The following is an 82538-nucleotide window of genomic DNA, read 5'->3' on the forward strand; positions in this document are numbered from 1 at the left end:
TGCCTTTCTTAATTTTTCTCTGCAAAGAAAATTATACTTCAAGGCTTGGTATTATCCATTATTTATTTTTTGGAAACTATAATATGGAAACTACTAAAGTTTCGTTTGTACGAAACTTAGGTAATTAATAAAGCATTATATGAAACTTTTAGATAATGTAAGATTAGTATATAATTTAATTACAAAGTTAAGGTAATATTGATATAATAGAATAGATAATTTACAATAAAATGGAAGAATGAAATCACTAGATTAAAATATAGATTTTTTATTTCAATATGAAGGATGGTGAGAGCGAAAATGACAGATATAGAATTATTGGATATATTGAAAATTGGTGAAACCGTTGATGTAGAATGTAAAGAGGGAGAAAATAAAGTTCCTAATTCTTTATGGGAAAGTTATTCTGCTATGGCAAATACGAATGGTGGAATAATAATTTTAGGAATAAAAGAAAATAAAATTAAAGGGACATTTGAAGTTCAGGGAGTAAAAAATATAGATAAAAGAATACAGGATTTTTGGAATACAATAAATGGAAACAAAGTTAATATAAATTTATTAAGAGATGAGGATGTAGAAAAATTAAGTATTGAAGGAATGGATGTTTTAATAATAAATGTTCCAAGAGCTAGTTATAAGGAACGTCCAATATACTTAAATGAAAATCCATATAAAGGAACATATAAACGTAATGCAGAAGGTGATTATAAATCTACAGCAGATGAAGTTAATGCCATGATAAGGGATGCATCAGAAGAAGGTAATGATGGTGTAATACTTGAAGATTATACAGTAAAGGATTTGGATGAAGAAGCAATAAAGAAATATAGAAATAGATTTAGTTCCAGACAACCAGATCATCCCTGGAATGCACTTGATAATGAAGAATTTATGGAAATGCTAGGTGGAATAAAGGAAGATAGAAGAAGGAAAATCAAAGGCGTAACAGGAGCTGGAATGCTTATGTTTGGAAAGGGCCTTTATATTAGAGATTTATTTGCAAATATAAATTTTGATTATAGAGAAGAAGTAGATGTAGATTCTAATCAAAGATGGTCTGATAGATTTACTATAGATGGAACATGGGAAAATAACCTTTATAATTTCTATTTTACAGTAATTAATAAATTAACAAGTAATGTAAAGATACCATTTAAATTGGAAAATTTAGAACGTAAAGATGATACTGCAATTCATCAAGCAATAAGAGAAGCATTTGTAAATCAAATAATACATGCAGATTTTAATATACAAGGAACATTAAAAATTGTAAAAACAAAAGATAGTTTGGAGTTTACTAATCCAGGAAGTCTGAAGATAGATTTAAAAAGCATATTTAAGGGTGGAAATTCTAAAAGTAGAAATCCTAGAATTCAAAAAATGTTTTCTTTAATAGGTTTAGGTGAAAGTGCAGGATCTGGATTTCCTAAAATTTTATCAGCATGGAATGAACAAAATTGGAGAATACCAGAATTAAAAGAAGAAACTAATTTAAACCAGGTTTCTTTGAAATTATGGATGATATCTATGTTACCAGAAGAATGCTTAGAATCATTAAAAAGTATATTTGGAAAAGATTTTAACTCATTTAATAAAGATGAAGTATTAATACTTGCCACAGCATATTTAGAAGGTAGTGTTAACAATGCACGTGTCCAATTAATGATGGATAAACATTCATATGACATAACTGGAATCTTGCATAACTTAGTGGAAAAGGAAACTTTAATAGTAGATGGTTATGGAAGAGGAAAAGTATATTATTTAAATCATGAATACAATTCAAATGCTGATTTTAATAAAATACTTATTAAAGATAAACCTCTAAATAATGATCAAATAAGTATTTTAGAATATATAAAGATAAATGGAAGTACTAGTAATAAAGAATGTAGAGAAGCATTAGGATTTGGGAGAACAAAAACAACAGGATTATTTAAACAATTAGAAGAGATGAGAAAAATAAAGAAAACAGGGAAAGGAGTAGCTACTAGATATGTGTTAATGGATCAAAAATAATCGACCGTTTAATTGACCGCTTAATCGACCGCTTAATCAATTGATTGAGCGGTCGATTGAGTGAGTAGTGAATGGAAAAGCAAGATAAAAAGCTATGCAATTACAATTATATAATCAATAAAACTATTAAAATATAAAATGGCGGAAAGAACGAAATTTTCCGCCATTCTTCCGCCAATGTAGAAATTATAATAAAATTTAATAAGATATGCAAAGTTATAATAAAATATTTACACTCTTTATATATCAATAGTTTTAGAGTACATAAAAATATATTTCAATACAAAAAAAATGTAAAAAAAGTAGCCTTATTAAACAAACTGCCCATGTGGAAACTGTAGTTAAGCTAATCAAGCAAAATCAATAGGGTTACGGTTTGATTTTGTGCTAAAAACACATATCTAATTTATCATTTAGAAAAAGAGTAAAGGAAATAAGTAAGGAGCTTCTTAAAAGACGAAAATTAATTATTTCAAAACTAAAGTACAATCAACAGTTAAGGGAGCAATATATAATTACTTGTATGATAATTTGCCAGAATTATATGATGAATATGAAATAGAGGATAAAAAGGAAGTCTTGTATGAACACTTCTTTTATAATTATAAGAATTTAAAATCTAATAGATATATTCAATATTAAGGTTAATGCATCTATATATAGCAGTTTTAATTTTGACTAACTGTTCATAAAAGTTACGAAGTTAGAAAAACTATCAAAATAAGAATTGATAAGTAAAAGATTCAGAGGAAAGAGTAAATTATATAGAAAGTATTTTTAATAAAAACGTATATGTTTATTAAGGTGCAGTTGTTGTTTTGATAAACTTTTTTGTTCCCATAGCTATAAATTTAGTTAAATTTATATCCATCAAAAGATTTCAAAAAATAAATCTTTAGAATTAATTGTATCACCGTAATTAGCCAAGTGGAATAATGATACTGAACAATGCAAAGATACATCATGCCAAGATTGTTGTATTGGGGTATTATCAAATTTTCTTATGATTTTATTTTTACGTATCAGATATAGTTATTTGATACAGATTTAACATTAAACTATAATTATAGATATCCAAATTGAAAATCTTAATTTTGTTATAAAATCAAAATTAAATTTTAGTATTCATCAAAGCAATGTAAGATCTAATTATGATGTTGTATATATATAACACTATGTAAATGATGCGAATTAATGTTTCGAAGGGGGTAAAGTAGTATTATGGCTCAAAAACTTGCATATGAAAAATCTAAGAAAATTAGAGAACAAAAAAACATAGGATTAGTTATCTTTTTTGCACTTGTAGTAATTATAGGATTATTTTATGTAAAATGGAGTCCTTATTATACAAAAGCGTTTTTAGCAGCATCGAAACATTCTATTGGAGCTTCGATAGTGTCAGGTAAAACTAATCTTGCCCCTGCTCCTTCATGGGCAGCTGCATTAGCATATATGATTTCATACTTTACAGCTGTATGGAAAGCAGTAGTACTTGGATTATTACTAGGTTCACTTGTACAAGTAGCTATTCCTAAAAACTGGATCAAAAAAGCAATGGGAGGCAAGAGTTTTGGAAGTACTGCAGTGGCTGGAGTAACATCTCTTCCAGGTATGATGTGTTCATGTTGTGCAGCACCTGTTACTGTTGGCCTGAAAAAATCTTCAGCATCAACTAATGCTGCATTAGCTTTCTTTTTAGGCAACCCAACTCTTAACCCAGCAACTATTATATTCATGGGTTTTGTTTTAGGATGGAATTTTGCAATATTTAGAATAATTATGGGATTAATTTTAGTATTTGGTATCTCAACATTTGCTGCCAGGTTTGCTAAAGATAGTGAAACTGATACTGAGTCAATGATATCTAAATCTGAGTCATCTGAGGACAATGAAAGTCTATTTATTCGTTGGGTAAAAGCTTTATTTCAATTAGTTATAGATACAATACCTGCATACCTAATTGTAGTTGCATTGCTAGGCGCTATAAGAGCATGGCTATTTCCAGCTATAAGCCCTGCTTGGGGACATAGTATAATAGCTATAATAGGATTGTCTGTTGCTGGTACATTATTTGTAATACCAACTGCAGCAGAAATTCCAATTATTCAAACTCTAATGATTTTTGGTTTAGGAGCAGGTCCAGCGGCGGCTTTACTTTTGACTCTGCCTGCCGTAAGTCTTACATCACTATTATTAGTAAGACGTGCTTTTCCAACTAGAGTACTTGTGTTTGTTGGTTCTGCTGTTGCAATAATTGGTATCCTCAGCGGTTTTATAGGCATGCTGGTATTATAAAAAGTAAGTAGAATTAAAAATATAGGTGGCTGTCTGATATGTAGTCTACACCAATTTGTGATGATTTTATTACAAATTGGTGTAATTTATATTTTGAGACACATATAGTTTTGGGCAGGCTTTATAAAATATTGCATTCACTTTCTTAAGATCTGCCAGTCTCTTTTTTATTTTTCTTAAAATTAATTTTTGAAAGAAGTAGTTATTTGTTTAATATATCTTAACATTGTTTCTGAGCAATCTTCAATATTAAAGGTTTCCTCGTTATTTAATATTTTAGTAATCATTCCTTGATATAAAAGTATGGTCATTTCATTAATATCATTTAGGCATCCTTCCTTTAAATATCCATCGGCTGCTAGTATTTTTAGAAGAGCTAGGTTTCTCTCATATAAATTGCTCTTTAAAAGCATTGGCATGAGTTCCTCTGGATGCTCACCCAATTCTTCAGGAAAAATGGAATAATACTCTTTAATTATTTGGAATATGGAATTACTGTGATTTCCAAAAAAAATATTGTTATATATTTTAGGGTTTGAAAAAGAGTATCTGCAAAAACATTCCCATATTTTATAATACCTTTCAAGGCTGTTCTTTGCTGATTTTATGTATTCTTTTAGGTTTAAAGTATATTCCTTAAGATACCTTATTGAGGCAAATAGTATAAGTTCATCCAGGCTTTCAAAATAGTTATAAAGGGTAGCACTATTATATCCTGCCAAATCTGAAACTTTTCTTATGGTAACAAATTCAATTCCTTCCTCATCCATGATATGGACAGCAGCCTCAATAAAATAACTCATATTTCTATATCGTTTTATTTCTTTTTTATCCATTTTGTCCTCCAGAAATGTTTAATTAATATAATTTACTTTAATTTATAATTCTACAAAAATTACTAAAACCATTTTTTTAACAGAACATTATATAACTCAACTTTATGTATTTTATTTTCATAATTTAGCTTATAGAGTGTCATCGGTAAATATGAAGGCTCAACTTAAAAAATATGGAGCAATATTTACAAAATAATTTCCAATTGTTAGTTTTTTACCAATACTGATTATAATTAAGAGGTATTTGGTACGTTGTATTTTTTTAGTAGGTTTAAATTAATTTTAAAGTGGTTATGTTACTTATTGGATAAAATTTATTATAGCATAGTTTAAGTGTATTACTTAATTTTATAATATGTATTTTAAATTTCTATAGCATGATAGCTTGAAATACAGAAAATGTAATCCTTTTCGACATTATTAAAATTTATAATAGAAGCAATTTGATATTTCTATAGGTTTCAATCGTGATTATTAAATAATCGTGATTGAAAAAACGAATATAGTGTGTTAATATTTGAACAAATAGTACTATTTGCTCAATTCCGACAATTAAAAAATAATTTTTATGGTAGAGGAGGTCCAATAATGAAACTTGAAATTGGAAACTTTCATGTTAAGGATATTGTTTTTGGCAGCTCAACAAGTTATAAAGAAGGCATTTTAACAATTAACAAAAAAGAAGCTTTAGATTATGTATTGGAAGATGAACATATTACCGAGGCAGATCTTTTAATTGTAAAGCCTGGAGACAAAGTTCGTCTTGTTCCTGTAAAGGAAGCCATTGAATGCAGAGTTAAGGTTGATGGTTCTACATTATTTCCAGGTGTAACTGGAGATGTAATTCCAGTTGGAGATGGCCGTACACATGCACTTAAAGATTGCAGCTTGCTTGTAGTTGGTAAGCATTGGGGTGGATTCCAGGATGGATTAATAGATATGAGTGGTGAAGGTGCAAAATACACATACTATTCACAACTAAAAAACATAGTGCTTGTAGGTGATACAGATGAGGAATTCGAAAAGCACGAACAGCAGAAGAAAAATAAAGCTTTAAGATGGGCAGGACATAAACTGGCCGAATATATAGGAAACTGTGTTAAGGATTTAGAGCCTGAAGATATTGAAACTTTTGAATTGGATGCCATTACAAAAAGACCTGAAGATGTTCAAAAGCTTCCAAGTGTTGTATTTGTTATGCAGCCTCAATCACAAATGGAAGAGATGGGATATAATGATCTAGTTTATGGATGGGATGCAAATCATATGGTTCCAACATTTATGCATCCAAATGAAGTATTGGATGGAGCTGTGATTTCAGGAAGCTTTATGCCATGTTCATCAAAGTGGTCAACTTATGATTTTCAGAATAATCCGACTATTAAAAGACTTTATGCAGAGCATGGTAAAACACTTAACTTCTTAGGAGTTATAATGTCAAACCTTAATGTAGCATTAGAGCAAAAGAAACGTTCGGCTTTATTTGTAGCTCAAATGGCTAAATCCTTAGGTGCAGATGGAGCTATCGTAGCTGAAGAAGGATATGGAAATCCAGATGCAGACTTCATAGCGTGTATAGTAGCTTTAGAAGATGCTGGAGTTAAAACTTGTGGTATTACTAATGAATGTACAGGAAGAGATGGTGAATCTCAACCTTTAGTTTCTTTAGATATAAAGGCAGATGCTATTGTATCCACTGGAAACGTTTCGGAGTTGATAGAACTACCTCCAATGGAAACTGTTATAGGCGAATTACAATCTTTAGCTAGAGATGGTTTGTCTGGAGGTTGGTCAAATGATGAAATATTAGGATCTTCAGTAAGAGAAGATGGTTCAATTATTATGGAAAACAATGCTATGTTCTGCGGAGATCAGGCTGTTGGTTGGTCACCAAAGACAATGAAAGATTTTTAAGGAGGTGTAGTTTAGATGAAGAAAGCAATTTTATATTTGAACCAATTCTTTGGTCAAATAGGTGGAGAGGATAAGGCAGATTTTCAACCAGAAATAAGAGAAGGGTTAGTTGGACCTGCTTTAGAATTAAATAAACAACTTAAAGATGCAGAAGTAACTCACACAATAATATGTGGAGATAACTTCATGGGTTCCAATGAAAAAGAAGCAGTAGAAAAGATACTAGGATTTTTAGAGGGAAAAGAATTTGATATATTCTTTGCAGGACCTGCATTTCAAGCTGGCAGATATGGAAATGCTTGCGGAGTTATATGTAAAGCTGTAAAAGAGAAATTTAATGTACCAGTAATATCATCTATGCACATTGAAAATCCTGGTGTTGAGATGTTCAAAAAAGATGTTTATATCTTTATAGGTGGAAATAATGCTGGAAGAATGAGAAAAGATGTAAAGGCAATGGCCGATTTTGGAAATAAATTACTTAGTGGCGGAAAACTGCTTTCTGCAGGAGAAGAAGGCTACTATGGAAGAGGCAAAAGACATCAAGTTTGGCTTGAATCAGGTAAACCAGCTGCTGATAGAGTAGTGGAAATGATGATAAAGAAATTAAATGGTGAAAAATTTGAAACAGAACTGCCTATTCCTAAAATGGATAGAGTTCCAATAGCACCACCTATTAAAGACTTAAGTAAAGCAACTATAGCTTGTGTAACAACTGGAGGTATAGTTCCTGTAGATAACCCTGATAGAATTCAATCTGCTTCAGCAACAAGATGGGGTAGATATGATATATCGAATTTAGACGATTTAGAAGGTGGAGTATTCAAGACAATCCATGCAGGATTTGACCCTGCAGCAGCAGATGCAGATCCAGATGTAATAGTTCCATTAGATGCTTTAAGAGCATACGAAAAGGAAGGAAAAATAGGTAAACTTCATGAGTATTTCTATTCTACAGTTGGAACTGGAACTACCCAAGGTGAAGCTGCTAGAATGGCAAAAGAAATTATTGTATATCTAAAGGAAGCCAATGTAAATGCAGTTGTACTAACTTCCACCTGAGGAACTTGTACACGTTGCGGTGCAACAATGGTAAAAGAAATTGAAAGAGCTGGATTCCCAGTTGTTCAAATGTGTAATTTGATTCCTGTAGCGACAACAGTAGGTTCAAATAGAATAGTACCAACTATTTCTATTCCATATCCACTTGGAAACCCTGCAGATTCTAAAGATCATCAGTGGAAATTAAGATATCACAGAGTAGGTGTAGCTTTAGATTCTCTTGCAACTGATATTGAAGAACAAACTGTTTTTAAAGTAAAGATCTAGATCAGTTAGGCAGAGTGCCAAAATCTGTGATTTTATGAGAATTATTTACTCAATTTAACAAAAGGAAAATGAATTTCATATAACTAAATAGGTCTTGTTAATATGAATGAGACCTATTTAGATTAGTTTTGTGAAGGAGGAAAATTAATTATGTCAAATGAACAAAAAGCAAAAGACCGCTCGGTTCTCTATGTTTCCGCAGGTATAGCTCTAATATTTGTAGCATTTAGTATAATCCTGCCTTCTCAAATGTCTAAAACATCCAATGGTGTGTTATCATTTTTAACTACTAATTTTGGTTGGTTATATCTTTTATCAGTATTTATATTTGTTATTGCTCTCAGCCGTTACGGTAAAATTAAGCTGGGGAAAGATGATGAAAAACCGGAATTTACAACTTTCCAGTGGTTTACTATGCTATTTGGAGGAGGAATGGGCATCGGAATGGTTTTTTGGTCCATTGCTGAACCGATGAGTCATTATATGGCACCGCCTGTTGCACAGCCAGGAACTCCACAAGCTATGCATGATGCTATGAGAATTGTGTTTAATGATTTCGGTATTCATGTTTGGATTATTTATGCGGTTTGCGGTTTAGCTTTGGGTTACTTCCAGTATCGAAAAGGACTTCCTTGCTTAATCAGCTCTGCTTTTTATCCAATCCTTGGTGATCGTATTCGAGGACCTATCGGTAAGACCATCGATATAATAGCAGTATTTGCGACAATGTTTGGCGTAGCGACGAGCTTGGGACTAGGAGCTGGCCAAATTGCTACAGGAATACAGTATATCTGGGGAATTAAAGCTACACCTGGTATGACTGCTGTTATTATTGCAATTATGACAGCGATATTTACGCTTGCTACTGTATCTGGACTACATAAGGCGATGCAGGCTGTTGCTGATGTGAAGGTATGGCTTTCAATTGGATTTATGGTATTTATTTTTCTGTTTGGTGGAATGGTATTTATATTAAATACTTTTACTCACACACTTGGTGATTATATTCAAAACTTTATAGGACAGAGTATGTGGATGGGCAATATTGAATGGACTAAAGCCTGGCCGATATTCTACAGAGCTTGGTATATTGCGTGGGCAGGATTTGTAGGCCAGTTTATAGCACGTGTTTCCAGAGGACGTACTATTCGTGAGTTCATACTTGCATCAGTGTTCTTGCCTTCTGGTTTCTGCTTCTTATGGCTTGCAATCTATGGTGGAGCTGCATTTAATTTAGATGCATTGTCAAATGGTGCCATTCAGGCAGCTGTTAAAGCTAATATTTCCACTGCTTTATTTGTAACATTACAGCAACTACCACTATATGTTATCACTGCACCATTAGCTCTTATACTGATCGTTACGTCTTTTGCAGGAGCTGCTACTTCAGCTACGTATGTATTAAGTATGCTGACATCTGGAGGAGATTTGAATCCAAGTAAAAAACTAAGTGGATTTTGGGGAATTGCTCAGGGAGCTGTTACTATAATGATTATTTTAGTAGGAGGTACTGCTGCAATAAAGACACTTCAAACGGCTTCTATTGCTGCTGCATTTCCATTCATGCTGATTATGCTTGTTATGTGCTATAGCATATTCAAAGCTCTTAAGGAAGAGAAAGTTTAAAGAAGCAATAGTAGTATCTAAACATGATGGACAAAATTAGATTTACCTAAGTAGTAAGTAAATATTATTGAAATATTAAGAAAGAAGGTGCAACATGAATAATATTTATGATGTTATTATAATAGGTTCTGGTCCTGCAGGACTTTCTGCAGCTATATATTCAGCAAGAGCTAGACTAAAAACTTTGATACTGGAGAGAGTTAAAGTAGGCGGACAGATTGTAATCACAGATGAAGTAGCTAATTATCCAGGATCAGTTGAGCATGCTACAGGACCAAGTTTAATCGCTCGAATGGAAGAGCAGGTTGAAAGTTTTGGTGCTGAAAGAAAAAAAGATAATATAAAAGAAGTTGATTTTAGTGGAAAAATAAAAAAGTTAAAAGGTGAAAAAGAAGAATACTATGCTAAATCTATAATTATTGCTACAGGAGCTAATCCTAGAAAAATTGGTTGTCCAGGAGAAAATGAATTGATAGGTAAAGGTGTATCTTACTGTGCAACTTGTGATGCTGAATTCTTTGAGGGCTTAGAGGTTTTTATAGTAGGTGGAGGAGACTCAGCTATTGAGGAAGCTATTTATTTAACAAAGTTTGCTAAAAAGGTTACTATAGTTCATAGAAGAGATGAATTGAGGGCTGCAAAATCAATACAAGAAAAGGCTTTTAAAAATCCTAAAATTGAAATAAAGTGGAACTCAGTAATCACTGAAATAAAAGGTGATGGAATAGTGGAGTCAGCAGTATTTAAGGATACTAAAACAGGCGAATTAAGCGAATATTTTGCAGATGAAGAAGATGGAACTTTTGGAATATTTGTATTCGTTGGTTATTTACCTACCAATCAATTAGTTAAAGAACTAGTTGATATTAGTGAAGCAGGATATATTATAACTAATGATAAGATGGAAACTAATATTGAAGGTGTATTTGCAGCAGGAGACATTAGAGAAAAACCATTGAGACAGGTAGTTACAGCTGCTGCTGATGGTGCCATAGCTGCTGTACAAGCAGAGAAATATATAGAAAATAATTTTGAAGAATAGAGGGTGAAGTTAATATGATAATTTTAGACAAAGAGACATTTAATGGTGAAGTTTTAGAATCTGAAGGTTATACACTTGTTGATTATTATGGAGACGGTTGTGTACCTTGTCAGGCTTTGTTGCCAGATATAGAGGAATTATCAGTTAAATTTGAAGATAAAGTTAAATTTTGCAAATTAAATACTACAAAAGCTAGAAGATTAGCTATTTCACAAAGAGTGCTTGGACTTCCTACAATTATACTTTATAAAGATGGAGAAAAAATTGAAGAAGTCATAAAGGATGATGCTACAAAAGAAAATATTGAAGCAATGATTATTAAACATATCAATGCTTAATTAAATTTAGGAGGTTAAAGTTATGAGTTTATTAGAAGGAAAGAAAATAATTGCAGTAGGTGACAGGGATGGAATCCCAGGTCCAGCTATCGAAGAATGTGTTAAAAGTGCCAAAGCAGAAGTTATATTCGCTTCCACAGAATGCTTTGTTTGAACAGCCGCAGGTGCTATGGATCTGGAGATCCAACAAAGAGTAATTGATTTAACTTCAAAATATGGCGCTGAAAATGTGATTGTAATAATAGGAGGAGCTGAGGCAGAGGCTTCAGGACTATCAGCAGAGACTGTAGCTGCTGGAGATCCAACTTTCGCAGGACCACTCGCAGGAATTGCATTAGGTCTTGGGGTATATCATGTAGTAGAACCAGAAGTTAAAGATGAATTTGATCCAGCTGTTTATGATGAACAATGTGGAATGATGGAAATGGTTCTTGATGTTGATGCAATTATTAGTGAAGTAAAGCCTATTAGAGATGAATATTCAAAGTACAATAAATAGTCATCAACAACTTTAACAGGCTAAAGATGGCATGCAGCGATGCATGCTGTTTTTGAATATATAATAACTGAACATAATGAATGGAGGTTTTAAAAATGAGTTTTCCAGTAATTAAAAATGCGGCTTATGTATTAGTAAATACACCAGATATGATATTGCACAATGGTACTACTCAAACACTAGAAAGAGAAACAAATCCAGAATCAGAATATTTAAAGGATATACCGAATCACTTAAGATCTTTTGAGGATGTTGTTAGTTATGCACCAAATCAAACTTATATTGGAAATATGACTCCAGAAGAATTAAGTGAAAGAAAGAGACCATGGTATGATGAAAAGGTTGAAGGCTTATCCAGATTTGGTAAGTTTGGTGAAATCATGCCTCAGGATGAGTTCTACGGTTTAATGAAGATAAGTGACGTATTTGATCTTGTTTTATTAGAAAAAGGTTTTACAGAAACTGTTAAAGAAAAGTTCAATTCTCATCCTGTTTTAAAGATTAAAGCTGACGAGTTAAAGGAAGGAATAGACTTGTCTGAAATAGAAAAGCTAGTAGAAAATCATATAGCTGAAGGATTGTATAGTAATGGTAAGCTTGTTGGTTGTGTAAAAAGAGCACACGAATTTGATAAAAATTTAACTTCACATATTATTGTTGAAAATTTAGCTGTTAAGGCTTCAGGAGTACTTGCATTAATGCATCTAGTAGAGAACTCAGGAGTAGATATTAATGAGGTGGAATACCTAATTGAATGTTCAGAAGAAGCTATAGGCGATATGAATCAAAGAGGTGGCGGAAACATAGCTAAAGCTTGTGGTGAAATTGCAGGAATAAAAGGTGCTACAGGTATAGATATGAGAGGCTTCTGTGCTGGTCCTTCACATTCAATAGTTGCAGCAGCAGCATTAGTTAAAGCAGGAATTTATAAGAATGTAATAGTATTTGCTGGTGGAGCAACTGCTAAGCTTGGAATGAATGGTAAAGATCACATTAAAAAGGGACTGCCTGTTTTAGAAGATTGTTTAGGTGGATTTGCAATACTAATATCTCAAAATGATGGTGTAAGCCCAATTTTAAGAACAGATGTAATAGGAAGACATAGTATTGGAAGTGGATCTGCGCCACAAGCGGTTTTAGAAGCATTAGTTTCAAATCCATTAACTAAAAACGGATTTAAAATTACTGATATTGATAAATTTGCTCCAGAAATGCAAACTCCAGATTTAACAGAACCAGCAGGAGCTGGAGATGTTCCAACTCAAAATTACAAGATGATAGGAGCACTTGCAGTAAAGAGCGGACAATTAGATAGAAAAGAATTACTAAATTTCGTATTAAAACATGGATACCCAGGATATGCACCAACACAAGGCCATATACCATCAGGAGTTCCTATAGTTGGTCATGGTATTGAGCATATAATGTCAGGAAAGTTAAATAACTTCATGATAATAGGAAAAGGAAGTCTATTCCTCGGAAGAATGACTAATCTGTTTGATGGAATTTCAATATTAGTTGAAAAGAATACTGGTGCAGTAGAAAGCACTGAGGCTTCAGTTTCAAAGGAAGAAATTAAGAACATGATAGCTGAAGAATTAAAAAAATTTGCATCTAAAATGATGGAAGAATAAACAATGGTTTATTAATAGATACTAATAAAAGGGAGGGAGCAATGTGGAGCAAACTAAAAAAGTAATTGCAGAAGTATTTGATGAAATAGCTGATGGAATTATAAGTGGAAGCTTTGGAAAAAGAGTTAAAATTGGATTAACCACTTTTGGTTCAGAACATGGTGTGGATGAGATGATTAAAGCTGCAGCACTTGCCAGGAACAAATATGGTGATTTTGATATAGTTTTAATAGGGCCTAAAGTTGAAGGAGACTTTCAAATAGTTGAAGTTAGTGATGCTGAAGAAGGTCATAAGAAAATGGTGGAATTGTTAGATAATAAAGCAATAGATGGATGTGTCACTCAGCATTTTGATTTTCCTATAGGGGTTTCAACAGTTGGAAAAGTTATTGCACCAGGTTTGGGAAAAGAAATGATAATTGCAACAACTACAGGAACAACAGCCACCCATAGAGTTGAAGGAATGATTAAAAACACTATAAATGGAATAGCTGTTGCAAAAGCCTGTGGTATTAAGGATCCTAAGGTTGGCATATTAAATGTAGATGGAGCTAGAGGAGTTGAGAGAGCACTTAAAGAATTGCAAAGTAGAGGATATAAGTTTACTTTTAGTGAATCCTTGAGAGCTGATGGGGGTTCAGTTATGAGAGGGAATGATCTGCTGGCAGGAACGCCTGATGTTATGGTTTGTGACTCTTTAACAGGTAATTTGCTTATAAAGATATTTGCATCATTTACAACAGGTGGAAACTATGAAACTACTGGATATGGATATGGTCCAGGAGTAGGAGAAGGCTATGATAAGATAATTAATATAGTATCAAGAGCATCTGGAGCTCCATTAATTTGTGAAGCATTAAAATATTGTGCACTTTCTGCAAAAAATAATTTAGTACAGCTTGCTGATATTGAGTATAAAAATGCTAACACAGCAGGTTTAAAAGAAATAATAGGAAAAATCCTTGAAAAGGATAAGCCTGCAGCTGCTGTAGAAGAAATTAAAATGCCACCTAAAAAGGTAGTAACCTACGGTATTCCAGGAATTGATATACTTGAGCTTGAAGAAGCCTGCAAAGCACTTTGGAAGGAAGGCATATATTCAGAGAGCGGTATGGGATGCACTGGTCCTATAATTTTGGTAAGTGAAGAAGAAAGTGAAAATGCTGCTAATATACTTGTAAAGAAGGGATTTAAGTAGTAATAGTTACCTAATATATATAAAGTATAAAGGTGATTTTATGGGAGAAAAAATAAAAATATGGACCAGACAAGATGTAAGCATTCTTGATGTTTTAGAAGATGAAGGAAGATATATTGCAAAAAGAGAATATATAGAGCGGAAACTAGAAGATTGTGCAAAACATTATTTTGAGGTGTATTCTTGGTACACTAGGAAAGCAAGTGAAATAGTTGATAAACCTCAGGATGTAAAATATCCTGTGTGGGTTTCAGTAACTCCTGACTTTATGCTTCAACAGACACCTGGTACGGTTACATTAGAACTTTTAGTGGATAAGAATTTGGTTATTGTAACGGATTCAGGAAAATGGGATAGGATAGTTAATTTATGGTATGTTCCGCTAAATAAGAAGGATGAAGATGCATATGATAAAAAACTTAAAGATTATGGAATATCAAATCACTCAAATGCATATATGAGCAGTTTTTATCCTCAACTTAAAAGTGAAATAATTAAAAGCTGGAACAGACTATTTGATAATTCTTATTCATTGTCAAATTTGAAGCAGGGTACAATTTGGGAGGTGAAAAAAGAATGGGTGCAAAGAGTGATAAGATAATATTGTATACTTCCCAAAGTCCAATAGTTATTAAAACTTTACTTAAACAGAAGGTATGCTATGTAAAAAGAGAGTATATTGTAAAAAAGTATCAAGAGGTTTCCAGTATATTTTTAGAGGCATATAATTGGTATATATATAAAGCACAAAATATTGTAAAAAAGCCTGAATATGCTGAGTATCCATTTTGGACATTTACAAAAGCAGATTATGCTGAATGGTATCCGGGTAACTATATGCTTACTTTAGAAGTGCCTATTGAAGAAGTTATTTTTTTCAAGGTTCAAGATTGGAATAAAATTTTAAATCTTAAATATTTGGCTGCTGGAGAAGAAGATGAGAAAAAGCATAAAGCTATGTTAGTAAAACAGAACATTTCCATTGAGTCAGATATATTTACAAAGCCTTTTTATCCAAATTTAAAATCAGAAATAAAAAAGAGCTGGGGTAATTTATTTAAATATGATAAGTTAATAAAATCAGGAGCTATACAGGAAAAAAACTTACAAGTAGGTTTATGGGAGCTTAGAAAAGAGTGGATTATTAGTATTAAAGAAAATACTTTTTAGATATAAAGGTTTAAATAATTTATTAATTGTTTATGATAAAATGACCACTAAGCAATTATTAAGTTAAGGAATAACAGTAAGATTTTTAGTTGAGAATTTACAGTGAGAAATGGCTTGGATTAAAAAAATCTTCAGCTCATTAATAGTGCATTGTTGGTTCTCAACTATTTATTGCATATTGTAAATTAAGTGAAAATTAGGGTTCGGCGAGGTTTTAAATAATAATTAAAGGATAGGAATGATTGTAACTTTGTAATTGATAATAAAAAGATTACAGTACCAGGAGGAGATTTTAATGGAGTTTAATCAAATAGAAGCATTTATTAATGTAGCAAAGTTTAAAAGCTTTTCTAAGGCTGCAGACTCAATTTTTTTATCACAACCTGCTATAAGTGCTCATATAGCTAGTTTGGAAAAAGAATTAAATGTGCAAGTATTTAACCGAACATCTAGAGAAGTATTTCTAACACCTGCTGGGGAATCATTTCTAAAATATGCTATAGATATTTTAAATATTCGTGATAAAGCTGTCTGCAATCTTGTAAACTTTAATGAAAAAGTTGGTGGAAAGCTTAGGCTATCAGCAAGTACTACTCCTTGTAATACTATATTGCCTTCTTTAATAAAAGATTTTTATCAGCAATACCCTGATGTTTCATTCGATGTTGTAGAAAAAAGCTCTGATAAAATAATTGAAGATGTTATAAAGTTTAATTGTGAAATAGGTCTTGTAGGTAAATTTGTTAATGATGAAAAGATTAAAACTTATAGTATTATGGAAGATGATCTAGTTATAATATCTTCATTAGATTTTAATTTTCCTGACATCATAGATATAGACTTTTTATTGAAATATAAATTTATATTAAGAGAACGAGGATCTGCAACTCGTAAAACATTTGAAGACATTCTAAAAAAACAAGGAATAGATTTTTCAAATATAGATATACATTTTCAAGTGAATAATCTAGACACTCTTTATCGGTTTGTAAAAAGTGGTCTTGGAATATCAATAGTTTCAAAAAATACATTTAAAGATTATGTATCTTTAGGATTTATAAAAGAAAGTTATATAAAGAATCTTTCTCTTAAAAGATATATTTATTTAGTTGTTAGCTCCAAGAGAACTCTTACGCCTGCCGCAAATGCTTTTTTTACTCTATGTAAGAGTCATTATAAATTCTAATAAATATTAGCATTATATTGTCTTTCATATGTAATAATTGTTCATACATTAAACAAATTAGGATGTAATGCGTTAGCTTTTACAGGGCATAAGTCTCTTTTAGGTCCTCAAGGAATAGGTGGTTTTTTAATCGACGATGAATTAAATAAAGAAGCTTTACCTTTTATTGAAGGCGGTACAGGAAGTTTATCAGAAAGCATAATTCAACCTAATTTTCTTCCTGATAAATTTGAAAGTGGAACATTAAATGCTCCTGGTATAGCTGGATGACTTGCAGGAATTAATTATATATTAGAAGAAGGAATTACATCTATTCAAGAAAGAGAGCAGGAACTTTGTCAACGTTTTATTGACGGACTTTTAAATATTTTTTCTATTAAAGTCTATGGTGTTAAAGAGGCTTTTTTAAGAACCCCTACTATTTCTATAAACTCAAGTAAAATTAATAATGCCGAATTAGGATTTATTTTAGATAGAGACTATGGAATAATGGCTAGAACAGGATTACATTCCGCACCTTTAGCTCATAAAACTATAAAAACTTTTCCTAAAGGAACTTTAAGGTTTAGTTTAGGACCATTTAATGATAAAAAAGATATTGATTACACTTTATATGCATTAAACTCAATATTGAGATGTGTTTAAAAAGAAAAATAACGTGGATATGTGATGAGAAATTTTGGCGGGAGGTGTCAACATGGCTCAAAAAAGACTTACAGAGCTAAGTAAAACTTCAGGGTGAGCAGCAAAAATAGGGCCGGAGACCCTGTCAAAAATATTAGGTAAGTTGCCTAAAATGGAGGATAAAAATTTAATAGTAGGAATAGAAACTTCTGATGATGCTGCTGTCTACAAGCTAAGTGATGAAATGGCAGTTATACAAACACTAGATTTTTTTACCCCAGTAGTTGATGATCCCTATACTTTTGGACAAATTGCTGCTGCAAATTCTATAAGTGATGTATATGCAATGGGTGGAAAACCGACAGTAGCTTTAAATATAGTATGTTTTCCAAATTGTTTATCCATAGATATTTTGGGTGAAATATTAAGAGGCGGAGCAGATAAGGTAATTGAAGCAGGGGCAGTAGTTATTGGTGGTCATACTGTAGAAGATGATGAGCCAAAGTATGGATTATCTGTAATGGGAATAGTCCATCCAGATAAAATTCTCAAAAATTTTGGTTCAAAGATTGGAGAGGATATCATTATAACAAAGCCCTTAGGAACTGGAATAATAAACACTGCTATAAAAGGTGGAATAGCATCAAAGAAAGCTTACGATAAAGTTGTAAAGGTTATGGCGACATTAAATAAATATGCAAGTGAAGTAATTGTAAATTACAATGTTTCAGCTTGTACAGACGTAACTGGTTTTGGGCTTATGGGCCATGGATATGAAATGGCTGAAGCTTCGAGAGTTACTTTAAAATTATATAAGGATAAAATACCATATATAAGAGAAGCAAAAGAGTATGCGGAAATGGGACTTGTGCCAGCTGGTGCTTATAATAATAGAAAATATATGGATGGTAAGTTTGAATTTAGAGATACCCCAGAATGGATGAAAGATATATTATTTGACCCCCAAACATCAGGTGGGCTTCTAATAACTTGTTCAAAAGAGGAAAGTTCTAAAATAATTAAGGAACTTTTAAATTTAGAATTACCATCAGCTATTATTGGAGAAGTAATAACTAAGCAAGAAGAAGGTTATATAATAGTAGAGTAAAATGGCAAAATTACTTATTACTTAATCTTTTTAAAATAAATGAATTCTAATGAAGTTATGGAAGTAGTTTTTAAATTAAAAGAAAGTGCAGGAAAACTCAAGGATGATATAAAAAGGTTTAAAATATAGATATTAAAAAGCTTGGGAGGGTTTTTTCTTAGGATTTTTAATGTCTATGATGGCAGAAATATAATTTTGAAATAGTTTAGAAGGTGGGAATAGAGTGGAAATTAAGCAATTGTTAAGAGATCTACCAAAGATAGATGAACTTTTAAAAGAGCATATAGTAAATAATGAACTGAATTTTACTATGAGAACAATTGTTGTTGAAACGTTAAGAGAGACAATAGATAGGTATAGAGAGCTAATATTAAGTAATAGTATAGATGAATATTCGAAAAAGGATATATTAAAGAGTTTTCTGGAACTTTTAGAGGAAAGAAAAGGTTCAAGGTTAAAAAAGGTTATAAATGCTGCAGGAGTAATTATACATACTAATCTAGGAAGATCTCTATTGGCTAAAAAGGCTTTAGAAAACGTTGTAAATGTGGTTGATAATTATAATAACCTGGAATATGACTTGAAAAAAGGTCAAAGAGGATCAAGATATAGTCATGTTGAAGAACTTATTAAGAAGGTAACAAGCGCAGAAGCAGCTATGGTTGTAAATAATAATGCAGCTGCAGTTATGTTGGTGTTAAATACTTTGTGTAAGGAAAAAGAAGCAATTGTTTCACGTGGACAATTGGTTGAGATAGGAGGTTCTTTTAGAGTTCCAGACGTCATGAGCTTTAGTGGAGCAAGGCTTGTGGAAGTTGGAACAACAAATAGAACTCATTTATATGACTATGATAACAATATAAATGAAGATACTGGTGTTTTATTAAAAGTGCATACATCTAATTTTAAAATTCTAGGATTTACAGAGGATGTATCTTTGGAAGAGTTAGTTCAACTAGGGGATGAAAAGAAAATACCTGTTATTGAGGATATAGGAAGTGGTACATTAATAGACTTCTCAAAATATGGATTTACACATGAACCCACGGTTCAGGAAAGTATTAAAAAGGGTGTAGATGTAGTTACTTTTAGCGGGGATAAGATGCTTGGAGGACCACAGGCAGGAATAATTATAGGTAAAAAAGTATACATAGATAAAATAAAAAAGAATCAACTTACGAGAGCATTGAGAATAGATAAGATGACTCTTGCTGCATTAGAGGGAACACTTAAGTATTATTTAGACGAGAAAGAAGCCATAGAAAATATACCTACTCTAAATATGATGTTAAGTCCAAAAAGTGAACATAAAAAAAGAGCACAAAGACTTAAAAGGAAGCTTCAAAGTAAAGTTAAAAATTTTAAATTTGCATTAGAAGAAGATTATTCCATGGTAGGGGGAGGTTCAATGCCTACGGAGAAGATTGAAACATATATTATAAAGGTAGATAACAATGAATTTTCTCCACAAGAATTAGAAAAAAAATTAAGAGAAAATAAAACTCCTATAATAATTAGAATTTCAGGTAATGAAGTTATTTTAGATGTAAGGACTATTTTTGATAAAGATTTTGATATAATAGTGGACGCTTTTGTGTCATTAGATTAAAAGAGAGGTGGTAAGCTTATAAAGCATATTATAATTGGGACAGCAGGACATATAGATCGTGGAAAAACTACTCTTATAAAAGCTCTAACTGGTAGAGAAACAGATACTCTTGCAAAGGAAAAAGAAATAGGAATATCTATAAATCTCAGAGTTACTTTTTTCGACTTGCCATCAGGTAAAGGGTAGACATAATAGATATACCAGGTCGTGAAAAGTTTATTAAAAATATGCTATGGTACTTTCAGAGCATTTTGATAATATAAAGTTAACTAAAAGAGTGGAGGATAAGAGAGCGTTTTATTAATATTGAGAAACTGTAAAAAATTACTTTGATTTAGCAAACAGCTTATTGTATTATAATTGTATCATAAAACATGATACAATTAATCATATAAAGTAATAACAAAAAACGCTTAAAGACGTTGACATTATAAAGTATGCACTTTATAATATATTATATAGTTCAATATGGGAGTAGATAGGTTCTGGTGTTCCTGGCGGTCTTCAAAACCGTTCCGTCGTGCTAAGACCACGATAGGTGGGTTCGATTCCCACATATTCCCGCCATTAAATAAAAGCGTGGCCAAAAGCCACGCTTTTATTACTGTAATTCTATCTTAATCTTATACTCCTTAAGCTAGGTGTTACCTTGTATCAAATAAGCTAATAACTGAAGACTTTTCATAAGCTGTCCAAACCAAGGAGCTTTAAAAGAAGAACCACTAGCTTCTATTAATAATATTAGTAGCTCGTTTATCAACTAAATCAAGTATAGGAAAAGATGTTCTCTCAAACAAGCAATTAGAGGCGGTGTAAGTGACCCAAGAAATAAAAATATATTTAAGATGTTTTCACTAATTGGTATTGGTGAGAGAGTAGGCTCTAGAATAGAAAATATTTATAAGGTATGGGATGAGCAAAGCTGGAGGAAACCAGAAATTATAGAGAACTTTCAACCAGATAGAATTACAATGGTACTTAGAACAGTATTACTTTTACCTGAGAAGAGTCTTGCATTTTTAAAAAGTATAATTTGGAAATAAATTATTGAAAGATGAAAATGTAAGTTTTCAAATTGATACTGATTGGAAATTAGGTTTTACGGGAAGAAACGGAAGGGGAAAGACTACTTTCTTAAATCTTTTAATTGGAAAATATGAATATGATGGAAACATTTCAGCTGATGTGACTTTTGAATATTTTCCTTATGAAGTGCAGGAGAAAGGCAATTTCACCATAGATGTCATAAGAGAGATTAGTCCAAATTCAATGGATTGGGAAATAGTAAAAGAATTATCTTTGTTAGATATGGACTACGATGCTTTATATAGACAGTTTTATACACTGTCTAAAGGAGAGCAGACCAAAGTATTGCTGGCTGCTATGTTTTTGAAGGAAAACTCCTTCTTACTCATTGATGAACCTACAAATCATTTAGATATTGAAGCTAGGCATAAGCTATGTAATTACTTGAAAAGAAAGGATTTATCCTGATTTCACATGATAGGTCTTTTTTGGATAACTGTGTTGATCATATCTTGTCTATTAATAAAACTAATATTGAAATACAAAAAGGAAATTTTTCTTCATGGTGGAGAAACAAAGAATTAAAAGATGGTTTTGAACTAGCAGAAAATGAAAAATTGAAAAAAGATATTAACAGACTTTCTAGATCAGCAAAACGTACATCTACGTGGTCAGATAGTGTTGAAAGCAGTAAGTATGGAACTACTAATTCTGGGAGCAAATTAGATAAAGGATACGTTGGCCATAAAGCTGCAAAAATGATGAAGCGTGCTAAAAATGTAGAAGATAGACAACAAAGCATGATTGAGGAAAAATCAAAGCTTCTTAAAAATATTGAATTTAATGAAAGATTGAAAATAATACCACTTACTTTCCATGATAAAAAGCTTGTAGAACTTACAGATGTTGCAATTGAATATGATGATAATCGAGTTGTCTGTGAAGGAGTAAACTTCACTATAGAACAAGGTGAAAGAGTTGCTATTCAAGGAAAGAATGGAAGTGGAAAATCAAGTATATTGAAATTAATTTATGGAGAAGACATCCCCCATAGTGGAATTGTAAGAAAGAATAATAAGTTAATCATTTCGTATGTTTCACAAGATACATCGGATTTATATGGTAACTTATCTGAGTATGCAGACAAACACTGTATTGATGAGGATTTATTTAAATCGATGCTTAGAAAACTTGATTTTTCAAGAGAACAGTTTGAAAAGAATATCGGGGACTTTAGTGGAGGACAGAAGAAAAAGGTATTGCTTGCCAAAAGTTTGTGTGAACGAGCGCATTTGTATATTTGGGATGAACCATTGAATTTTATTGATGTCATTTCTCGTATGCAGATTGAGAAATTGTTAATTGAGTATGAACCTACAATTTTGTTTGTTGATTATGATAGTACATTCTGCGAAAATGTTGCAACAAAAATAATAAATATAAAGGTAAGAATGGCAATTAATATGTTTAATAGCAATACAAAAACAAAATATATAAGAATAAAACAAATAATATCAAATTTAAAATTACCTGATTATAGATACGAACAACCTACAAAAACTATTTTTTATCAAATCATAGATGATTTTTAAGATAAACCATTAAGTTACGTACAAAAAGGAGTAACCATAAACGGGCAAAGGGAGTGTTTATCATAGGTAAATTTCTTAAAAGGTAATAAACATTAACACAGAGTTGTAAAGGCTGAAGTTATCACATATAAATATCTAGAGGCACGTAGAAATGTACATGCAGTAATGCAGAAGGAGGTGGATAAAATAATTATCTGCCTCCTTCTGCATTACTCTGTTTTGATTTTATCTCATATTTGTAAATTTATTTATGCTTTAAAACGCACTTTTAGATTGTTTATGTATCGGGTAAAAGCTATGTAAGTAACAAATGTTGTAATTAAGTTAGAAATAGCTTCTGCCATATAAATGCCCCATACACCGAATATATGTGGCAGTATAAATGCTAGTGGTACTAAAAGAAGAAGCTTACGCATTATTCCATATAAGAATGAACACCATGTATTTCCCATTGCTACAAAGGCATTTTGATTGACCATTTGCATTCCAAGAACCAGTACAGTACTGAACATAATACGCATAGTGATGCTGGTCAGCCCAATTAAGTCATTATCACTAGTAAAGAGCTGACATATGATGTTTGGAACTAGCATCATGGCTAACCACATGATTACTGCACAGGAAATACTTAATACTCGAGCATGGTATATGGTTTCTCGAAGCCTTGGATAATTTTTAGCTCCCATATTATAACTTAGAATTGGTTGTGCTCCACTGATGATTCCAATGAGAGGCATAAAGAAAATCTGACCTACACTGCTTAATATTGCCATAGAGGCAATATGAAGATCACTAAGAACTCCTCCGTATTGTATTAGAAGACGATTGAGTATGATTACAACAATACTTTCGTTAACACGAAATGTGAATGGAGAAACACCTAGTGCACAAATAGAACGAATTATTTCAAAATCTGGTTTCATGTCATGAAGATTTAAGCGTAGAATGGATTTTTTTGAACACAGAAATTTGATTACCCAAATAGCTGATATCATTTGGGAAATGACAGTGGCAATAGCAGCACCTGCAATTCCTAAGTTTAGCACATAAATAAATATGGGGTCTAAAATAATGTTTAAAATTGCACCAATAACAATAGTAATTGTTCCTATTCCGGTAAATCCTTGAGTATTAATAAATGGATTCAACCCCATGGCGATTTCCACAAATAACGTTCCTATGAGGTAAATGCTCAGGAAACTGATAGCATAAGGCAGTGTAACTTCATTAGCACCGAAGGCTATTAATATAGGTTTTAATGTTAACATACAACCTACAGTAATAATGAAGCTAATAAAAATAAGCATTGATAACGCATTGTTTAGATAGCGCTGGGCTTTTTTTAAGTCACCTTCACCTAGAGCAATAGAAGCTAGAGGAGCACCGCCCATACCGGGTAAACAGCTAAATGCAGCAATTATCATAATTATAGGGAAAGTCAATCCAATTCCAGTTAATGCTTTAGTTCCAATACCAGGCATATGTCCTATATACATACGGTCTACAATACTATACAGTGCATTTACTAGCTGAGCAATTGTGACTGGAATAGTGAGCTTAATTAATAGAGGCAGAATTTTTGCATGTGCTAATTGTTCGTTCATATCAGCATTTTTAGTGCAATTCATTATATATCACCTTTTTTATTTTGTTCAATAGGAGTAGGAGCAATGGTTGGAAGTAAAAGGTTTTCGATATCTGCCTTCAAAATTGTTACAGCTGTTGAAACTTCACCTTTTTCTAGATAATCAATTAGGGCTAGATGCAGATCCATAGTAGCAAAGTGTTTTTTTTTGTACGAAAAATATAGTTTGTATGTTTAAAGCATCTTCTAAAAGTTTATAAGCATAATGATTACCAAAGATAGAGAATAATTTCAAATGAAATTCACAGTTATATTTCCAGTGGGTCATGAAATCGTTAGCGGGACAGTTACTATAATTAATACATATGCTTCTAAGTTCTTTGATGGAAGCTTCATCTATATAGATAAAGTAGCTTTTTAAAAAAGAACATTCAAGGGCAGAACGAAACTTTGTTATTTCTAATAATTGTTGTTCGCTTGGTTCAAGAATCTTATATCCCTGTCTTGGAATGCTTGATAAGATATGGGTACCAGTTAGTTGAGTAAGTGCTTCACGTATTGGTGCACGACTTACACCGTATTTTTCCATGAGAAATTTTTCAGTTAGTATTGTATCAGCAGCATATACTCCATTGATGATATCAGAAAACAAAGCATCATAAACTTGATTTTTTAATGTATTTAAAGGTTTTCTAACCATAAAATAGCCTCCTTATATTCCAGCTTTATTGTCAAATTATTATACATTTAAAAATAAGGTAAGTCAATATAAGAACAATGTGATTTTATAAGCGATAGGTGAAATTAGTTAGCGTGATCATATCAGTAGAAAATGTATACTACTATATTTTACAATAAACTGCAAAAAAATCATAATATATCTAGTGAAAATAAAAAATATTACAAAAAAATGATATATAATGTTGATTATTGCAATTTCATGTGATATGATTAGGGTACATAATCGAATATGAATTTACATAGTGAATATGAATTTACATAGTGTAAATGATTATCTAAATATACGTTATTTACTTTTGTATTCATATTAGATGTGGTGAGAATAAATAGATGTGATTTTGAATTGTTATATAATAATTTATGTCACCTGTTTAGAAAACGTTTTCGAATTGTAAATCATATGAATTAAAAATTTTGCAGTTTAAATTATTACTTAGTAAAAGTTAATATCATTTAAGGTGAACTTGGTTGTAATCATAATAGATAACATAAGAACATATAGCCAGACACCGGAGAGTACTTTCCAAAATAGGATGCTAAAAGTTAGAAAATGATGAACATTCATTAATGAATATTTAAATTTAAAAAGAAAAGGAGAGAAAGAACATGATTGATAACAAAATTACTATCAAAGGTGACCCAGTAGTAGATATTCAGAGAGGTGCAATTGGACATCGTGCAACTTGGACTGGTTTAACATATACCAAGGCAAGAGAAGCAGGAAAGGCAGAAGAAGCAGAAAAAATTATTCGTGAAGCGATTGCTGAAACTGGTAAGATTCAGGGAACTGAAATTAAATCAGAATGTAAAAATCCAGAAAGTGTTACATGTTTTGCAGAGACTTTTTTAAGTGAGAATGTGGTAAAGACTTTTGAAATTGAATTTAAGAATAAAACTGAGGACAGAGTAGATATAGAATTTCATCACTGTCCACTTCTAAAAGCATGGCAGGATTTAGAATTTGATGATTCAACTTGCGAAAAATTATGTGACATGGCTATGGATGGTGATAGAAATATTGCTAAGGCTATGGGGTTTGAATTCCACTTAGGAGATACTATTGCTAAAGGATGCAAGACTTGTCAGGTATCATTTTTCAAAAAAGACAAATAATTAAGTAGCGTATAAAAGGAGAAATTTTCAATGGATAAGATACAATATGATAACTATGTAAAGATATTAAAAGGAGAACTTATTCCAGCTATGGGATGTACAGAGCCAATTGCCATTGCTTTTACAGCTGCAAAGGCAAGAGAGGTACTTGGACAGATGCCTGAAAAAATGGTTGTTAGATGTAGCGGGAATATTATTAAAAATGTAAAAGGTGTTATCGTACCTAATTCCGGTGGACAAAAAGGCGTTGAAGTGGCAGCTATTTTAGGTGCTGTGGCAGGAAATGCAGAATTAGAGCTTCAGGTAATCAGTCAAGTAAAACAGGAAGAAATTAATAAAACTAAAGAATTATATAGCCAGGGAATTTGTAGTTGTGAGCTTCAAGAAGGAGAAGAAAATCTTTTCATACGTGCAGAATTAATAGCTGGACAGGAAGTAGCAGTTGTTGAAGTTAGTAGTAAACATAACCACATTTCTAAAATTGAAAAAAATGGTAAGGTATTATTTGAACAGGCTGGAATTGAAACTCAACAGTCTGGAGATAAGTCTAAGCTTAATATCAAGGATATACTTGACTTTGCCAATGAAGTAAATTTAGATGATATAAAAGAAGTTATCAGTACACAGATTAAATATAATTCGGCTATATCAGAAGAAGGCTTGACTAATAAATGGGGTTCTCAAGTTGGACAAACTCTTATGAAAGTTAGTGGTGACGATGTGCGTATGAGAGCAAGAGCAGCAGCAGCAGCAGGCTCTGATGCAAGAATGAATGGATGTGCACTTCCAGTAGTAATCAATTCAGGAAGTGGTAACCAGGGCATCACTTGTACTATGCCAGTTTTAGTTTATGCTGACGATATGGAAGCTGATGAGGATACTCTTTATAGAGCTCTTGTTTTAACTAATCTTATATCTTTACATCAGAAGCGTTATATTGGAAACTTATCTGCTTATTGTGGAGCTGTATCAGCTGGAACAGCTGCAGCTTGTGGTATTGCTTACTTAAATGGTGCTGATTATGATGTTATTGGAAAAACTATTATAAATAGTGTAGGTAATGTAGGAGGTATTGTTTGTGATGGAGCTAAAGCTTCATGTGCAGCAAAGATCTCCAGTGCAGTAGATGCTGGTATAATGGGCTACGAAATGGCAAAACAAGGTTTAGTATTCCCATTTGGAGAAGGAATTGTTGAAAAAGATTATGAAAAGACAATCCAGAACATTGGACGTATGGGACGTCAGGGAATGAAATCTACTGATGTTGAGATACTTAATATTATGATAGGAAAATAATTTCTAAGGTATAACTGTGGTCTTAAGAGGTAGTTTGTTCTGCGATTGTAAGTTGCTATGAAATATCTACCTCTAAGAAGACCCGGGAAACTTATTTTTAAACTTGAGGTATAGGGCATTTTGACAGTATTATAGTACCTATATAAAAATTTAGATTTTAAAAAACTTTTATCATTAATTTCAAAAGGGGGGATAGTGTTTAGTTTTAATGAAGCTATTAAAAAATTAGATGGATAAAGGTTATTATAAATCAAATTTTCCCAATTTTTAAAATTATTAATAAAAAGGTGTAAGGATTCTTACATTATTCAACTTAAAACACAAGGAGTGATAAAGATGGAAAATCAATCAGTTAGCTTAAAAAAAGTAATACTTCTTGCGGGAGCATTAGCTGCATATTGGATTGGATCTGGATTTTCAACAGGACAGGAAGTTTTGCAATTTTTTACAACAAGTGGAACAAAAGGAATTGCAGCAGCACTAATTTTTCTAGTTTTAATGAGTTATCTTTCATACACTTTGTATGGAATAGGTCAAAAAAAGAAATTTGAGAATCCTTATGATGTTTTTGAATATTATTGTGGTAAAGCTTTAGGACAAGTTTATACATGGTATAATGTTATATTAATATATGCTATATTTGTAGTTATGTTAGCAGGTGCAGGTGCAACAATTCATCAATATTATGGAATTCAAACATATATAGGTACTGGAGTTATAGCTATTCTTGCATTAGGTACAACATTGCTAGGAGTAGAAAAGCTTATCGACATAATAGGTGTTATAGGACCTGTTAAAATTGTATTTGTAGCAATAGTAGGTGTTGCAGGAATTATTACCCTTTCTGGACAACCAACTTTATTATCAGAAGCTAGCAATCTTATGCCAACATTAGGTTTTAAATCTGCTTCTTCTAATTGGGCATGGTCAGGAGCTTTGTATGCATTTCTTGCTCTTATGGTTAGTATACCATTTCAAGTTGACTGTGGTAAGTCTGCAGGAAGTGTAAAAGAAGCAAGAAGCGCAGCTTTGCTTGGAACATTTGCTTTTACTATTGCAATTATTTTACTTGTAATAGCTGAACTTGTTTATTATAAATTAATTGTTGGAAAACAAGTTCCTACATTAGAAATTGCTAATCACATATCCCCTGTTTTAGGATTGTTTTTCTCAGTGTTAATAGTTGTAAGTATCTATTCGGCAGTAGCCTCATTTCTTTTAATGACTGTTAGAAAGTTTGCTCCAGACAAAACTAAGAAATTTAATATTATTGCGACAGTATTAACCATTATAGGTATGTTCTTTGGTGGAGTACTTCCTTTTGATAAATTAGTAAATATTTTATATCCTTTTGCAGGATATTCAGCTATTGTTTTCACATGCTTTATGATTTTTAAAGAATTAAAGGGAAGCGGTGGAAAACAGGATAACTAAGTAAAGTATAATATTTAATAATTAAGATAGTTACAATTAAAATTTTATTAGTAAATCATGGATTTAAATGTTAATTATTAGAAATATGCAAAAACCCACTTGATTTTTTAAGTGGGTTTTTAAAGATTTTAGTATGAACATAATTTTGTTTGTAGAATTTTTTAAATAATCAATTGGTTAGATATGAAACTTATACTATTGACAATTAAGTTTTTATATTTTATCATATAAAATAAGTTTAAAAAGCAAAAACATTGGAAATACAAAGAAAAGGATTAGTAAAAATGTAAGTCTTTTTATAGAGAGGGAATTGATGGTGAAATATTCCTAAAAGATCATTTTGAACCTACCTTGGAGTTCTGTACTGAAATAATAGTAGGATACAGCGGGTAATAACCGTTAATAATTAAAAGTGAATATGTTTTAAAAAATGTATTAAACAGGGTGGTACCGCCGATATAGTCTTGGTCCCTTATTGGGATTTAAGGCTTTTTTTATATTCAAAATTATAAGCATTCTTATAAAATTATTTTAATGAATATTGAATGTTTATCAGTAACTTTAATATGAAGAGCATATTTCAAATCTATGATTTGGAAGATGGTTTTTTATAGTATTTAATTAAAATATTATAACATGGTAGTAATGGGATAAACTTATTATATTTTAGGAGGCTGTTAAAATGGGAAAAGATAAGAAACTAGTAGAACAAATTACACCAATGGATGAAGATTTTGCTCAATGGTATACAGACATAGTTAAAAAGGCAGAACTTGCGGATTATTCAAGCGTTAGGGGTTGTATGATTATACGTCCATATGCATATGCAATGTGGGAAAATATCCAAAGTGATTTAGATAGAAGATTTAAAGAAACAGGACATGAAAATGTATATATGCCTATGTTCATACCAGAAAGTTTACTTCAAAAAGAAAAGGATCATGTAGAAGGTTTTGCACCAGAAGTTGCATGGGTAACTCAGGGTGGAAATGAAGAATTAACTGAAAGATTGTGTGTACGTCCAACATCAGAAACTTTATTCTGTGAACACTATGCTAAAACAGTTCAATCTTACAATGATTTGCCAAAACTTTATAATCAGTGGTGTTCAGTTGTAAGATGGGAAAAAACTACACGTCCTTTCCTTAGAACTACAGAATTTTTATGGCAGGAAGGTCATACTATACATGAAACTCAAGAAGAATCAGAAGAAGAAACAATTAAAATGTTAAATACGTATGCTGATCATGTTGAAAATATGCTTGCAATTCCTGTTATAAGAGGGCAAAAAACCGAAAAAGAAAGATTTGCAGGGGCCATTGGGACTTATACTATAGAAGCTTTGATGCACGATGGAAAAGCACTTCAGACAGCTACTTCTCACAATTTTGGAACTAACTTTGCTGAAGCTTTTAATATTCAATATACAGATAGAGATGGCAAGTTGCAGTATGTTCATCAGACATCATGGGGAATAACTACGCGTTTAATAGGTGCGATAATAATGGTTCATGGAGATGACAGCGGTCTTAAACTTCCACCAAGAATAGCACCAATCCAGGTAATTATAGTACCTATAGCTCAACATAAAGAGGGCGTTTTAGAAAAAGCAGCTGAACTAAAGGAAAGAGTATCTAAGGTAGCTAGAGTTAAAATAGATAGCAGTGATAAAATGCCAGGATGGAAGTTTGCTGAATACGAAATGAAAGGTGTTCCAGTTCGTTTAGAAGTAGGCCCTAAGGATATTGAAAAAAATCAAGTTGTGCTTGTAAGAAGAGACACTAGAGAAAAGATAATAGTTCCAATGGACGAATTAGAGACAAAGATACCATCACTTTTAGATGATATACACAATTCAATGTTTGAAGCTGCTAAAAAAGTAAGAGATGAAAAAACTAGTACTGCAGTAAACATGGATGAATTTAAAGATATAGTTGAAAATAAAACAGGATTTGTTAAAGCTATGTGGTGTGGCGACAGAGCTTGTGAAGATAAAATTAAGGAAGAAACTGGAGCAACATCTAGATGTATTCCATTTAAGCAGGAAAAGGTATCAGATACTTGCGTATGTTGTGGCAAGAAAGCTGATAAAGTGGTTTACTGGGGAAGAGCATACTAAAAATAATTTAAATATTATAAGATAAAAGGTATATAAAAAAGTCTACTGTAAATATTAAACAGTAGGCTTTTTTATATAAAAGTATAAAAATTATCATATTACTCATTTTATTATTTGAAAAAATTTTATATAATGTTTTAAATAGGGTATTGTTATAAACTTAAAATAGAGCATGTGAAAATGCAATTTATAAAATTAGAAAGTTATTTTTTCATATGCTTAATAAAATTAAGGAGAGAATCTTATGTATAAAAGCATAGTATTAGAAAAGGCTGAAAAATTAAAAGATAAGCTTATAATGATTAGGCGAGATATACATGCTCATCCTGAAATAGGCATGCATGAAAATAGAACAGCTAAAGTAGTAGTGGATAAGCTAAAAGAATATGGAATAGAAGTTCAACAGCATGTAGGAGGTACGGGGGTAGTTGGAATACTAAGAGGTAAGGAGCCTGGAAAAACTATACTTTTAAGAGCTGATATGGACTGCCTTAGGTTAAAGGAAGAAAATGATGTGAAGTATAAATCAGAATATCCTGAATTTATGCATGCGTGTGGTCATGATGCACATATATCATGGCTTATTGGTGCTGCTGCAATTTTATCAGAGTTTAGAGATGAATTTAGTGGAAATATTAAGTTTTTATTTCAGCCAGCAGAAGAACTTGCTGGTGGGGCAGAAAAAACAATTCATGGAGGAGTTTTAGAAAATCCTAAAGTGGATGCGGTAGTGGGTGCTCACGTATGGCCTGGAATAGCTGCTGGAAAAATAGGTGTAAAACCAGGCCCCCTTATGGCTGCTTCCGATAACTTTAAAATAATAATACATGGTAAAGGTGGGCATGGAGGTCAACCACAAAGGTGTATAGATCCTATAGCTGTAGGATGTGAAATATATATGGCTTTGCAAACTATAGTAAGTAGAAAAGTAGATCCTTTAGAGCCAGCTGTTATAAGTATTGGAAAATTTAATGCAGGTTCGGCTCATAACATAATACCTGATAAAGCAGAATTAGAAGGAACTATCAGAACTCTTACTTATGAGGTGAGGGAAAAAATACCAGAGATTATGGAAACTATTATAAAGGGTATAAGTGAAGCTAATGGTGCGGAGTATGAATTTAAGTTTATACCTTATCATGCTCCAGTTATAAATGATTATGAAATTACTACTATGCTGGGAAAAGCAGCTAGCCGAGTAGTGGGAAGTGAAAATGTATTAATAGTAGATAAACCTACCATGATAGGTGAAGATTTTTCAAGTTTTGAAGAGAAGGTTCCTGGAACATTTTTTTGGGTTGGAAATCTTAATAAAGATAAAGGAATTACAGAGCCTCTCCACAGTCCTGAATTTAATGTAGATGAAGATATAATATATAAAGCTGCTGCTGTATTTGCGCAATTTGCACTGATTTATTTAAATAAGTAAAATTACATTAAATAATTTGTAAACACTATAGATAAAATGTATTTATTGATATAATATATAGTGTAAGCTAAAAAAGATAGTATGGTGGAGGCTCAAATATGTTCAATAATAAAAAGTTTGATAGCAATAAACTAAAGTATGGCATTTACTATGCTGTAGTTGTAGCTATTATAATCTTTATTTTAAATGATTATATAGTTAATTTGAAAACACAGCATATAGAATATAGTGAATTTATAAACTATATAAATGCCAATAAAATTGAAGAAGTACAAATTTCAAAGGATAAATTAGTAATTATACCCAAGGTTAAAAATGGAGAAAGTAAAAAAACATTGTATACAGGAAGATTAGATGATACTGATTTGGTAAATAGACTGAATAAAGCTCAAATTAAATATGGAAGTGTTACTCAAGAAAATAGTCCAATAAAGAGTCTGTTTATAAATTGGATACTACCAGTTGTAATTTTTATTTTCTTAGGAAGACTGTTATTTGGAAAAATAGATAAAAAAATGGGAAGCGGCGTTATGTCTTTTGGAAAAAACACGGCTAAAATATATGCAGAAAGCGAAACTGGTGTAAACTTTAGTGATGTGGCTGGACAGGAGGAAGCCAAAGAATCTTTGATAGAAATAGTTGACTTTTTACATAAACCTGAAAGATATACAGATATAGGTGCAAAGCTTCCTAAGGGTGCTCTTTTAGTAGGGCCTCCAGGAACAGGTAAAACATTACTAGCTAAAGCAGTAGCAGGAGAAGCGAAAGTCCCGTTTTTTTCCATATCAGGTTCTGCTTTTGTAGAGATGTTTGTAGGTATGGGAGCCTCAAGAGTAAGGGATTTATTTGAACAAGCACAACAAAAAGCACCATGTATAGTATTTATAGATGAAATTGATGCTATAGGCAAAAGTAGAGATAACAATGTTAGTGGGAATGATGAAAGAGAGCAGACATTAAATCAGCTGCTTGCTGAAATGGATGGGTTTGATTCTTCTAAAGGAGTAGTAATTTTGGCAGCAACTAATAGACCTGAAATATTGGATAAAGCTCTTTTAAGACCGGGAAGGTTTGACAGAAGAGTTATAGTAGATAGACCTGATTTAAAAGGCAGGGAAGAAATATTAAAAGTGCATGCTAAAGGAGTCAAAATAGCTAATCAAGCAGATTTAAATGCTGTTGCCAAAGGTACTCCAGGTGCAGTGGGAGCAGATTTAGCTAATATAATAAATGAGGCAGCACTTAGGGCGGTTAAGAATAATAGAAAAGAAGTAATTCAGGAAGATTTAGAAGAAGCGGTAGAAGTAATAATTGCAGGTAAGGAAAAAAAGGATAGAATATTATCAGATAAAGAAAAAAGATCAGTTGCTTTTCATGAAGTTGGTCATGCGCTTGTAGCAGCTTTATTAAAAAATACCGATCCAGTACATAAAATAACTATTGTGCCAAGAACAATGGGAGCGTTAGGATATACTATGCAGCTGCCAGAGGAGGAAAAGTATCTTACAACTAAAGAGGAATTAACGGATCAGATATGTGTAATGCTAGGTGGAAGAGCTGCAGAGGAAATAGAATTTAATACCATGTCTACAGGTGCATCTAATGATATTGAAAGAGCAACTTCATCTGCAAGAAGCATGGTAACTATGTATGGAATGAGTGAAAGGTTTGATATGATGGGTCTTGAATCTATTCAAAATAGATATTTGGATGGAAGACCTGTGCAGAATTGTAGTGCGGAAACAGCAGCATTAATTGATGAGGAAACTTTAAAAATAATAAAAGCAGCCCATGAAAAATCCAAAAAATTACTTAATAATAATAGAGAGCTGCTTTCCAAAATATCAAACAGACTTATAGAAAGAGAAACCCTTATGGGTGATGAATTTATGGCTATGGTAGAAGAAGAGAATAGTTTCAATGAGCAATCAATAAATTAGAATTGGTGGAGAATGTTATGGAAAACAGCGAGTTAGAAATAGAATTAAAAAAGGAAATAGAATTAACTTTAGAAAAAGAAAATCTAAAACAAATAATTTCAGAAATAAGAGATCAAACCTTAGATTTTATAGAAAAAAGGAAATATATTTCAAACTACATAATTAATTTTAGAAAAAAGAAGGTTGAAGAGTACAAGGATGACGAAGATGAAATAGTAAAGTATTTTGATCATGAGTTATTTGTTAAAGAAGAGGCATTTAAATTTATAGATAGGAAGCTTAGAGAACTTACTATACTTAGTGCTTCACCTTATTTTGGAAAGATAACTTTTGAAGATGAAGATGGTACTGAAAGTATATATATTGGAAGATTTGGTATGAGTAAAAATGATGATTATGAACCTCTTATAGTAGATTGGAGATCACCTATAAGCGCTTTGTTTTATACTGGAAGTTTAGGTGAAGCTTCATATAAAGCACCAATGGGCGAAGTGAAAGCCAATATACTTGCTAAAAGACAGTTTATTATAAGGAAAGCTAAGTTAATGGGATTATTTGATTCCAGTGTAGATGTTAAAGATGAAGTACTTCAAATGGTATTAAGTAAGAATGCAGGAGAAAAGTTAAAAGACATAGTAATGACTATACAAAAGGAACAGGATGAAATAATAAGACAGTCTAGGAATGGTGCAGTAATAGTGGATGGAGTAGCTGGTAGTGGTAAGACTACTGTAGCTCTTCATCGAGTTGCGTACCTTTTATATAACTATAGAAAGGTACTTCAGGATAAAGTTTTAATATTAGGACCAAATAGCATATTTATGGATTATATTTCTACAGTTTTGCCAAGTTTGGGTGAGATTGGTGTAAAGCAGTTTACTTTTAAAGAATTTGCTTTAGATCTTTTAAACTTAAATGACATAATGCAATTTAAAGAATATATGGAGAAAGTGTTAAATTGTGATAGAGATTTTATTGATGAAGTCACTTATAAAGGATCAACAAGATATATTAAAGATATTGATACCCTAATTGAAAAATTAGAATATAATTGTTTTGAAACAAGGCAGGTTAAATTTGATGATAAAGTTATATCCACTAAAGAAGAAATAGAAGAGATGTTTAATTTTCATTTTAAAAGCATGCCATTGTTTAGAAGAAGTAAAAAAATAAAAAGAATATTAATATCAAAAATAAAAGATCATAGAAATAATTTGGTTAGAAAACTAGAAAAAGAATATGAAGATAAAATAAAAAGTTTATCTAAAGAAGAATTATTAATTCAACAAAATAATTTAAGCTTTATAAGAAAAAATAAAATAAGGGAAATTATAAAACGTGTAATAGAAGTAAAAAATGAATTAAAATGGATAGATAGTCCTGATGTTGTTAATATATACAATCAATTTAATAATAATAAGCGATTTACTTATGATGATTTAGCTCCTATGCTATATTTAAAGATTAAACTTGAGGGATTAAAATATAAAAGTGAAATAAAGCATATTGTTATAGATGAGGCACAGGATTATTCAATGCTTCAATTTATTGTTTTAAAGGAATTAACAGGATGTAAATCATTTACTATAGTTGGTGACACTAATCAAAGGATAGTTCCTATAGAAGGTAAAGTTGCAATGCTTGAATTAAACATAGCATTTAATGATTTAGATATTTATAATTTTAAATTAAATAAGAGTTACAGAGCTACAAAGCAAATTATGGATTTTGCAAATAAGTATTTAAAAAGCAACAAAACCGTTCCTTTAGTAAGAAATGGTGAGAAAGTTTTGAAAAAACAGGTAAATAGCATAGATGAACTAGTGGACAAAATAGTTAATAATATTATAGAATTAAAGAAGAAAGAATACGAAAGTATAGCGGTAGTTTGTAGAGATTCAAACTCATCAGAAACTATAGGTAGACTTATAAAAGGTAAATTACATATTTCAGTATTGGATGAGGAGAATATAATTTACTCCGGGGGAGAAGTTATATTGCCATCTTATTTTGCTAAAGGGTTAGAATTTGATGCTGTTATATTAATAGATGATGAAAAATTTAATAATAAAGAGGACAAATTAAAATATGTAATGGCCACAAGAGCCTTACATGAATTATATGTATATAGAACTTCCTCGATAAAGTAAAAAAAGCTTTCAATATTTATTGAAAGCTTTTTTACAATATGTATTTAACATTTATACAGCTAGAATATAATTAGTTATATAAAAAAATATAAGAAAGGAATTGATTATTTAATGAATAAGAATTTAGAATTAATAAAAAAGGCTGAGAATAAGCATGATTTATATAGAGATGAAATAATCGAGTTACTTAAAGATGGCTACTGTAATGAGGAACTTTTTAAAGCAGCAGATAGAGTTAGAAAGGAATATGTAGGAGATGAAGTACATTTAAGAGGTCTTATAGAGTTTTCTAACATATGCAAGAGAAATTGCATGTACTGTGGGCTAAGGCGTTCTAATAAAAATGTAAAGCGATATAGGTTAACTCCGGACGAAATAATAGATCTAGCTAAAAAAGCAGTGGGATACGGTTATAAAACTGTAGTAATGCAATCTGGAGAAGATGAGTATTACACAGTAGAAAAGTTAAAGTATATAATTACAAACATAAAAAAGATGGATATAGCTATTACTTTAAGTATTGGAGAAAAAACTATGGAGGAGTACAAAGCATATAAGGAAGCAGGCGCAGATAGATACTTAATAAGAATAGAAACTACAGATAAAAAATTATATGAGGATATGGACCCTGGTATGAGTTATGAGGATAGAAAAAGGTGTTTAAAGGCTTTAGGAAGCCTGGGGTATGAAGTAGGAACGGGGTGTCTTGTAGGACTTCCAGGACAATCCATAGAATCGTTAGCGGATGATATTTTATTTTTTAAAGAAATAGGAGCTGATATGATAGGTTTAGGGCCATTTATTCCTAATGAGGATACACCTTTAGCTAAAGAAAAAGGTGGAGACTTTAACATGAGCCTAAAAGTTATGGCTATAATTAGATTACTTATGCCAGATACAAATATTCCTGCAACCACAGCTATGGAAACGATAAACAAGAATGGAAGGATCATAGCGCTTCAAAGTGGAGCCAATGTGGTTATGCCCAATATAACTGAAGGTGAGTATAGAAAATTATATGCATTATATCCGGGTAAAATATGTACTGGAGATACGCCTGATCATTGCAGAGGATGTATTACTGAAAAAATTAAGTCCATAGGCAGAACTGTTTCAGAATCAAAAGGCTTTAGAATACATAGATGTTCATAATTTTTAATTTGAAATTGGTAAAGAACAGTGCCAAATTTCTCTCTTAATGCATATTATGTTGTGAGTTTACTACTAAGGAGAGGATAAAAAAATGAATTTTTTTAAAAATAAAGATTATTTTTCAACAGGAATATTAACAAGGAAAGAAGCTACAAGTTATGTACGAATATCTCTAGTTAATCTTGGAGAGAATACAGAATTTGTAGATTATAAGGTTTATAATTGGAATGATGAAATTCCATTTGTTATAGAATCAAAAGTTGTTCAACTAGATTCTTATGAATCTAAAATTAATGATGTTAACATTGTATCTATGTGTTATGGAGATCGCTTGGATGCTAATCTTTATGAAGTAAGATTAAGTTTAATTCATAATAAAAGTGTTATTGCAAGCATATGTGAAATAGGAAATAGTAAAGTGTACAATGAAGGTAATACAATATTTCATAGTCAATTAAATCCTATTAAGTATAGATAATAGAAATTAAGTTTCTTATAGATAGAAATTTTTTAGTATCAGTGTGGGTTTGAATTAACAGGAAGGTTTATAAAATGTCCATATTGTGTATTCTACCCATCTGATACTTAAAAGTTATTGTTAAAAAGTAAATACCTCTTTGAAAAATTAAGGGATTTTTATATAGTTTTATTTTAATTATATGAAATGTATTTAATAGTTTTTTACAATTGAAATTAAATAATTAGTTATTTGCAAATATAAATTTGAAAGAAGTGAGGCAAATAGACAAATTAGTAAGTTTAATTATGCCAGTAGCTAATGATGAATATATAGAGGAAAGTATAAAAAGTATTTGTAAACAAACTTATAAAAAGTGGGAATTAATTATTTTAACTTGCAATTGTCAAAAAAAAGTAGAAGGGATAATAAATAAAATAAGTGAACCAAGGATAAAATATATCCCTTTTGAATATAAAATTGGTTTAATGGAAATTTTTAATGCTGGATTGAGTGTTGCAAAAGGTGAATATATAGCTAGACAAGATCCTGATGATATAAGTATGCCAAAACGTATTGAGCTTCAGCTAAATTATTTAGAAGAGCATAGAAATGTAGGAATGGTATCTTGTTGTATAAAATCATTTACTAATGAACGTATTTATAAAAATCTTTGTAGGAACATAAATAAAGTTCAAAATTTTTATAAGACTTGGAACTCTATTGATGACGCTGTAATAGGAGGACACATACCTATAATTTTTCCTACTCTTATGATAAGAAAAACTATTTTTAAAAATATTAATATTTTGGATAAGAAAATGGATTTTGAGGATTATGGCGAACTATTCCTAAACTTGCTAAAAGCAACTAGTGTAGAAAAACTCGGTAACATTTTGTATAAATATAGAAGACATAGTCAAGCTTATCATATTTTGAATAAAATTAAATATAAAGAATACACTAGAAATATTTTAAATAGCATTGATTTAAAAAATTGTATTATATACAGGGAATATCGTAGTGAGTTTATAAGTAGTAATATACAAAAGATTAAAGTAAATAAATCAAGTCATTTAAGAGTACTTATGATTGTTGATCGGCTTAATATTGGTGGTACAGAGACTTATGTTCTTAATGTAGTAAAAAATTTAATTAATATGGGAGTATATGTAATAGTAGCTAGTTTCGGAGGAATTTTGGAAGAATTATTTAGTTGTTATGGAATAAGTATTATTAGAATTTCAAATGATATACAGTCAAAAGTGGTTGAAGAAATAAAAGAGATTATAGATAAAGAGAGTATTAATTTAATACATTGTCATTTAGATAAAAGTATGGAAATTGGTAAGAAAGTTTATGAAAAATATGATATTCCATATATTATAACATTACATGGAGTATTTTATTCAAAAGAAATATTATTATCTACCTGCATAAAAGCTAAAGGTGTTATTGCTGTTAGTAATCCTATATGGAAGTTGTTTATGGAGAGTGTAGGAAATAGCTTTAAAGGAATTGCTAAGATAATTGCAAATGGTGTGGACACTGATATATTTAGTCCTAATTCACAGCGTACATCAATTAGAAAAGATTTAAATATCCATGAAAATGATTTTGTTATTGTGTATTGCAGTAGATTGAGTCTTGGAAAAGGATTTATAGTAGAGAAGCTTTTATTAAGTTTTAGGAAATTGTTATTTAATTATAATAATGTACATGTTATTATAATTGGTAGTGGTAATAGAAAATGTATTATTGAGGATATAGCTAATGATGTGAATTTAAGCTTTAACAGGGATATAGTTCACGTAGTTGGTGCAAGGTATGATGTATTATCATATTATTTAGAAAGTGATTTAGTTATTGGTACAGGAAGAGTCGCCTTAGAAGCATTAAGCTGTGGGAAACCAGTAATTGCAGCAGGAAACAAGGGATGCATAGGAATTGTAAGTCCTGAAAATAAAGATCAAATGTGGAATTCATATTTTGGAGATCATGAAGGTTCCTTAGAATATTATGAAGAGACAATTAATGAAGGTATAGAGAGTTTGATTAAAGATACTCAGAGAAGGTTAAAGTTAGGTAGGTGGAGTAGGGAGTGGTGCATTGAAAAATTTTACGATAAAACTCTTACAAGAGAAATTGTAAAATTATATAATAGCATTTTGAATTACACAAATAAAGAAAAATCGTCTTAATACTTTCAAATAAAAGTATTAAGACGATTTTTCTTTATTTGTAAATGACTAAGAGTTATTATATTTGAAAAATAATAATTTGTTTTTTAATATGCATTATAATAAAATATGATCTAAAAATGGAGTTAAAAGTCTTTCAGTGTACATTTTCTTGTATTTAGAAATTTTTTCCCTTATAGTTAATTGATTTGAATTAATATAAGATATAATGTTTAGTATATCTTGTTGTATTGATGTTGAATCTGTAGGCACTAACAATTTATCTAAATCCAAAGACTTCATAAAATCAAAACATTTAAATCTATAAGCTAAACAAACAAAAGGAATTTGTGCTGCAGTGCATAAAACGTTAGCATGAAGTTTGAAATTTATTGAAAATGCACATTTTCCTAAGATACTTAATAATTCTCCAGCTTCATATATATTTTTATCAAGTATAACATTAGAAGAGGAGTTTATCTTGTTATACAAACTTATGCTTGGTTCCAAATCTTTTCCCCAAAGTAGGTACATATAAATTTTATAACCTTGATTTAGGAGAATTTTACAGGTGGAAGCCAATTGATCTTCCACATCACTTTCATTTTTACCGTAAATTTTATTGTAGGAAGTACCCCAATTTAAACCAATAACTTTATCTTCATTTTTCCATTTTAAAATTGGAGAAAGGTTAGGCAATTCTTTAGGCTTTAACAATAGTCCAGGATCTCCTGAAATTTGTATCTTATTAGTATCTAAGTTTATTGATTTTAATAAAGCATAAGTTAGGGGACCTCTAACACCAACATAAGTTGATTTATTTATAATATCAAAGAGTTGAGTCTCTGTTTCATCATCAAATAGGTAAGAGGGAGCTTTAGCTTCCTCTATAACCTTTATAAAAAATTTATCAGCCCAATCATAACCGCTGCCCCATATAATAATCTGTTTTTTTTCTTTAACAGCTTTGTGAAGTATTTTGATATATCCCGGTAATATAAGAGAACCACCTCCTAATACTATGCAATCATAGGGCGATATATCAGTTATATTGATAGAAGGATTGGAAGGTACAATTTCATAGTCTTCCATACTTAAATATTCTTTACATAAAGCATTAAAAATTTCCCACATTAGTTCATCTCCTAGATTGTTAAAACCAAGCCATCCTAAATAGAATATTCTTTTCATACTACTCTATCCTCCATAAATAATATTTTTGTTATAGAAGACTTCCTTCATAGCTAATTTATACAATTTTATAATATTTTTAGTAGTCTCCTTAATATCGAATATATTTTTAGACCATTCATACCCATCAGAACCCACTGACTCTAAGGATTCTCTATTTTGGCAAATAGATTTTAAATCCTCATATAAAAAGTAGGCATTATTGTTTTTTATTGATTTATGGTCACCAAAATAGACTTTCCATGCTTCTTCAAAATTACCTTTATTTAAAAGACCAAAGTAACCTTGATTTCCAGTTGCAATTAATGGTTTTCCACAAGCAAGAGCTTCTAATGCAACTCTCCCTGTACCAACTACACAATCACAATTAGAATAGAAGTCAATCATATTAGTTGTTTCACCCATAAGATAAATAAATTTTTTGTTAAAGGATGAATTAATTCTATCTGCAGTGTTTTTAATATTGTTAAAACCAGGGCCGTTTCCAATTATGAAAGCATAAATATCAATATTTTCCCTATTCCTTAAATCTCTACATACTCTTATTACATTTTCACAAACAGCAACTTTACCCCATGCTAATCTACTAGCATATAAAACTACAAATGAATTTTTAGATATTTGAAATTTTTCACGAATATAAGTGGATTTTTTTGGATAAAAATTTTTAAAGTCAATACCATTTGGAATTACTATTGATTGAACATTGAATTCATGCAACCAGTCAAAAACAGGTTCACTTACACTTATTATTTTAGTACTATTGTTCAATTTTGTAGAGGCAATATCTTGGTAATATAAGCCATGAACTGTGAAAATGCAAGGAATATTTAATTCTTTAGCAACATCAATACATAAGGAGCCAGAAGGAGATTGGTGTGCGTGTATAATATTGACATTTTCTTTGATGATAATATTTTTTATTTTATTTTTGTATTTCAATGAATTGCTTTCCGATTTAATTATACTTAAAGGAAAATTCATATTATAAATATTACAGCCTAATTTCTCAAAATCCTCATACAATGCTCCTTTATCTGATAAGATAGCAACGTGAATTCCTAATCTTAAAAGTTCAGAGGCTAGAGTTAAAACGTGAGTTTCTGTTCCTCCAATATTCATACTGTCTAAAACTAGTAAAACTCGTATATTAGACAAATCTATATTTAAAGATTTTTCATCATAAAATTCATGTGAACGCTGCTCATCATGGATTCGATAGTAGTACAAAACATCAGATAAATTATCTACTCCAAAGGATAGAAGTTTTGTAATAAATTCATAGTCTTCAGCACCTTTAAGTTTTCTTGTAAGCCCGCCAAATTTATCAAATAGTTTTCCATAAAATAAAATAGTTCCATGGCTTACACAATGTCCACCTTCTGAATATAATTTTTTTATATTGTTTGCACCATACTTTAGCCAATTTTTAATAGGTTTAGGATTAAAGTTATCATTTTCAAATGTGGAATAATTAGTACCTACAATCTGAATTTCAGGATGCTTTTTTAAAAAATCAATTTGTTTTTCTATACGGTTCGGATGAGATAAGTCATCCGAATCTTGGCAAGCTATAAATTCTCCTTTAGAAAGAAAAAAACCAATACTAACAGCTCCAGCAAAACCAGAATTTCTTGGAAGTGAAATACAAGTTATAGAATTTTTTGATGAAAGGTTTTGTTCGTTCTTTTTAATCCAATTATTTATGATCTTCATACTATTATCTGTAGAAGCATCATCAACTATAATAATTTCAATATTTTTATAGGTTTGATTTTTAATACTGTCAAGACATTCGCTTACGTAGTCAGCATGATTATAATTTGTGATAATGATACTAACTAGGTCCTTTATTCTCGAGTATAACATAGGATTCACTCCTTTATTTAACTTTGGCCATTTTTAATAAATAGTTGAATATATATTAGATTATTTTCTAGTTATAGTGTTAAAAGTTTAATCTAGTTAGTTTTTTAAGGTGTTATTTTTTAAAGATATCTTATAGTAAAAATAATACTCTTCTAAAAAATTCAAGTAACATTTAAAAACTTATTACAGTTTTAAGTTTAGAAGAAATATTACAATATATTGTATTATTACATTTATATATTGTGACAAATTAAAGCATGAGGTTGTTATTGCTAAAAATGTACACGTATTAATATATATATTTAGGTGATATTTAAAGAAGAAACTGAAAAATAAATAAGTATGTAAGATTGAATGGGGATAATTATTAGAGAATATAGTGTTAAATATGTTAAAATAAATTTAGGAAACATTCAGTATATAAATTATGTGATATATTTGGAGGTAGTTTTAAGGGTGCTTAAAGATGAAAGATTTCAAAAAATTTTAGATATGTTTCAAAATGATAATATAATAAGGATATCTGATATAAAAGAAGTGTTAGATGTAACTGAAATGACAGTGAGAAGAGATCTAAAGGCTCTAGAAGAAAAAGGTCTTTTAACTAGAATACATGGAGGTGCAAAAAGGAAAGAAGAAATTTTATTTACAGAGTTATCTCATAATGAAAAGAGAAATATTAATGTGGAAGAAAAGAAATATATAGCTAAGTTAGCTGGTGGACTAATAGAAGAAAATGATATCATATATATAGGACCAGGAACTACTAATGAGATGATATATGATTATCTTACTGTTTCTTATGCCAAAGTTATAACTAATTCTATGTCTATATTTAATAAGTTTAAAAATGACAAACGGTTTGAACTTATACTTATAGGGGGAAGGTTTAGGCAACGTACAGACGTATTCATTGGAAATTTTACAAATGAGTTATTAGAAAAAATAAGAGTTAGGAAAGCTTTTGTAGGAGTAAACGGAATTTGTAATAATAATATAACTACTTCTAATGAAGAAGAGGGAGTTTGCCAGAGAATAATATTAGATAATGCATTAGAAAAATATATCTTATGCGATAGTAGTAAAATAGGTAAGGAAGATTTTTACACATTTTATGATTTAACAGAGGTTACTGCGGTAATAACAGATGATAAAATGGATACCAAAATAAAAGAAAGATATGAAAAAAATGTAAAAATAATCAATTCCTAATTCTAAAGTATTGTAAATAAGTTTTGTAGATTTATAAACTTATTTACAATATTTTTTTGAAAATAAAAAACAAAATGCAATATTTAAAAACATAACAGAACAAAAACAGTGCGTAAACCAAACAAAAAGTTACAAAATCTATTGACATTGCCATGCCACAATGATAAAATAACATCATAAAACAAAACCAAACATAAACGATAACGATAAATAAAGTTTGAATAGTAAATGATGAAAGTTTACAAAAATTACGGAGGTGAAAACAAATGAAAATAGCAATATGCAGTGATAAAAATTCAGTTAAGTTAAAAAATGTACTAAAGGAGTACATAAAAGAATTAGGACATAATGTTAAGGATTATTCGGATAATAATAGTTTAGAAGATTATTTAAATCAAATTGTAAACGTATCAAAGAAGGCTGCTCAAAAGGAATTTGACAGAGTGATCTTTATAGATGCTGTAGGAGGAAAGTCATTTATAATATCTTCTAAGGTTAAAGGAATGGTTACGGCTTGTGTTAGTGATGAACATTCAGCAAAAATGACAAGAGATCATAATGGATCTTTAGGAATAGCTATAGGGTCAGATTTGGTAGGAGAAGTTTTAGCTAAAAATTTAGTTAAAATATTTATTGAAAAAAATTTTTCAGCAGGAAGACATATGGTTAGAATAGATATGCTAAACAAAATGGCATAAAGGGGTGAAATGTAATGAAAAGAATAGCAATAGGCTGTGATCATATTGTTACTAATATAAAAAATGAATTACGCCAATGGTTAAGCGAAAAAGGTTATGATGTAGTAGATTTTGGAACATACAATAGTGAAAGAACACATTTTCCTATATTTGGAAAAAGGGTGGCTGAAGCATTACAAACAGGCGAATTTGATTATGGAGTAGTACTTTGTGGTACAGGTGTAGGAATAACTAATTCAGCAAATAAGGTAAAGGGTGCAAGATGTGTTTTAGCAAGAGATGTGCATACTGCACATGCAGCTAGAAGAGATTATGATGCCAACATAATTGGTGTTGGAGGAAGAATATCAGGTTTAGGATTGATTGAAAATATAATAGAAGAATTTTTATCAACAGAATTTAATGCTACAGAAGAAAATGTATTTGTTCGTGACTTTATGAATTCAATGATAGGTGAAAATGCTAATAAAGGAGAATATTTCGAAGAGGAAAGAAACAAATGGAAAGAGGGGTGCTATCATGATTAAAGAAGTTACCCAATTATTTAGAAAAGATTTAGTGTTTATAGAAGATGCGAAAGATAGTAGTGGCATTTTTACTAAAATAGGAAAAAAACTTTTGGAAAAAGGATTAGTCAATGAAGAATTTGTACAAGCAGTTATATCTAGAGAAAAGGACTATCCAACAGGTTTAGATTTGAGTGTGGTTGGTGAAGGAATACCAAATGTAGCTATACCACATACAGAAAGTGAATACTGTAAAGCTAAAAATGTAGTAGTTGTAAAATTAAATGATGAAATAGAGTTTAATAATATGATTTCACCAGATAATAAATTAAAGGTTAAATTCTTATTTATGATATTAAATAATGAAAAAGAAGCTCAATCTAACATATTGTCACATTTAATGGAATTTTTCACACAAAATGATAATGTAAAAAAGTTGTGTGAAATTAGTGATCCAGGGGAAATCTATAAGTATATAACAGAATAAAATATATTTAAAAATAAAACAAAAATGGAGGAGAGTATTATGATAAAAATATTAGCAGCTTGCGGAGCTGGTGTAAATTCAAGTCATCAAATTAAGTCAGCAATAGAGGAAGAAATGGCCAACAGAGGATATAGGGTAGAGGCAGATGCAGTAATGGTAAAGGATATCACAGAAGAAATGATATCGCAATATGATGTGTTCACACCTATATCAGAACCAGACCTAGGATATGAAATTAAGATCCCTGTAGTAGAAGCGGGGCCAATTCTTTACAGGATTCCATCAATGGCACAGCCAGTTTATGATGAGCTAGAAGAAGTAATAAAAAAGCTTAATAAGTAAGTAAAGGATTTCAAATTGAAAAATATTTCTCAGTAAGTTATTAAAAGGCTTACTGAGAAAATGTTTAACTTAGGTGATAAAGTTTAAAAAGGAAAAGGAGGATCTCAAATGTCAGTAATAATTAAATTAGCCAATAGTATATTTCAACCAATAATAAGCTTGGGCGCAGCGCCGATGATGCTTATTGTGTTAACACTATTAGCATTAGTGATGAAGGTTAAGTTTTCTAAAGCTCTTGAAGGCGGTGTAAAGCTTGCTATTGCATTAACTGGTATAGGATCAGTAATAGGATTATTAACAGGTGGTTTTTCAGAAGCATTACAAGCTTTTGTTAAATCTACAGGTATACAGTTGTCTGTAACCGATTTAGGATGGGCTCCACTAGCGACTATAGCATGGGGATCAATGTACACTCTATATTTCCTGTTTATACTAATTATTGTAAATATTGTAATGCTTTTATTGAATAAGACAAATACATTAGATGTTGATATATTTGATGTATGGCATCCAGCATTCAGCGGACTAATTATACTGTATTATTCTAATAACAATCTATTGTTGGCGACAGCTTTTGTTATCTTACTTGGGGTTCTAAAGTTATTAAATGCAGATCTAATGAAGCCAACATTTAATAAGATGTTAAACATGTCAGATGCTAATCCAACAACTACAACTCACTTAAATTACATGATGAACCCAATAATCATGGTATTTGATAAAATATTTGATAAATTTTTCCCTTTCTTAGATAAATATGACTTTGATGCAGCTACATTAAACAAAAAAATAGGTTTTTGGGGAAGTAAATTTGCTATAGGTGCTTATCTTGGAGTATTTGTAGGAGTACTTGGACATCAAAGTGTTACTAAAACATGTACATTAGCATTTACAGGTGCTGCATGTCTTGAATTGTTTTCTATAATTGGATCATGGTTCATTGCAGCAGTAGAACCTTTATCTCAAGGAATTACAAATTTTCTTAGTAATAAGTTCAAAGGAAGAAAATTTAATATTGGTATAGACTGGCCATTCATAGCAGGAAGAGCTGAAATGTGGGCTGTAGCTAACATATTAGCACCAATACTTTTAATAATGTCATTATTCTTACCAGGAAACAAACTTCTTCCTTTAGGCGGAATAATAGCAATGGGAATAACACCAGCATTGTTAATTGTTACTCGTGGTAAGATGATTCGTATGATAGTTATAGGAATATTTGAAATACCTATATTCCTATGGGCAGGTACAGCTATGGCACCTTTTGTTACAGCTTTAGCTAAAACCGTAGGCGCATTCCCATCTACATTATCAGCTACAACTTTGATATCTCATTCAACTTGTGAAGGCCCAATTGAAAAATTTATGGCTATAATAATTGGTAGATTCGGTGGAAATATGAATTTAACTAATGGATTAATAGCATTAGCAGCACTTGCAGCTTATATATTAATATTCTATTGGTATTCAATTCAAATGAAAAAACGTAATCAAGAATATTTACAAGGATCAAGTGATGATTTAAAATCTTCAAAAGTATCATAAAAATATTAAGTTCGAACAATAAAGGACAGGCCTCTGAAAATGTTAATTTTCGAGGTTTGTCCTTTTGAAATTTATGATTATTTGATAGAAAAAGCATAAAAAACGAACAAAAAGTCACACAATTCAGTTGACATACCTAATACAATAGTGCTAAAATAACATTATGATAACAAAAACAAACATAAAAGAATAAAACAAAACACACTTAAACATAATATATATTTTGGAGGTAGTATCAACTGTGCTTAAAGAGGAAAGACTAGAAAAAATACTAGAGATGATTCAAAGAGATAATATAATAAGCATATCTGATGCAACAAAGCTACTAAATGTAACAGAAATGACAGTTAGAAGAGATTTAAAATGTTTGGAAGAAAAACAATTATTGACTCGTATACATGGTGGAGCTAAGAAAAAACAGGAAATGTTAGTTACAGAATTATCTCATAATGAAAAAAGAAAAATACATGTGGAAGAGAAAAAACAAATAGCTAAAATAGTTAGTAACCTTATTAAAGAAAATGACATTATATATATAGGCGCAGGGACTACAAATGAATTGGTATATGATTATTTAGATGTTTCTTATGCGAAAATTATAACAAATTCCATGTCTATATTTTCTAAGTTTAAAGATGATAAACGTTTTGAACTTATACTCATAGGAGGAAGATTCCGTTCACGTACTGATGTGTTTGTTGGAAATTTCACAAATGAGTTATTACAAAAAATAAGAGTTAAAAGAGCTTTTGTAGGAGTCAATGGTATTCATGGAAACGATATAACTACTTCAAATGAAGAAGAAGGCGTGTGCCAGAGAATAATATTGGATAATGCAGTAGAAAAATATGTTTTATGTGATAGCAGCAAGGTTAATAAACAGGATTTTTATAGTTTTTATGATTTAAGAAAAGTTACTGCTGTTATTACTGATAATAAAATAGATAAGGAAACAGAAGAACAATATGAAAAGTTAGTTAAAATAATTCATTGTTAATTCATAGTATTTATTTTAATTTAAAAAATAGGGAGGATAAAAAATGAAAATAGTTATAGGGGCAAATGAAAAAGGTTTTGAACTAAAAGAATATGTAAAAAAATATTTATTAGGCAAAGGACATGAGGTTATAGATAAAACTCCTGAGAAAAATTTAGACTTAGTAGAATCTGCAAAGTTAGTTGCTAAAACTATGCAAAATAAAGAAGCAGATAGAGGAATAGCTATAGATGAATATGGTGCAGGAAGTTTTATGGTAGCTAATAAATTTAAAGGAGTAATTTGTGCTGAAGTTTCAGATGAACATTCAGCTATGATGACAAGAGGTCATAATAATGCATGTATGATAGCTATGGGATCAGAACTTGTTGGAAAAGGATTAGCTAAAGGAATAGTAGATGCTTTTGTAGATTCAGAATATGCAGGTGGAAGACATCAAATAAGAGTGGACATGCTTAATAAAATGCTTTAAGGAGGAAAAAGTAAAATGAAAATATCAGTTGGTTGTGATCATATTGTTACAGATATTAAAATGCACGTTGTTGAATATTTAAAAGGAAAAGGATATGAGGTTATAGATAATGGTACCTATGACCACGTACGTACACACTATCCTATATATGGGAAAAAGACAGCGGAAAAAGTTGCAAGTGGAGAAGCAGATTTAGGTATTACAATTTGTGGAACAGGAGTTGGAATAACAACTACTGCAAATAAAGTAAAAGGAATACGTGCGGCTCTTGTTAGAGATGTTGCTACAGCTAGATATGCTAAAAAGCATTTAAATGCTAATGTAATTGGATTTGGAGGACGTATTACAGGAATAGGTCTTATTGAAAATATTATAGATGTATTTTTAGAAACTAAATATGAAAAAAGTGATGAAAATGCAGAATTAATAAAGAAAATAGATGCTATAGCAACTGAAAATAAAGATCAGTTTGGAAATGAACACTTTTTTGATGAATTTATTGAAAAGTGGGACAAAGGTGAATATCACGACTAGAAAATTTTATTGGAATTTTAAATATTAATTAAGAGGTGGTAAACATGTTAGTAACAACAAAAGAAATGTTAGCAAAGGCACAGAAAGAAAATTATGCTGTACCAGCATTTAATATTCATAATCTAGAAACTTTAAGAGTAGTTGTGGAAACAGCTGCCGAATTAAAATCACCAGTAATAGTAGCTGGAACTCCAGGAACAATAGAATATGCTGGAGGAGATTATTTAGTTGCAATTGCAGAAACAGCAACTAAAAAACATGATATTCCAATAGCATTACATTTAGACCATTTTGAGAATATAGATAAGATTAAAGAATATGTAAACGCTGGATTTACTTCAGCAATGATAGATGCTTCAAAAGAAGATTTTGAAAATAATATAAACACAGTTAAAAAGGTAGTAGAATATGCGCATGCAAAAGGAAGTGTTGTAGAAGCAGAGCTTGGAAAATTAGGTGGAGTAGAAGATGACTTAGTTGTTGATGAAAAAGATGCTATGTATACAAATCCTGATTCAGCCAAAGAATTTGTAGAGAGAACAGGAATAGATTCCTTAGCAGTAGCTATAGGTACTGCTCATGGTCTATATAAAGGTGAGCCAAAATTAGATTTTGAAAGATTAAAAGAAATAAGATCAAAAGTGGATGTTCCTTTAGTATTACACGGAGCATCAGATGTACCAGAAAATTTAGTAAAAGAAGCTATAAAGTTTGGAATATGTAAAGTTAACATAGCTACTGATTTGAAGATACCATTTTCTGATGCTGTAAAACAGTATTTTAAAGAAAATCCAGATGCCAATGATCCAAGAAAGTACATGACACCAGGAAAAGAAGCTATGAAAGAAGTAGTAATTGCTAAGATAAAAATGTGTGGAAGCGAGAACAAAGCATGATTACAGTTATAAATTTAAATGCATCTGTAGATAAGAGATATGAAATAGAAGATATAGCTAAAGGCAAGGTGATGCGTGCAAAGGCAGTGCAAAATACTGCTGGAGGAAAGGGAATACATGTTGCTAATGTAGCTACTATTTTAGGCGAAGATGTTGTATGCACTGGATTTATAGGTGGAAAAACTGGAGAATTTATTGAAGATAATCTAAAAAAGATGGGAATAAAAGGCGACTTCGTAAAGATATTAGGTGAGACTAGAGCGTGTCTGGCCTTTATAACAGATGATTTAGCTCAAACAGAAATATTGGAACCAGGTCCAGAAGTTTCAGCAGAAGAACTTGATAATTTTTTTAAGAAGTATGATGATTTATTGGAAAAAAGTTCTATAGTTACAGCATCAGGCAGTGCACCTAGAAATGTACCAAAGGACATATATGCCACTTTAATAAGCAAGGCTTCAAAATCAGGTAAAAAATTCTTATTAGATACTAGTGGAGAACTTTTATTAAAAGGTATAGAAGCAAAACCTTTTTTTATAAAACCTAATAAAGATGAACTTGAAATGATTACAGGAAATTCTATATTAAATGAAGAAGATATTATAGCTCAAATAGACAAATTACACAACATGGAAATACCGTGTGTAACTATATCATTAGGAAAAGATGGGTCATTAGTAGGTTATAAGGGAAATAAGTATAAAGTACAGGTGCCTAAAATAACAGCTGCAAATCCTGTAGGATCAGGAGATTCATTAGTTGGTGGTTTTGCTGCAGCACTAGAGAGAGAATATTCTATAGAAGATGCATTAGCTATGGCAGCAGCTTGTGGTACTGCAAATGCTTTAGAAAAAGAAACTGGATTTATTAGAAAAGAAATAGCAGAAAAAATAATGAAAGAAGTAAAAATAGTTAAACTATAAAATATTTAAAAATAATATAGTATATGGGTTATTTTTATATTGAGAGTTCTTGAGAGTTTAGTTACATTTAAGGACTCTCTCTTTGCATATTAAGTTAGGTACATTTTATTTAGAGTTAGGAGTGATTTCCTTATGAAAAAGGCATTTGTAATTGATTTTGATGGAACAATAACTGTAAAAGATGTGGGATTTACCATAGTTCAAGAGTTATCAGGGGAAAAGTGGAAGGAATTTAATGAGCTTAGAGCACAAAGGAAAATAGGCACTCCTGAATGCAGTAGAGGTCAGTGGAGTTTAGTTAATCATAATGAAGAAGACTTAAAAAATTATCTTAAAAAGTTTAGTCTTAATAAAGGCTTTAAAGAATTTTTAAAGTTTGCTAATAAAAACTCATATAAATTGATAATAGCTTCTGATGGTTATGATGTTTACATAAATGAAATACTTAAAGAACTTACTAAAGAGGAACTAGAAAACATACATATATTGTGTAATAAAGCTGTATATAATAAGGGATGGAAATTATCGTTTCCATATGAAAATAGTAAGTGCAATTTATGTGGTAATTGTAAGAAAAAGATAGTAAAAGATTTAAAAGATAAAGGATATGAAATGTTTTATGTTGGAGATGGAGAATCTGATAAATGTGCTTGTGTATATGCAGATAAAATATTTGCTAAGTCCTTTTTAAAGGAACATTGTGAGGAAAAAAATATAGAATATAAAAGTTTTAATGATTTTTTTGATATATTGAAATGTATATAATTTAAGTTGACATGATTTAGGAGGAAAAGATATGTTTAAAGTAAAGGAATTTGATGATAAGTTTAAAATGTATAGACTTGAAGATGAGAAAAATAATTCTTGGGTAAATATATGTCCACAAAGAGGTGGAATTGTAACTAGTTTAGGAATAAATGGTGAAGAAATTTTATATTTAGATAAAGATACATTTTATGATGAGAACAAAAATGTAAGGGGCGGAAATCCGGTACTATTTCCACTTTGTGGACAACTACCAGATCAAAAGTATGATTTGGATGGAAAAGAATACAGTATGAAAAATCATGGACTTGCTAGAATAAGTTCATGGGAAGTTATAAATAAAAATACAGATAATTGTGCATCTATAAAAGTAACTTTTAAAAGTAATGAAGATACTCTTAAATCCTATCCTTTCGAATTTGAATTACAATTTGAATACATATTAAAAGAAAATAAGCTTATGATCAATCAACAGTATATAAATAATTCAGATGAAAAAATGCCAATGTCAGCAGGATTCCATCCTTATTTTCTTGCAAAAGATAAAAAACAAATAAGTTATGATGTAAATGCTAGCGAATATTTTGATAATGAGGATTCAAAATTAAAAAAATATCCTGTAGAAGGAATAGATTTAAGTAATACTAAGGAATTAAAGTTGCTTCTTGATCATAAAGGAAATAGTCTAAGCTTTTCTATGAAGGATTTAAAAAGAAAAATAAGATTTGATTATAGCGATGAATTTAAATATATAGTTTTATGGTCAACTCCAGGAAGTGAATATGTATGTGTTGAACCTTGGACATCAAAAATTGGTGCACTTGCTTCAGGTGAAGATTTATTAGAAGTTAATCCAAAAAGCAAAATAGATTTAACATATTCTATAACAGCAGATTCTTTGTCTATATAATTAAAATACTTGCTTTACCGTATGAATAACAATACTTTTTAGTATGATTTGGTTTGTCAAATTAATTATACTGAGAGTAAGTGATCATGCGGCTTTTTATATATTTTTAAAGCTTATTTAAAAAGTACTGGTTATCAATTTTTTAGGGTGTGATTTTATAAAATACAATAATTTTAATAAGAGTTAATAATTTTTGCAAGTACTATTACATAAAATACAATAGAATAAAAAACTTTTTATAAATGTAAAAGTGTAATGATGTATAAATTTAGTTGGTACCGATACTAGAACAGTGTCATTATAATATGTGAGAGTAAATTCAGTTTCATTAAAGTAGAATTTATTTATGATCAATAAAGAAAATGTGGATTTTTTAGGTAAGGTTATATTTGATATAGGATTTTAAAGAAAATACATCAATAAAAAGATTGAACTTTGAAGCAACAAATATTAATGGAGAAATATATAGAAAGATAACTTACTTAAAGAAATAAAGGAGGATGACGATGGGTATAAGAGGCAGCGGTATTTTAATGCATATTACATCTTTACCAGGTTCATATGGAATAGGTACTTTTGGAAAAGTAGCTTATGAATTTATAGATTTTTTGGTAAAATCAGGTCAAAGGTACTGGCAAATACTGCCGTTGAATCCTACAGGAGTAGGAGATTCACCCTACCAACCTTTTTCAGCATTTGCAGGTAATCCATATTTTATAGATTTTGATATTTTAGCTGAACAAGGATTATTAGAAAAGAATAAGTACGAAAATATGGATTTTGGTTCTAATAATACAAAAGTAGATTATGAAAAAATATTTAATAATAAAATGCCAATTTTAAGAATTGCTTTTAAGAATTGTAAAGAAAAGCATAAAGAAAAGCATAAAGAAAAAATAAGAAGTTTTAGAGATAAAAATAGGAAATGGTTAGAGGATTATGCTCTATATATGGCTATAAAATCAAAGGTAGACTTAAATTCATGGCAGCATTGGGAAGAGAATATTAAATTTAGGAAGGAAGATACGTTAAATTATTATAAAGAGGTGTTAAAAGAAGAGATAGACTATTGGGTGTTCTTACAATATGTGTTTTTTAGCCAGTGGGCAGAATTGAAAAATTATGCTAATAATAATGGAATTAAAATTATTGGAGATATTCCAATTTATGTAGCTGAAGATAGCGCAGATGCATGGTCAAATAGCGAAATTTTTCTGTTTGATGAGGATAAGAAACCTATTGTAGTTTCAGGATGTCCACCAGATTCTTTTTCTGACACAGGTCAATTATGGGGAAATCCTATATATGATTGGAGTTACTTGAATAAAACTAACTATAAATGGTGGATAGAAAGAATTAAATGGAATATCAATTTATATGATGTAATAAGAATAGATCACTTTCGAGGTTTTGAATCTTTTTGGCAGGTACCTTATGGTGAGCAGACAGCAGCAAATGGTAAGTGGGAAAAAGGCCCAGGTATGAAATTGTTTAATGAAGTGAAAAAAGCATTAGGAAAAATTAATATTATAGCAGAAGATTTAGGGTATTTAACAAAGGAAGTCATAGAATTTAGAATTGCTTCAGGATTTCCAGGAATGAAGGTACTTGAATTTGCTTTTGATGCTAGAGAAGAAAGTGATTATTTACCTCATAATTATGATAAACACTGTATAGTTTATACTGGAACACATGATAATGAAACTGTAATTGGATGGATGGAAAATGCTAATATAGAAGATGTAAATTTTGCTAAAAGGTATTTAAAATTAAATAAAGAAGAAGGGTATAATTGGGGATTTATAAGAGGTGCTTTAAGCTCTGTAGCAAATTTAGCCATAGCTCAGCTTCAAGATTATTTAGGTTTTAGTAGCGAGGCTAGAATGAATATTCCATCAACTGTAAGCGGAAACTGGCAGTGGAGGGTAGATGAGGAATATTTAAATGACAAATTGGCTAGCAAAATTAAAGAAGTTACTAAATTGTATGGAAGGTAGAGGAGTATAATACAATTCAACTTAATTATACTTATGTAGTAGCTGTGGTAGAATTTGTTGGAATATTATGGGATGGGGAAAAAGTAAAGTTGGAATTATTTGAAATATGAAAAGTAAAAAGATTAATTAGAATAATCTTAAACTGCCTGTATAGCAGCTTAAGATTATTTTTGTATTTAGTATTTCAAAAGCCTATTAAGTAATAGCTCATAGGTTTCATCAATTTCTTTAAAATTCATATTACAAATGTAATACTTTTCTAGTTCATCATGAAGTTTTTTAGCTGATGATATAATTGATAAACCTTTATTTAAAAGATTGTTGAAGTTTTCTTTAGATTGGAGCAATTCGTCTTTATTAACTTTGCTGTAATCTACAAAGTTATCCATAAATATTTGAGTACCTGTAAATTTTTGCTTGTTTATTTCGTTGGAAGTTATAATGGCAGTTTTTAACTCAGGTATTATTATGTGTTCTATCCTATCAGGAATTAAAGGATCATGATAAACTTCAACGAAGAGACCTCTGCGTAATGCTTCTTTATACAAAAATGTAAGAACTTGAGTTTTACCTGTTCCAGGACCTCCGTTTAATACGTAAATTTTATTGCAATTTTCACTTAAATTTTCTATAAAGGTTACGATGCCATTAGGAGTAAACGCTGTAGCAAAAATATGTCTATCACTACCTAAAGCTTTAGATAAGGAATTTGAAAAGATTTTATCTTTTAAATCATCTTCTAATAATAATATTTTAGAATAGTCAAGAGCGGTTTTATTAAAATTGCTCCAATCATCATGTATAAGTTTTGAAGCTTTTATAAACCTATAGGCTCTTTCAAAAGTATTTTTAATTTCTTTGTTAGTTTCAATTATTGATGATCTATATTGTTTAAAGCCTTCTTCATTCCAATGCTGTCCCATGTTTAGCACTTCGTCTACTGCCCCTGGATTTATAGGGTCAACTACATGAGTAGTGGTGTTATAAACACACAAGGTAGAAAGTTTTTTGGGAAGAAATACTATCTTTAATTAAATTTTTAATTACTCATCCTGTTGAAAATGATTGTATTATTAATATATTATTGATATAATACATTTAAGTAAAGTTTATTATAAACTTGCTTTGATTGTTATAATTTGGGATTGATTTTATTTTTAAGTTAAAGGGCAACTAATTCATTCATATCTTAAATATCTTTTAAAATAGGAGATTATGTATATGAAAGAATTTAGTATTAACACAAAAGTTTATTTTGGAGAAGGCTCTTTAGACAGATTAAGCGAAATTAAAAATAAAAGAGTACTAATTGTATGTGATAAGTTTATGGAAACTTCAGGTATGGCTGCAAAAGTGCAAGGAAAGCTTACTGATTGCGAAGTAGCTATATATAGTGATATTGTACCTGATCCATCTGTAGAGGTTATTGCCAGTGGTATTCAAAAATTACAAGCTTGTAATGCTGAAATTATGATAGCTCTTGGTGGAGGTTCATCAATTGATGGTGCTAAGGCAATAAAGGAATATGCGAAAAAAGTTACTGGAGGAGTTTCTTCTATAGAAGAGTTTTATGCCGTACCTACTACAAGTGGTACAGGTTCAGAAGTAACAGAATATGCAGTAATTACAAATAAACAAGAACAATTAAAATATGCTCTTGCAGATAAATCTCTTCTTCCAACAGTTGCGATTCTTGATCCAGAATTGGTAAAGACTGTTCCAAAGGCTATAACTGCTGATACAGGAATGGATGTAATAACTCATGCCATGGAAGCTTATGTTTCAAACAATGCTACTGATTTTTCAGATGCTCTTGCAGAAAAAGCTTTTACTTTAGCTTTTAGATTTTTACCACAAGCTTATGCTGATGGAAATGATCTAGTAGCAAGAGAAAAACTTCATAATGCATCTTGCCTTGCTGGTATGGCTTTTAATGCAGCTGGACTTGGAATTACTCATAGTTTAGCTCATGCTGTAGGTGGCAAACTACACATCTCTCATGGCAGAAGTAATGCTATTATACTTCCTCATGTAATTGAATATAATGCTAACTTAAATAAAGGTGCTTTCAATGTTGAATATGGAGTAGCGGCTAAAAAATATCAAAGACTTGCTAAATTGTTAAAATTACATGCTCCAAATGTAAGTATTGGTGTTAACAATTTAATTAGAAGTGTTATAGAACTTCAAAGAACGTTGATGATTCCAACAACATTCAAGGAACAAGGGGCTGATATGGATTTAGCCAAAGCGTGTAGGGAAGAAATTGTTAGTGCAGCTTGTAAGGATATATGTACAACAGTAAATCCTAGAGAAGCAACAAGTGAAGATTTGTTAAGTATTTTAGATAAAGTTTTGGAATAAAACATTGTACTTTAACCACTCATTAATGAGTGGTTTTTTGTGATATAAAAAAGTTGAGAAAGTGATTAAAACAATATATAATTTAAAATATGATTAAAAAAAATAAAAAAAGGGGGCGTAACTATGGCTAGTGAGTTATATTCAATAGGGAAAGTTGAAGAAATATGCAAAATAACAAAAAAAGCATTGAGATATTACGATAGAATGAAAATACTATCGCCTGACAAAGTATGTAATGAAAATGGCTATAGATATTACAGCAAAGAAAATTTATTAACTGTTCCTGTTATAAGATACTATAAACAGAGTGGGTTTAAATTGGAGGAAATGAAGGCTTTTTTAGAAGGAACAAGCACCTATGAGCTCGTTGACAAAAGCTTCAGAAAAAAGATTGATGAATTAGAAGAACTTGACAGAGAAATAAATTTAAAAATAAGATCAGTGAAAGATTGGCGTAATCTTATAGTTGAGGCAGAGAAGGTAATTGAAAACAATGTTTGTGATGTATCTGTTAAATATGTGGATAATAGAAAATTAGTGTTTTTAGATCAGGATTTTAAATATGATTATATGGATTCTATAATTAATATAGAGTTTAGTAATTATATAGATAATATAAAAAATGCAATAACAGGTCCTGTGATTATATCGTTTCCATCTTATAAGGATAAAATGAACAGAAAATGCAATAAGATGAAAATAATGCAGCAAACTATTTTAAAGTGCAAAGAGGAAGAAACCATTGAATATGGTGGGTGGATGGCAGCTTCTTGTTATCATATAGGAGCTCATGAAAACATTGATCAAACATATAAAAAGATAGAAGATTGGACTAAAGAACATGGGTATATATGCGCCGGGGAATGCTATGAAAGATATGTAACGGATTATTGGACTACTAAAAATACTGATAAATTTGTAACAGAGATTATAATTAAAATTAACAGATAAAAGGAATAAGCGATAAATAATTATCATTTAAGATAATTATTTATCGCTTATTTTTATGGGTTTTTATGTGAAATAGCTGTTATTATGAATAAAAACATTGACCGTAGGGGAAAGCATATTGAGAAATACAAATCACATTGTGAAAAAAAACATAAGTGTATTTAACTAGAAAGTTGAATAAATGTATAATTAAGGATTTGCAATCGTTTAATAAAAATTAAATATAATGCTAAATATAGCACTAAATATAGCGATAAATGTATAATCATACATATTGGTGAAATATTATTGCAAAATATATATTGACCTTACCCTATAGGGGAAGGGATATAATTTATTTGAAAGAAAAATAACTGAAAGATATAAAATGAAAAAGTTGTTTAATAATTTAACAATAAGATATCCCAAATCATAACAATCTAAAAACATTCCCATTACAAAGTTTTATTTAAGAACACATTAGAAAAGCCTTAATGTATAAGTGAAAGGAGTTCTATTTTATGGAGAGAGTTTCAAAGGCTTCAACTTCAGAAACTATTATTGCAAAAAATAAGTTAAAAGCTAATTTTCTCAAAAAAGGTATTTCAATCGCCCTTTTTTCAGGTCTTATGTATGGATTTTACTCCGCGTTTTTAGCATTGGGAATGACAAAAGGAGTATGGGGAGACTGGTATGGTGCTAATACAGCAGGATTGTCAGCAATCGTTATAACATATGTACTAGGTGCTCTCGGCAGCGCTGTAAACGACACTTGTAGTGCCGTTTGGGCAATGGGATTTGCAACTTTCAAGGGCAAACTTGGAGATTTTTTCAGGTGCCTTAAAACTAAACCAGGTCTTGTAATGATATTAGCGGCTCTTATAGGAGGACCTATTTCGAGTACAGCGTATGTGGTAGCTCTACAAATGGCAGGTTCAATCGTTATTCCAATCACTGCTCTTTGCCCAGCTATTGGTGCTATTTTAGGAAGAATATTATTTAAGCAAAAGTTAAACAAACGTATGATGTTTGGTATTGCTATTTGTGTTTTGTCTAGTTTCATGATCGGTAGTACTAGTATCGGTGGCAGTGCACCAAAGGGAATGTTGCTTGGACTTTGTATTGCGTTTATAGCAGCTCTTGGATGGGGATTTGAAGGCTGTGTAGCTGGATATGGTACATCTATGATTGATTCAGAAATTGGTATTACAATTCGTCAAGTGACATCTGGTCTTTCAAATTTAATAATATTAGTACCTTTATTTGGTTTACTGCTTGGTAGTGGGGTTAAACTTTCAACTGATTTAACTATTCAGGCATTTACAAGCGGATCTGCAATGATATGGTTTGCATTAAGTGGTCTTTGTGCTTTCGTCTCATATATGAGCTGGTACAACGGCAACAGTATGTGTGGTGCTGCTCTTGGTATGGCATGTAATGGAACGTATTCTTTCTGGGGTCCATTCTGCTGTTGGATAATTCTTGGAGTAATAAATGGTATTTCTGGATATGCATTACCTCCAATAGCTTGGATTTCTGCAGTATTAATGATGTTTGGTATCCTCATAATAGCTATGAATCCAATGGATTTATTTAGAAAAAAAGATGTAGCATAAGATGATTTTGCTTAATTTTTAGATGTTAAAATATTTTACAAAAGTTAAACAGGCTTACACAAATGATGTTATAAATGATTTAAAAGGGAAGTTTATGGATTTTTAGGGTTGAAAAAGAAGGCTATAATAACAACTTTAACGACAGATGAAGGTGATAAGGTAAAGGTTTACCGTTATGCACAAGAAGAGATCACGCAATTTTAATATATTAAAGTAATTAATATACAAGAAAAGAAGATAATTGAGAGGAGTTTTATTTTTATGAAGGAAGTTTCAAAAGCAGCAAATGCTAAAGCAATAGCTGCAAAGAAGAGATTAACAAGTAGTTTCTTCAAAAAAGGTATATCATTGGCTTTATTTTCAGGACTTACTTATGGAATGTATACAGCATTTTTAACTATGGGTATGACTAAAGGAATTTGGGGTGACTGGTATGGCGCTAACACAGCAGGTTTATCAGCATTTGCATTAGCATACGTAGTTGCAGCACTTGGTAATGCAATAAACGATTCATGTAGTGCTATTTGGGCAATTATATATTCAATAGTTAAAGGTAAATTTGGAGACTTTTTAAGATGTCTTAACTCAAAGCCAGGACGTGTTATGATATTAGCAGCTCTTATTGGAGGCCCTATAGCTGGTACAGCCTATGTTGTAGCTCTTCAAATGGCTGGATCAATAGTTGTTCCGATATCAGCTCTTTGCCCTGCTATTGCTGCAATATTAGGTAAAATTTTATTTAAGCAGAAACTTGATAAAAGAATGGCATTTGGTATTTTAATATGTGTATGTGCTAGTTTCTTAATTGGTAGTACAGGATTTAAAGGAGATGCTTCAGCAAAAACTTTTATTGGTTTTGGTATAGCTATTGTTGCAGCTCTTGGATGGGGATTTGAAGGTTGTGTAGCTGGATATGGTACATCTATGATTGATTATGAAATTGGTATTTGTATTCGTCAAGTAACATCAGGTATAGCAAATTTATTTATTGTAGTTCCAGTTTTAGCAATGTTATCTGGTAAAATAGGACTTTCTTTTACTCTTGCAACTCAAGCGTTTACAAGTGGTCCTGCCATGATGTGGTTCATACTAAGTGGATTTTTCTCAGTAGTTACATTTATGACATGGTATGCTGGAAACAGTATGTGTGGAGCAGGACTTGGTACTGCATGTAATGGTACATATTCATTCTTTGGACCATTATTCTGTCTATTATTGTTAGGAGTATATGGAGGGATGCCTGGATGGTCACTACCTTCAGTTGCCTGGATAGGAGCTGTAATAATGATGTTTGGTATTCTTATAATATCCATGAATCCACTTGATTTATTTAGAAAAAAAGATGATATAGGAGGTTCTACAGATGAAGCCGCTTAATTATGCTATTTTAAAATATTTTACTAAAGTTGAGGAAGCTTCTGCAGATAACGTTATAGAAGCGTTAAAAGGAGAATATGGAAGCTTTAAGGCTTTACGCAAAAAGGATGTAATCAATGCTTTAATGACAGCAGAAGCAAATGGACTTATTGAAGAAACAAGATTTGAATTAGATAAAGATGGTGAACTAGCTGTTTATTATCATGCTCATGAAGAGGGTGCTGCTACAATCAATAGCTATATTAAAGATTAAATATAAATATTAAGTATAAACATTACCCATAGGGTAATGTTTATACAATATAAATACTTTATAACTGTAGTGGAACAATAGTATATTACTTAAATAATAGGAGTAAATTTTGCTCATAGATAACATAATTGCAGTAAAAGTTACTTAAAAATTTTATTATAAGAACATATTGACCTTCCCCTAAAGGGGAGGAGATATAATTAGCTTATAATAAGAAATAAAGTTAGATGGAATAAAAATATATAGTATAGTTGTTTAATTAATTTAAAACATATTTATCGAAAATAGGAGGGAGGAAATATTAATGAGATATTATGGAAATGAAGCTTTAGGTCTTGTAGAAACAATAGGATTAGTTCCTGCACTAGAGGCTGCTGATAAAATGCTTAAAGCAGCTAATGTTGAACTTATTTCATATGAGAACATTGGTTCAACTCTTGTAACTATAATGGTAAAAGGTGATGTAGGTGCAGTAAAATCTGCTGTTGAAGCAGGTGCTGCAGCAGCTGCTGCTATTGGAAAATTAACAGCACACAATGTTATGCCACGTCCGATTAGTGAAGTTGGAGACATTGTTTCAGTACACGATATTGATGCATAAAAAATAGAAAGGAATTGGTAAGCATATGTCAAGATATGAAGCTTTAGGATTAATTGAAACTTTTGGTCTAGTATTTGCTTTAGAAGCAGCTGATGCAATGTGTAAAGCAGCTGATGTTGAACTTGTAGGATATGAAAACGTTGCTTCAGGATATATATCTGTAATAGTTCAAGGAGATGTTGGCGCTTGTAAAACAGCAGTAGAAGCTGGTGTTGCAGCAGTTGAGGCAATGGAAGGTGGAAATCTTTATAGTTCCATAGTTATTCCAAGACCACACCAAGATCTTGCAAAAATAGTAAAACGTTATGCTATTACAAATCCATTAGCAGAAACAGAAGCAGAATAAAAATGAGAAACTTTTTCTAAAAGGGAGAGAGAAAAAATGAATATTATAGATAATGATTTACTCTCCATGCAAGAAGCTAGAATTCTTGTTGAAAATGCTCGTGAGGCGCAAAAAAAATTAGCAACTTTCCCACAAGAAAAACTTGATGAGATAGTTGAACGTATGGTTGAAGAGATTGAAAAACATTCAAAGGAACTTGCAAAGATGTCTAATGAAGAAACTGAATATGGAAAGTGGGAAGATAAATATATCAAAAACTCTTTCGTATGCAGATATTTAAAAAATAGACTTAAGGACATGAAATGTGTAGGTGTCATTGATGAAGATAAATCATTGAAAACAATGGATGTAGGTGTGCCAATGGGAGTTATTGTAGCCTTTTGCCCATCAACTAGTCCAGTATCTACAACTATATATAAGGCATTAATTGCAATTAAATCAGGAAATGCAATTATATTTTCACCTCATAAAAGAGCAAAAAATACAATTGCTAAGACAATTGATATTTTAATTAGAGCTGCAGAAGGAGTAGGACTTCCAGAAGGTGCTCTTGCATATTTGCATACAGTAAGTAAAAGTGGTTCATTGGAACTTATGAATCATAGAGATGCTTCGCTGATAATGAATACAGGAGTTCCAGAAATGCTCGATGCAGCTTATAAATCTGGTAAGCCAGTAATTTATGGCGGTAATGGAAATGGTCCAGCATTTATAGAGCGCACAGCTGATATAAAGCAGGCCGTTAAAGATATTATTGACAGCAAGAATTTCGATTATGGAGTTGTATCCAGCGCTGAGCAATCAATTGTTGTTGATAGCTGTATAGCTTCTGAAGTGAAACAAGAACTTATTAAAAATGGTGCATACTTTATGACAGCAGAGGAAGCTGAAAAACTGGCATTCACATTTTTGAAGAAGGATGGAGGCCTAAATGTAGAGATAATTGGTAAATCACCACAATTTCTAGCTAAAAATGCTGGATTTAGTGTTCCAGAAGATACAAAGCTTCTTATCTCTAAGCAAAAGTTTGTTTCTCTAGATAATCCTTATTCAAGAGAAAAATTCTGTCCTGTGTTAGCTTTCTATATAGAAGATGATTGGATGCATGCTTGTGAAAAGTGTATAGAATTATTGCTTAGTGAAAGACATGGACATACACTTGTTATACATTCAAAAGATGAAGAAGTTATCCGTCAATTTGCATTAAAGAAACCTGTTGGAAGAGTACTTGTTAACACTCCAGCAACTTTTGGGAGCATGGGAGCTACTACAAATTTATTTCCATCAATGACGCTGGGAAGTGGTTCTGCAGGTGATGGAATGACATCAGATAATGTGTCACCTATGAATTTAATATATGTACGTAAAGTTGGATATGGAGTTCGTAAGGTAGATGAAATTATTAAAACAGTAGATGTTGAAAAAAATGAAACAAATTCAAAAGAAATAGATAACGTTAAGTTATTAGAGAGTATTTTGAAAAAAGTTATGAATGACTTAAAGTAAGAATCATATTTTAAATATGAAATACAATTAAGAATGTGAGGGAGTAAATTGGATATTCGTGAATTTTCAAATAAATTTATGGAAGCTACTAAAAACATGTCTGAAGAAGAACGCGCTGGTTTAATGAAGATGTTTTCAAGTGTTTCCAAAGAAATAACAAAGGAACAGCCAAGTAGCACATATGTTGCAGACAATAATAACGGTCAAATTCCAGATGGAATGACAGAACGTTTAGTTAAGTTAAAGGAAACTTATTTAAAACATGTTCCAACTATAACAACACATAGAGCAAGAGCTATTACTAAAATAGCTAAGGAAAACCCTGGTATGCCTAAATCAGTTTTACGTGGTAAATGTTTTAAACATTGCTGTGAAACTGCACCACTTGTAATTCAAGATAATGAACTTATCGTTGGAGCACCAAATGGAGCGCCTCGTGCAGGTGCATTTTCTCCTGATATAGCTTGGAGATGGATGGAAGAAGAAATAGATACAATATCAACTCGTCCACAAGACCCATTCTGTATTTCTGAAGAAGATAAGAAAATAATGCGTGAAGAGTTATTTCCATTCTGGAAAGGTCAATCAGTTGATGAATACTGCGAAAGTCAGTATCGTGAAGCTGGAGTATGGGAACTTTCAGGAGAATCTTTCGTTTCAGACTGTTCATATCACGCAACAAATGGTGGAGGAGACTCTAATCCAGGATATGACGTTATCCTAATGAAAAAAGGTATGTTAGACATAGTTAGAGAATCAAAAGAAAAATTAGCTGAGCTTGACTATGAAAGACCAGAAGATATTGAAAAAATATATTTTTATAAATCATTAATTGATACTGCTGAAGGTGTTATGATATATGCTAAACGTATGTCAGACTATGCTGCAGAACTTGCTGCAAAAGAAACTAATCCTAAACGAAAAGCAGAATTATTAAAGATTTCTGAAGTAAATGCTAGAGTACCAGCACATAAACCAAGTACTTTCTGGGAAGCAATTCAATCTGTTTGGACTATAGAATCACTACTTGTAGTTGAAGAAAATCAAACAGGTATGTCTATAGGACGTGTTGACCAATATATGTACCCATTCTACAAAGCTGATCTTGAAGCTGGACGTATGACTGATTTTGAAGCTTTTGAATTAGCAGGTTGTATGCTTATAAAGATGTCTGAAATGATGTGGTTAACAAGTGAAGGTGCATCTAAGTTCTTCGCAGGTTATCAACCATTCGTTAACATGTGTGTAGGTGGTGTTACTAGAGAAGGCCGTGATGCTACAAACGAATTAACATACCTATTAATGGATGCAGTTCGTCATGTTAAAATATATCAACCATCTTTAGCATGTCGTATACACAAAGCATCACCACAGAAATATCTTAAGAAGATAGTTGATGTTATCCGTGCAGGTATGGGATTCCCAGCATGTCACTTTGATGATGTTCATATAAAAATAATGTTAGCTAAAGGTGTTTCTATAGAAGATGCAAGAGACTACTGCTTAATGGGATGCGTTGAACCTCAGAAAGCAGGAAGATTATATCAATGGACTTCTACAGCATATACTCAATGGCCTATATGTATAGAACTTGTTCTTAACCATGGTGTACCACTATGGTACGGTAAGCAAGTATGCCCAGATTTGGGAGACTTAAGCCAATTTAAAACTTATGAACAGTTTGATGCAGCTGTTAAAGAGCAAATTAAATACATCACTAAATGGACAAGTGTTGCTACAGTAATTTCTCAACGTGTTCACAAAGATCTTGCACCAAAACCACTTATGTCTATGATGTATGAAGGCTGTATGGAAAAAGGTAGAGGAGTAGAAGCAGGCGGAGCTATGTATAACTTCGGACCTGGAGTAGTATGGAGTGGTCTTGCTACTTATACAGACTCTATGGCAGCTATAAAGAGATTAGTATTTGACGAAAAGAAATACACTCTACAAGAGTTAAATGAAGCTTTAAAAGCTGATTTCGTTGGATATGAAAAATTAAGGAAAGATTGTTTAGATGCACCTAAGTATGGTAATGATGATGATTATGCAGATTACATTGCTGCTGATTTGATCAACTTTACTGAACAAGAGCACCGTAAATATAAGACATTATATTCAGTGCTTAGCCATGGTACTTTATCAATCTCAAACAATACTCCATTTGGACAATTAACTGGAGCTGGAGCAAACGGACGTAAAGCATGGACTCCTTTATCAGATGGTATAAGTCCAACTCAAGGAGCAGATTATAAGGGACCTACTTCTATAATCAAATCTGTTTCTAAGATGAGTTGTGAAGATATGAATATAGGTATGGTTCATAACTTCAAGTTAATAGCTGGTCTTCTTGATACACCAGAAGGTGAACAAGGAATTATTACACTATTACGTAGTGCATGTGCTCTTCAACTTGGAGAAATGCAATTTAACTACTTAGATAACAAGACTTTACTTGAAGCACAAAAACACCCAGAGCAATATCGTGATTTAATAGTTCGTGTTGCTGGATACAGTGCATTCTTTGTTGAATTATGTAAAGATGTTCAAGATGAAATCATAAGTAGAACTGTACTTACACATTTCTAAATTAGAGAGTATATATTAAAAATCAATGTGAATAAAATTGGAGAATGAATGAATATGAACAATGGAAATTTAGGTATAATTGAACGAAAAGCGACGATTTTTAATATACAAAAATACAATATGTATGATGGAGATGGAGTAAGAACTTTAATATTCTTTCAAGGATGTCCACTTAGATGCAAATGGTGTGCAAATCCTGAAGGAATGATTAGAAAAAATAGAGTTATGTTTAAAAGTAATTTATGTGTTGACTGTGGGGCTTGCGTTTCTGTATGCCCTGCAGGCATACATTCTATTAATAATGAAACTCTAAAACATGAAGTTAACCATGATATTGATTGTATTGGATGCGGCAAGTGTAAAAATGCTTGCATTAATTCTGCTATATCAATAGTTGGAGAAGTAAAAACCATCTCTGAACTTTTAGAAATCGTAGAAGAAGATAGAACTTTTTATGAAATGTCCGGTGGTGGAGTTACATTAGGTGGCGGTGAAGTTTTAATGCAACCAGAAGCTGCAAGTAGTTTATTAATGGCATGTAAGCATGCAGGAATAAATACTGCAATTGAAACTTGTGGTTACGCAAAACTGGAATCAGTACTTAAAGTCGCAGAGTTCACGGATTTATTCCTATTTGACATTAAGCATATTGATTCAGATAAGCACTTTAAATGGACAGGTGTTAGAAATGAACAGATTTTAGAAAATCTTCAAGAATTACTTCGCCGTAAATATAATGTTAAAATTCGTATGCCATTACTTAAAGGCGTGAATGATCAAAAAGAGGACATTGAAAAAACAATGGAGCTTTTGAAGCCATATAAAGATTACAGAAATTTTAAAGGAATTGACTTACTTCCATATCATAAAATGGGGGTAAATAAATATAACCAATTAGGAATAGATTATCCTATAAAAGATGACCCAAGTTTGACTGATGAAGATTTAGATAAAATAGAAGGATGGATTAGAAAGTACGATTTATCTGCAAAAGTAATTCGTCACTAAATAATTTTCAAATAGATAATTAAGATGGAAGGTAAGATTTATGGGAGATTTTTCTGATAGGAATATGCAGCGTATTATACAAGAATCTGTCCCAGGAAAACAAATTACCATAGCTCATATTATTGCATCTCCAATGCATGATATATATGAACGTCTTGGGATTGATGAAAAAGGGGCAATAGGTATTTTAACTCTTTCCCCATATGAAACTGCTATTATTGCAGCAGATATTGCTACAAAGGCTGCTGATGTTGAAATCGGATTTCTCGATCGTTTCACAGGATCTGTTGTAATAAATGGTGATGTTCAAAGTGTTGAAACAGCACTTTATGCAGTAAATAATACGCTGAAAGATATGCTTGGATTTACTCCTGCTCCCATTACAAGAACATGAGAAAAAAGCGCATAATGGTAATTGGTCCTTCAAGAAGTGGTAAAACTACATTAGTTAACGCATTAAATGACTATAATGGTCCGTTAAGGCGAACGCCAGATTTGATTTATGGTAAGAATACCATTGATGTTCCAGGCTCCTATATAGAAAATGCATGGATGTATAAGCATGTAATTGCAGCAGCCCAAGATGCATCCCATATACTTGTATTGGTTGATCAATCTAGTTGTACTGAAATATATTCACCTGGATTTGCAAAATCTTTTAGATGCCCAGTAATTGGAGTCATAACAAAATGTGACTTAATGCCTGAAAATAAAGGAAGGTGCTTGAGACAGCTAAAGAATATAGGAATATTGGAGCCATATTTTCAAGTTAGTTTTAAAGTGGGAACAGGAATTGATGCCTTAAAGAAGTATTTATTTGAAAAAGGTAAGGAGTAAAGGTCTATGATCAAATTTATTACCGAAGAGTATTTAAGAGATTTATATAGAAAAGAACCTTTTGATACCTATAAACTACAACAAGGACAGCGTCTTACTCCTGGGGCAGCTCAATATTTATCCGATAAAAGAATGAAATTGATTACCGATGATTCAAAAGCAAATACAAAAGTAAATGCAAATAGTCAGGTAAAAGTTGTAAAGCAGGTAGAAGAAGTAAAGCAAGACAGCAGTACTAATTCAAGTTTAAACTCAAATTTGAATTTAGACTTAAGGAAAAAACTTTGTTGTAAATTGAAATCCATAGAGGCAACATTTCTTGTTACTAGCAGCGAAATATTAAAGGAAGATATTATTCTAGCACAAAATATTATAAGTTTGGGTAGAAAAATATCAAATATAAGAAGTGTTGTGGAAGGTAAAGGTACACTTGAACCTATTTACTGTAGAGAGTGTACTGGAATGAATTCATTAAATTTCACAACTGAGATTGAGGATTGTTTTGAAATAACAGAATTTCATATGCAGCTTGATAAAAGCAGTGCAATATTAAAAATCCATGTACTTCGTTGTGCTTTAAGAGAGTTACACTTTGAAATAATTGATACTTATAAAAATGATGATAACGACTTAAAAGATAGGATTATGAAAAATATTAATTCAATAATTAATTCGCTGTCTCAACTTATTTGTTCAGCAGTAGGAGGAAAACAATGTCAGAGAAAAATCTAACTTTTGAATATTGTGATAAGATGGTTCAGAAGTTTGAAGAAGTTATAGAAAAACCAATTGTTAATAATTCTTCTGTTTATTATACAGGTGTAGACTTAGGTACTGCATGTGTGGTAGTAGCTGTTTTAGACGAAAACTATGAACCTGTTGCAGGTGCATATAGGTATGCAGATGTAGTTCGTGATGGTATGGTTGTTGACTATATTGGAGCAATAAAGATTGTTAGAGAACTTAAACAGGAAATTGAGGAAAAACTTAATACTGAGCTTCTTTATGCTGCTGCTGCAATTCCACCTGGAACAGATTCCTTGGATGGCGGAGCAATTAAAAACGTAGTCCAGGCTGCAGGATTCGAACTTACTTGTCTTTTAGATGAGCCTACTGCTGCAAATGCTGTACTTAAAATTGAAAATGGTGCAGTTGTAGATGTTGGTGGTGGAACAACAGGAATATCAATTTTAAAAGATGGAAAGGTTGTTCAAGTTATTGATGAACCTACAGGTGGTACACATTTTTCATTAGTTATTTCAGGTGCATATGGAATGCCTTTTAAAGAGGCAGATGAATTTAAAAGAGATAACAAGAATCATAAAGAAATTTTACCAGTATTAAAGCCAGTGGTTGAAAAGGTAGCATCAATTATTAATTATAATATCAAGAATTATGATGTGAAGGAAATTTCTTTAGTAGGTGGTACTTGTTGCTTAACTGGAATCGAAGAAATTATTGCAAAACAGACAGGGGTTTATACCCATAAACCTAAAAATCCTATGTTTGTCACACCACTTGGTATAGCATTAAGTTGTACTCAAGATATTATAGAGTAACGAGGAGAGTGTTTAAAAGTGGATTTTAGAATTATAAAATCACCTTCTGAGAGCACTAAAGATATTCTAAGAAGACGAATGGGTGGAAACTGTAAAACGGATTTAGACAGTAGTGATGCAATAGGACTTGTTCAAGGTAAACTTATTGATATGATTTATGCTGCAGATGTTGCTGAGAAAGCTGTTGGAGTTACAGTTGAAGACATTAGAGGGACATGCCCTCAACATATGGTTCTAATTGGAATTTTTGGTGACACAGCATCAGTTGAATCTGCACTAAATGAGATTAAATTAAAGATGAAAGAGGTAAAATCAATATGATAGCAGCAAGACTTATTGATAATGTATGGGCAACTAGAAAAGCAGAATCACTTAATGGACTTAAATTTATGCTTGCAGAGGAAATTGATGGAGTAGATGCAGGAAGAAGATTTATTGTTGTTGACATTATTAGCGCAGGTATTGGTGACAGGGTTATAGTTAGTACTGGATCATCTGCCCGCAGAATGCTAGGAGATGACAATATTCCTGTAGATGCAGTTGTTATTGGAATAATTGATGAAGATTGCGATTTTGGTTAAAAAACAATCTCCTTTAAAATAATGATAGAATTTCAAGGTTTTTATAGGTTTCAATATTACTTTGAAAGGAAGTGATAAAATGAAAAAATTAATATGTGCAAAAGATGTTGAAACATTAATATTAAAGGGAGAAAAAGTATTCTGTATAGATGGTAGTGAAATAATTACACCATCAGCTCAGGACCTTGCAAAAAACAGTGGAATAATATTTACTACAAATGCTTGTGAACATAAAGTAGAGCAAGTAGAAGCTACGAAAACAGTAAATCCAGTAAGTATTGAAGGTATGGATAGCGAACAGATGCTTAACTTCTTCAGAGCAATGATGGACAAAGGTCTTTTACAACAAATGCTTGAATGCTTAAAAGGAAAGAGCCTTCCATTTGAAGCTGATACTGATGCTAGCGGACTTAAGGTTGTTAGAGGAAGTTCAGTAAAAATGGATGTATTTGATACTGGTAACCCAGATAACAAAGTTTATTTCCAAGAACTAGTAAGTAAAGAAGAATCAAAAATGAGTGCTGGATTCTTAATTATTGAGGACTCAAAATTTGAGTGGGAATTAACTTATGAAGAAATTGATTATGTTATTGAGGGAACTTTAACAGTTGAAATCAATGGTAAGACATATACAGCTCATGCTGGTGATGTGTTATTTGTACCATCAGGTTCTAAAGTAGTTTGGGGTTCACCAGACAAAGCTAGGGTATTCTATACAACATATCCAGCAAACTGGGCGGATCTTTTATAGAAGACTAGGAGGATAAACCTATGCAAGCGCTTGGTTTAATAGAAACAAAAGGATTAATTGCATCTATTGAGGCAGCTGACACAATGGTTAAATCAGCAGATGTAAGTATTATTGAAAAAACTTATATAGGTGGAGGCCTTGTTACAATTTCAATTACAGGTGATGTAGGTGCAGTAAAAGCATCTGTAGAAGCTGGGGTAGCAGCTGTTAAAAAACTTGATGAAGAATTTTTAGTTTCACAGCATGTAATTCCACGTCCTCATGAAGAATTGAAAATTATAATTGGACCCAACGATCCTGAAGATGATCCAGCGTCTGATAAAGAGCTAGAGAATGAAAATAACATAGATAAAGCAGAAAATACAGAAAAAGTAGAAGTTGTAGAAGAAGCAAAGGTTATAGAAGAAACTAAAGCTATAGAAGAAGTAAAAGTTGTAGAAGAGACAAAAAATGTAGAAGAAACTAAAGAAAATGTTGAAAAAGATAAGGATGCTTTAGATTCAGGTAAGGTGCATAAGATAAACTTAGAAAATCTACGCAAAGATGATGTAGATAAATTAGTAAACAAAAATGGTATAGAGAAAACCATCTCCGTGTTAGCTAAATTAAAGGTTGTTAAGCTTAGAAATTTAGCCCGTGAATACAAAGATTTTGTAATCACAGGCAGAACAATTTCAAAGGCAGATAAAAATTTATTAATTACTAAATTTAGACTATACTATGAGAAAAAATAGCTATTTTTAAGGCTATGAAAGGAAGTATGAGACAATGGAAAACTTTGATAAGGATTTACGCTCAATACAAGAAGCTAGAAATCTTGCTAGACTTGGAAAAGTAGCAGCTAATAAAATTGCTGATTATACTGAAGAGCAAATCGATAAAATTTTATGTAATATGGTTAGGGTTGCAGAAGAAAACGCAGCTTGCTTAGCACAAATGGCAGTTGAAGAAACAGGTTTTGGTAAAGTAGGTGATAAGACTTACAAAAACCACATGGCAGCTTCTATATTATATGATTCAATGAAGGGCATGAAAACTATAGGTGTGATAAAAGAAGATCCTATAAATAAGCTTATAGAGATTGCTGAACCAGTTGGTTTAATTATGGGTATAGTACCTTCAACAAATCCAACATCTACTGCAATTTTTAAAGCTATGATTGCAGTTAAATCTCGTAATGCTATAGTATTTTCACCACATCCAGCTGCTGCAAAATGTACACTTAAAGCAGTTCAGTTAATGCATGATGCTGCTGTTGCAGCCGGTGCTCCAGAAAATGTTATAACTGCAGTAAGTATTCCATCAATAGGAGCTTCAAATGAATTAATGAAGTGTAAAGAAGTTTCTTTAATAATAGCTACAGGTGGTCCAGGAATGGTTAAGGCTGCTTACAGCTCAGGAACGCCAGCTATTGGTGTTGGTGCAGGAAACTCTCCAGCATACATTGAAAGAACTGCTGATGTAGAAAAAGCTGTTAAAAACATTATGGCAAGTAAGACTTTCGATTATGGTACAATTTGTGCTTCAGAACAGTCAATAATTTGTGAAGAATGTAATCATGATAAAGTTGTTGAAGAATTCACAAAACAAGGTGGATACTTTATGACAAAAGAAGAAACTGATAAAGTTTGTCAATTGTTATTCAAAAACGGACATGCTATGAACGCTAAATTTGTTGGAAGAAGTCCACAAGTTATAGCTAGTGCTGCAGGAATTACAATTCCAGAAGGAACAAAAGTACTTATAGGAAGACAAAATGGAGTAGGCGAAGGTAATCCACTATCTTTTGAAAAGCTTACAACAGTTCTTGGATTCTATACAGTAAAAGATTGGCATGAAGCATGTGAATTAAGTATTGAATTACTTCAAAACGGAATTGGTCATACAATGAGTCTTCATACTGAAGATAGAGATATAGTTATGAAATTTGCTAGAAAGCCAGCTTCACGTATCCTTGTTAATACTGGTGGAACTCAAGGTGGAACAGGTGCAAGCACAGGACTTATGCCTGCATTTACTTTAGGATGTGGTACATGGGGCGGAAGCTCAGTATCTGAAAATGTTACTGCACAGCATCTTATAAACATTAAGAGAGTTGCTTATGGTATAAAAGATTGTACAACATTAGCAGCTGATGATCAAACTTTTAACTGTGCAAAAACTACTGAATGTTGTGATGAAATTCAAAACGCATTTATGAACATGAGTCCAGCTCAAATTGCAGCAGCTGCAGCAGCTTTAAACAAAGCTAATGGATGTAATGTAGCTACTGAAACTAATACTTGCACTAGCAATGAAGGTGCAAAAAATGAAGAGCTTGCAGACTTAGTTAACCAAATAGTTGCTGCTATTAAGGGGGCAAACTAATGGATAACTTTGAATCAGTATTAAAGCTTTTGTTAGAAGCAGTTAACTCTAATGAAAAGAAAACTGTAGTTCAAGGAAGTTCATCTGAGATTCCAGTAGGTATTTCTAATAGACATATACATCTTTCACAAAAGGATTTAGAATGTTTATTTGGTAAAGATTATCAACTTACAAAAATTAAAGATTTATCTCAACCTGGACAATATGCTTGCAAAGAAGTTGTAACACTTTGTGGAGCAAAGGGTGCAATTGAGAAAGTTAGAATACTTGGACCTGTAAGAAGCAAGACACAAGTAGAAGTATTAGCTGGAGACTGCATCAAACTTGGAGCAGCAGCAAACGTAAGACTATCAGGAGATTTAAACGGAACACCTTCCATAACAGTAGTTGGACCAAAAGGTTCTGTTCAAATTGAAGAAGGATTAGTAGTTGCTCAAAGACATATCCATATGACACCTGAAGATGCTAAAAATTTAGGGGTTTGTGATGGAGAAGTAGTATCAATAAAGGTTGATGGCTTAAGAGGTGGAGTATATAGCAATGTAGCTGTTAGAGCTAATGATGCTTCAAGTCTTGAATGTCATCTTGATATTGAAGAAGCTAATGCAATGAGCATTAACTCAAAATCAAAAATAACAATAGTAAAATAAAAGTATACAATTAAAAATTAAAATATAAAATAAGATATATTTAGGAGGATTTTAAAATGGTAAAATATGATGCATTAGGAATGATAGAAACTAAAGGATTAGTAGGATCAATAGAAGCAGCTGACGCTATGGTTAAGGCAGCAAATGTATATTTAATAGGTAAAGAATACATCGGAGGCGGACTTGTAACTGTTATGGTTAGAGGAGACGTTGGAGCTGTTAAAGCTGCTACAGATGCTGGTGCTGCTGCTGCACAAAGAGTTGGAGAATTAGTATCAGTTCACGTAATTCCACGTCCACACTCAGAAGTTGAAGTAATTCTTCCATCAAATAAAGAAGCTGCAAAATAAGAATCTTTATTAAAAGTTACAATATTAAAAGAAGCTGTCTCATAATAAGGGACAGCTTCTTACTATTTAAATCTAAAAAGTGAGTTTGAAGTAGTTTTTTATTTTGTTAAATACAAATGTTGGTACTAGTACTTGCAAGTTATTACAACATTGAAACAAAATTGATATATATATTTAATATCTTAATGTAAAAAGGTAGGAAACTTAGGCAATAGCAAAGGAGATGTGTATATGTATGATAGAGGAATTTGAAAAGTATTTATTATACAAGGAGCATAAAAGTTTAAGTACAATTAAGACATATTCAACATGTGTTAAACAATTTATAAATTGGTACTGCAACAACAAAAATAAAGACATTTCCAAGTTGGATAGAGAAACGAGTAAAGAGTATAAAGACTATTTGGTGCTTGTAGAGAAGAAAAATGTACAGACTATAAATGTTAGACTTTGTGCATTAGCTATGCTTAGTAGGTTTTTATATTACAAAAATCCACCTAAGAATTACATTGTAAGAAAAAAATATAAAAGTGTTAATTGATTGTATTTATAATGAAAAATTTTTTATATTATAAAGATAGAATAATTAGGTTTTTCGAATTTTAAGATACATTTCATAATATTTAAAGTTTCATCAAAAAAGTAGAGATACATAACATTTCTACAAATATCATATTTATAACTTAGTCTACATTCTTTTTAATTTAGAAAATTGTTTAGAATATTAATAATTTAAAAGGTATCTATATTTCAATAGGAGAATATAAAAGAAACTTAATTCATATGATTTAATAAATATCAGTATTATGGTGGTGATTAATATTAATGAAAGTAATAAAGAGTCAACCTTTAGATAAAAAAAATATAAATAATAAAATAACTGTGCCTATAATTGAAGAAGTTTTTAAAAATGAGGATATAAAAGATAGAAAGTTAGTCATGGAAATAATGCTATTAAATATAATTAGAAGGTCTGAATTTGATGGTAAAGGTGTAGGTTAATTTTGTTGATAGATCTATTTAATTTACCTATAATTAGTACTGGTAAATTAAATAGTTATACTTCTAGCAATTACGGAGGGAGTATAACAGTGGATAAAGTCGCGATATATTGTAGATTATCAGATGAGGATAAAAATAAAAGAAATGTTACTGATGATAGCGAAAGTATTATTAATCAAAAAAGTATGCTTATAAAATATGCTGTGGATAAGGGATGGAATATATACAAAATATATAGCGATGATGATTATTCAGGACTGGATGCAGAGAGGCCAGAGTTTAATCAGATGATTGTTGATGCCGAAGTAGGAAAGTTTAATATAATTTTATGTAAAACTCAATCAAGGTTTACAAGAGATATGGAGCTTGTGGAAAAATACCTTCATAATAAGTTTATTGAATGGAATGTTAGATTTGTTACAGTGGTCGATAAAGTGGATACTTATGAAAAAAGTAATAAAAAATCCAGGCAGATTAATGGACTTGTAAATGAGTGGTATTGTGAAGATATTAGTGATTCTATAAGAGCTGTATTTAAATCAAAACAGAGTAGTGGTAAGTTTATTGGTTCTTTTGCCTGTTATGGTTACATGAAGGATGAAAGCAATAAAAATAAGTTAGTGATTGATGAAGAGGCATCAGAAGTTGTAAGACTCATTTTCAAACTATATTTACAAGGAAATGGAATACAACATATAGTGCATATACTTAACGAAAAAGGCATTCCAAATCCAACAAAGTACAAGCGTTTAAAAGGCTTTAAATATGTAAATTCTCAAGCTAAGGATCAGAGTGGATTATGGAATAAAACCACTATAAAAAGAATACTTAAAAACGAAATGTATTTAGGGAATATGGTTCAGCACAAGAGACAAAAGGTAAGCTACAAATCTAAAAAAATAAAAGAATTATCTCCAAAATGTTGGATTAGAGTTAAAAATACTCATCCGTCAATAATTGAAGAACAAACTTTTAACAAGGTTCAAAAAAGATTAAAATCCAATATAAGAAGTACTGGAACGGGTCAAGCTCACCTGTTTGCTTCCAAGGTTAAGTGTATGGATTGTAATAGTACTATGCAGAAGGTTACTAATGGTAAGGGATATCAATATCTAAGGTGCAAAATATATTGTGTTTTACCTAAAGGTAAAAAGCTTTGTACTAGTCACAGTATTAATTTAAGCTTTTTAGAAGATATTGTTTCAAGTAAAATTAAAAATTACTTTAGAACCTTGTGTAGCACAGAGAATTTAACAAATAAGTTGATGCTTGAGGAATGTATTCCTGATAAACTTAAGCATTTAGAAAATGAACTTGTTAAAATAAATAAAGATATAAATAAGAGAATGGAAGCTTTGAAAAGGTTATATCTTGAAAAGATAAGTGGAGAAATAACAACTGAACAATACAATGAATTCGCAGGTAGTTTTGAAAAAGATAAAAATCAGCTCCTTTTAAAAAGGTCTAAACTAGAAGGTATCATAGATGAAACTAAGCAGGATAGTGATGAAGCTTATAGATATACTAAGATAGTAGAGAATTATAAAAGCTTTGATAAACTTACACATATCATGGTAGATGAATTGATTGATTATATTGAAGTTGGAGAAAAAGACAGAGGTACAGGTAAACAAAATATTAGAATTCATTGGAATTTTTAATTTAATGTGTGTTTAGAGTACCACTACATGAGGTGCAGTACCATCGATTATGGCTATTTCTAAGCCTTTTATAACTACTCCATCAAGAGAATTGTTATCAGATGAACAATGATGGTATTCAATGTCATATCCCTTGTTTACAAAAAAGTTGCCGACATTTTTCATAAGAGATGACTTACCAGTACCTGGACCTCCCTTAATACATATTTTTCGTTTAGCGGTATTTTGATCTATAATGTACTGATAAAAGGAATAGAAACCATAAGAAGTATTACCTCCAGGGAAAAAATTTCTTATATTACCTTTCATAAAAACACACTCCTATATACTTAAATCATTATATAATATGCAAAAGAATATTTTTTGTATATATATTTATATATTTTTTTTGTTACAATATAAATTACATTTTTGATATATAAGTGTTAAATTCTGTTATACTTATAATAGAATATAAAAAATTAAATATGTAGATATAAATGGGGGAATAAAAATGAATGAAGAATTAAAAAAGGCACAAGAACTTATAGACTTCATATATGAAAGTCCAACGGCTTTTCATGCAGTCTATAATACAAAAGAAATGCTTCTAAATTCTGGATTTACTGAATTAAAGGAAGAGGACAGCTGGAATTTAAAAAAGGGTGGTAAATATTTTGTAACAAAAAATAATTCGGCATTAACAGCCTTTATAGTAGGTAAAGGTAATTTAGAGAAGGATGGATTTAAAATAATAGGAGCTCATACAGATTCGCCAGGTTTTAAGATAAAACCTAATCCTGATATAGAAGTAGAAGGTGAATATGTAAAATTAAATACAGAAGTTTATGGAGGACCTATTATTAATACTTGGATGGATAGACCTTTATCTTTGGCTGGAAGAGTAGTGATTAAAAATGAAAACTCTTTTTATCCAGAAGAAAGGCTTTTAAATATTAAAAGACCTATATTGATAATACCTAATCTCGCTATACACATGAACAGAAGTATAAATTCTGGCATAGAATTAAATAGACAGAAGGATGTACTTCCAGTACTTTCTATGGTAAACGAAAAGTTTGAGAAAGGAAAGTATCTTATAAAAATTATAGCTCAGGAACTTAATGTAAAAGAAGAAGATATACTGGATTTTGACTTGTTTTTATATGAGTTTGAAAAGGGATGCATAATGGGTCTTAATAATGAATTTATATCTAGTGGTAGATTAGATGACTTAATTATGGTACATTCAGGAATAAAGGCTTTAATAAATACAGAAGTTGGTAATAGTACTAACGTTATGGTATGTTTTGATAATGAAGAAGTTGGTAGTACAACAAAACAAGGGGCTGATTCTCCTATGCTTTCTAATATATTAGAGAGAATAGCTTTGAACCTTATGCAAAATAAAGAAGATTATTTTAGAGCACTGGCAAAATCTTTTATAATATCTTGTGATTTAGGGCATGCATTACATCCAAATTATAGTGAAAAAAGTGATCCTGTAAATAGACCAATAATTAACAAAGGACCAATAATAAAATCAAGTGCTAGTCAAAGCTATGCATCTGATGCAGTATCTGCTGCTATATATAGAAATGTATGTTCGAAGGCAGAAGTTCCAGTTCAAGTTTTTGTAAATCGTTCGGATGAGAAGGGTGGTTCAACTATTGGACCTATATCTTCTAGCCATATAAACATAAACTCTGTAGATATGGGACTTGCAATTCTTTCTATGCATTCAATAAAAGAATTAGCTGGTGTTAAAGACTATATATATGCTACTAAATCTTTTGAAAAGTTTTATGAACTTTAAAATCTGAAAATAGGATTATGTTATTTGTAAAAATAGTAAATATAATATTAAACTTTAGAGTGAAATATTTTGTATAGATTCCTTAAATATGCTATTTAAAAAAGTGAACAAAATAGATTGAAAATAGCGAATGTTTATGTTAAACTTAGAATAATTTTAAAAAGAATTAAATAAAAAGTACCTGGCAGCTAGTTGTAATTGATATTATTTATAACAGTTTTTAAATTAATAATTAAATAATATTAGTTACAGCAGAAGAAAGTAATTTTGGCGAAACTAATTTATCTTCTTGCATATAATATGTGTAAGGTTATTACTTAGAATTAAGAACTAAAAATGAGGAGCTGCAGAGGTACATGAGTTGCAATTAGTGTTTTTTATGATGCGGCAAAGGTGCTCCTTTGCTGCATTTATTTATCAGGTGATTTTTAGATTCAGGTGGAGTTTATTTATTGTAATGGGAAAATTGATTGCCATTGCTATGATCGTTAAATGTCATTGGATAAAGTATATTTAAGGAGGAATTTAGTATGAGATTAATTGGATCTATGGAAGTGAAAGATAATACTCTTTATATAGGAAAATTAAATACAGCAGAATTAGCAACAAAGTTTGGAACTCCTCTTTATGTTATTGATGAAGAGTTAGTGAGAAAACAATGCAAAAGATATTATAAATCTTTTAAAGTTAGTAACAGCGGAAATAGAGTAGCTTATGCGGGAAAGGCTTTTTTAACCTTAGCAATGTGTCAAATGATAAATAGTGAAGGTTTGTGTCTTGATGTAGTATCAGGTGGAGAACTGTATACTGCACTTAAGAGTGATTTTCCTATGGAAAAAGTATATTTTCATGGAAACAATAAGACTGTAGAAGAAATTGAAATGGGTATAAATTTAGGTGTAGGAAGATTTGTAGTTGATAATTTTGATGAAATGGAGAAAATAAATAAAATAGCAAAACAAAATGATAAAATTCAGCCAATACTTTTAAGAATAACTCCTGGAATAGAGGCGCACACTCATGAATATATAAGGACAGGGCAGATAGATTCAAAGTTTGGTTTTACAATGCTAAAACATAATACTATGAATGCAGTAAAAAAAGCAATAGAATTTTCTAATATAGAATTTAAGGGATTGCATTGTCATATAGGTTCTCAAATATTTGATACAAAACCTTATGAAGATGAAGTTGAAATAATGTTTTCTATTGTAAAATCTATAAAAGATGAATTAGGATATGAAGTAACGGAGTTAGATTTAGGAGGGGGATTTGGAATTTATTATAAAACAGGGGATGTGCCAAAGAAAATAGAAGATTTTTGTGAGGTAATATTAAATAAAGCAGAGATTGTATGCAAAGACCTTAATATAAAGATGCCTAACCTTGTTATAGAACCAGGAAGGTCTATTATAGGAAATGCAGGAACTACTCTCTATAAAGTGGGAGCTATTAAAGAAATACCTAATATAAGAAAATATGTATCTGTAGATGGAGGAATGTCAGATAATATAAGACCAGCACTTTACAATGCAGAGTATGAATGTGTAATAGCCAATAAAATAGAGGGTGAACTTAAAGAAATGGTTTCTATAGCAGGTAAATGTTGTGAGTCTGGAGACATTTTACTAAACGATGTAGAGATTCCGAAAGCTGAGACTGGAGATATTATTGCTGTATTAACTACAGGAGCGTATGGATATTCTATGTCTAGTAATTATAATAAGATACCAAAGCCAGCAGTTATTTTAGTTAAAGATGGTGAAGTAAAGGTTATATGCAGAAGACAAAATTTTGATCAAGTACTAGAAAATGAAGTATTATTATAAAGTGATTCTTAAACTCAGGTGGAGCTTCATTATGATAAATATATCTTTACATCTGAGCTTTACAAGAAATTATTCAGGGGTGTATCAGCTGTTAGATCCCATCTAAAGAAAATGGGGAGGTTACAGATGGTAGCCATGGGATAAAGGTATGCTATGGGAAATTAGATTTTCCATAGCATATTTTTTTATTTGCCAAAATTCATAATTTACAATTTCATGGAGATAATAAGCAAAGCAGCAATTCTTTTTACACGAAAGGATGATTTTTTATGCTTTATTATATAATAGCTGTTTTGGCAGCCATTTTATTAATTATTAGTATCTATGTATTGCGTAATAAAAATAAACAGGATGAAAGCAACATAATGGATGATGTCCCTACTATGAATGCTAACAAAGAAGAGTTACAAAGACACGCTGTAGAGATATCTAGTTATTCATCTGTGATAAAAAAAAGTAATTGCAGAAGAAGAATTATGAAAAGTTTGGATATTAGTTACAAAAAAATATTAAAGGGATATGAGTATATAGATAAGAAAGTTAACAATAATAAACATGTGATACAGGCAGCAGAATGG

75 protein-coding genes, 1 tRNA gene, 4 pseudogenes and 1 other annotated feature are annotated in these 82538 nt (G+C 31.0%); of the genes and pseudogenes, 72 read left to right on the top strand and 8 right to left on the bottom strand.

The features are described 5' to 3' along the window. Positions 1 to 300 precede the first annotated feature (300 nt). A complete protein-coding gene (locus HBE96_RS22215; protein WP_169299892.1) occupies positions 301 to 2022 on the top strand; it encodes an ATP-binding protein in 1722 nt (573 codons plus the stop codon). Positions 2023 to 3243: 1221 nt separating this feature from the next. Next, positions 3244 to 4317: a permease gene (locus tag HBE96_RS22220; protein ID WP_169299893.1), complete on the top strand. Its 1074-nt coding sequence runs from the start codon at positions 3244 to 3246 to the stop codon at positions 4315 to 4317. Between the two features lie 182 nt (positions 4318 to 4499). On the opposite strand, the gene HBE96_RS22225 is transcribed toward HBE96_RS22220, so the two are convergent. Next, complete coding sequence (locus tag HBE96_RS22225) at positions 4500 to 5153, bottom strand: TetR/AcrR family transcriptional regulator (protein ID WP_169299894.1); 654 nt, start codon at positions 5151 to 5153, stop codon at positions 4500 to 4502. Positions 5154 to 5741: 588 nt separating this feature from the next. On the opposite strand from HBE96_RS22225, the gene HBE96_RS22230 reads away from it, so the two are divergent. The 19 genes and pseudogenes from HBE96_RS22230 to abc-f all read left to right on the top strand — a co-directional run. Beyond that, positions 5742 to 7067: a glycine/sarcosine/betaine reductase component B subunit gene (locus HBE96_RS22230; protein ID WP_169299895.1), complete on the top strand. Its 1326-nt coding sequence runs from the start codon at positions 5742 to 5744 to the stop codon at positions 7065 to 7067. A gap of 15 nt (positions 7068 to 7082) precedes the next feature. Further along, positions 7083 to 8396, top strand: a complete 1314-nt coding sequence (gene grdH, locus HBE96_RS22235; RefSeq protein WP_169299896.1) for a betaine reductase selenoprotein B — start codon at positions 7083 to 7085, stop codon at positions 8394 to 8396. 150 nt (positions 8397 to 8546) lie between these two features. Beyond that, positions 8547 to 10022: a glycine betaine uptake BCCT transporter gene (locus HBE96_RS22240; protein ID WP_169299897.1), complete on the top strand. Its 1476-nt coding sequence runs from the start codon at positions 8547 to 8549 to the stop codon at positions 10020 to 10022. A 94-nt stretch (positions 10023 to 10116) separates the two neighbouring features. After that, complete coding sequence (trxB, locus tag HBE96_RS22245) at positions 10117 to 11064, top strand: thioredoxin-disulfide reductase (RefSeq protein WP_169299898.1); 948 nt, start codon at positions 10117 to 10119, stop codon at positions 11062 to 11064. 14 nt (positions 11065 to 11078) lie between these two features. Continuing rightward, positions 11079 to 11402 (top strand): thioredoxin TrxA, encoded by a 324-nt coding sequence (trxA, locus tag HBE96_RS22250; protein WP_169299899.1) that lies wholly within the window; start codon positions 11079 to 11081, stop codon positions 11400 to 11402. A 22-nt stretch (positions 11403 to 11424) separates the two neighbouring features. After that, positions 11425 to 11901, top strand: coding sequence for a glycine/sarcosine/betaine reductase complex selenoprotein A (grdA, locus tag HBE96_RS22255; RefSeq protein ID WP_169299900.1), 477 nt, complete (start codon positions 11425 to 11427; stop codon positions 11899 to 11901). A gap of 95 nt (positions 11902 to 11996) precedes the next feature. After that, entirely contained in the window at positions 11997 to 13535 is a 1539-nt protein-coding gene (gene grdC, locus HBE96_RS22260) for a glycine/sarcosine/betaine reductase complex component C subunit beta (protein WP_169299901.1), read from the top strand. Positions 13536 to 13578: 43 nt separating this feature from the next. Beyond that, positions 13579 to 14733, top strand: a complete 1155-nt coding sequence (gene grdD / locus HBE96_RS22265; RefSeq protein WP_169299902.1) for a glycine/sarcosine/betaine reductase complex component C subunit alpha — start codon at positions 13579 to 13581, stop codon at positions 14731 to 14733. Positions 14734 to 14773: 40 nt separating this feature from the next. Then, positions 14774 to 15334: a DUF3841 domain-containing protein gene (locus tag HBE96_RS22270; protein WP_169299903.1), complete on the top strand. Its 561-nt coding sequence runs from the start codon at positions 14774 to 14776 to the stop codon at positions 15332 to 15334. Beyond that, a complete protein-coding gene (locus tag HBE96_RS22275) occupies positions 15310 to 15903 on the top strand; it encodes a DUF3841 domain-containing protein (protein ID WP_169299904.1) in 594 nt (197 codons plus the stop codon). Before HBE96_RS22270 ends, HBE96_RS22275 begins: the two co-directional genes overlap by 25 nt. Positions 15904 to 16198: 295 nt before the next feature. Further along, positions 16199 to 17089 carry a selenium metabolism-associated LysR family transcriptional regulator gene (locus tag HBE96_RS22280; RefSeq protein WP_169299905.1) on the top strand — a complete coding sequence of 297 codons (891 nt, stop codon included), beginning with the start codon at positions 16199 to 16201 and terminating at the stop codon, positions 17087 to 17089. Positions 17090 to 17146: 57 nt separating this feature from the next. Then, positions 17147 to 17734: pseudogene (locus tag HBE96_RS22285) on the top strand (aminotransferase class V-fold PLP-dependent enzyme); the annotation flags it as partial. 52 nt (positions 17735 to 17786) lie between these two features. After that, entirely contained in the window at positions 17787 to 18821 is a 1035-nt protein-coding gene (selD, locus tag HBE96_RS22290; RefSeq protein ID WP_169299906.1) for a selenide, water dikinase SelD, read from the top strand. A 223-nt stretch (positions 18822 to 19044) separates the two neighbouring features. Next, on the top strand, positions 19045 to 20430 hold the full coding sequence (gene selA, locus HBE96_RS22295; protein WP_169299907.1) for an L-seryl-tRNA(Sec) selenium transferase: 1386 nt from the start codon (positions 19045 to 19047) through the stop codon (positions 20428 to 20430). 18 nt (positions 20431 to 20448) lie between these two features. Next, positions 20449 to 20663: pseudogene (locus tag HBE96_RS22300) on the top strand (GTP-binding protein); the annotation flags it as partial. Further along, on the top strand, positions 20663 to 20734 hold the full coding sequence (locus HBE96_RS27020; protein WP_169300140.1) for a SelB domain-containing protein: 72 nt from the start codon (positions 20663 to 20665) through the stop codon (positions 20732 to 20734). The pseudogene HBE96_RS22300 and the gene HBE96_RS27020, both read left to right, overlap by 1 nt. A 166-nt stretch (positions 20735 to 20900) precedes the next feature. Further along, positions 20901 to 20997 (top strand) — tRNA-Sec (locus HBE96_RS22310). Positions 20998 to 21275: 278 nt separating this feature from the next. Further along, positions 21276 to 21473: a hypothetical protein gene (locus tag HBE96_RS22315; protein WP_169299908.1), complete on the top strand. Its 198-nt coding sequence runs from the start codon at positions 21276 to 21278 to the stop codon at positions 21471 to 21473. 13 nt (positions 21474 to 21486) lie between these two features. Further along, a pseudogene (abc-f, locus tag HBE96_RS22320) lies at positions 21487 to 22898 on the top strand (ribosomal protection-like ABC-F family protein); the annotation flags it as partial. 398 nt (positions 22899 to 23296) lie between these two features. Here abc-f and HBE96_RS22325 read toward each other — a convergent pair. The 3 genes from HBE96_RS22325 to HBE96_RS22330 are packed head-to-tail and all read right to left on the bottom strand — an operon-like array spanning position 23297 to position 25333. Then, positions 23297 to 24676 carry an MATE family efflux transporter gene (locus tag HBE96_RS22325; protein ID WP_169299909.1) on the bottom strand — a complete coding sequence of 460 codons (1380 nt, stop codon included), beginning with the start codon at positions 24674 to 24676 and terminating at the stop codon, positions 23297 to 23299. Further along, positions 24676 to 24822, bottom strand: coding sequence for a hypothetical protein (locus tag HBE96_RS26545; protein ID WP_243187036.1), 147 nt, complete (start codon positions 24820 to 24822; stop codon positions 24676 to 24678). Before HBE96_RS26545 ends, HBE96_RS22325 begins: the two co-directional genes overlap by 1 nt. Further along, positions 24797 to 25333 (bottom strand): GntR family transcriptional regulator, encoded by a 537-nt coding sequence (locus HBE96_RS22330; RefSeq protein WP_243187037.1) that lies wholly within the window; start codon positions 25331 to 25333, stop codon positions 24797 to 24799. Before HBE96_RS22330 ends, HBE96_RS26545 begins: the two co-directional genes overlap by 26 nt. A gap of 647 nt (positions 25334 to 25980) precedes the next feature. On the opposite strand from HBE96_RS22330, the gene HBE96_RS22335 reads away from it, so the two are divergent. The 10 genes from HBE96_RS22335 (at position 25981) to HBE96_RS22380 (ending at position 40665) form a co-directional block, all read left to right on the top strand. Then, on the top strand, positions 25981 to 26487 hold the full coding sequence (locus HBE96_RS22335) for an L-2-amino-thiazoline-4-carboxylic acid hydrolase (protein ID WP_169299910.1): 507 nt from the start codon (positions 25981 to 25983) through the stop codon (positions 26485 to 26487). A 30-nt stretch (positions 26488 to 26517) separates the two neighbouring features. Continuing rightward, positions 26518 to 27783, top strand: coding sequence for an L-cysteine desulfidase family protein (locus HBE96_RS22340; RefSeq protein WP_169299911.1), 1266 nt, complete (start codon positions 26518 to 26520; stop codon positions 27781 to 27783). 336 nt (positions 27784 to 28119) lie between these two features. Continuing rightward, entirely contained in the window at positions 28120 to 29217 is a 1098-nt protein-coding gene (locus HBE96_RS22345; RefSeq protein WP_169299912.1) for a YkvI family membrane protein, read from the top strand. Between the two features lie 256 nt (positions 29218 to 29473). Then, positions 29474 to 29693 (top strand) — a binding site (T-box leader). Between the two features lie 206 nt (positions 29694 to 29899). After that, complete coding sequence (proS, locus tag HBE96_RS22350; protein ID WP_169299913.1) at positions 29900 to 31336, top strand: proline--tRNA ligase; 1437 nt, start codon at positions 29900 to 29902, stop codon at positions 31334 to 31336. A 244-nt stretch (positions 31337 to 31580) separates the two neighbouring features. Then, positions 31581 to 32765 carry a M20 metallopeptidase family protein gene (locus HBE96_RS22355; RefSeq protein ID WP_169299914.1) on the top strand — a complete coding sequence of 395 codons (1185 nt, stop codon included), beginning with the start codon at positions 31581 to 31583 and terminating at the stop codon, positions 32763 to 32765. Between the two features lie 98 nt (positions 32766 to 32863). Further along, positions 32864 to 34705 (top strand): ATP-dependent zinc metalloprotease FtsH, encoded by a 1842-nt coding sequence (gene ftsH / locus HBE96_RS22360; protein ID WP_169299915.1) that lies wholly within the window; start codon positions 32864 to 32866, stop codon positions 34703 to 34705. A gap of 17 nt (positions 34706 to 34722) precedes the next feature. After that, complete coding sequence (locus tag HBE96_RS22365) at positions 34723 to 36855, top strand: HelD family protein (RefSeq protein ID WP_169299916.1); 2133 nt, start codon at positions 34723 to 34725, stop codon at positions 36853 to 36855. Positions 36856 to 36966: 111 nt separating this feature from the next. Then, a complete protein-coding gene (gene hydE / locus HBE96_RS22370) occupies positions 36967 to 38007 on the top strand; it encodes a [FeFe] hydrogenase H-cluster radical SAM maturase HydE (RefSeq protein ID WP_169299917.1) in 1041 nt (346 codons plus the stop codon). A 91-nt stretch (positions 38008 to 38098) separates the two neighbouring features. Continuing rightward, complete coding sequence (locus tag HBE96_RS22375; protein WP_169299918.1) at positions 38099 to 38485, top strand: hypothetical protein; 387 nt, start codon at positions 38099 to 38101, stop codon at positions 38483 to 38485. A gap of 254 nt (positions 38486 to 38739) precedes the next feature. Then, on the top strand, positions 38740 to 40665 hold the full coding sequence (locus HBE96_RS22380; protein WP_342590220.1) for a glycosyltransferase: 1926 nt from the start codon (positions 38740 to 38742) through the stop codon (positions 40663 to 40665). 96 nt (positions 40666 to 40761) lie between these two features. Here HBE96_RS22380 and HBE96_RS22385 read toward each other — a convergent pair whose 3' ends face one another. Both HBE96_RS22385 and HBE96_RS22390 read right to left on the bottom strand, forming a co-directional pair. Next, entirely contained in the window at positions 40762 to 41835 is a 1074-nt protein-coding gene (locus HBE96_RS22385; RefSeq protein WP_169299920.1) for a polysaccharide pyruvyl transferase family protein, read from the bottom strand. 6 nt (positions 41836 to 41841) lie between these two features. Further along, positions 41842 to 43704, bottom strand: coding sequence for a glycosyltransferase (locus HBE96_RS22390; protein ID WP_169299921.1), 1863 nt, complete (start codon positions 43702 to 43704; stop codon positions 41842 to 41844). Between the two features lie 456 nt (positions 43705 to 44160). Between HBE96_RS22390 and HBE96_RS22395 the strand changes: the two genes are divergently transcribed. From HBE96_RS22395 to malQ, 14 genes are all read left to right on the top strand, one after another. Then, on the top strand, positions 44161 to 44916 hold the full coding sequence (locus tag HBE96_RS22395; RefSeq protein ID WP_169299922.1) for a DeoR family transcriptional regulator: 756 nt from the start codon (positions 44161 to 44163) through the stop codon (positions 44914 to 44916). Between the two features lie 266 nt (positions 44917 to 45182). Then, the gene (locus HBE96_RS22400) at positions 45183 to 45614 is read left to right on the top strand and encodes an RpiB/LacA/LacB family sugar-phosphate isomerase (RefSeq protein ID WP_169299923.1); all 432 of its coding nucleotides are present in this window, start codon (positions 45183 to 45185) and stop codon (positions 45612 to 45614) included. Between the two features lie 14 nt (positions 45615 to 45628). After that, the gene (locus tag HBE96_RS22405) at positions 45629 to 46141 is read left to right on the top strand and encodes an RpiB/LacA/LacB family sugar-phosphate isomerase (protein ID WP_169299924.1); all 513 of its coding nucleotides are present in this window, start codon (positions 45629 to 45631) and stop codon (positions 46139 to 46141) included. Further along, complete coding sequence (locus HBE96_RS22410) at positions 46134 to 46607, top strand: PTS sugar transporter subunit IIA (RefSeq protein ID WP_169299925.1); 474 nt, start codon at positions 46134 to 46136, stop codon at positions 46605 to 46607. The genes HBE96_RS22405 and HBE96_RS22410 overlap by 8 nt, the downstream gene beginning before the upstream one ends. Positions 46608 to 46646: 39 nt before the next feature. After that, the gene (locus HBE96_RS22415) at positions 46647 to 46949 is read left to right on the top strand and encodes a PTS sugar transporter subunit IIB (RefSeq protein WP_169299926.1); all 303 of its coding nucleotides are present in this window, start codon (positions 46647 to 46649) and stop codon (positions 46947 to 46949) included. A gap of 108 nt (positions 46950 to 47057) precedes the next feature. Beyond that, a complete protein-coding gene (locus HBE96_RS22420; RefSeq protein ID WP_169299927.1) occupies positions 47058 to 48494 on the top strand; it encodes a PTS galactitol transporter subunit IIC in 1437 nt (478 codons plus the stop codon). A gap of 241 nt (positions 48495 to 48735) precedes the next feature. Beyond that, positions 48736 to 49491 carry a DeoR family transcriptional regulator gene (locus HBE96_RS22425; protein ID WP_169299928.1) on the top strand — a complete coding sequence of 252 codons (756 nt, stop codon included), beginning with the start codon at positions 48736 to 48738 and terminating at the stop codon, positions 49489 to 49491. A gap of 43 nt (positions 49492 to 49534) precedes the next feature. Beyond that, positions 49535 to 49963: a galactose-6-phosphate isomerase subunit LacA gene (lacA, locus tag HBE96_RS22430; protein WP_169299929.1), complete on the top strand. Its 429-nt coding sequence runs from the start codon at positions 49535 to 49537 to the stop codon at positions 49961 to 49963. A 15-nt stretch (positions 49964 to 49978) separates the two neighbouring features. Continuing rightward, a complete protein-coding gene (gene lacB / locus HBE96_RS22435; RefSeq protein WP_169299930.1) occupies positions 49979 to 50497 on the top strand; it encodes a galactose-6-phosphate isomerase subunit LacB in 519 nt (172 codons plus the stop codon). Between the two features lie 44 nt (positions 50498 to 50541). Next, positions 50542 to 51393: a tagatose bisphosphate family class II aldolase gene (locus tag HBE96_RS22440; protein WP_169299931.1), complete on the top strand. Its 852-nt coding sequence runs from the start codon at positions 50542 to 50544 to the stop codon at positions 51391 to 51393. After that, the gene (locus HBE96_RS22445; protein WP_169299932.1) at positions 51390 to 52316 is read left to right on the top strand and encodes a 1-phosphofructokinase family hexose kinase; all 927 of its coding nucleotides are present in this window, start codon (positions 51390 to 51392) and stop codon (positions 52314 to 52316) included. Before HBE96_RS22440 ends, HBE96_RS22445 begins: the two co-directional genes overlap by 4 nt. A 132-nt stretch (positions 52317 to 52448) precedes the next feature. Next, positions 52449 to 53081 (top strand): MtnX-like HAD-IB family phosphatase, encoded by a 633-nt coding sequence (locus HBE96_RS22450; RefSeq protein WP_169299933.1) that lies wholly within the window; start codon positions 52449 to 52451, stop codon positions 53079 to 53081. A gap of 31 nt (positions 53082 to 53112) precedes the next feature. Next, positions 53113 to 53991 carry an aldose epimerase family protein gene (locus tag HBE96_RS22455; RefSeq protein WP_169299934.1) on the top strand — a complete coding sequence of 293 codons (879 nt, stop codon included), beginning with the start codon at positions 53113 to 53115 and terminating at the stop codon, positions 53989 to 53991. A gap of 506 nt (positions 53992 to 54497) precedes the next feature. Next, positions 54498 to 55988, top strand: a complete 1491-nt coding sequence (gene malQ, locus HBE96_RS22460) for a 4-alpha-glucanotransferase (RefSeq protein ID WP_169299935.1) — start codon at positions 54498 to 54500, stop codon at positions 55986 to 55988. Between the two features lie 176 nt (positions 55989 to 56164). On the opposite strand, the gene HBE96_RS22465 is transcribed toward malQ, so the two are convergent. Beyond that, positions 56165 to 56983 (bottom strand): ATPase, encoded by an 819-nt coding sequence (locus HBE96_RS22465; RefSeq protein ID WP_243187038.1) that lies wholly within the window; start codon positions 56981 to 56983, stop codon positions 56165 to 56167. A 226-nt stretch (positions 56984 to 57209) separates the two neighbouring features. On the opposite strand from HBE96_RS22465, the gene HBE96_RS22470 reads away from it, so the two are divergent. From HBE96_RS22470 to HBE96_RS22585, 24 genes are all read left to right on the top strand, one after another. Continuing rightward, entirely contained in the window at positions 57210 to 58352 is a 1143-nt protein-coding gene (locus HBE96_RS22470) for a 1-propanol dehydrogenase PduQ (protein ID WP_169299936.1), read from the top strand. Between the two features lie 123 nt (positions 58353 to 58475). Then, positions 58476 to 59303: a MerR family transcriptional regulator gene (locus HBE96_RS22475; RefSeq protein ID WP_169299937.1), complete on the top strand. Its 828-nt coding sequence runs from the start codon at positions 58476 to 58478 to the stop codon at positions 59301 to 59303. Between the two features lie 500 nt (positions 59304 to 59803). Next, positions 59804 to 60898, top strand: a complete 1095-nt coding sequence (locus HBE96_RS22480; protein WP_169299938.1) for a hypothetical protein — start codon at positions 59804 to 59806, stop codon at positions 60896 to 60898. A gap of 261 nt (positions 60899 to 61159) precedes the next feature. Next, entirely contained in the window at positions 61160 to 62275 is a 1116-nt protein-coding gene (locus HBE96_RS22485) for a hypothetical protein (RefSeq protein ID WP_169299939.1), read from the top strand. Continuing rightward, complete coding sequence (locus tag HBE96_RS22490; protein ID WP_169299940.1) at positions 62262 to 62528, top strand: hypothetical protein; 267 nt, start codon at positions 62262 to 62264, stop codon at positions 62526 to 62528. Before HBE96_RS22485 ends, HBE96_RS22490 begins: the two co-directional genes overlap by 14 nt. A gap of 304 nt (positions 62529 to 62832) precedes the next feature. Further along, a complete protein-coding gene (locus HBE96_RS22495; protein ID WP_169299941.1) occupies positions 62833 to 63129 on the top strand; it encodes a BMC domain-containing protein in 297 nt (98 codons plus the stop codon). 25 nt (positions 63130 to 63154) lie between these two features. Continuing rightward, positions 63155 to 63475: a BMC domain-containing protein gene (locus tag HBE96_RS22500; RefSeq protein WP_169299942.1), complete on the top strand. Its 321-nt coding sequence runs from the start codon at positions 63155 to 63157 to the stop codon at positions 63473 to 63475. A 36-nt stretch (positions 63476 to 63511) separates the two neighbouring features. After that, positions 63512 to 64981, top strand: a complete 1470-nt coding sequence (locus tag HBE96_RS22505; protein ID WP_169299943.1) for an aldehyde dehydrogenase family protein — start codon at positions 63512 to 63514, stop codon at positions 64979 to 64981. A gap of 48 nt (positions 64982 to 65029) precedes the next feature. After that, positions 65030 to 67570, top strand: a complete 2541-nt coding sequence (gene cutC / locus HBE96_RS22510; RefSeq protein ID WP_169299944.1) for a choline trimethylamine-lyase — start codon at positions 65030 to 65032, stop codon at positions 67568 to 67570. A 54-nt stretch (positions 67571 to 67624) separates the two neighbouring features. After that, positions 67625 to 68578 (top strand): choline TMA-lyase-activating enzyme, encoded by a 954-nt coding sequence (gene cutD / locus HBE96_RS22515; RefSeq protein ID WP_169299945.1) that lies wholly within the window; start codon positions 67625 to 67627, stop codon positions 68576 to 68578. Between the two features lie 40 nt (positions 68579 to 68618). Further along, positions 68619 to 68972 carry a BMC domain-containing protein gene (locus HBE96_RS22520; RefSeq protein ID WP_169299946.1) on the top strand — a complete coding sequence of 118 codons (354 nt, stop codon included), beginning with the start codon at positions 68619 to 68621 and terminating at the stop codon, positions 68970 to 68972. Beyond that, positions 68969 to 69415: a EutP/PduV family microcompartment system protein gene (locus tag HBE96_RS22525; protein ID WP_169299947.1), complete on the top strand. Its 447-nt coding sequence runs from the start codon at positions 68969 to 68971 to the stop codon at positions 69413 to 69415. The genes HBE96_RS22520 and HBE96_RS22525 overlap by 4 nt, the downstream gene beginning before the upstream one ends. Before the next feature lie 6 nt (positions 69416 to 69421). Further along, positions 69422 to 70147: a cobalamin adenosyltransferase gene (locus HBE96_RS22530; RefSeq protein WP_169299948.1), complete on the top strand. Its 726-nt coding sequence runs from the start codon at positions 69422 to 69424 to the stop codon at positions 70145 to 70147. After that, entirely contained in the window at positions 70129 to 70974 is an 846-nt protein-coding gene (gene eutJ / locus HBE96_RS22535; protein WP_169299949.1) for an ethanolamine utilization protein EutJ, read from the top strand. Before HBE96_RS22530 ends, eutJ begins: the two co-directional genes overlap by 19 nt. An 18-nt stretch (positions 70975 to 70992) precedes the next feature. Next, entirely contained in the window at positions 70993 to 71295 is a 303-nt protein-coding gene (locus HBE96_RS22540; RefSeq protein ID WP_169299950.1) for a BMC domain-containing protein, read from the top strand. After that, the gene (locus HBE96_RS22545) at positions 71292 to 71555 is read left to right on the top strand and encodes a EutN/CcmL family microcompartment protein (protein ID WP_169299951.1); all 264 of its coding nucleotides are present in this window, start codon (positions 71292 to 71294) and stop codon (positions 71553 to 71555) included. Before HBE96_RS22540 ends, HBE96_RS22545 begins: the two co-directional genes overlap by 4 nt. Positions 71556 to 71634: 79 nt before the next feature. After that, a complete protein-coding gene (locus tag HBE96_RS22550) occupies positions 71635 to 72306 on the top strand; it encodes a cupin domain-containing protein (RefSeq protein WP_169299952.1) in 672 nt (223 codons plus the stop codon). Between the two features lie 20 nt (positions 72307 to 72326). Next, positions 72327 to 73040 (top strand): BMC domain-containing protein, encoded by a 714-nt coding sequence (locus HBE96_RS22555; protein WP_169299953.1) that lies wholly within the window; start codon positions 72327 to 72329, stop codon positions 73038 to 73040. Positions 73041 to 73074: 34 nt separating this feature from the next. Beyond that, entirely contained in the window at positions 73075 to 74673 is a 1599-nt protein-coding gene (locus HBE96_RS22560) for an acetaldehyde dehydrogenase (acetylating) (protein ID WP_169299954.1), read from the top strand. Then, on the top strand, positions 74673 to 75323 hold the full coding sequence (locus HBE96_RS22565) for a phosphate propanoyltransferase (RefSeq protein ID WP_169299955.1): 651 nt from the start codon (positions 74673 to 74675) through the stop codon (positions 75321 to 75323). Before HBE96_RS22560 ends, HBE96_RS22565 begins: the two co-directional genes overlap by 1 nt. Positions 75324 to 75379: 56 nt before the next feature. Further along, entirely contained in the window at positions 75380 to 75673 is a 294-nt protein-coding gene (gene eutM / locus HBE96_RS22570) for an ethanolamine utilization microcompartment protein EutM (RefSeq protein WP_169299956.1), read from the top strand. A 235-nt stretch (positions 75674 to 75908) separates the two neighbouring features. Then, complete coding sequence (locus tag HBE96_RS22575) at positions 75909 to 76214, top strand: phage integrase N-terminal SAM-like domain-containing protein (protein ID WP_169299957.1); 306 nt, start codon at positions 75909 to 75911, stop codon at positions 76212 to 76214. A gap of 284 nt (positions 76215 to 76498) precedes the next feature. Further along, positions 76499 to 76675 (top strand): hypothetical protein, encoded by a 177-nt coding sequence (locus HBE96_RS22580; RefSeq protein WP_169299958.1) that lies wholly within the window; start codon positions 76499 to 76501, stop codon positions 76673 to 76675. A gap of 2 nt (positions 76676 to 76677) precedes the next feature. Further along, positions 76678 to 78336 carry a recombinase family protein gene (locus HBE96_RS22585; protein WP_243187039.1) on the top strand — a complete coding sequence of 553 codons (1659 nt, stop codon included), beginning with the start codon at positions 76678 to 76680 and terminating at the stop codon, positions 78334 to 78336. A gap of 21 nt (positions 78337 to 78357) precedes the next feature. Here HBE96_RS22585 and HBE96_RS22590 read toward each other — a convergent pair. Then, positions 78358 to 78645, bottom strand: a pseudogene (locus tag HBE96_RS22590) (PRK06851 family protein); the annotation flags it as partial. Positions 78646 to 78829: 184 nt separating this feature from the next. Here HBE96_RS22590 and HBE96_RS22595 point away from each other — a divergent pair. The 3 genes from HBE96_RS22595 to HBE96_RS22605 form a co-directional block, all read left to right on the top strand. Further along, positions 78830 to 80131 (top strand): M18 family aminopeptidase, encoded by a 1302-nt coding sequence (locus HBE96_RS22595; RefSeq protein ID WP_169299960.1) that lies wholly within the window; start codon positions 78830 to 78832, stop codon positions 80129 to 80131. 530 nt (positions 80132 to 80661) lie between these two features. Next, positions 80662 to 81960 (top strand): diaminopimelate decarboxylase, encoded by a 1299-nt coding sequence (lysA, locus tag HBE96_RS22600; RefSeq protein ID WP_169299961.1) that lies wholly within the window; start codon positions 80662 to 80664, stop codon positions 81958 to 81960. A 269-nt stretch (positions 81961 to 82229) separates the two neighbouring features. Next, positions 82230 to 82538, top strand: a 309-nt coding sequence (locus HBE96_RS22605) for a hypothetical protein (protein ID WP_169299962.1), incomplete at its 3' end; no start/stop codon positions are given.

This window comes from Clostridium muellerianum (genome assembly GCF_012926525.1).
GTDB classification, from domain to species: domain Bacteria; phylum Bacillota; class Clostridia; order Clostridiales; family Clostridiaceae; genus Clostridium_AM; species Clostridium_AM muellerianum.

Excerpts from the sequence above, each read along its gene's own strand:
- HBE96_RS22215 (WP_169299892.1), top strand. The coding sequence starts at position 301 with ATGACAGATATAGAATTATTGGATATATTGAAAATTGGTGAAACCGTT.
- HBE96_RS22220 (WP_169299893.1), top strand. The coding sequence starts at position 3,244 with ATGGCTCAAAAACTTGCATATGAAAAATCTAAGAAAATTAGAGAACAA.
- HBE96_RS22225 (WP_169299894.1), bottom strand. The coding sequence starts at position 5,153 with ATGGATAAAAAAGAAATAAAACGATATAGAAATATGAGTTATTTTATT.
- HBE96_RS22230 (WP_169299895.1), top strand. The coding sequence starts at position 5,742 with ATGAAACTTGAAATTGGAAACTTTCATGTTAAGGATATTGTTTTTGGC.
- HBE96_RS22240 (WP_169299897.1), top strand. The coding sequence starts at position 8,547 with ATGTCAAATGAACAAAAAGCAAAAGACCGCTCGGTTCTCTATGTTTCC.
- trxB (WP_169299898.1), top strand. The coding sequence starts at position 10,117 with ATGAATAATATTTATGATGTTATTATAATAGGTTCTGGTCCTGCAGGA.
- trxA (WP_169299899.1), top strand. The coding sequence starts at position 11,079 with ATGATAATTTTAGACAAAGAGACATTTAATGGTGAAGTTTTAGAATCT.
- grdC (WP_169299901.1), top strand. The coding sequence starts at position 11,997 with ATGAGTTTTCCAGTAATTAAAAATGCGGCTTATGTATTAGTAAATACA.
- HBE96_RS22270 (WP_169299903.1), top strand. The coding sequence starts at position 14,774 with ATGGGAGAAAAAATAAAAATATGGACCAGACAAGATGTAAGCATTCTT.
- HBE96_RS22275 (WP_169299904.1), top strand. The coding sequence starts at position 15,310 with ATGGGTGCAAAGAGTGATAAGATAATATTGTATACTTCCCAAAGTCCA.
- HBE96_RS22280 (WP_169299905.1), top strand. The coding sequence starts at position 16,199 with ATGGAGTTTAATCAAATAGAAGCATTTATTAATGTAGCAAAGTTTAAA.
- HBE96_RS22315 (WP_169299908.1), top strand. The coding sequence starts at position 21,276 with ATGTTTTCACTAATTGGTATTGGTGAGAGAGTAGGCTCTAGAATAGAA.
- HBE96_RS22325 (WP_169299909.1), bottom strand. The coding sequence starts at position 24,676 with ATGAATTGCACTAAAAATGCTGATATGAACGAACAATTAGCACATGCA.
- HBE96_RS26545 (WP_243187036.1), bottom strand. The coding sequence starts at position 24,822 with ATGGATCTGCATCTAGCCCTAATTGATTATCTAGAAAAAGGTGAAGTT.
- HBE96_RS22330 (WP_243187037.1), bottom strand. The coding sequence starts at position 25,333 with ATGGTTAGAAAACCTTTAAATACATTAAAAAATCAAGTTTATGATGCT.
- HBE96_RS22335 (WP_169299910.1), top strand. The coding sequence starts at position 25,981 with ATGATTGATAACAAAATTACTATCAAAGGTGACCCAGTAGTAGATATT.
- HBE96_RS22340 (WP_169299911.1), top strand. The coding sequence starts at position 26,518 with ATGGATAAGATACAATATGATAACTATGTAAAGATATTAAAAGGAGAA.
- HBE96_RS22345 (WP_169299912.1), top strand. The coding sequence starts at position 28,120 with ATGGAAAATCAATCAGTTAGCTTAAAAAAAGTAATACTTCTTGCGGGA.
- proS (WP_169299913.1), top strand. The coding sequence starts at position 29,900 with ATGGGAAAAGATAAGAAACTAGTAGAACAAATTACACCAATGGATGAA.
- HBE96_RS22355 (WP_169299914.1), top strand. The coding sequence starts at position 31,581 with ATGTATAAAAGCATAGTATTAGAAAAGGCTGAAAAATTAAAAGATAAG.
- ftsH (WP_169299915.1), top strand. The coding sequence starts at position 32,864 with ATGTTCAATAATAAAAAGTTTGATAGCAATAAACTAAAGTATGGCATT.
- HBE96_RS22365 (WP_169299916.1), top strand. The coding sequence starts at position 34,723 with ATGGAAAACAGCGAGTTAGAAATAGAATTAAAAAAGGAAATAGAATTA.
- hydE (WP_169299917.1), top strand. The coding sequence starts at position 36,967 with ATGAATAAGAATTTAGAATTAATAAAAAAGGCTGAGAATAAGCATGAT.
- HBE96_RS22375 (WP_169299918.1), top strand. The coding sequence starts at position 38,099 with ATGAATTTTTTTAAAAATAAAGATTATTTTTCAACAGGAATATTAACA.
- HBE96_RS22385 (WP_169299920.1), bottom strand. The coding sequence starts at position 41,835 with ATGAAAAGAATATTCTATTTAGGATGGCTTGGTTTTAACAATCTAGGA.
- HBE96_RS22390 (WP_169299921.1), bottom strand. The coding sequence starts at position 43,704 with ATGTTATACTCGAGAATAAAGGACCTAGTTAGTATCATTATCACAAAT.
- HBE96_RS22400 (WP_169299923.1), top strand. The coding sequence starts at position 45,183 with ATGAAAATAGCAATATGCAGTGATAAAAATTCAGTTAAGTTAAAAAAT.
- HBE96_RS22405 (WP_169299924.1), top strand. The coding sequence starts at position 45,629 with ATGAAAAGAATAGCAATAGGCTGTGATCATATTGTTACTAATATAAAA.
- HBE96_RS22410 (WP_169299925.1), top strand. The coding sequence starts at position 46,134 with ATGATTAAAGAAGTTACCCAATTATTTAGAAAAGATTTAGTGTTTATA.
- HBE96_RS22415 (WP_169299926.1), top strand. The coding sequence starts at position 46,647 with ATGATAAAAATATTAGCAGCTTGCGGAGCTGGTGTAAATTCAAGTCAT.
- HBE96_RS22420 (WP_169299927.1), top strand. The coding sequence starts at position 47,058 with ATGTCAGTAATAATTAAATTAGCCAATAGTATATTTCAACCAATAATA.
- lacA (WP_169299929.1), top strand. The coding sequence starts at position 49,535 with ATGAAAATAGTTATAGGGGCAAATGAAAAAGGTTTTGAACTAAAAGAA.
- lacB (WP_169299930.1), top strand. The coding sequence starts at position 49,979 with ATGAAAATATCAGTTGGTTGTGATCATATTGTTACAGATATTAAAATG.
- HBE96_RS22440 (WP_169299931.1), top strand. The coding sequence starts at position 50,542 with ATGTTAGTAACAACAAAAGAAATGTTAGCAAAGGCACAGAAAGAAAAT.
- HBE96_RS22445 (WP_169299932.1), top strand. The coding sequence starts at position 51,390 with ATGATTACAGTTATAAATTTAAATGCATCTGTAGATAAGAGATATGAA.
- HBE96_RS22450 (WP_169299933.1), top strand. The coding sequence starts at position 52,449 with ATGAAAAAGGCATTTGTAATTGATTTTGATGGAACAATAACTGTAAAA.
- HBE96_RS22455 (WP_169299934.1), top strand. The coding sequence starts at position 53,113 with ATGTTTAAAGTAAAGGAATTTGATGATAAGTTTAAAATGTATAGACTT.
- malQ (WP_169299935.1), top strand. The coding sequence starts at position 54,498 with ATGGGTATAAGAGGCAGCGGTATTTTAATGCATATTACATCTTTACCA.
- HBE96_RS22470 (WP_169299936.1), top strand. The coding sequence starts at position 57,210 with ATGAAAGAATTTAGTATTAACACAAAAGTTTATTTTGGAGAAGGCTCT.
- HBE96_RS22475 (WP_169299937.1), top strand. The coding sequence starts at position 58,476 with ATGGCTAGTGAGTTATATTCAATAGGGAAAGTTGAAGAAATATGCAAA.
- HBE96_RS22480 (WP_169299938.1), top strand. The coding sequence starts at position 59,804 with ATGGAGAGAGTTTCAAAGGCTTCAACTTCAGAAACTATTATTGCAAAA.
- HBE96_RS22485 (WP_169299939.1), top strand. The coding sequence starts at position 61,160 with ATGAAGGAAGTTTCAAAAGCAGCAAATGCTAAAGCAATAGCTGCAAAG.
- HBE96_RS22490 (WP_169299940.1), top strand. The coding sequence starts at position 62,262 with ATGAAGCCGCTTAATTATGCTATTTTAAAATATTTTACTAAAGTTGAG.
- HBE96_RS22495 (WP_169299941.1), top strand. The coding sequence starts at position 62,833 with ATGAGATATTATGGAAATGAAGCTTTAGGTCTTGTAGAAACAATAGGA.
- HBE96_RS22500 (WP_169299942.1), top strand. The coding sequence starts at position 63,155 with ATGTCAAGATATGAAGCTTTAGGATTAATTGAAACTTTTGGTCTAGTA.
- HBE96_RS22505 (WP_169299943.1), top strand. The coding sequence starts at position 63,512 with ATGAATATTATAGATAATGATTTACTCTCCATGCAAGAAGCTAGAATT.
- cutD (WP_169299945.1), top strand. The coding sequence starts at position 67,625 with ATGAACAATGGAAATTTAGGTATAATTGAACGAAAAGCGACGATTTTT.
- HBE96_RS22520 (WP_169299946.1), top strand. The coding sequence starts at position 68,619 with ATGGGAGATTTTTCTGATAGGAATATGCAGCGTATTATACAAGAATCT.
- HBE96_RS22525 (WP_169299947.1), top strand. The coding sequence starts at position 68,969 with ATGAGAAAAAAGCGCATAATGGTAATTGGTCCTTCAAGAAGTGGTAAA.
- HBE96_RS22530 (WP_169299948.1), top strand. The coding sequence starts at position 69,422 with ATGATCAAATTTATTACCGAAGAGTATTTAAGAGATTTATATAGAAAA.
- eutJ (WP_169299949.1), top strand. The coding sequence starts at position 70,129 with ATGTCAGAGAAAAATCTAACTTTTGAATATTGTGATAAGATGGTTCAG.
- HBE96_RS22545 (WP_169299951.1), top strand. The coding sequence starts at position 71,292 with ATGATAGCAGCAAGACTTATTGATAATGTATGGGCAACTAGAAAAGCA.
- HBE96_RS22550 (WP_169299952.1), top strand. The coding sequence starts at position 71,635 with ATGAAAAAATTAATATGTGCAAAAGATGTTGAAACATTAATATTAAAG.
- HBE96_RS22555 (WP_169299953.1), top strand. The coding sequence starts at position 72,327 with ATGCAAGCGCTTGGTTTAATAGAAACAAAAGGATTAATTGCATCTATT.
- HBE96_RS22560 (WP_169299954.1), top strand. The coding sequence starts at position 73,075 with ATGGAAAACTTTGATAAGGATTTACGCTCAATACAAGAAGCTAGAAAT.
- HBE96_RS22565 (WP_169299955.1), top strand. The coding sequence starts at position 74,673 with ATGGATAACTTTGAATCAGTATTAAAGCTTTTGTTAGAAGCAGTTAAC.
- eutM (WP_169299956.1), top strand. The coding sequence starts at position 75,380 with ATGGTAAAATATGATGCATTAGGAATGATAGAAACTAAAGGATTAGTA.
- HBE96_RS22575 (WP_169299957.1), top strand. The coding sequence starts at position 75,909 with ATGATAGAGGAATTTGAAAAGTATTTATTATACAAGGAGCATAAAAGT.
- HBE96_RS22580 (WP_169299958.1), top strand. The coding sequence starts at position 76,499 with ATGAAAGTAATAAAGAGTCAACCTTTAGATAAAAAAAATATAAATAAT.
- HBE96_RS22595 (WP_169299960.1), top strand. The coding sequence starts at position 78,830 with ATGAATGAAGAATTAAAAAAGGCACAAGAACTTATAGACTTCATATAT.
- lysA (WP_169299961.1), top strand. The coding sequence starts at position 80,662 with ATGAGATTAATTGGATCTATGGAAGTGAAAGATAATACTCTTTATATA.